The following is a 92,426-nucleotide window of genomic DNA, read 5'->3' as shown; positions in this document are numbered from 1 at the left end:
GGCAATATCACTCCCAGCGAGTTCGCAATGAAAATGGCTATGGAAAAACAGGCCGCATGAGGCCAGATTGAAAATCCAAGACTCTCTCGAAAACTGGAGGGAAATTGGGTCTCAGGTCAGAACGCATCGAAATGATCTGGCTCAAGAGCGATTGGACTGGACTTGCTCGTCGCATGCCGCTACGTAAGATACTGATATTCCAGACATTTTCTGGGTTCATATTTATATTCTCTCTAACCCGCCAAAATACCTTTAGAGTTTAATTGTTTGCGAGACTCCTAGCCGTCCGGTAAGGGGCCACCGAGTCGTTGCTGCGATCACATTTGATCGCAGGGCCACGTCTGCGGCGCAGCCAATCGATTTCAACTGACTACCAATGTTCATAGCTTTAGCAATTGCTGCTGAAGCAGGAACAAAAGCAATGAAGGCAAACCCGACAAAAAGTAGATGCCAATCGCTCCAACTATGCCCGTCGAGAAGCCATGAATCACCACGCTAGAGAGCGATTTTTGATCTTCTGAGGGCCGAGCCCGAAAGATCCTTACTATGATGCCGAGCGCAATGCTAATAATGCCGAAGAACATCGTAATCACAGCAGCCCAAAGTATAATCCAGATTATGAACGCGATCTGGCACGATACCGCAGACGAAAGTTTATCGTAACTATCTTCCGTTATCTGAAGAAATACGCCTGCAGTAAATAGCCTCACCATCATTGCAATGTAGTCTGAGATGTATTTCACGGAATCGAAGCGATCTTTTGGCTCTCCTCCGAGAAATTTCTTTGTAAATTCGAGAACTATATTCACTTCTTCCTCCAAAAAATATGCCTTGGTTGGCTATCTTTTCGTTTGTCGCTCGGCAAGTTCTAGTTGAATCCATAGTCAACATTCGGTTGATAATGGGATCGCCCTTGGCACCCCTTCGGGGGCGTCCTACGCGTGACCTTCAATATCCGTTGGAGGTCACATGGCGACGATCCGGAAGCTCAGAGGACGCTGACCATGTTCCCAGCAAACTCCGGCTGGATGCATGGTGGAACATGTGGTGCAAATCGACGAAGAAGATAGCCGGTCGAGGACATGAGGCGGCGTCACCGATTGGCACTGATTTGTCGTATTGGCGCCAACCCCAAGCCCAAAATAGCGCCAGGAAAAGTCGTTGCATTCGCATTTATCATCATTGACAGTTCACTGAATGATTGTGCACCTATGCCGTGCGAAGCGATGACATACCGTTCAATGACTGTAATGCAGATTCCTGGGTTACCTTCACACTATTCGGCTTTTCTCTCGGTTCTCCAGAAGCTTAACAGCTTAACGCCTTAATCGAGAAAAGCCTATGTCTCTTCTGCTTCGAACAATCTCAGCTTTGCCAAGCGGACGAACGACGAGTGAGTTGCTTGCTCTTCTCGATGTTGATTTCGATCCCAGGATGCGGGCTTCGATCTATGCGGAGCTTGCTGCCCTCTCAGAGGCCGGCAAGATCTCCAAGGGGCGTGATGGCCGCTGGCGTGCGGTCTCTGCGATCCGACCCATGTCTACCGGTGTCAGCGCACCACTCGACGCATCAATTGCGGGCGCCCTGAAGGCGGCGCCAGCAGTCTTTCTGAGCATCTCTCAAAGTGGCGATTTGCCTGAGCCAACTGATGCGCCGAATGCGCCTGAGCCCGCGGCGTTGCTGCGTTACTACCGCTCGGCTCTTCGTTCAGACCCACGTGGCGCGATTTCTCAGGCTGAAGATCGCCATGGAATCCAATTTCATCTTGTAACGGGTTCAGGCCCACTTACCGGCGAAGATGGGCAAGGTATACAAGTCAAGATCGGGCTCAATGATCTCTCCGATGAGTTCAGGAAGGCATTACTCAAACGTGAAGCCAACGAACAGACAATGGCAGTTGGGTGGCCTATCGCCGTCAGCCAAACCAAAGGCGCTCCGGTCATCTGGCCGATCGGGCTGATTAGTGCGGACTGGGTGCGCACCGACACACATCTGGAGCTGACCATCGACGCTGATGATGTTCTGGTCAATCCTGACTGGCTCAAAGGGGCAGCACGTAGTGAGCGATGGACTGAAAAAGCTCTTCGCGAAGTTTTCAGTCAACCGGAAGGCACCGGTCTGCCGCTCGACGACTTTTTGGCTCGACTGAAGGAGGCAGTGGGCGGCAGCTTCAAGGGAAAGCTTTCAGGCCGTGGCCTCGCAACAGAGCTCGATCCAGCTCAACCTGGAATCTACAACATCGCCGGCATCTTTCTGCCAACTGATAGCACATTCACTGCTGGAGCTGTTCGTGATCTCGACCGTATTGCGGCATGGAGCCAAGACGAGCTCTCTAGAACGGCTCTTGCGCCAATCCTTGGCCTAAATAGCTCGGTTGAGCCCACACCCGCCGCAGCGCTCAACACAGGACCGCTCAACCGCGAACAGATTGCAGCAGTTGAGAAAGCGCTGGGCTCCAGCCTCACGGTCGTCACAGGCCCCCCGGGGACCGGCAAGAGCCAAGCTATCGTCTCGATGGTGGCATCTATACTCAATGCGGACGGATCTGTCCTCGTGGCGTCGAAGAACCATCAAGCCCTCGATGCGGTTGAAGAGCGGCTACGCGGGATTGCCAACGACGTGCCATTTATTGTTCGGACACTCGATCCGGCTCGGGACTTGGATTTGTCATTTAACGCAGTCCTGACGGAATTGATTAGGGAGCCGAGTAGGTCCGGTCCTGCACCAGATCTAATTGCCCGTGCGAAGCTTGCTACCACCGCTAGGTTGAGGGCAGACGCGCTTCAGAAGATTGATGAGATTGGTCGCCTGCGATGCCACATTGCAGATCTTATAGAGCGCCTCGAGGCCCGTCGCGAGGCGGAACCTGATCCGTCTGAAGCGCCATCAGCTGCCGCACGCGTTTCCATCTTCACCCGACTGCTCGAAGTGCTCAAGCGGCTCATTGGGAGAAAAAGTGCTGCCATCGTTGACGATGATCCGGCAGCCGAAGGCGCTTCGGACGAGATGCTGAAGAAGCATCTTGCAAAGCTTCAGCAGGAATGTGAGCGCCTTGGCGCACAAGAGGATCCGGTTTCGCTAACGGCTGAGATTGCGGAACTGGTGCAGTCGATCATGCCGCGGGTTCTGCTCCAAAGGACGGTGCTGACCGAGGCTGAAAGACAGGAATTGGGTGAGGAGCACGCAAACCTTGAGCTGGCTCAATCGACCGGCCCCTTACGTCCTGAGTTGGCCCGGAAGGTCGTTAATCACCGCCCGCTTTGGCTTGCGTCGGTCCTCGGTGTTCCAAAGCGCATTCCGCTGGCGGCGGGGCTTTTCGACTTGGTCATTTTTGATGAAGCCAGTCAGTGCGATGTCGCTTCAGCGCTGCCACTTTTCGCGCGCGCCAAGCGCGCTGTTGTTGTGGGTGACAATAAGCAGCTGTCTTTCATCAGTCAGCTGGGGATCGCCCATGACCGCAACCTCATGCAGGCGCAAGGTCTGCCAATCGGCTCGATGGGCCGCTTCGCACAAAGCCGGCAATCGTTGTTCGACTTGGCTAACCTAACGCCGGGGGCGTCGAAGGTCATGTTGCGCGACCAATACCGTTCAGCAACTGATATCGTCGAATACATCAACGAAGCATTTTACGGCGGAAAGCTGCGTGTCGCTGGCGACCAGCAGAGGCTAAAGGCACCCGCTGGATTGCAACCGGGAATCGCCTGGAAGGACGTTCCTTCTCCGTCGACGCCCATGTCGACAAATATGAATTTGGCCGAAGTATCTGCCATCACTGATCACCTGAAGCTCTTGCTTCTCACTGAAGCATACTCTGGCAGCGTTGGCGTTATTGCACCTTTCCGGCCTCAGGTGCAGGCACTGAGCGACGCGATCCATGCGGCAATCCCGGAACAATTGATTGAAAAGGCTGACCTGCGAATTGGAACAGTGGATAGCTTCCAAGGGCAGGAACGTGACCTGATCCTGTTCTCACCCTGCCTCGGACCATCCAGCGCTATGTCTGCTGTTTCGTTTGTCCAGAAGGACTGGCGCCGGTTGAACGTAGCGATCAGTCGTGCGCGTGCAGTTGCTCACGTGTTCGGGGATCTCAGCTACGCACGCTCGGGCAAAGTCAGCAGCCTACAGAGGCTCGCAAGGGTGGCCACCGAACCGCGAAAGCGCACTGCAGAGACCACGTTCGACAGCGAATGGGAGCGACGCGTGTTTTACGCACTCAAGGCGCAGGGGCTTGAAGCAATCCCTCAATTCGAGATTGCCGGCCGCAGGCTAGACTTTGCACTGTTCGGGCGAGGCGAGATCAAGCTCGACCTAGAAATCGACGGACGCCATTGGCACGCGGACACAGATGGAAAACGCAAACTCGCGGATCACTGGCGGGACAAGCAGCTTCAATCACTTGGATGGCGCGTCCAGCGCTTCTGGGTGGATGAGCTTGAAAAGGATTTGGAGGGATGCATTGAGCGCGTCAAACAACAGCTTTCGTAAATCGCATCGTTTCACAGTTTTGGCTGGATTGCTGGCCGGTGTCTCGGTTGCAGCGCTTGGAGCGATCTTCTTCCAAATGGATCAGATGGAACGTCGCTATGGCATGATCGCATCAGAGATTGATCGCTTTAACAATGAGCGCGCAGCTGCACTCAGACAGCGAGATGAGATCAACTCGGAGATCGCTTCGAAGAACCGAGAATTTGAGAAACTGCAAAGCGATTTGGCCAACAAGGTTACCTCATTGAAGACCGCTGAAGACCAGTTGGTTGAATTGCAAACTCGGCTGAACGAAGGCGAGACTGCATTGCAGGCGCTGTCAAAGCGGCAAGAAGCTGCGGAAGCAGCCATTGAAGAAGCAGCGAGGCTAAAGGCAACCGTCTCGTCGCTTCAGGCTGAGAGGTCGAAGCTGCAGGCCGAGCAAAAGAAGTCTCAGGCGGATTTGGATCGTCTGACGCGGAATTTGAAGGACAGTGAGCAGGCTTACAGTCTGAAGCAGCAGGATCTCGAAGATGCAGACGCACAGCTTGCGGATCTCAACCGCAAAATTGCTGACGCGCAAGTTCGCAATAGCGACCTAGAAGATCTGAAACGACAGGTGGAAGATTTAGAGAAGAACCAAGCAAGCCTACAATCGGCGAAGGCTTCATTGGAGCAAGAGGTTGAAACTTATGTCACTCAACTCGCGACACTGAAGAGCCAAGTAGAGAGCGCAAAGGCTGAGGCGGCATCGGCGGAAAACGACGCCGACGACCTCAAGAGTGCCCGAGACACATTAGCGACGAGCAACGAAGACCTAGACAAAAAGCTGCAGCAGCTTCGCTCAGACATCGCACGGCTCGAGGGGCAGCAACAGAGCGCAACTCTTGCCACCGACGCCGCGAAATCTGCCGCAGCTGAGGCGGAAGGTCGGCAGAGACAGGCTGAGGAACTACGAACACAAGCTCAGAGGCAACTTGCAAGCCTGCTGCCCCAAATAGACGAGGCACAAAAACAAAGGGCCGAACTTGAAGCCAGGATTGAAGCACTCGAAAGAGACGCTGTGGCTGCCCGCGTGGTTGTTTCTCAGGCGGCAGAGGCAGAGCGACGTAAGAGCGCTGCGGAGGCAGCGCAACGAAGTTTGAGTGAGCAACTAGCCGCCGCCCGGGAAGAGCTATCGCAGCTACAGAGCCAGCGCGAAACCGAACAGGCAAGTCTGGACGCTCTTCGATCCCAGTTGAGCAAGCTTCAAGGCACAGCGCAGCAGACGCGCCTCATTTCGGCAGACATCGATGCTCTGCAGGGTCAGCTGAAAACCTTAACAGAACAGGTCTCAAATCTGCGGCGAGAGCAGGCGGCTCTGACAGAGGACATCAAAACCAAGCGGTCTACGCTCAGCGCTCTGAATTCTACTCCCGCAAAGACCCCGGGGGCGGTTTCGCAGGAAGCGACCGACGAGACCCCGGTAATTCCTGACACAACCCAGCAGCCAAACACCGCCCCGGAGCAATAAGGTCCCGCAATGCTTACGTCGAATACCCTTTTATTTCTGCTGCTTGGGATCGGCCTTTTTGGACTCATCGGCATCCAGTTGTTCTTCGCGATTTTTCACGACCGCGTCGTTTCAGCCGCAGGTCCACAGCGTGCGCTGGAGGCCCTGCTAGTTGATATCGACAGCAAGAGAGATCTTCTGAGAGATGTTGAGACAGAACTTGCTGAACGGCGGAAGCGGCTTGAAAACATCGCAGACATCCAGGCCGAGTATGATGCCACCAAGCGGCAACTGGACGAGCTAAAGCTTGAGTGGACTCTTCAAGACGAAAAGCGAGCAGAGATCCGCAAGCTGACCGTCGAAATGGAAACTGCTCTCGCAGAGAAAGCGACAGTCGACGCAGATCTCGCGACGGCCCGGCTCGACCTTGAAGCCGTGCAGGATCGCATAGTCGCGGCTGAGCGCATGTTCGCACAGATCGAACTGATGAAGACCGAACTGGCGGAACTAGAGCGCCAGATCACCGCTCTACGCGAGGAGAAGCGGGCGCTAGTAGATGCCGAGGCGCTCCTCGAAGAGATTAATCGTTCGTTGGCTGACAGCGAACGCGAACTCGCCCATCTGGATGGCAGAGTTGAAGCGGCCCGCAGTGAGCTTGAGTTGGTGCGTGAACAGCAAGTGGCAGAACGCGCCGCAGCCGTCGAGGCAAGGTCTGAGCTGGCAAACGTCGCAGCCAAGCTGGCAGCCGCACAGGAACAGATCAGTTCTGCTGAACGGTCTGTCGAGTCGCTGGAGGATAAGAGAGCCGCCCTTCTGGCCAAACTAGCCCATCTGGAGGAGTTAGCTGGTGACGCAGCTGACGCGGGCGCCGATCCCGACATTTCAAAGCAAGTTGATGAACGGCTTAAAGAGCTGACACTTCTTCCACCTGTTCTCTCTGGACTGAAAGAATGGAAAGAACGGGCGCCGGAAAATGAAGCTGATGCTCTCAAACACGTCAGCGACAGGCTGAAAGCTAGCGGACTAGACTACCCGGACCGGGTCGTCAGGGCATTCCATACCGCCATGAAGGTAAATGAGACAGCGCAGATGGCCGTTCTCGCGGGTATATCTGGGACGGGCAAGAGCCAGCTGCCCAGGCAATACGCAGCCGCGATGGGTATTGGTTTCCTTCAGGTTCCCGTTCAGCCCAGGTGGGACAGCCCTCAGGATCTGATGGGCTTCTACAACTACATCGAAAAGCGCTTCAGGCCTACCGACATGGCTAGGGCGCTGTATCAGCTCGATTTCCTGAACAATCCGAAATCGGAGTTCCAGGACCGAATGCTGATGATTCTGCTCGATGAGATGAACCTCGCGCGAGTCGAATACTATTTCTCTGACTTTCTCAGCCGGCTTGAGAGCCGACCGTCTGCCAAAAACGTTGAAAAGGCTGAACTCCGCAAGGACGCCGAGATCGAACTGGAGATTCCAATGCCCAAGGGTCGGGAAGCGCCCAGAATCTTCCCCGGCTACAATCTTCTCTTCGCGGGCACCATGAACGAGGACGAGAGCACTCAGTCGCTTTCCGACAAGGTTGTAGACCGAGCCAACGTTTTGAGATTTGCCGCGCCGAAAAAACTCAAGACAGCCACGGTATCGGAGAAGCTGCCAACGCCCGAAGCACTCTCAGCGAAGCGTTGGAGCAGCTGGGTTCGCGATTCGAAGGCCGTTGAAGAGAAGCCGCTGGTCCAGTCCAGCCTAAACACCATGATTGAGCTGATGAGCGCCTTCAAGCGTCCTTTTGGGCACCGGCTTGGAAAAGCAATTGTGGCCTATGTGGCAAACTACCCCTTAAGCGATCGAGGCCAAGTTCTGCATGCGCCATTGGCAGACCAAGTCGAAATGAGGCTTCTCCCCAAGTTGCGTGGGCTCGAAGTGCACAGCTTTGATGAGCCGTTCAGCAAACTCCGCGATTTCGTGGCCAGAGACCTGGAGGATGAGGCGCTCGCTCAGGCGATCGAAGACTCACGCCAGGCCGCTCAGGATGGATCTGGGCAATTCGTTTGGAACGGGGTCATTCGCTGATGCTGCACCTACCCCGTCCATGGAGTAGCGAGCGTCTCGATGCCTTTGGGGCCACGGATTGCCTGATCAGCGAGGTGACCCCACCTGCCCGCTCCAAGACGGAGCACACGGTGTTGCTCAAGGGCATGATCCAAGGGCAGCCGATCGATCTGCTTCTGCATCCATACCCGCGCGCAGGTTCTGGGAAAAATCCAACTCGACAGGGCTTCCCCGTCCGGCCGCCGAAAACGATTGAAAGCGAGACAGAAGAGGATCTGCGAGCGCAGGCACTTTTGCGTCGAATGAACGAGGTGCTGGCTCGAGTCCAGGAGTTGGGCGAGGCATTGGACGAGCCTGCTCACGTTTGGCCACGTCTCAAGGCCGCGTGGGAAAGGGCGGAGCACGAGGATGACCCACGCATGGCCGAGATTATCCGGCAGGCGAGAGAGATCCTCCCGAAGCTCAAGGACCTTGAACCGCGGATCCGGAAGGTGCTGCGCCGCACCCGCGAGCTTGTGCCATTGGACAGAGTGCGGGAAATGGATCGTGCTTCGATGCGTTGGCTTGTCCGCCAGCCTGGCAGCACTATTGCAGAGCGGGCAGGTTCAAGCCAAAGGATCTTAGCGACGGTTCGCCGCGAAAACTTCGATACTGCTGAGAACCGAGTCTTGCACGCCTACACGGTTCTTGCCTCGGATGTGGCTAGGCAATGGATGAAGGAGCATCCGAAGGCAAAGGCCAGCCGACGCTACGAACAAGTGGACGAGCTATACCGCTTCTGCAGAACTTTTTCCCGCCTTTTGGCGGAGCTGGACGTGATGATCGCAGAGGCAGGAATTGCTCCGAACTATGTCCTGATGCAGGACTCCAACTACCGCGCGGTCTATCAAGCGTGGTTGAGACTGCTCAAGCACCAGCTGGTTATTGACGACCTGTGGGCATGGCAGGCAGAGACATGGACAGACTTCTGCGTTCTAGCCGTGATATTGGCACTTCACGACGTTGAGGATTGCGAGCTTGTAGCGCAGTCGCCAATCTTTTGGCGCTCGGAAGCAAGCCTCGGCCGATGGTTTGATCAGGATAATCCCATCGCAGTCTTCTGGCTGAAGCGGCTCAATCGTGTTGTTGAAGTTCATTCCCGCCCAAGTCAGGCCAGAGGGCTTCTGAGCTATGCGCGTTCACATGTGGCATTGAAGATTACAGACCCAAGCCGCGTTGATGTCCCCCGCACAGTGGCAGTTTGGACACCTCATACTCTTGACCGCATAGACGTGAAGGAGGCTGTCGTAGAAGCCAATGAGCGCCTGATGGCCATCCAGAAGGTCTCAACGTCAGAGACCTTGAGGCAGGGCCTTATCCTCACGCCAGCTAATGGTTTGCCTGAGGTGGTGGAGGCCAGCGATGTCCGGACAAATGTCCAGGGTATAGCTTTCGATCCGGCAGGTGCCGGCCTCAAGCTTGGTCTTGATGCGATACGAGCATTCGCCCGCGGCGACATCTACAAGTCGGGGCCCTAATGAAAAAGCTCTGTGGCTATGACCTAAATGGCTGGCGGGACTTCGCCAGTCGCAATTGGCAAATTGCGGCCGATGGTGAAGAAGCGGCAAACGATAACACCACCGAAGGTGGCGTATTCGGCTCAGTCATTGTGGTCGGAGATGGCAAAGCAAGCCGGCTTGTTGGGGGCGCACAAGCCGGGCTTGCTCCACATGGCCGAGGCGGCGGATGGGGAGCATTAGGAAGCGATGATCGCAGGATATCGGTCAGATCCTTGCTGAGCTCCCCTGATCCGAGCGTTCTGGCTCTTAGCCACGCGTTCGCAGGCATGTTCGTCGGAGCAGGCATCGGCGTTGCGAGCATCGACGATGTCACGGACAGCAGCGAAATCCTTCAGGAACGGCTTCTGAGCGCGCTCCGGCGGTCGAAGATATCTACACCGCTTCTGGTTTGGAGGCCGGTCCTTTCGGTTCTGTATGGACTATCGGCTGAGCTCATCCAAAAGCCCTGTCGCGTCGGCGTGATCAATCATGTCGATCGAGGGTTTACTGTTCAGGCGCTCATAGTCAGGAATCACAAAGGCCAAGGCAGCGGGGTGCTCGCACCTGAGCGCCGAAACTTCAGTCAGCTCATCGAATGCTCCCTTGGATATGAGCATCTGGCGCAAGCCGCACTTAGTAGCCTAGAGGCGTCAGCCTATAAGCACTGGAGCGCACCACTGCATGCCGCAAGTTCAGTCGGGCGATTGGCGCTTGGCATTGAAACCAAGCCAGAGTTGCTTCGCATGAACAACGGCGACTGGCAGGCCCTCGAGCCGCCAAACAAGCTTTCCCTAGAGTTCCCCGACTTGCCATCCGCAATACTGCATCTGCTCCGCAGCTGCGACTTGGTGCTCGTTGAGTCTCTGACTGACGGAGCCGCAAGGCAACATATACACGATCATTTTGCGAATGCGCTGGGGATGCCGCTAGTATCACTACCACCATCGGCCGTCGCCAAGGGCGCTTTGGTCGCAGCGACACGCATGAGCAAGCGGGAACCCGTCTATTTCGACTTCCTGCCGCAGATTTCGACAATTGTGCAAAGGCCTTCAGGCGCAGAAAGCTACGACCTCATAGACCCCGAGACAACGCTGCCAGCGGGTGAGATTTACCGAAGCCCCGCCCCTGCTCAGTTTGCGATACAAGCGGGGCAGGAGCGGTTCTCCATTTACCTTCGCAAGCAAAACGTCACCAAGCCCAGAAAGGCGACTGTCGATCTGGATCTAAGACTCTCTGGCACTGTGCCGGTTGAACTGAGTGTGGAGCAATCCCCGGCATCCGGACGCGCGAGGATTGCCGTATATGCGGAAAGTCTTTCAAGGCAGTTTCTGGTCGATTGGGACAGCGCGGAAGAACTCGATGAGGACTGGTCTGAACTACTTGCCAAACTGGAGAAGCCAGAACCGACAGTTCCAAGTCGTCTGATCATACCTTGCTCTAAAGCTCTGTGGGACAAGAGTGTCTTCGAAGTGGGTTTCGCGGAGCTCGTGAACGCGAACGCCAACGCTGCCGAGGTCGATTGGAAAGCATTGGCCGATAAAGCAGATGATCGATACGCACGATCTTACGCTGTTTCTAGCGATGGCCAGCTGCCATCCGGGATCGACGGCGAAACGCTAAGGAATCTAAGAAAGCTGATTGATCAAGCGATCACTCATCTGAATCTGCGCTTGTCCGGCAAGTTGGATGCCGGTAACGACTCTCTCCGGTTTCTGACTTGGCTGTTCAGGCTTTGTCCGAACGACGTTGCCATCATTCTACTCGATGCTTGGGACCAACAAGTGTCGGGTCATAAGCTCTTCAACCATCCAAGCCATTGGAAGCTAGCATACCAGGGCTTTGGGCGGATCGTTTCTGACAAGACGCTCGAGTTGCGAGCTATACACAAGATCCTCCAGAAGCCGATACAGAACTGGGTATGGCAGCGTGAAACTGCAGCCCTAGCCTTTATGCTCTCTCGATCCGAAACCGCTCCCCGGCAGCTCACAAGGCAGAATGTCGAACTGCTCGCCAGACGCGTGCTGTTAGAGTTCCGGGAAAATCTCGGCACCACCTACAACAAGTTTCACTACGCGCCGTTTCTCCTAGTCGGCCTTATCCGTTGGCGAATGGTCGACAGACATGCGTTGGTTATTGGCACTGATCCAGTTGCTGACACCCTCGCCAAAGCCACGAGAAGGACTCTGGCTGACCTTGCACATCAGAGCCGTGCCAGCGCTCAGGGCAAATATGGTGTGATCCTGGAGCAAATCTTGGAAGAGCTACATGGCCAGGGCTCGAACCCTGACCTGCTGCTCGATATCTATGCTGGCGAAGAGGGCTAAGCTTTCGCCTCGCCCCCTCAATCTCCAGCTCTTGCTGCGCGGACTATCGCCTAAATATTCTTAAGGTTTTCTAGCTCCGGGAAGGCATACCACTTCAGAAGCGGCGCCATACAAGCGGCAGCATTTTCATTTGTGCTGACCGGTGTCACCCCGACGAGGCGAACTGAGATCGTAGATCTGCCTGTGTAGGCACCGAGCCGGTTCTTGGCGTTCGCCTTTACGCAGACGAATTGCAGCTTCCCGCCAGGTGCATCCATCACAGCCGAGATTTCGGCGTCGCGAACAGAATAGGGATCGATCAGGTAATCCCTGGCGGCTTTAACAATGGCATGTCGGACTGCATTTGATGGCGCGCGCTGCGTCGCCAACACGTTGTCCATCTGCTCTTGAGTGACACAGCCGGAGAGCGCCACTGCGGCGGCGACAAGAAAAATCCGAATCTTCAAAAAACATCCCCCTTTGTTTGGATTCAGACCATCTACACCTCAGCCGGAAAAACTCAAGCTTAGGTTGCGCCCCGACGCACAGTCTACCATTCTAGAATGCCCCTCACGTTGGAAGCGAACGATGCGTAGTTTGATCTGATTCGTGCGATCAGTTAGATCTGCATCTCGTCTACTGCGCAACAAAGTTTAGATCGCCACAATGTTACAAAACTTCTTATAACCTATTGTAATTTAATAAACCTGAGCGACTTCAAATCTCTCTAGCAGCACCATTCCATCTCCTTGAAATCGTTGAAACCATGGTATTGCGCGTTCGCTCGGTGATACTCGGCTGATCTTGCCGTTCATGCTGCAAGGTCTCTGCATGCAGTAAGACCCTACGAAGGCGTGTTTGGCCTATAGGCGCATATCGCCATCGGGCAAGGTACACGCTGAATCAAAATCCATGCCGTCAGCGCCGACGTTATGCTGTGGCGATGCCAGAGGTCAGCCCGGAAACTCAGCGGCAGACCAAAGCTGCTTCCAGCCCATATAATATGATATAGATTGTCACCTTTATTGACGAAACAGACTTTCTGGCCGATGTTAGGCGGCGTCGGCTGCGGCCTTCAAAGCGCGCCAGGCCCGCGAATTTCCGGCGAAAACGACGTGTTGAAGATGGTTTATCTCTTTGTTTTCACCGAATAAACATGCAGAAGCGCTGCGCATTTTATTTGCAAGAATGGCCCTAGTGGCCCGAGACAGAACGAATGACCTATCTCCATTCCATGCAAGCAGAGACCGATGGCATCCGGGCTATTCTGCCCGCGAAATGGCGGTCTCTGGATGGCATTGTCGGCGTGCATTGGGAGGCCGAGGCCCAGGCGGGCGCCAATGGCTACTACCTGTCGCCCGATCCGCGGATCGTCTTCTTCTTCAACGATGTCTCGAGCCAGATCCGGGTCGCTGATCGGGAAAATCAGCTTGGGCGGAATGACCGGGGCATGGCGCGGGCAATTTATGTGCCCGCCGGCGTACCCATGTGGACGCGCTTTTCGGCACGGCACCGGTTCTCCCATCTCGATCTGCATCTGCATCAGGACCGATTGATGCGCTATCTGGCGCCATCGCTTGGGGCTTCGAAGGCGAGGTCCACGATCAAGCGACCGGTCGAGGTGCAGGATGTCGGCCCGGTGGCCGCCCTTTCCCGTCTCGTCGTCGACGAACTTTCTACGGACACGCGCCATCCACTCTTTGCCGAAAGCCTGGTGGGCAGCATCGCCACCGCCCTGCTCGACATTCCCAGGGACGATGAAGCAATACAGAGCGGACGGCTCACCCAGGCCCAGATGAACCGGCTGACGAGCCACCTGGCCACCCATGGGGACCAGCGGATTACGGTGGCGGAGATGGCGGAGGTGGTTGGCCTGTCGGAAAGCTGGTTCGCCACTGTCTTTCGAGAAACCACCGGCAAGACGCCGCTGCAATGGCAATTGTCACGCCGGATCGATGCGGCGCAGGACCTGCTCTGCAATGGTTCGCTGACCATCGCAGACATTGCTGCCCAGCTCGGTTTTTCCGATCAGGCCCATCTGACGAAGGTTTTCCGCCAGGTCGTCGGCGAGACACCCGCCGCCTGGCGCCGCAGCAGGGTGCAGAGTTAAAGACAAAAAAAGCCAAAGGCCCGGCCGGATGAACCCGCCGGGCCTTTTGTTGATTACCAGGTCTGGCGGATCGTTGCGTAGATCGCGCGGCCAGGGTTGTAGTAGTAGGCACCGCCATCATTGTTGGCGATATGCTTCTCGTCGAAGACATTGCTGACATTCAGCTGGAAGCTGGTGTTCTCCTTGATCGCGTAGGAGAATGATGCGTCGAAGACCACCGCGCCGTCAGACTTTCGTGTATTCGCATTGTCGAAGTAGTAGGAGCCGGTGAAGCGTGCACCAGCACCGAAAGTCATGTCGCCGCGCGCGCCCTCGCCTTCCAGCGTATACGTAGCCCAGAGCGAAGCCATGTGCTCTGGCACCTGGGCGAAGCGATTGCCATCGACGGAACTGGCGGACGTGCTGGCGTCTACGATCTTCGAGTCGATGTAGCTGTAACCTGCGATCAGCTCGATATTCGGGGTTACCTCAACCTTGGCTTCAAGGTCCAGGCCGCGATGGCGCACCTGGTCGACCGTGTTGGCCAGATAGATCGGAGCATCGTAAGTGGTGATGTTTTCCAGCGTCAGGTCATAGATCGAAGCTGTGAACATCGCGGGGAAGGCATCGGGGCGATATTTGATGCCCGCTTCGTACTGCGTTCCGTAAGTCGGCTCGTTGCCGGTGCTCGGCGGCGCGACCGATTCTGCGTAGCTGACATAAGCAGCCAATTCCTCGGTGATCTTGTAGCTCAAGCCGAGGCGTTTGCTCATTTCGCTGTAGTCACCGCTTGCAGCCGTGCCTGCCAGCAGGTCGGTATCGCTCAAATCCAGCCAGTCATTGCGCAGGCCCACGCTTGCAGTCAGGCGATCAGAAAAGATCAGATCCTGCTGCAGGTAAATTGCGTTGGTCGCCTGTTCCAGCTGCGAACTGCTATAGGGCGACAGGCTCCCTGGTCCGCCGGAATAGATCGGGTTGGTCCAATCGATCTGGGGCGCAGCAGTGTAGTATAGCGCGCCTTCGGATTGGAAATTGTTGTAATCGAGGCCGACGAGGGTACGGCTTTCGATCGTGTCGAACTGCGTTTCATACAGCAGATGCGCATCGATATTGAACTGTTCGCTCGAATTCTCGCTGCCGAAGAAACTGCGATCAATCAGGGTGTCAGCCGGATCGCTGGCACCGAGAGAATCCCAGATGTAGGCATAGCCGAAGCCCGAACTCGCCTTGTTGTAGCGAGCGGTGGAATTGAAGCTCAGGCCGTTGCCGAAATCGTGGTCGAGCATGAAGGTGTAGGTGTTGCGGTTCGTCGTATTGTAATTGTAGCCTGGCTCACCAAAGAACACGTCACGGTCGAAATCCGTATAAAGGGGATGACCGCCGCCGCTCGGTGTGCCGTCGCGATCGAGATGATCGAAGACGAAGGTCAGGCTGGTCATATCCGTCGGACGCCAGGTCAGGCCGCCCTGGATGAAATTCTCATCGTTCTCCGAAAAATCATACTCACCATCAGCGCGCTGGAATTTGCCAGTCAGGCGGTAGGACAGCGTATCGTCTTCGGTCAGATTGTCGCCGAAATCAAAGCCCGCTTCCTTGTGGGCGAAGGAGCCAGTCGTGCCGTAGACTTCACCGAATCGCTCGCTGCGCGGCGTCTTGGTGACATAGTTGATCGCACCACCCGGATCAGACACACCAAAGCCGGTGGAGTTCGCGCCCTTCAGAACTTCGAGACGTTCGAAGGCATAGGGTTCTTCTTTGACACCGCTCCAGGTCCGGCCAACCACGAGGCCGTCCCGGTAGGTGAAAGGCGTGAAGCCACGGATCTTAATATAGTCGTAGCGGTCGTCGGAACCGTAGTAGTCCGTGGTCACGCCAGCGGTATACTGCACCACTTTCTCGATTGAGTCCGCCCCGCGCTGCTCGACTTCCTTCGACGTGATGACCGACACGGTCGCGGGGGTCGTCAGGATCTCGCCGGGCATCTTGCCGACGGCCGTGCTTTCCGTCGCTACCACCGTCTTTGAATCCGCCTCGCCCTTACCGGCGCCCTCGACGGTGATCGTTTCCAGAACGGTGGTGCCGGCTTCGGCATCGGCGTCCTGCGCCTTCAGCACCTGCGGCGCGAAGGCGATCAGGGCGGTGCAGCCGAGAAGAACGGCTGTGCGGTAGCGGATGGAGACCCTTGCGGCGTTTCCGGCGGAATTCAATCTGACCATATCTGTTTCCAGTGCTGTGACGTCCCGATGTCCCGCTGCGGCAGATCTTGGGTTCCACCGATGCAGGTCTCGTCCATGTCGCTCGGCCAATCTCGCCCCACACCGTGATCCGGATCCCCTCCGTTCGCGGTCGATGGCGCGCCGTTCAACATTTCCTTCACGGCTCTTTAACTGGATAAAATCTATCCAGTATTGTAGAATTCCGTGTTTTGTAGAATCCCCCGGAAAATCAAGGATGGCATGGGCGGCGTGGCCGCAAGATGCTTGACCTTCCTGCATGAAGCTGAGAGGGACAGTCAACTTAAAACATGGATGAGCCCTGCCCTATGCGACTGCGTTTTCGTGATCTGACACTCGCGCCGGCCCTCCTGATCGGGATCCTTTACGGATCGACCGTCATGGCGGAGGAGGTGACCGCCTATCCGGCAAAGATCACCCATGCGCTTGGCACGGCGGAAATCGCAGCCAAGCCCGTGCGCGTGGCGACCGTTGCCTGGGCAAATCATGAAGTCCCGCTGGCGCTCGGCATTGTCCCGGTTGGCATGGCAGCGGCGAATTTCGGCGATGATGACGGCGACGGGCTCTTGCCCTGGGTCTCGGAGCGGCTGAAGGCGCTGGGCGGCCCGCCGCCGCAACTGTTCGATGAGGGCGACGGCATCGATTTCGAGACGGTTGCCGAGACCCGGCCGGATGTCATTCTCGCTGCCTATTCCGGCTTGAGCCAGGCGGATTATGACACGCTCAGCCAGATCGCGCCGGTGGTTGCCTATCCGCAGGCGCCCTGGTCGACGGACTGGCGCGAGACGATCCGGCTTGACAGCGCCGGTATCGGCATGGCCCGCGAAGGCGATGCACTGATTGCCGACATCGAAAAGAAGATTGCCGCAGAGGTCGCCAAATATCCGGAACTGAAGGGCAAGACGGCCATGTTCGTCACCCATCTCGATGCGACCGATCTTAGCATGGTGAATTTCTACACCACGCAGGATACACGCGTGCGCTTCTTCAAGGATCTGGGCCTCGCCATGCCGAAAAGCGTGATCGAGGCTTCAAAGGCTGGCAGCTTCGCCGGATCGATCAGCGCCGAGCGGATCGATGATTTCAACGATGTCGACATTCTCGTGACCTATGGCGATCGCAGCCTGATTGCCGCGATGAAGGCCAATCCGCTGCTCGCCCATATGCCCGCCGTCGAACACGACGCAATCGTCACGCTTGGCCGCGATCCCATCGGGACCGCAGCCAATCCGACGCCGCTGTCGATTACGTGGGTGCTGGCAGATTATGTCGCCATGCTCGCTGAGGCTGCCAGAAAGACCTGATGAACACGACACGCCTGTTCGCCAACCGGCCGCGCGTGTCGCTGGCCTCCCAGACCGGCAGCCGGGTGTCCTGGCTGGCGGTTCTGCTGCTTGTGGCGATCCTGGTCTCGGCTCTTTCCCTGTCCATCGGCACCCGCGACGTGCCGTTGCCGGAGGTCGTCTCGGCGCTTTCGGGGCATAGCGGCACGATTGGTGAAGCGGCGGTCGCCACTCGTATTCCCCGCACACTGCTGACCATGCTTGCGGGTGCGGCGCTCGGCCTTGCCGGCGCCGTCATGCAGGGGGTCACCCGCAATCCGCTCGCCGATCCCGGCATTCTCGGCGTCAATAGCGGCGCCTCGCTTGCCGTCGTCGTGGCCGTTGCCTGGTTCGGTATAACGTCGGTGCATGCTTACATATGGACAGCCATTTTCGGCGCCGGCATCACGGCCGTCTTCGTGTATCTTGTCGGCTCCCTTGGCAGGGGTGGCGCAACACCGCTGAAGCTCGCACTTGCCGGTGCGGCAACTTCCATCGCCTTTTCCTCGCTGGTCATTGCCGTTGTCTTGCCACGGGCGGATATCGCGGGCGGCATCCGCTCCTGGCATGTCGGCGGCGTCGGCGGGGCGACCTTCGAGCGCATCGAGCCGGTCTTGCCCTTCCTCGTCGCCGGCTTCCTGATCTGCCTTTTGTCCGCACGCCGGCTGAATTCGCTGGCGCTGGGCGATGAGCTGGCCGCAGGCCTTGGTGAACGTGTTGCCTTTGCCCGTGCCACAGCCTCCTTCGGGGCGATCCTGCTGTGTGGTGCGACCACGGCCATCTGCGGTCCAATTGGCTTTGTCGGCCTCGTTGTGCCGCATGCCTGCCGGCTTCTCGTCGGCGTCGATCATCGCTGGCTCCTGCCCTTTTCCGCCGTCAGCGGCGCCATTCTGCTAACCGGCGCCGACATTGTCGGGCGGCTTGCAGCCCGGCCGTCGGAACTGGAGGTCGGCATCGTCACAGCCCTGATCGGCGGGCCCTTCTTCATCTGGATCGTCCGGCGGCAGAAGGTGCGCGCATTGTGAACACGCCGCTGAACCTGCCCATCGCGTTCGACCAGCCCAATGTCCAGGCGGCACCTGGCCTATCCTCCGTCCGGCGTCTAGCAGCCGACCGGATGCGGCAGTCCCGTCAGCGAAAGCTGACGCTTGTGGTCATGGGCTTGATCCTTGCCGCCGGTTTTCTGCTGACGCTGATGATGGGGAAAACCCTGACGCCACCGGGCGATATAATCCGGGTTCTTCTCGGAGAGACCGTGCCCGGCGCGAGCTTCACGGTTGGACAGCTGCGCCTGCCGCGCGCGGTGCTCGCCATCCTTGCCGGCATGAGTTTCGGTCTTGGCGGCGTCGCCTTCCAGACCATGCTGCGCAATCCGCTGGCGAGCCCCGACATTATCGGCATCAGCTCCGGCGCCAGTGCGGCGGCCGTCTTTGCCATTGTCGTTCTGTCGTGGAGCGGACCTGCGGTCTCTGTCTTCGCCATTGTCGCCGGGCTCGGCGTCGCCATCCTGGTCTATGGCCTCTCTGCCCGCAATGGCGTCGCCGGGCCGCGGCTGATCCTGGTCGGCATCGGGGTCTCGGCCATGCTGGAAAGCATGATCGCCTATGTGCTGGCCCGCGCACCCGCCTTCACCCTGCAAGAGGCCATGCGCTGGCTGACCGGCAGCCTGAACGGCGCGCAGCTCGCTCAGGCGCTGCCGCTTTTCGTCGCGCTCATCTTGTTCGGCGGTCTGCTCCTCGCCCGAAGCCGCGATCTGGAAGCCCTTCGCCTTGGCGAGGAAACAGCCGCTGCCCTCGGCGTCAACGTCTCCCTCACCCGTATTCTCGTTATCGTTTCAGCGGTCGGGCTGATCGCCACCGCCACCGCCGTCACAGGCCCGATTGCCTTCGTCGCCTTCCTCGCCGGGCCCATTGCCGCAGGCACGATCGGACAGCGCAGATCGCTTCTGCTGCCGGCCGCCTTTGTCGGTGCGGGCCTCGTGCTGACAGGCGATTTCGTCGGCCAGTTCCTCCTGCCCGGCCGCTATCCGGTCGGGGTCGTCACCGGTGCGCTCGGCGCGCCCTATCTCATCGCCCTGATCATCAGGGTCAATCGCCTCGGAGGTGCCGCGTGACCGATCCCCGCCTCGAGGCGCGCCAACTGTCTGCCGGCTATGGCGAAACGCTGATCATCGATGGGCTCGACCTTGCCTTGCCACCGGGCAAGATCACGGCCATCGTCGGGGCCAATGCCTGCGGCAAGTCCACGCTGCTGAAAGCCATGTCGCGGCTGATCGCGCCGCGCCGCGGCCAGGTCCTTCTCGATGGCCAATCCATCCATCAGGTCCCGACACGGGATCTGGCCCGTCGGCTTGGGCTCTTGCCACAGTCGCCGATCGCGCCGGAAGGCATCACGGTTGCCGATCTCGTCAGCCGGGGACGCCATCCGCATCACGGGCTCTTCGCCCGCTGGACGCTCCGCGACGACGAGGCGATCGCAGCTGCCCTCGACGCCACCCAGATCACCGATCTCTCCGATCGGCCGGTGGACGAACTGTCCGGCGGACAGCGCCAACGGGTGTGGATCGCCATGGCGCTGGCGCAGGAAACCGAAATTCTTTTGCTCGACGAACCAACGACCTTTCTGGACATCAGTCATCAGGTCGAGGTGCTCGATCTCCTGACCGACCTCAACCGCCGGCGCGGCACCACCATCGCCATGGTGCTGCACGATCTCAATCTTGCAGCCCGTTACGGCGACCATCTCGTTGCCATGCTGGATGGGCGCCCGTTTGTCACCGGCACGCCGGACGCGGTTCTGACGGAAGAGACTGTCCGCCGGGTGTTCAATCTCGAAAGCCGCATTGTCACCGACCCCACCTCCGGCCGCCCGATCATGCTGCCGATCGGCCGCCATCACATGACAAAAGTCCCTGCCCCGACCCTGGAGTTGCAACCATGACCGCGCACCATGATTTCGTGCTTTCCGGCATTGCCCGCCCTGCCCATGTCGCGGCGATGCTGGAAGAGATCTGCGAACATTTCGTCGAACACTCCGATGTAAAACGCGACGGCGGGACGGCGACGCTGCACAGTGATGACTGGACGATCGAGATCGTCTGCGACAGCGACACGTTGAAGATCGGCATTGGCTGCGACACCGCCGAGGCGCTTGAGGCGACCCGCACGATGTTTGCCGAGCATCTCTACTATTTTGCCGGAGAAGAGTCGTTTTCGCTCGATTGGGCGACGCCTGCACCGAAGATTACGCCTGCCAATCTGCAAGAGGCGACGGTGGTCTCGACCGAGGTTGTTACGCCCCGGATGCGCCGCGTGACCTTTGCCTGCACCGATATCACACCCTTCCTCGACAGTCACATGCATGTCCGTCTTCTCGTGCCGCCGAAGGGGCGCACGGCACGCTGGCCGGAGTTGAAGGCGGATGGCCGGATCGGCTGGCCCGAGGGAGAGGACGAGCTGATCGTGCGGATCTATACGATCCGCTCCGTCGACGTCGAAAAGGGCCATGTCTCGATGGACTTCCTCCAGCATCCGGTAGACGGCGTCGCCACCCCCGGCGCAGACTTTGCCCGTGATGCACAACCCGGCGACCGTGTGGCGATCATGGGTCCCGGCGGCGGCGGCCTACCGGAGGCGGACACGATCTTCTTTGCCGGTGACGAGAGCGCGCTTCCGGCGATTGCTCGCATGACGGCCGAAGCGCCGGCGGGAACGAAGATGCAGGCGATCATCGAAGTCGAGGACGAAGGCGAGGAACAGCCATTGCCTACGGCGGGTACGCTTTCCGTCCGCTGGCTGCATCGCTCGAGCTATCCAACAGGCGCGACGGGGGTGCTTGCCACCGAGGCGCGAGCCGTGGTGGATGAGCTCGATGCCGAAACCTTTGTCTGGTTTGCCTGCGAGAAGGACGATGTGCGCGCGTTCAAGGCCTATCTCGCATCGCGCGGACGCAATCGCCGTCGGCAATATCTGGCCTGGTACTGGGAGCGCACGCAGCACGACGCCGCCTGAACCGGGCTCACCGCTTCGGCCATAGCGCTCAGGCGGCTGCGGCTCCGCAGTCCACTCCGATTCGCCTTGCCGCCTGGCGAACGATCTCCGCCACTTCGGTCAGCTGGCGGGCAATCGGGCTCGTCTTGCGCCAGATCATGCCGATGGTGCGCGACGGCTGCGGGTCTTCAAAACGGCCAATCGAGACTTCAGCTGACCGCGTTTCCACGGCCAAGGCAATTTCCGGGATCAGCGTCACGCCGATGCCCGCGCCGACCATCTGGACCAGCGTGGACAAAGAACTGCCATCAAGGATCTCGCGAGGCCGGGCCGAGCCCAGTTCGCAGAAGGACAGGGCCTGCTCCCGGAAGCAGTGCCCCTCTTCAAGCAGCAGCAGCCGCATTTCCTTCAACGTGTCCCGATTGGGTACCGGCTTGCCCTCATCTTCAGGCGGTCGCACCAGAACGAAGTTCTCGCGAAACAGCGGGGTCTCTGTCATGCCGGGCTCGGAAACGGGCAGAGCGACGATTGCCGTATCCAGCCGCCCCTCTGAAAGCTCCTGCAAAAGCTTGGGTGTCACCGTCTCGCGGATATGGATGTCGAGACCAGCATTGCTGCGGGTGAGATCGGAGATCATCGCCGGCAGAAGATAAGGTGCAACAGTCGGGATCACGCCAATCCGCAGCCTGCCTTGCAACTGCCTCTGGTGAGCACGGGCGAGATCGCCGAGCTCATCGACCGAACGCAGGACATCGCGGACCCGGGACAGAAACTCCTCTCCAAAGGCCGAAAGCCGAACCTGCCGCGCCGCCCGTTCGAAAAGCTCGGTTCCAAGCGCCAGTTCAAGCTCGCGGATCTGTACGGACAGCGCCGGTTGGGAAATGGAACAGTCTTCCGCAGCACGGCCGAAATGGCCATGACGGGCCAGGGCTTCGAAATAGCGCAGCTGTCTCAGGGTAAAATTGATCATAACCTTTTCCTATGGAACTGATCAGTATTTCCAAATTACATTAATCGCAAGAACTTGCTAGAACCATTCCAGATGATGTCGGAGCAGGTCCTCACCGGCCCTGCCAAGGCTTGTCTGCACAAGCGAAAATGCCGGCACCCACAGAGCGGAACAGGGTTTTCGACCCTTCACCGATACCTTCATCTGGTCGTGACGCAGGCATGGTCGAATGCGCAGACGCGGTCCGAGATCACGCAAGCGGATTCTTCAAGGAGGCACTTATGGATACCCTGAGCAATAAAGGCGCCGGCAAATGTCCGGTCATGCACGGTTCGAACACCGAAACCGGATCAACCGTCATGGCCTGGTGGCCGAACGCGCTGAACCTCGACATCCTTCACCAGCACGACACGAAGACCAATCCGCTGGGCAAGGACTTCGACTACCGTGAAGCCGTCAAGCAGCTCGACGTGGCGGCCCTCAAAGCCGACATGAAGGCCCTGCTGAAGGACAGCCAGGATTGGTGGCCGGCCGACTGGGGTCACTACGGCGGTCTGATGATCCGTCTCGCCTGGCACTCCGCCGGCTCCTACCGTCTGGCCGATGGACGCGGCGGCGGCGGCGCTGGCAATATCCGCTTCGCACCGCTCAATTCCTGGCCTGACAATGCCAGCCTCGACAAGGCCCGCCGCCTGCTCTGGCCGCTGAAGAAGAAATACGGCAACAAGATCTCCTGGGCCGACCTTATCCTCTTTGCCGGCACGGTCGCCTATGAAGACATGGGTCTCAAGACCTTCGGCTTCTCGTTTGGTCGTACCGACATCTGGGGTCCGGAAAAGGACGTCTATTGGGGTGCCGAGAAGGAATGGCTCGCCCCTTCCGACAACCGTTATGATGACGTTTCCAAGCCGGACACGATGGAAAACCCGCTGGCCGCCGTGCAGATGGGTCTCATCTACGTCAACCCGGAAGGCGTGAACGGCAAGCCTGACCCGATGGCGACTGCTGCCCAGGTTCGCGAAACCTTTGCCCGTATGGCCATGAACGACGAAGAGACCGCAGCGCTGACCGCCGGTGGCCACACCGTCGGCAAGGCACACGGCAATGGCAGCGCCCAGGCACTGGGCGTCGAGCCGGAAGCCGGTGATCTGGAAAACCAGGGCTTTGGCTGGATGAACCCGAACCAGAACGGTAAGGCAAGCCTTGCGGTAACCTCGGGCATCGAAGGCGCTTGGACAGCCAACCCGACCGTCTTTGACATGGGCTATTTCGAGCTTCTGTTCGGCTATGACTGGGAGCTGACGCGCAGCCCGGCCGGCGCACAACAGTGGCAGCCAGTTGGCATCAAGGAAGAACACATGCCGGTGGACGCGACCGATCCGTCGATCCGTCGCATGCCGATGATGACCGATGCAGACATGGCAATGAAGGTGGATCCTGCCTACCGCGCCATCTGCGAGAAGTTCATGGCGGATCCGGCCTATTTCCAGGACACATTTGCCCGCGCCTGGTTCAAGCTGACCCATCGTGATCTTGGCCCCAAGGTTCGCTACATCGGCCCCGAGGCCCCGACCGAAGACCTGATCTGGCAGGATCCGATCCCGGCCGGCGCTAAGAATTACGATGTCGGTGCCGTCAAGGCGAAGATCGCGGCCTCTGGTCTCACGATCTCCGAACTCGTCTCGACCGCCTGGGACAGCGCCCGCACTTATCGCCAGTCCGACATGCGCGGCGGTGCCAACGGCGCCCGTATCCGTCTTGCTCCGCAGCGTGAGTGGGAAGGCAATGAGCCGGCCCGTCTCGGCAAGGTTCTCTCGGTGCTCGAACTGATCGCCGAAGAATTCGGCGCCAGCGTCGCCGATGTCATCGTGCTCGGCGGCAATGTCGGCATCGAGCTGGCCGCGAAGGCTGCCGGTCACGACATCATCGTGCCGTTCGCGGCCGGTCGTGGCGACGCCACTGCCGAGCAGACGGATGCCGCAAGCTTTGCAGCTCTCGAGCCGCTGGCCGATGGTTTCCGCAACTGGGCGAAGAAGGACTATGTCGTCAGCCCCGAGGAAATGCTGCTCGATCGCGCACAGCTGATGGGCCTCACCGGTCCGGAAATGACCGTTCTGCTCGGTGGCCTGCGCGTACTCGGCACCAATCACGGCGGCACCAAGCATGGCGTGTTCACCACCCGCGAAGGCCAGCTGACGAATGACTTCTTCGTCAACCTGACCGACATGGGCTTCACCTGGAAGCCGACGGGCAAGAACTCCTACGACATCTGCGACCGCAAGACCGGTGAGAAGAAGTTCACCGCGACCCGCGCCGATCTCGTCTTCGGGTCGAACTCGGTGCTGCGTGCCTATGCGGAAGTCTACGCCCAGGATGACAACCAGGAGAAGTTCGTGAAGGACTTCGTGGCTGCCTGGGTAAAGGTGATGAACGCGGATCGCTTCGACCTCGCTTGAGGCGCTGAGCGACACTGACGCCTGATACAAGGCAGACTTACGAGGGCCAGTCGGTTTGCGGCTGGCCCTTTTCCTTGCGCAGGGCCGCCAGGGCTTAGTCTGAAAGATCTTGCTTACATAAAGGCCTGCCCAGCAGGCACACTGCGGGAACTGGCGCCCCGGCGCCTGGTTACATCCACGGGTTGACGGCGAGTATCAGTCAGAGGAAGATCGATCCGTCCACCGAGCAACGGCGAGGTCAAAATGGCCGCAGGAGGGTAGAGGCAGCCCTGACACCGTCACGTCATGTTGCGATGCACAATATATAATAGTACTTTTGCGCTTTACAGCCTGAAAACTTGCGATTACACCTTGTCCTCGACACCAGGGAGGTGGTGTCGCAATTCTTTTGGGAGGACACTTCATGACATTTCTTCGCAAGCTTGCGCTCGGCGCAAGCGTGATCGCGCTCGGCTGCTCTTCGGCCGTTGCTGCAGACATGACCGTCGGCTTTTCGCAGATCGGTTCGGAATCCGGCTGGCGTGCAGCCGAGACCTCGGTGACCAAAATGGAAGCCGAAAAACGCGGTATCGACCTCAAGTTCGCCGATGCCCAGCAGAAGCAGGAAAACCAGATCAAAGCCATCAGAGGCTTCATTGCCCAGGGCGTTGACGCCATTCTCGTTGCCCCGGTTGTGGCAACTGGCTGGGAAGAAGTGCTGACGGAAGCCAAGGAAGCTGAAATCCCGGTCGTCCTGCTCGACCGCGGCGTTGATGCACCCCAGGATCTCTACCTGACCTCGGTTGCATCCGACCAGGTCAAGGAAGGTCGCGTGGCCGGTGAATGGCTGGTCAAGACCGTCGGCGACAAGCCGTGCAAGGTGGTCGAGCTTCAGGGCACCGTCGGCTCCACCCCGGCCATCAACCGCAAGAAGGGCTTCGAAGAAGCCATTGCCGGCAAGTCGAACATTACGCTTGCCCGCAGCCAGACCGGCGACTTCACCCGCTCAAAAGGCAAGGAAGTCATGGAAGGCTTCCTGAAGGCGGAAAATGGCGGCAAGGACATCTGCGCGATGTATGCCCACAATGACGACATGGCCGTCGGCGCGATCCAGGCCATCAAGGATGCAGGCCTGAAGCCTGGCACCGATATCCTGGTCGTCTCGATCGACGCCGTTCCGGATATCTTCGCCGCCATGGTCGCCGGTGAAGCCAATGCCACCGTCGAGCTGACGCCGAACATGGCAGGCCCGGCTTTCGATGCCCTCGACGCCTTCGTAAAGGACGGCAAGGCACCGGAGAAGTTCATCATCACCGAGTCCAAGCTCTACACGCCTGCCGACGATCCGCAGGGCGAGTACGACCGCCGCAAGGGCCTCGGCTATTGATCTGACTCCCTGGTGCGGTCCCGCCACCTCCTGACCGGTGGCGGGACCGTCCTTACTTTCGCTCAGCCGCATCTGCGGCTAGGCTCCGGGGAGATCGAGGGGACGTGACCACATGAACAGAATGGACGGCGCGGTGCTCGAAGCCGAGGGCATCACCAAGCGTTTCGCCAACCAGACGGCACTCGATGCCGTGAATTTTTCCCTGCGACGTGGCGAAGTGCATGCCCTGCTTGGAGAAAACGGCGCCGGCAAATCGACCCTCATCAAGATCCTGACGGGCGCCTATATTCCCGACGGCGGCGTGATCCGTCTGGACGGCGCACCCGTCTCCTTCACCACGCCGATGCAGGCACAGTCGCTCGGCATCGGCACCGTCTACCAGGAGGTGAACCTCCTGCCGAACATGACGGTGATGGAAAACCTCTTCATCGGCCGCCAGCCAACCCGCTTCGGCCTGATCGACCGCAACACGATGGCACGCGCCGCGCGCGACATTCTCGCGCGCTACGGTCTCGATATCGACGTGCGCGCCGAGCTCTCCACCTTCTCCGTTGCGATCCAGCAGATCGTCGCCATCGCACGTGCCGTTGAACTGTCCGGCAAGGTGCTGATCCTTGATGAACCGACCGCCAGCCTCGACCGCTATGAGGTGGAGAAACTCTTCGAAATCATCCGCAACCTGCGTGCCGATGGTCTCGCGATCGTCTTCATCACCCACTTCCTCGACCAGGTGTTCGAGCTCTCCGACCGTGTGACCGTGCTGCGCAATGGTAAGCTGATCGGCACAGAGCCGATCGCCAATCTCGACCGCACCCAGCTCGTGCGCATGATGCTCGGCAAGGATCTGGTCTTCCCGCATCACGACGTTGCCGGCGAAGAGGCGGAGGTTGGCGAGACGCTGATGTCCTTCCGCGACTTCGGCCTTGCGGGCAAGGTCCGCCCCTTTACGCTCGACATTCACAAGGGCGAAGTGATCGGCGTTGCCGGCCTGCTTGGCTCGGGCCGCACCGAGATGGCGCGGCTGATGTTTGGCGTCGATCAGGCCGATAGCGGCACACTCTCCATCGACGACAAGACAGCCTATGTCGGATCGCCGCGCGATGCGGTCGAACTCGGCTTCGGTTTCTGCCCTGAAGACCGCAAGATCGATGGCATCTTCGGTGATCTCTCGGTGCGCGAAAACATCGTCATTGCGATGCAGGCGCGGCTCGGCTGGTTCCGGGCATTGAACCGGGACGAACAGCTTGAGATCGCCGGCAATTTCATCGAGGCCCTCGATATTCGCACAGCCTCTGCCGAACTGCCGGTCAAGCTCCTCTCCGGCGGCAACCAGCAGAAGGTGATCCTCGCCCGCTGGCTGGCCACCGATCCGCGCTTCCTCATTCTGGATGAGCCGACCCGCGGCATCGATGTCGGCGCCCATGCCGAGATCGTGCGGATGATCACGCGGCTTCGCGAAGACGGGTTGGCGCTGGTCGTCATCTCCTCCGAACTCGACGAGATCGTCTCCTATTCCTCCCGCGTCATCGTGATGCGCGACCGGGCCATGGTCGCGGAACTGCATGGCGCCGATATCACCCCTTCGGTCATCGTCCGCACCATCGCGGAACTGCCGATTGGAGAGCCGGCATGAAAACCAATCCCTTTCTGCGCCTGATGAAACCGCAGCTTTTTGCGCTGATCGGCATCCTGATCTTCAACTGGCTGGTCTTTCCCGGCTTCTTCGATGTGACCTGGCAGGACGGTCGGCTGTTCGGTAGCCTGATCGACGTCATCAATCGCGGTGCGCCGGTGGCGATCCTTGCCATCGGCATGACGGCGATCATCGCCACCAAGGGCGTTGACCTCTCCGTTGGCGCCGTCATGGCGGTGGCCGGTGCGGTTGCTGCCACCTGCGCCGTCTCCGGCCAGCCGCTGATCGTCACGCTCTTTGCGGCCCTTGCCGTCGGCGTTGCCTGCGGGTTGTGGAATGGCGCGCTCGTCGCCTTTCTCGGCATCCAGCCCTTCGTTGCAACGCTTGTGCTGATGGTCGCCGGGCGCGGACTGGCCCAGCTGATCACAGAAGGATCCATCGTCACCTTCTCCGATCGCGCCCTGATCTTCGTCGGCACCGGCTCGCTCTTTGGCCTGCCCATGCCGGCCGTGATCGCCTTCGTCCTGATGATCGCCGCGCATCTCTTGATGCGGCGAACGGCCCTTGGTCTCTTTGTCGAAGCGATTGGCACCAATCTTTCGGCGGCCAACTATACCGGCCTGCGCAGCCGCACCGTTATCCTTGCCATCTATGGCTTCGGCGGCCTTTGCGCCGGGATTGCCGGTGTCATCGTGGCGGCCGACATCCGGGGTGCCGACGCCAACAATGCGGGCCTTTGGCTGGAACTCGACGCGATCCTTGCCGTCGTGATCGGCGGGACCTCGCTGATGGGCGGGCGCTTCTCGATCCCGATGTCGGTGCTGGGCGCCGTGATCATCCAGGCGATGAACACCGGCATTCTCGTCTCGGGCTTCCCGCCGGAATTCAACCTGATCGTCAAGGCCGGCGTGATCATCCTCATCCTGGTGCTGCAATCCGACCGCATCGGCGAGATCTTCTCGCGCCGCATGGGTCAATCTAGGCTTACGGAAAAGACCCGATGAACCCGCGTTATCGCCCTCTCGTTGCCACCACCGTCATCTTCATCGTCGCCTATGCCATCTGCATCTTCCAGTATCCGGCGATGTGGTCGACGCGGGTGTTCGGCAACTTCCTTACAGACAACGCCTTTCTCGGCATTGCCGCCGTCGGCGCCACCTTCGTCATCATTTCAGGCGGCATTGACCTCTCCGTTGGCGCGGTGATCGGTCTCACCGGCGTGGTTACCGCCGTGCTGATCACCTGGTTCGGTCTGCACCCGCTCGCCGTCTTTGCCATCGTACTCGCCTTCTCCGCCGCCTTTGGTGCCGGCATGGGGGCTGCGATCCACTTCCTGCGCGTGCCGCCCTTCATCGTGACGCTGGCCGGCATGTTCCTGGCACGTGGTCTCGCCTCGGTGCTGACGCAGGACTCGATCCCGATCAATCACGAGTTCTACAAGTTCGTCTCGACGCTTTACTACAAGCTGCCCGGCGGCGGACGGCTCTCGGCCATTGGCCTCCTGATGCTGACCGTCTTCCTCGTCTGCGGCTTCATCGCCCACAAGACCCGCTTCGGCTCCTATGTCTATGCCATCGGCGGCAACCCGACCTCGGCAGCCCTGATGGGCGTGCCCGTGGCGCGCACGACGATCGGCATCTATGCGCTCGGCTCCTTCCTCGGCGGCCTCTCCGGCATCGTCTATTCGCTCTATACCTCGGCCGGCTATCCTCTTGCGGCCGTTGGCATCGAACTTGACTCGATTGCAGCCGTGGTGATAGGCGGAACCCTGCTAACCGGGGGGTATGGCTTCATCTTCGGCACGCTGATCGGCGTGATGTTGCAGGGCCTCGTCCAGACCTATATCGTCTTCGACGGCACGCTCTCCAGCTGGTGGACCAAGATCGCCATCGGGTTTCTGCTGTTCATGTTCATCCTCCTGCAAAAGCTCGTCTTTAATGCCCAGGCTGGGCGGAAACGTCTGAAGAAGGGCACCGCATGAGTGAACCAGGGAGCCTGCTTCGCTCCCTTTCCGGACGCGTCGCGGCACGGAACTTTCATTCCCATGTGATCAATGAAATCGGCGTCGGGGTCATCTCGGGCCGGTTTCCGATCGGCACGACCCTGCCCAATGATGCAGCCCTGATCGACGAATTCGGCGTCTCCCGCACCGTGTTGCGCGAGGCGCTGAAGACGCTTGAAGCCAAGGGCCTGCTCGAGGCGCGGCCAAAGGTCGGCACAAAGGTCGCCAAGAAGAGCCGCTGGAATCTCTTCGATCCGCAGGTGCTTGCCTGGCATCTGTCAGCCCCGCCGGACGAAGAGTTCCTGCGCGGGCTTGCCGAAACCCGCCAGGCGCTGGAGCCGATTGCTGCGGGCCATGCCGCCGAGCGGCGCACCGCCGACAATCTGCGTCTGATGCATTACTGGGTGCGGCAGATGGAAATGTCGCTCGATCAACCGCTGAACTTCTGTCTCGCGGATTTCGAACTGCACCGCATCGTCGCCGATGCCTCGCACAATCCTTTCATGCGCGCGCTTTACGGCGTGATCGAGCTATCACACGCCTTTGCCTATCAGCGCGCGGTCGCCGAGCCCCGCGAAGGCGAGCTCCTCCCCTTCGTTCGGCTGCACCGCGATCTCGTTGACGCCATCGAACGCGGCAAGGCGCCGGATGCCCATGCAGCCATGCTAGGGCTGATCGACTTCGAAGCCGATTTCGCTGCCGCCGGCTGAGGGGCGAGACACCCCGCCCCAGCTACTGTCAGGAGGTTCGGCGCTCCGACACAGCGAAGTCGCCGGCGGGAGAAAAGTCGAGCGGGAAGGACACGGCCTCACCCGTTTCCGCGGATTTTTGCGCAGCCAGACCCATGGCGACGGCCCACCAGCCATCGTCAAGCGCGACCTCTACCGGCTGCTCACCCTGTGCCGCCTTCTGGAACCGCTGGTGCTGGTAGAAGGTCGAGCCATTGTGATCACCGGCTTCGAGCAATTGCGGATCAACAGGGATCTCCACCATTCGCGGCCCCTTCGGATCACGCGGCGAGACGATCACCTGGGCAATCGGCGGTTCACCGAGATGCTCGGGCCAGAAGCGGCCCGGCCCCGGCACGTGGCATTCAATCTTGCCCTTCGGACCAATGGCAGAAATCTCCTCCTGATAGCGCGCACCTTCGGCAAACATGCAAAGTTCGAGCATGGCGCGAGCGCCTGAGGCGAAATCGACGATCACATAGGCATTGTCCCAGATGTCGGATTTCTGGCCGCCATAGACCTCGTCGAGATGGTTCACCGACTGGCCACCCGAGGCCATGATGCGGACCGGATCGGATTTGAGAATATGCCGCATGAGATCGAAGAAGTGGCAGCATTTCTCCACCAGCGTGCCGCCGGTATTGCGGTTGAAGCGGTTCCAATCGCCAACCTTTTCCAGGAAGGGAAAGCGGTGCTCGCGGATGGTCAGCATGCGGATGCCGCCGGTGGCGTCCGCCGCCTCCTCGATCATCCGGGCGACGGGCGGCATGTAGCGATATTCCATCGCCACCCAGATCGGCGCGGGATAGGCGGCTCTGAGCGCTGCCAGGCGCGGCGCATCGACGGGATCGGTGAACAACGGCTTTTCCACCAGCACCGGCAGCGGCCGGATGGCGGCGATCTTTTCCAACTGCTCGAGATGCAGATAATTGGGGCTGGCGATCAGCAGGCAGTTGACCTCCTCGACGGCGAGCACCGCCTCGATGCTATCAACCAGTTTCGCCGAGGGGACAGCTTCAGCCGAGAGCGCCCGCATGCCGGCATCCGGCTCGAATATTGCGACCACTGCCGCATCCGGCAAAAGTGCAATGTTGCGCAGGTGCTCCTGCCCCATCATGCCGCAACCGATGATCCCGTAGTTCAGTCTTGCCACTCTATCCTCCTCAGGCATGGGCGTTGGGGGCTCGAGGCCCTTCATTTCAGGCGCGACACGTAGCGCGCGACGTCGTGGTCGAGCCAGGTGCGGGAGACTTCGGCGCGGGCGCCCTCCTGGTCCTGGCTGATGCGTTGAATATGGGTTACCGGCGCGCTTGCAGGCTGACCGAAGGCCGCCGGTGCCCAGTCAGGCACGTGGTCGAGACCGATCTGATCCTCGGCACGTGCAATCCAGAGAGACAGCTTGGTCCGATAGAAGAGGTAGAGCGATTCCGAGACGGCCTCTGGATCAATGGTCTCGATATAGGCGCCATCAAGCCAGATCTCTTCCAGTGCCGCGGGCTTGCCGGAAAGCCGGCGCAGGCGGCGGATGCGGTGCGCCTCATCGCTGGTGCCAAAAGCCGGCAGCGCTGAGGGCTTGGGGAGCCGATCGATCGAGAGGATCTCGGCTGTCGGCAATCCGCCGCCGCCGAGCAGTTCCAACCGGAACATCGCATAAACAGACTGCGGGTCTGAGAGCGCCCGGATATAGTTCCCCGAGCCCTGAACGCGCTCCAACAGGCCCCGGCGCTGCAGCTCCGCCAGCGCCTTGCGCAGGGTGCCAACGGCAATGCCCAGTTCTTCGGCCATGTCCCGCTCGGGTTTTAACTTTTCGCCATCGATCAGGCGTCCGGCGGCAATGTCGCGCACCAGCAATTCAGCGATCTGCACGTAGATGGGAAGGCTTCCGGGGGCGGCTGTCATGGATCCGGCAGAGGCTCAGCGTTGCAGTTTCGTCGCGTCGAGAAAAAATTGATACACTATTGATCTACATCAAATCGGGTGTTAGGCAAGAGGAAAGTTACTGTCTTGGAGGAGACCCGAATGACCGTCGTGCCCGTCACATCTGCCGATCTCGATGGCGCGGAAGTGTCGTGGTTTGCCGCCCTCTGCTCTGACGATTATCAGTTTCTCGGCGTGCCGGATGGCGATCTGCGTTCCAGCTTCGAACATTGCTCCGACATCGTACTGAAGGCCGAACAGCTCGGCTTCCGCAACATTCTGTGCCCGTCCTCTTACCAAGTCGGTCAGGACACATTGAGCTTCGTTGCCGGTTGTGCGCCGATCACCTCCAAGATCAACATGCTGGCCGCCATCCGCTGCGGCGAGATGCAGCCGATCATGCTGGCCCGCACGGTCGCTACCCTCGATCACATGCTCAAGGGCCGCCTGACGCTGAACGTCATCAGCTCGGACTTCCCCGGCGAAGTGGCCGACAGCGCGTTTCGCTACAAGCGCAGCCATGAGGTCGTCGAGATCCTGCGTCAGGCCTGGACGCGCGAGACGATCGATCATGAAGGCGAGGTCTACCAGTTCAAGGGTGTGTCGACCGAACCCGCCCGCCCCTATCAGCAGAATGGCGGACCGCTCCTCTATTTCGGCGGCTATTCACCGGATGCGCTCGAACTTTGCGGTGCGCAATGCGACGTCTATCTGATGTGGCCGGAAAAGAAGGACCAGCTGGCCGAGCGGATGAAGGCCGTGCATGCGAGGGCCGAGGCCCATGGCCGCACGCTGGATTACGGTCTGCGCGTCCACATGATCGTGCGCGACACCGAGAAGGAAGCCCGCGAATACGCTGACTACATTGTCTCCAAGCTCGATGACGAATATGGCAAGCTGATCCGTGAAAGAGCGCATGACTCGATCTCGCTCGGTGTCGCGCATCAGGCGCGAGCCCGCGAACTCGCCGACCAGTTCGGCTATATCGAGCCACATCTGTGGACCGGCATTGGCCGCGCCCGCTCTGGCTGTGGCGCCGCCCTGGTCGGCTCGACGGATCAGGTGCTTTCCGAACTCGAATCCTACCGCAAGATGGGCATCCGTGCCTTCATCCTGTCCGGTTATCCGCATATCGACGAGGCCGTGCATTTCGGCACGAAGGTGCTGCCGCAACTGGACACAGTCTCTCTTCCGCATATCTACGGTCGCGTGCCGTCGGAAATGCCGGCCACCCCTCTTGGAAATGGAGTTCGCCGCTGATGCAGCGCGTCAATCTTACCCCCGACCTCACCTTCAGCCGCCTCGTTTACGGCATGTGGCGCATCGGCGACGATGCCGACACCTCCCCTAAGCATGTGCAGGCCAAGATCGAGGCCTGCCTTGCCCAGGGCATCACGACCATGGACCAGGCCGATATCTATGGCGGCTATACGGCGGAAGCCGTGCTCGGCGGCGCACTCAAGGCCTCGCCCGGCCTGCGTGACAAGCTCGAGATCGTGACAAAATGCGATATCGTCGCCCCGGCGGGCCGCCATTCGGCCGCCCGCGTCAAATACTACGACACCTCGGCAGCACACATCACCGCCTCGGTCGAAGCCTCGCTCACGGACATGGGCACTGACCATGTCGATCTGCTGCTGATCCACCGCCCCGATCCGCTGATCGATCCGGACGAGACGGGCCCGGCCCTGGACGCCCTGATCGCCTCTGGCAAGGTGCGTGCGGTCGGCGTGTCGAACTTCCGCCCTTGGGACTTCTCGCTCTTGCAGTCCTCGATGGAAAACAATCTCGTCACCAACCAGATCGAACTTAGCCTTCTGGCCACCGACGCCTTCGTTAACGGCGACCTCGCCTATCTCCAGGAGCGCATGGTGCCGCCGATGGCCTGGTCACCGCTGGGTGGCGGTCGTCTGTTCGACGGGTCAAAGCCGGAGCTTCTCGCCGCGCTGAAGCGGATCGGTTCTGAGCAGGGCGTGGATGAGACCGCCGTCGCCGTTGCCTGGCTGCTCCGGCATCCCGCGGCCATCCTGCCCGTCATGGGCACCAATGCGCTGGAGCGGATTGCCAAGATCGCCGATGCCTTGACGGTCGAAATCGATCGCCAGACCTGGTTCGAGCTCTATACGCTGGCGATCGGACGGGAGGTCGCCTGATGATGGCTGCCGACGTTACGCGACACAGCACCGAGGCAGTCTTCACCCCCGAGGCGGAGAACCATCGCGCCTATCGCAATGCGCTCGGCAGCTTTACCACGGGGGTAACGGTGGTCACGGCGATGAGTGCCGACGGGCCAATCGGCATGACCGTCAACAGCTTTGCCTCGGTCTCGCTCGATCCGCCGCTGGTGCTCTGGTCGCCGGCCAAGAGCTCGTCCAGACACGCAGCCTTTTCGGGCGCGCACCACTACGCCATCCATGTGCTCGGCGCCGATCAGGATCACCTGAGTTCAGCCTTCACGCGGGGGGGCGCGGGCTTTGACGGACTGGAGGTGGAAATCAATCCGGAGGGCGTCCCGGTTTTGCCCGGCACGCTTGCGCGGTTCGAATGCGTGCAGCAGGCGCTGCATGATGCCGGTGATCACACGATCATCATCGGCAAGGTGTTAAGGGTTGCACATCGGCAGGGAGAACCGCTGTGCTTCTCGGGAGGACGTTTCGGCCGCTTCGCGGTCTGAACGGTCATATTGGGAGGAGATCGTCGGTGCATTTCACAATGCAGCGGGCGGACGATCGAAGATGTTCGGTAAAAACGGGCTCGGTGGAGAAATTTGCTCCGATCGGGCTTCAAACTGGAACAACCGTCTTTGCGTCGCAAAGACTTGTCTTCGATAGTCGCCCGCAATTGACCGATGATAAGTGACGGGTGGAGACATGAATTCAATCGCATACCTGACCCATCAATTCGGCCGGCTGAATGCCGCCCTTTTGACGGTCGGGCTCTGGCTCGGTGCCGGTGCCCTCGGCATCATGCTGTTCTTCATGCTGATGCAGGTCTTCTTCCGCTACTTCCTCGGCAATGCACTGGCCTGGAGCGAGGAAGCCTCGCGCTTCCTGATGCTGTGGATGACCGGTCTTATGGTGCCGACCGCCTTCCGTCAGGGTGGCTTCGTTGCCATCGGCATGATTGTCGACCACCTGCCCCGCCTCCTCGCCAACGTCATCGCCCTTGCTTTCCTCCTGCTCAGTGCTGTCCTGCTGTTCGTCGGCATGCGCATCGGCTGGTCGGAAGTGACCGGCATTGGCGGCCGCTTTGCCATGTCGGCCATCGCCATTCCGACGTCCCTTGACCTGTCCACCTGGATGAAAATTCCGCGTGGCTGGATGATGGCCTCGCTTGCCACCGGCATCACGCTGATGTTCGTCGTCAATATCGAACTCATCCTTCGCGCCATCGTCAATCTTTTCGGGGAACGGCTGGCGCCGATCCCGATCGCCGGGCAGTTGGGAGCCGAATGATGCTGAGCCTGTTCCTCCCCCTCTTCGTTGCGTTCCTGCTCTTCGGCCTGCCAATCGTCTTCGGCCTGATCGCGGCCCCCGCCATCCTGCTCTGGATGAACGGCCAGGAGCGCGACATCGTGCTGCTCTACCGCAACATCTATGCCGGGATGGACAGCTTCCCGCTGATGGCCATTCCCTTCTTCATGCTGACCGGCGAGCTGATGAACCGCGCCGGCATCACGCTTCGGATCGTCCACTTCGCCCAGGCCATGGTCGGCCACATGCGCGGCGGTCTTGCCCAGGTCAACGTCGTCGACTCCATGATGTTTGCCGGCATTTCCGGTTCTGCCGTCGCCGACGTCTCGGCGCTTGGCGCCATGCTGATCCCGGCCATGGAGAAGGAGGGCTATACACGCCGCTTCGCCGCGGGCATTACCGCCGCCTCTGCCATCATCGGGCCGATCATCCCGCCCTCGGGCATCATGATCATCTATGCCTATGTCATGGGCGAGAGCGTCGCGGCCCTCTTCCTCGCCGGCATCGTGCCGGGCATCCTGATCGGCATCAGCCTGATGGTGATGATCCGCCTCATGGCCGATCACTACGATCTTCCGGCGGCCACCAAACGCGCTTCCTGGCGCGAGCGCGGCCGGGCCATGATCGGTGCCTTCTGGCCGTTGCTCACACCCGTCATCATCATGGGTGGCATTCTGGGCGGCGTCTTCACCCCGACGGAAGCCGCAGCGATTGCCGCCGGCTATGCCTTCTTCCTCGGCCTGTTCGTCATCGGCACGCTTGAATACCGCGACATTCCCGGCATCCTGATGCGGGCCGCCATGACCTCCGCCGTCGTGCTGCTGCTGATTGGCGCCGCGATGGCCTTCAAGACCGTAGCTTCATTGGCTCACACGCCTGAAATGCTGGCCGACATTTTCCTAAGCCTCAGCGACAATCCGCTGGTTCTGCTCTTGCTCGTCAACATTCTGCTGTTTGTCGTCGGCATGTTCCTCGATGCCGGGCCGGCGATCATCGTGCTTGGGCCGATCCTCGGGCCGATCTTCACCCAGCTCGGCGTGGACCCGGTGCATTTCGCGATCATCATGGTGGTTAACCTGACGGTCGGCCTGCTGACGCCACCCATGGGCCTCGTGCTCTTCGTCACGTCCTCGGTCTCCGGACTGAAGGTCGAGACCGTCGCCCGGGCCGTCATGCCATTCCTCTTGGCGGAGATCGTGGTGATCTTTCTGATCACCTATTTCCCCGCCTTGACACTCACCGTCCCGCGCCTTGCGGGCTTTGTCGACTAACTTTTAAAACGGGAGGTAACGATATGCTCAAGTCCATGTTCAAGACCCTGCTGCTTGCCAGCGCGCTGACGATTACCGGCGTGGCCCAGGCCGCAGACATCACGCTGCGTGCCACGGCCAATTCCAACGAGAATGACGAGGACTATGACGGCCTCGTCGTCTTCAAGAACTACATCGAAAACGCCTCGAACGGCGCGATCGCCGTCGAGATCTTCATGGGTACGCAGCTTTGCGCCACCGGTGAGGAATGCCTGCAGGGCATCGCCGACGGATCGCTTGACGTCTATATCTCGACATCGGGCGGTGCTGCCGGCCTCTTCCCGTACATCCAGGTGCTCGACCTGCCCTATCTGATGAGCGACGACCGCGTGGCGGAAGCCGTGCTCACCGGCGACTTCCCGCGCAAGCTGCGTGAGCGTGCGCTTGCCGACAGCGACAACAAGATTCGCCTGATGACAATCGGCAATACCGGCGGCTGGCGCAATTATGCCAACACCAAGAAGACGGTGAAGACGCCCGAGGACCTCAAGGGTCTGAAGATGCGCACCGTTCCGGCCGACCTGCCGCAGCAGGCTGCGACCGCCGTGGGCGCTGCCCCCACCCCGATCCCGTGGCCGGAACTCTTCACCTCGCTGCAGACAGGCGTTGTCGAAGGCACCGCAAACGGCATCACCGACATCATGTCGATGAAGTTCCCGGATGCCGGCCTCAAATACCTGACGCTTGATGGCCACAGCTATATGGGCGCCTTCTGGTGGATGTCGAACGACCGCTTCACCAGCCTGACGCCGGAGCAGAAGCAGATCGTCGTCGACGGCTTTGCCGCCCTGCAGCAGGCGACCTTTGCCTCGCCGAAGCGCAAGGAAATCGCCGCCTATCAGGACTTCGCCAAGGCTGGCGGTGAGATCTACGTTCCGACGCCGCAGGAGAAGGAAGCCTTCAAGGGCGCAGTTGCCCCGGTCTTCGACTGGTTCAAGGGCAATGTGACCGGTGGTGCCGAGGTGTTCGACCAGTTCACGGCAGCTGTCGCCGAGGCGCAGAAAAAGGTCGATGCCGAGCGCGCTGCCGAGCTCAACTGACCGCATGTTCGGGATGCGCGGGCCACCCGCGCATCCTCTCTTTCGTCGCAGATCCCGACGCGACTGCTGAGCGCCGCCGCGCCCCTTTCACAGGTGTTCCATGTCCATGCCTTCCCCCACCCCGCCGCAGTCGTGGCGGGACAGGTCCTTTGCGTCTTTCGCAGATGGCTGGCGCCGCCGTTTTCCCGGCGCTTCGGTGACGATCCTGATCGCGCTCGCTTCGGCTTTCCTGTCGGAGCACTACGGCGCGCCAGCCATGCTGCTTGCGATCCTGATCGGGCTCGCCCTGCATTTTCTCGCCGAAGATCCGAAGACGGCTGAAGGGCTCGACTTTGCCTCCCGCGCCGTGTTGCGGCTGGGCATTGCGCTTCTCGGGCTCCGCGTGAGTGTCGCCATGTTTGCCGAGCTTGGCGCCGCGGTGATCATGATGATCGTCGCCTCGGTGGTGCTGACCATCCTCTTCGGCCTCCTGGCCTCGAAGCTCTCAGGCCAGGGCGGCGGCTTCGGTTTCTTGACCGGCGGTGCCGTTGCCATCTGCGGCGCTTCGGCCGCCATGGCGATTTCGGCTGCACTCGGCGGCGCGCGTGACAAGGAGGCCGATCAGCAGATGGTCTTTGCCGTCATTGGCGTCACCATGCTCTCGACGCTCGCCATGATCTTCTATCCCATCCTCGCCAGTCAGGCCGGTCTTGATGACCATGCCACCGGCATCTTCCTCGGCGCCACCATCCATGATGTGGCCCAGGTCGCAGGGGCAGGCTTTTCCGTCTCCGTCCCGGCCGGCGAGACCGCCGTCTTCGTCAAGCTGATCCGGGTCACCATGCTGGCCCCGGTGGTGCTCGTCGCAGCCCTTGCCTTTCGCCGGGGCATTTCCGATCCGCAGATGCGTAGGCCGCCGCTGTTGCCCGGCTTTGTGGTCGCGTTTCTGGTTCTCGCCACACTCAATTCGCTTCTGACCATTCCGCCGATCATTGGCGAGGTTGCCGGTTCCGTCTCGCGATGGGCATTGCTGGTCGCGATTGCTGCCGTTGGGGTCAAGACCTCGCTGCCGGATGTCTTCCGCATCGGCGGGCGCGCCATTGTTCTCCTCATCTCGGAGACGGTCTTCCTCGCTCTTCTCGTGCTGGTCACGCTTCTGGTCCTGAAGCTCTGATCAGCGCAGGAAAGCGCGAAAGCGCCGCAGCGAAAGGACGAAGAAGACGGCGGCAATCGCCGCCAGAGCCAGGATCTGCGGCCAGACCACGTCGAGACCGGCATTCCGGAACAGGACTGCCTGAGCCATGATGACGAAATGCGTGTTGGGGGCCGCCGACATGATCCACTGGATCACATCCGGCATGCTTTCACGCGGTGTCATGCCACCCGAGAGGATCTGGAGGGGCAGAAGCACCAGCATCAGCAGCAGACCGAATTGCGGCATTGAGCCCGCGACCGTGGCAAGGAAGATGCCCATGCAGGTCGCGGCGACCAATTGCAGTGCTGCGCCGAGAAGAAACAGCACCATCGAACCCTGAAGCGGTACATCAAGCGCGCCCTGCACCACGACAAACAGCGAATACATGGTCGCCAGCAGCACGACCAGACCCATGGACCAGACCTTGCCGAGCATGATTTCCGTCGGGGTGACCGGCATGACCAGCAGATGCTCGATCGTGCCATGTTCCCGCTCCCGGATGAGGGCAGCCCCCGTCAGGATGATCGAGAGCATGGTGACGGTCGAGATCACCTCGTTGATTGCGCCGAACCAGGCCTGCGACAGTTCCGGATTGAAACGCGCCCTGAGCGATAGCTGCACCGGGGCTGGCGCCAAACGCTCGCCGCGATCGACGAAGGCGTCGATTTCACCTTTGACGATCTCCTGAATGTACCGGCCACCGGAGAAAGCTTGCGTCATGCGCGTGGCGTCGACGTTGAGCTGGATCGCTGGCGCCTTGCCGGCCAGGAGGTCGCGCTGGAAATTGGGCGGGATGTCGAGAACGAATGTGTCGAGGCCAGCATTCATGCGTTGATCCATCACGCTGGGATCAATCAGTTTCGGGGTCAGGAAATGCGGCGGATAGAACGCATCCACGATACGGGCCGACAGCGGCGAGCGATCCTCATCGACGATGGAGATCGCCGCCTTGTTCAGGCTCTCCGGGGCCGCGGTTGCGGCGGTGTAGATGTTCAGCGTGAAGGCATAGACGATCAGCAACAACAGGGCGGGGTCGCGCGCCAGCCCGCGCAACTCTTTGATGCCGAGATTGAGAATATTGGCGAGCTTCATCGTCAGTCCGCCTGTTTCTTGAGGAGAAGCGCCCCTGTCATCAGAAGCGCCGGGCCGGTTGCGCTGAGGATCAGCAGTTCCGTGCCAAGATCCGAGAAGGCGAGCGCCTTGGAAAAGACGCCGCGGGAAATCGTGACAAAGTGGCTCGCCGGAAAGACGGCACCAATCATAGCGCCTGCGCCCTGCAAGGCCGAGACCGGATCGAGCATGCCGGAAAACTGCACCGAGGGGATGATCGTGGCGAGTGTCGTTGCAAAGATTGCAGCGATCTGGCTGCGCATGAAGGTCGACAGGAGCAGGCCGAGCGCGGTGGATGCGAAGACGTAGAAAAAGGCCCCGAGCGTCAGCGCCGGGATGCTTCCCGTCAGTGGCACCTGAAAACCGAAGAGGGCAAAACCTGTCAGGATCAGGAAATTGAGCATGGCAATTCCGAGATAGGGCAATTGTTTGCCGAGCAGGAATTCCAGCCGCGTCACCGGCGTGACATAGAAATTGATGATCGAGCCCAGTTCCTTTTCGCGAACGACACTCAGAACCGACAGCATGGCCGGGATCAACATCAGGAGAAGCGGAATGACCGCAGGCACCATGGAGACAAGGCTCGAGAGATCGGGGTTGTAGCGATAGCGTAGCTCAAGGCCGAACCGCCCGGTCACGGCCGCATCGCCATAGGCTTCTCTGATCTTGCGGGCGAGCCAGGTCGCGTGCATGCCCTGCACATAGCCGGAGACCGTCTCTGCTCGCGACGGCATTGCCCCGTCGATCCAGGCACCGACTTCGACCGTCGTGTCGCCACGGGCGATGTCCCGACCAAACCCCGCCGGGATTTCGATCGCCAGATTGATCTCGCCGGCACGCATGCGCGCATCCAGTTCGGCGTGATCGCGGATCGGCGGACGCTCGATGAAGTAGCGCGAACCAGCGATTTCCTGAACGTAATCGCGGCTGGTCACCGTGTCGTCCCGGTCCAGCACGGCAAAGGTCAGGTCCTGAACGTCGAGATTGATTCCGTAACCGATGACGAACATCAGGATCAGGCTGCCGATCAGCGCAAGCGTCGCACGGATCGGGTCACGGCGAAGCTCCAGTGCTTCCCGCCCGCTATAGGCGAGGAGACGCCGCAGGTCGATGACGCGGTGCGCATTGCCGGGCACTGTGTTTGTCAGAGACGGCGCCTGCGCTGCCGGCACGGCGGCGGGCCCGGGTTTGTCGCCGCCCTCCCCGATCGCCTCTTCCAGATAGCTGATGAAGGCTTCGTCGAGACTGTCGGATTGGCGGCTCTCAATGATCCCCTGCGGTGTGTCGGTAACCAGCACCCGGCCGGCATGCATCAGCGAAATGCGGTCGCAGAGCATGGCCTCGTTCATGAAATGGGTCGATACGAAAATAGTCACGCCATCGCCACGCGACAGGTCGGAAAGGATCTGCCAGAAGGCGTCTCGCGCCACGGGATCGACACCCGATGTCGGCTCGTCGAGGATCAGGATATCGGGGCCGTGGATCATCGCAACGGCCAGCGACAGCCGCTGGCGCATGCCAAGTGGCAATGCCTCAGGCCATTCGTCGAGCACGGCCTCCAGCCCGAAACGGCCGGCCATGTCAGCCAGTCGTGGTCCGATCCCCGCTTCGTCCATGCCGAACAGGCGGCCGTGCAGTTCCAGGTTCTGCCGCACGGTCAATTCGCCATAAAGCGAGAAGGCCTGGCTCATATAGCCCACCCGCCGCCGCATATCGATGTCGCGCGGATCAACCGCATGACCGAAGACTTCCGCACGACCTTGGCTTGCGGCAAGAAGACCTGTGAGCATCTTCATCGTCGTCGTCTTGCCGCAGCCGTTGGACCCCAGAAATCCGAAGATCTCGCCGCGCGGGATTTCGAAGCTGACGTCGTCGACCGCGGTGAATTCGCCGAAGCGCATGGTCAGGTGATCCGCACGGATCGCGATGTCAGCCTCATGCCCGTCCGCTCGCTTGGGAATGGCGACAGGCGCGTGGCGCCCGCGCTTGTCTTCCGGCAGAAGCGCGATGAAGGCAGTATCGAGCGACATGGTTCCGGTTTTCGCCATGAGCTCGGCCGGCGTCCCCGTGTCGAGGATGCGCCCGCCATCCATGGCGACCAGCCAGTCAAAGCGTGCCGCCTCCTCCATATAGGCGGTCGCCACGATCACGCTCATGCCGGGACGCGTGGCGCGGATACCCTCGATCAGCTGCCAGAACTGCCGTCGCGACAGAGGGTCGACGCCGGTGGTCGGCTCGTCGAGGATCAACAGGTCCGGATCATGGATCAGAGCGCAGCAGAGCCCGAGCTTCTGCTTCATTCCGCCCGAAAGCTTGCCGGCCGGTCGATCGGCGAAGGGCAAGAGGCCCGTGCTTTTCAAAAGCGCTGCGATCCGCGTCTCGCGCTCGATGCGGTCCTGCCCGAACAGCCGTCCGAAAAAATCGGCATTCTCGAAGACCGAAAGCGTCGGATACAGATTCTTGCCCAGCCCCTGCGGCATATAGGCGATCAGCGGGCATGTGCGGTTGCGGTGGCGTGCCGTCGCCATGTCGCCTCCGAGCACCTCGACATGACCGGACTGGATTTTGCGCGCCCCTGATATCAGCGATAACAGGCTCGACTTGCCGACCCCATCCGGCCCGATCAGGCCGACCATTTGGCCCGCCGGAATGGTCAGCGTCACGGAATCGAGGGCGCGTGTCTTGCCATAGGCGAGACTGACCCCTTCGATCCGTGCCACATCGCGCGGCTGGCTCATGTCGCTTGGCAGACCATTCATCTCATTCGACCAGCATGCCGGAGAGCGCCTCAGGCCATTCGGCCTTCGGGTCGAGTTTGACATAGGCCATGCCCGGCAGTCCGGTTTTGACCTGCGCGATGTATTTCGTCAGCAGCGCCGGCGGGATCTGCGCCTTGACCCGGAACATCAGCTTTTGCCGCTCCTCCTCGGTCTCCACCGTCTTCGGCGTGAACTGGGCGACATCGGCGACGAAGCTGATCGTGGCGGGGATCAGATAGTCAGGGGCTGCATCCAGCACCAGGCGTGCTTCCGCCCCGAGCGCCACCCGGCCGGCTTCCGATGTGGGCAAGAAAAATGCCATATGCACGTCCCCGAGGTCGACGATGTTGAGAACACGCCCCCCGGCCGCCAGCACTTCGCCTGCCTGAGCCACGCGGTATTGCACGCGCCCGTCGCGCGGTGAGCGCAGCGTGCTGTCGCGGATTTCGGCGTCTATGCTATCAATTCCGGCCTTTGCTGCATCCACCATGGCACCGGCATCGACGACCTGAGCCTTGGCAGCCCCGATTGCTGCATCCGCGGCGGCCACTTGAGCAATGGCCGCGGCCAGCGCCGCACGCGCGCCGGCCAGCGCTGCCCGATCATCGTCGACCTGCTGCTGGCTGGTCGTCCGGCTTTCCATCAACCGTTCGGCCCTGGCAAGCTTGATTTCGGCCGCGTCCAGCTCGGCCTCGCGCTGGGTGACGACCGCTTCTGCTGCACGGCGCTCTGCCCCGCGCTGCGCAACGACGCTTTCAGCGGTCCCGACACCGATGTCTGCGCGGCGTGCCTCGGCTTCCGACTGGCGTCTTTGCGCCTCCAACTGTTCGGTATCCATGACCGCCAGCACCTGGCCTGCGGAGACGAAGTCCCCTTCGTCGACCAGTATCTCCTTCAAGCGGCCGGGGGATTTCGTCGCGATTGCAATTTCCACCGCCTCGATGCGGCCATTGCCGCTGGCAATCGAGACCGGCAGGCCGTTGCCTTCAAAGCCCTTCCAGCCATAATAGGCCGCGCCGCCCGCCACCAGCACCAGGATTGCGACCACATAGGCGCTCTGCCGCTTTGCCATGCCGAATTCTCCGCCTTGACCTCATCTCCGCGAATGCGGACCGGTCGTGAGACTACGCGGCGTGGTGGTTCGATCGCTTGATGCACATCAATTCCGAAGCGGTGATCGCGCCGGAAAGCCAAACGAAAACACCGCCCCGGCAAGCCGGTGCGGTGTGTGTCTCATGCTGCGAAAAAGGCTGTCAGAAGCGACTGCCGAGAAGCCGGCGGCGCAGATCGCGAATATCGTCCCTCGGCAGGTCGCCCAGCCTGCGTTCCCAGGCCAGCGCTGTGGACACGATCACATCAAGATCGTCATTCTGCGGCTGCCAGCCGAGAACCCGTCTCGCCAGCGTCGAATCCGCCACGACAAGCGGCGCGTCGCCCGGACGGCGAGGCGCGTAGTCGACGACAAAGTTATGGTTGGTCGAACGCCGGACAGCCTCGATGATATCGAGAACCGAGTAGCCCCGCCCGTAACCACAATTGGCAACCAGTGGGCCGCCACCACGGCGCAGGTAATCCAGCGCCCTCAAATGGGCATCGACCAGATCATTGACATGGATGAAGTCGCGCACGCCCGTCCCATCGGGCGTTTCATAGTCGGTGCCGTAGACCGACATCGACGGACGCTTGCCAAGAGCGGCCTCGCAGGCGACCTTCAGAAGGTGGGTGGCGCCGGCTGCAGAATTGCCGGTGCGGCCCTTCACATCGGCACCGGCCACATTGAAGTAGCGCAGCGCGACATAGTTCAGGCCATGGGCGCGTGACGTATCGCGCAGCATCTGCTCGCTCATCAGCTTCGACTGGCCATAGGGCGTCTCTGGTCTCAGCGGCGCATCCTCGCGGATCGGCTGGGGCGTTTCCGGCAGGCCATAGACGGCAGCGGTCGACGAGAAGATCAGCTTGTCGATGCCGGCTTTTACCGCAGCGGTCAGCAGCTTGTGGGTATTGCCTGTGTTGTTCTCGTAATAGGCGAGCGGATCGGCGATCGATTCCGGCACGATGATCGAGCCGGCGAAATGGATGACCGCCTCGATCTCGTTCTCCGCAAAAATCTGCTTCAGCACGGATGGCTTGCCGATGTCGCCGAGGTAAAAGCGGGCCTCAGGCGCGACTGCCGAGCGCAGGCCCGTCGACAGTCGATCGACGACCACGACGTCCTCGCCCTGGTCGATGAGCGCCCAGACCATGTGACTGCCAATATAGCCGGCACCACCTGTCACCAAGATCGCCATGATTTTTCTTCCCGTTCTTATAGTTGGGAAGAGAAAAGCACGGCGACCTTTCCGACTGCTTATTTAAGGCACCCAAGCCTCTGATTTCGCCCAGTTTTCGGGCAAGATGCTTAAGGACCCACAAAGCCGATCCGTCGCATTTTATCGATCGGTGCCGATCGACGTCAGAGCGCCTTGATGTAGTCCACGAGCCGCGTAGCGGCATCCTCGATATGCGCCGGATTGCGCAGGAAGCACGCCCGCAAGAACGGCAGACCACCTTCACCAAAGGCCGTTCCGGGCGCCAAGCCCACGCCCGTCTTGTCGACGATATCGAGTGCGGCCTGACGGCTGTCCTTGATCCCGTCGATCTTCAGGAAGGCATACAGCGCGCCTTCCGGCTTCAGCGTCTCGACGCGGTTGGTGGCAATCAGGGCATCGCAGAGGATGTCGCGCGAGGCTGTGGCACGGGCGATATTCTCGCGCACGAAATCATCACCCTGGTCGAGCGCGACGACCGCGCCGCGCTGCATGAACTGGGCAACACCGGAGGTGGAATACTGGATCAGGTTCTCCAGCACCTGGCCGAGTTCCGGCGGAGCGACAATCCAGCCGACGCGCCAGCCGGTCATCGACCAGTTCTTCGAGAAGGAATTGGCGAAGATCACCCTGTCCCCCGCTTCCATCACATCGAGGAAGGAGGGCGCGCGCTCCGTGCCGCCGTAATAATAGAGGGCATAGATCTCGTCGGCGAGGATCCAGATGCCGTGGCGGCGCGCGATCTCGAGGATCGCCTTCAGGTCATCCTGTGACGCCGTCCAACCGGTCGGGTTCGACGGCGTGTTGATGAACAGCGCGCGCGTCTTCGGCGTGATCGCCTTTTCCAACCGGTCGAGATCGAGAACCCAGCGACCGTCGGTGAAGGAAAGCGGCACGCAGACGGATTTTGCACCGGCCAGATCGATGGCCGAGACGATGTTCGGCCAGCAGGGCGAGAGGTAGATCATTTCGTCGCCGGGAGCAGTCAGCGCCTGTACGGCAAGCGCAATCGCCTGCATGCCGGAGGCCGTGACATAGAAATGCTCCGCCGGAAGATCGACGGCAAAATGGCGATTGTAGTAGCGCGACAACGAATCGCGCAGTTCGGGAATGCCACGCTGCCAGGTGTAGAAGGTCTCGCCGCCGAGAAGGGCGTCGCTCGCTGCCTTGTTGATGAAATCAGGCGTCGGAAGGTCGCCTTCGCCTGCCCAGAGCGGCAGGAGATTGTCACGGCCACGCGCATAATTGATGATCTCGACGATACCGCTTTCGGGGGCGGCAAGGGCGCGCGGGCTCAGGTCTTTCAAAAGAGGCATCAGGGCAAAACTCCGGTCATCGATTGGGAAGTGTCTAACCGATCACCGGTGATAAATCCCATGATTTTCCTTGAGCAGCGCATCGATGCGGGTGATGGGTGACGCAGCCCTGATCAGGGGCTGCGTCGGATTGGCGGTTCAGCGCGACTTCAGGAGATCGCGGATTTCGGTCAGAAGCTGCACGTCTGCCGGCGGCGGCGCGGCATCGGTTGCCTTCTTTTCTTCCCGTTCCAGCGACCGGCGAAGCGTGTTCACGCCCTTGACCATCAGGAAGATGATCCAGGCCAGAATCAGGAAGTTGATGACCACCGTGATGAAGTTGCCATAGGCGAATACCGCGCCCTGCTCGCGCGCCGCAGCAAGCGAGGTGGCGGTGACATTGCTGCTCAGAGCCAGAAAGTAGTTGGAAAAATCGAAACCGCCGAACACCACGCCGACGATCGGCATGACGATGTCCTGCACCAGCGAATTGACGATTAGTCCAAAGGCACCGCCGATGATCACGCCCACGGCGAGATCCATGACGTTGCCGCGTGCGATGAATGTCTTGAATTCGTTTAACATGCCCCTGCTCCTATTTGCGTAGACGGCGCGGCCGCTGGGCCACGATTTATCGTTAACGAAGATTGACCTTTTCGAAAATGGTGAATCATCACCGGAACGGTGGACATGTTCGACTAAGGTCAATTTCCAAACGATTTGAAAAGCCTCAGACATGCCTTAAGGTTCCCTCGGGTGCAGGCGAGGAGGAACACGTGCTCCCAGGATGGATCATCGTTGCGACGGCACTCGGCTATCTGCTGCTGCTCTTTGCTGTGGCAAGCTATGGCGACCGACGCTCGCGCGTCAGAGGCGTGCCGGCCGGCGGACGCCCGGTGGTCTATGCGCTCAGCCTTGGCGTCTATTGCACGTCCTGGACCTATTTCGGCGGCGTGGGTCTCGCGGCCGAGCGCGGGCTCGAATACATGGCGATCTATATCGGGCCAATCTTGATGTACACGCTCGGCATGCCGCTGATGCGCCGCATCGTCGAACTCGCCAAGACCGAAAAAATCACCTCCGGGGCTGACTTCGTCGCGGCGCGCTACGGCAAGAACCCGATTGTCGGCCTGCTTGTCACGATCATCTGCCTCGTCGGGATCATTCCCTATATCGCGCTGCAGCTGAAGGCGGTGTCGAGTTCGGTCGCGACCGTGATCGATCCATCCGCCTATGGGATCGGCACCGGCAATCTCTATTTCATCGACCTGCCGCTCATCGTCGCCTTCATGCTGGCCTGTTTCGCCGTCGTGTTCGGTACGCGCCATACGGACGCGACCGAGCATCAGGACGGCCTGATCCTGGCGATCGCGATGGAATCGGTGGTCAAACTCGTCGCCTTCTGGACGCTCGGCCTCTTCGTCATCTATGCGATGTTCAACGGGCCGGCGGACCTGTGGCACAAGGCAACAAACAGCCCTGCGGTCATGGAGGTTCTCTCCTATGAAACCGCGCCGAGCCGGTGGCTGCTGCTGATCGGGCTGTCCGCCTTCGCCATCATCATGCTGCCGCGTCAGTTCCATGTGACAGTGGTCGAGAACCGCACGCCGCGAGAATTGCGCCTGGCCGGCATTCTCATGCCGATCTACCTCGTCGCCATCAACATCTTCGTCCTGCCGGCGGCCATTGCCGGCATCATGATCTTTGGCGGCACCGGAGATGCGGATCTCTACGTGCTGTCGCTGCCGCTGGCCGCTGGGTCGAGCATTGTTTCCCTCGTCACCTTCATCGGCGGTTTTTCCGCAGCGACGGCCATGGTGATCGTCGCCTCGGTGGCGCTTGCGATCATGATTTCCAATGACATGGTCCTGCCGATCTTCCTGCGGCAGCGGCTTCTCGGCCGGCCAAGCGCGCGCGAGGACTTCGCCCGAACGCTGCTGCATATCAGGCGCACGGCAATCTTCGGCGTCATGCTGCTCGGCTACATCTACTTCCGCTCGGCCGACAACACGACCGGTCTTGCCAAGATCGGGCTGTTGTCTTTCGCGGCCATCGCGCAGATCGCGCCTGCCATGCTGGGTGGCCTCATCTGGCGGCGGGCCAATGCGCGCGGGGCCATTGCAGGGCTTTGCACCGGGTTTCTCGCCTGGGCCTATCTTCTCTTCCTGCCGAGCCTTGGCGCCGAGGATCATTCCTGGATCGCGTCACGCGTTCTCGGTTTCCTGCTTCCGGGCCTGTCGATGTTCGAACAGGCCCATGCCGATCCGCTGGTCAATGCCACGCTGTTCAGCCTCCTGGTCAACACGCTTGCCTTCGTCATCGGATCGCTCAGCCGGAATCCGCGGCCGGTCGAGCGCATCCAGTCGGCGATCTTCATCAAGCGGCAGCCGCGCTCCAACTTCGCCACGCGCGGCTGGAAGACGAGTGTCGCGGTCGGAGACCTGAAGGCAGCCATCGCGCGCTATCTCGGCAATGAGCGGATGGAACGCTCTTTCCGCTCTTACGAGCAATCGGCAGGTCGCAAGCTCGCCGATGACAGCCCGGCCGATATGGCCTTCATCCACTTTTCCGAACAGCTGCTCGGCTCTGCCATCGGCTCCTCTTCGGCACGGCTGGTGCTGTCGTTGATCCTGCAAAAGGCCGAGGACCCGTCCGCCGATACCGTCTGGCTGCTCGACCAGGCCTCGGAGGCGCTGCAATACAATCAGGATATGCTGCAGACGGCGCTCTCCCAGATGGAACAGGGCATTGCCGTCTTCGACGCTTCCGACCGGCTGACGATCTGGAACCGTCGTTTCCGTATCCTTCTCGACCTGCCTGAACATGTCGGCCAGGTGGGCTTTCCGCTGGCGGACATGATCGCGATCCTCGGGCAGCGCGGCGATGTGCCGGAAGGCGGGGTATCGGCCGTCGTGCGCTCGTTCCATCAATTCGACCGGCCGTTCCAGATGGTCCTTGCCGGCGGCCAGCGGATCATCGAGGTGCGCTGCAATCTGATGCCCGACAAGGGCCTTGTCGCGACCTTCAGCGACATCACGGCCCGCGTCGAGGCAGACCTTGCGCTGAAGCAGGCAAACGAGACGCTGGAACAGCGCGTCAGCGAGCGCACGGCCGAGCTCACGCGCGTCAACCATGCTCTGGCCGAGGCCCGTGCCGCAGCCGATGAGGCGAATATCGGCAAGACGCGCTTCTTTGCCGCTGCCGGTCACGACATCCTGCAGCCGCTCAATGCCGCTCGCCTATACTCCTCGTCTTTGGTCGAGCGGATGGGCGTGTCCGACAACAGCGCACTGGTGCACAACATCGATTCCGCGCTGGAATCGGTGGAAAGCATCCTCGGCGCCGTGCTCGACATATCGCGTCTGGATACCGGCGCGATGAAGCCGCGCTTTTCGACCGTCCCGCTCGATACGCTCATGCAGCGGATCGCCACCGACTTTGCCCCCATGGCCCGCGAGAAGAAACTCAAGCTCGTGGTCATGCCCACTTCACTCTCGGTGCGTTCCGACCCGACGCTCCTGCGCCGCCTTGTCCAGAACCTCGTTTCCAACGCGATCAAGTACACGCCGGCTGGCCGTGTTGTGGTCGGCGCGCGCCGACAGGGCGACAAGGTGGTCATCCAGGTGACCGACAGCGGCATCGGCATTCCAGCGTCGAAATTCCGCACCGTGTTCAAGGAATTCGCCCGCCTTGAAGAAGGCATGCGCACCGCGTCCGGCCTCGGGCTCGGCCTCTCCATTGTCGACCGTATCGCCAAGGTCCTGCACCATCCGGTGGAACTCACCTCGAAGCCAGGCAAGGGCACGACCTTCCGGGTGGCAATGCCGCTCGATCTGGCCAAACCGTCGGCCAAGGGCGTGACACCCCTCAACGAAAGCCACCGCGTCACCCCGTCGCTCAAGGGGTTCCGCGTGCTGTGCATCGATAATGAGCCAAAGATCCTTGAAGGCATGGATCTGCTCGTCTCCGGCTGGGGCTGTGCAGTCACGCTGGCGGGATCGATCGCCGAAATGGACGAGGTCCTCGCCGGCGGGCCGGCGCCGGATCTTGTCATCGCCGACTATCATCTCGGCGATGGATCGGGCATCGGCGCCATTCTCCGGCTCAGGTCGCTGTGCAAGGCGGATATCCCGGCCCTGCTGATCACCGCCGATCGCTCGGCCGAAGTTCGCGCCGAGGCCGAACGGCACCAGATCACGCTGCAGAACAAACCGGTCAAGCCGGCGGCACTCCGCGCCTTCATCACCCAGGTGTCGTCGCAGAGGCAGGCGGCCGCCGAGTGAGCCTCACCAGCTTTTCAGCGCCCTGAGCGTCGGCGTCTTCTTGAAGACATGGTCGTTCATCCGGCCAAGCAGACGGTCAAGCAGAGCCACAGCCTCGACGACGGCGTCTCCCTTGTTGAGCATCACGCATTCGGCCCGCGCCGCCATGGCCGCATCCGTCATCTCACCGCGTGTCGGAATGCCTTCCTTGACCATGTCTTCCAGAACCTGCGTCGCCCAGATGCAAGGCACCGATGCCGCCTCGCAGATCCACAGGAGTTCTTCCTGCATCTCGGCCAGACGCTCAAACCCGATCTCGGCTGCGAGATCGCCACGGGCGATCATCACGCCGAAGCGGCCACGGCGTGACGCCCTGGCCATCAGGGCCGGAAGGTTGGTCAGCGCAAGCGGCTGCTCGATCTTGGCAATCAGCCCGAGCTGCCGGCCGTCGCGCCCGCCGCGCGCCAGCACGGCGTCAAGCAGGTCGATGTCTTCCGGTCGGCTAACGAAGGAATAGCCGATCAGATCCGCGCATTCGATGACAGTTTCGAGATCGGTCTCGTCCTTGGCCGTCAGCGGCGAGAGCCCAAGCGCCGTGTCTGGCAGGTTGATGCCCTTCTCCGCCTTGAGCTTGACGCCACCGGCCTTGGTGCGTGTCACCCGGACGATCGCCTCGCCCTCACCGACGCTTTCGACCACCGCCTCCAGCTTGCCGTCATCGTAGCGCAGCCGGTCTCCGGCACTCAGCCGTGTTACCATTTCCGGCAGTGACACGCCGGCGGAAAAGGCGATCTTGGCATCGCAGCGCGGCTCCCCCGTCGCGACAAGCCGCACGCAGTCGCCAGCCTGGAGCTTTGCCTTCTTTTCGAAACTCGCAACCGTGCCGGTGCGGATTTTCGGCCCGGCAATATCCATCATCACCTTGACCTCGCGACCCCGGGCGGCGGCAGAGGCGCGGACAAAGGCGGTCATTGCACGCCAGGCCTCCGGATCGTCATGGGCACAATTGATGCGCGCCACATCCATGCCGGCGCGAACGAGATCATCGATCAGATCAGGCCCATCGGCCGCGGTCCCCGGCAGCGTCACCATGATGCGGGTCCGGCGCTTCCCGGTATAAGGGCCGAACAGCTGTGTCGTCGCCGTCTCCAGCGCGTCTTCGCCGGCAAAGAACACCGCCTCGGCCGGAGGGCTCTGCCGCGCCCCTTCCGCGCCCGACAGGACGGCAAGGGCTGCAAGTACGGCATCGACAGTCGGCAGAACGCGGCTCTCGAGCCTTCCCATCGAGGACAGGCCGAGCGCCATCAGATGGCGCTGCAGCGGCCGGATATCGTGACGGCGCAAGGCCAGATAATGGGCGAGGTTGGCAAGTTTCGGCTCGGCATCCCGGCCGCAGGCCCAGGCGTCGCGCAGGCTCTCCGCCTCCGCCAGGATCACCTCCCGCAGAGCCGTCAGTTCGACATGCAGCGCGGCCGCGCGGCTTGTGGCATTATAACGATCCTGGCTGTTCATGACGTGCTCCACGCGCTTGATGCCAGAACCTAGTCCACGCATGTTGACAGGCCGATGACGTGGATCAAGCCACTTGAGGACGCTTCCTAAAGTCTGAGGGACCAGACCGTCGCCTGCACCACCGTCCCCGGCTCGGCCACCAGCGTCAGGGATCGCACCGGGTCAAAACCGGCGATCCGCTTCGTGGCGGTCAAGCGTCCGCCATCGGCGAAGACCTCGATCGAGCCATAGTCGATGAAAATGCGCAGACGCCGGACGCCGGCGTGGCGGGCGAGATAACGCGGCGCGGCATCCGGCGCCTCCGCCGCGCCCTGTTCCCCATGCAGGATTTCCAGCCCCTCCTCGTGCTGCACCACCGCGAGCCTGACCGAGGGATGGTCGAATTCCAGCCGGAAGGCAGCTCCGGCGGCGGCAAGATCAAAGACGGCTTCGGCTGCACCATTTGGCAGCGCGACAGCCTGTCCGGCCGCCAGCCGCGTCCGATCGATCATGCGAGCCCGCAGGCTCTCCACCGCCCCGATCGGCGGCGTCAGCAGGTCGCCGCCTTCCAGCACCAGCGTGCGCGGCAGGGACATCGCCGAGGGAAAATCGATGGTCGGACCGGCATCGGCCCAGTTGCCGAGCCAGCCGATCCCCACGGGTGATCCGGCATCGACAAAGGCCTGAAAGGCATAATTGTCGGTGCCGAAATCGAGTTCGCGTCCAAATTCCTTGGCAAAACTGCGCCCGTCGAACCAGCCGATATCAACCATGGTCAGGTTCTTCCGGCTTGTCTCGGCATCTTCGCCGTTCATCAGGCCGTAGATCAGTGCCCAGCGGGTTTTCGGATCGCGCGGATCGCCGTCTATCGGCAGCAGGCAGGGGCATTCGAGCGCCGAGGTGTGGTAACGCGTTTCGACGTAAAGCTTGCCGCAATAGGTCCAGCCCGTCGCAGCCGTGTGGTCTGACGTTTCATAGAGCAGGATGACACCGCCCTTGTCGCTCTGGCTGCCGAGCAGCATCTTCCAAAGCCCGTCCGGTCCGCGAAACACATAGGGATCGCGGAAGTCGAAGGTCAGGTCCTCGCCGTCGGGCCGGCGCGGCAAAAGCACGTCGGCAGCTCCCGCGGTGAACAGGTCCGCCGAGGTCGCCGTCAGCTGGATTTCCTGCTCTGGCGTGCGGTCGGCAATCTTCTCGGTGAAGAAGACGCGAATGCCCGGTCCGTCGGTGGCCGAGATGGCCGAGCCGGAAAAGGCGCCGCCGCGCTTGTCGGGCCGCACCGTCAGCTCCTCGGAGGGAAAGAGGAAGACCGGCAGATGCCGCCAGCGCAGATAATCCGACGAGACCGCATGGCCCCAGTGCATGTTGTTCCAGGTCCGGCCGTGGGAATAATGCTGGTAGAACAGATGCGGCCGGCCGCCGAAACGGCCAAAACCGTTCGGATCATTCATCCAGCCGAAAGGTGGACGGAAATGATAGCCATGCGGGAGATCCGGGGGCGCATTGGCGGGATTGGTGTGAACCACCGTAATGCCCGTCTCGATCACGTCGGATGGCGTGAACCAGTAAACGACGGAAACCGATGTTACCGCCGGATCATAGGCCAGCACGACCGTTCCGCCGGCAAAGACCTGGTAGATGCGGAAGGAGTTTTCCTCGGCATTGACGGCCTGCACCTCGCCGAACTTGCCGTTGACGCTGTAAAGCGACAGCGAACCCGGCTCGCCTGATGTCACCGCCTTCAGCCAGATATGCAGGATCGCATTGACGGGCAGATCCATCTCGATGCGGCGATGGCCAACCGGTACATCGATCGTCACTTTCATCTTCGTCTCCCTCAAGCTCGTCCAGGCGCCCGGCGATCAACGGATCGCCGCACGACGTTGTTCCCGGAATGCTGTTCGGGCGGCATAGGGATGCCGCGCATGGGGACGCAGATGCTCCTGGTCATTGCAACCCATAGGATCGCGCGGCCGGCCCCTCCCCTGATGCTTTCATCTTAACGTTAGAATTCCTTCATGTCGCCGTCACGCGACGCGCCTATCGCGAAAAGACTGATCGCATATGGAGGCCCCCATGCGTTTCGTCGTGCTCCTCGCCTGTCTCTTCCTGGCCCTGATCGCACCCGCCAGCCACGCGCTGCGCCCCATCGACAGTCGCGCCACCCTCATCCATGACCGCCTGACCCGTGCCAATCTCTGGCGCGACCACGTCATGGTCGTGGCGCATAGGGCCGGCTGGAAGACAGGCGGCCGGATCGTCCGGGCGGAGAATTCGTTCGCAGCCATCGACCACGCGGTTTCAACCGGGGTGGAAATGGTCGAGCTTGACGTCCGGCGCTCCTCGGACGGTGCCCTCGTCATCATGCATGACGCCACGCTCGATCGCACCACGACATGCCAAGGTCTTGTTGCCCAGTATACGCTCGCCGCGCTTCGCCACTGCCGGCTGGTGCTTGAGGATAGCCGTCAGCCGACGACGGAGCATGTCTTCACGCTTGAAGAAGCAATGCTGCATGCGGGCGGGCGGATCCTGATCAATATCGACAACAAGCTCGAGCCGGAGGCGCTGGTCGAGATTGCCGAACTGGCGCACCGGCTTAACATGCAGAATGGCGTGCTGCTGAAGCTTGCGGTGTGGAATGCCGATCGGCTGCAGCTTGCCCGCGACATTCGCCGCGCCATCGGGCCGGATATCGCCTTCATGCCGATCCTTGCGGATGACGGCGTGGTCGAGCCCGGCTTTCTCGATCGTATCCAGTCGCAGCTGGCAGCTCCGGCCGCCGAGCTCATCCATTGGCACCGCGATGCCAGCCAGCCGATCACCGCAGATGGTGGGCCGCTGCTAACTCCGCATGCCAAGGCAGTCGCGATCCGCAATGACGCCCATTTGTGGATCAACACCTATCCGATCACCGATCGCCCCGAGGGCATGGTGGCCGGCGGGCGCGGCGACTATCTGGCGCTGTCATCCGGGCGACCGGAAGATGTCTGGGGCTTCTTCGTTGATCGCGGCGTGACGATCATCCAGACCGATGAGCCGGATGCCGTGATCGCCTGGCTTGAACGCCAGGGCCTGAGGCGACCTTACGACCTGACCAACTGACGGATGCGAGCCCGAGCAGAGTTGCCCGGGCCGCTATTCTTCGCGCATCAGGCCTTGGCTCTGTCATCCGGCTTGCCGTCCGCGTCCACACGTCCAGCAAAGTAATTCGCCAGAAGGGCGCCGGAAATGTTGTGCCACACGCTGAAGATCGCGCTTGGTACGGCAGCGAGCGGGGAGAAATAGGCATTGGCGAGGGCCGCCCCGAGGCCGCTATTCTGCATGCCAACCTCGATGGCGATTGCCTTGCGCTTGGCCAGCGACAGGCCGAATGCCTTGGCAGCAAAGAAGCCGAGAAGATAGCCCAAACCATTGTGCAGCACGACGACGGCGAAGATCATGAGGCCGGACTGGACGATGGCACCCTTGCTGGCGCCGACGACGGCCGCAACGATCAGGACGATGCCGAAGACACTCACCAGCGGAAGCGCCGGCACAGCCTTCGCCACGAGACCGGGCACCAGCTTTTGTGCGGCAAATCCGAGGGCCAGCGGCACCAGAACGACCTTTACGATGCTGATGAACATCGCCATGGCGTCGACGGGAAGAAACTGGCTGGCGAACAGCCATACGAGAAACGGTGTGGCGATAGGAGCCGCCAGCGTCGTTACGCTGGTGCATGCAACCGACAGCGCAACGTCACCCTTGCTGAGATAGGTCATGACATTGGAGGAGGTGCCACCAGGGCAGCAGCCGACCAGAATGACACCGGCTGCCACTTCCGGCGACATGGGAATGACCATCGTCAGCAGCACGGCGAGAAGCGGCATGATGAGGAATTGCGCGGCCACCCCGATGGCCACGTCGAAGGGACGCTTCACCACTTCGCGGAAGTCATCGACCGAAATCGTCAGGCCCATGCCGAACATGATGATCGCGAGCAGCGTGACGATCCACGGCACGATCTGCTTGAACACATCGGGGAAGAAGAAGCCGAGCACGGCAAAGAGAATGACCCAGCCGGCGAAGGTCTTGCCGACGAAGGTGGAAAAAGATGCGAGCGTTTTCATGACTGCCTATTCAAAAAAGCGGAAAAGGCGCGGTGTATGCCCGCCTCGGCTCCTGTCAAGAACGGATGGAAGCGGAACAGTACGCCGAGAGAGTATTGTCTGCATGACGTACCAAATTATGCGTGAGCGTGTCGTTTTTGCGCTGGCCGGCGGCCCCAGGTAAGCTCGATAGCGACCTCCTGTGCAAGCGGGACAATGCCCGGCCACGAAACCCGAGTGGCTTTGATCCTTCCTTCTACACAATAGCTTGGGGCAATGCGTCGACCAATCGCGACCAAGCCCCGCCCGCACCCTCTACCCCTCATCCTGAGGCGCCCGACACAGTCGGGCCTCGAAGGACGAGGCCCATCTTGCAGCCATTGTCTGGATCCTTAGAGGCACTCGCTCTCGCAAGGGCGCCTCAGGATGAGGGCGTCACACAAGCCGCCGCCCCATTATCCGGGTCCTGAGACTGTCGAAGGGCGGGCACCGTGCGCATCCCACCTCCCCCCATGCGGGGGAGGACGGAAAATCGAAGGCTTAGGCGCGCGTAAGCCGCCTAAACTTCAGATTTTCCTGGAGAGGGGCATGGTTTCCTAGGCGAATACCTCACCGAGCCCCCCTCTTGCGAAATCTTAAGGTTTGGCCCTGATCGGGCCAATTCCTCGATTTCGCTTTCTCCCCCGCAAGGGGGGGAGATAGGTCCCACACTTGTGGCGCCGCCAAAAGCCCCTCAATTTCCGCAGTGGCCCGGGGATCAGTTTCGAAAATTCTCCAGCAGAATCAACAGAGATTCTTTTTTTCATCCCCGCCCATTTTTCCTCTCATAGACTCTTCCCCGTCCCGCCCTCGGATACACCTGACGATGCGATGTCAGGCGAGGCGGGATCGGCGCCGGGGCGATGTGCTGTCGCAGGCATAAAACCCCGGCCCGCTTGCAACGGTCTCCCTCCGGACGAAGAGCTGGACGAGGGTAATGGGGTCGGATGCCTCAGAACCCGGATACTCGATCGGAAGGGCGTGCCTCAGAGGCACACAGACAAGGCGCCAACGCTGTCGCGAACAAGACCTGACGGCGGGGCGAAACAAACGGCGGGGATTGGGGTCAGTCGCAAGACAGATCTCATCCCCCGGGCGAGGGTCCCGGTCGGAATGGTGCACCATCCGGCGGGAACCTCCCGGGCCACCGGCCAGGCTATGGCAGTCATTCCCTCGGGAATTGACTGCCAAGCCGGACCCTTAGCCCGGTCCATCTTTGAGGCAACTCAAAGACCGTCGCCGCCTTGCCAGAGAGACGCATGCAAGCGGGAATAGACGCCGAACGGGGCGCCGGAAGGAGCCACATACTTATACTTAGACAGGCTGCTTCTGGCGCCTCGTCCGAGACAAGCAAAGCCATCCCCGGAGGGAGAGATCCCGCCCGGCGGCGAAGCTTGGTTTTTTGACAGTGATAGATTTCCCCTCATCCTGAGGTGCCCGACACAGGCGGGCCTCGAAGGGCGAGGCCACCCCGCCACCCCTCATGCTGAGATGGGAGCGAATGCGACATCAGAAGCACGAGGCCAGCCCTGCGCCAGGTTAACGGGATGCTTCGAGGCCCGCGCTCTGCGCGTGCGCCTCAGCATGAGGGCCGAGCGCACTCAGCCCTCCCTCTCCCAAAGTGGGGAGAGGAGCCACGGCGATACCCGCCGTCTTCCTCGGGCTTGTCCCGAGGATCAGCCAAGGCCGGCAGCGGGGGAGACGGTTCTGTTGCAAGAGGCCCAACTGTTGCAAAGCGCCACTTGGCCGCAAGCATGCGAGACGGGGCGCCAAGCGCCCCAACCCTGTTTCTCAAGCCGCCTTGGCAGCCGCGCCATAGGGGTCGAAGCGGCCATAGAAGGTTTCGCCCTTGGCGGCGAGGTCCTTCAGGAGCGGTGTCGGCTGGAAGTGGTCGCCATAGGATGCGGCCAATGTTTCGCAGAGTTCCACAAAGGTCTTCACGCCCATGCCGTCGATATAAGACAGCGCACCACCCGTGTAAGGCGCGAAGCCGAAGCCGAGGATGGAACCGATATCGGCTTCGCGGGGATCGGTGACGATGCCTTCCTCGACAGTGCGGGCCGCTTCGAGCGCGATGGTGACCAGGAAGCGCTGCTGCAGGACCTTGACGTCAACGGCATCCGGTTTCTGCTGCGGATAGAGCTCCTTCAGGCCCGGCCAGATATGCTTCTTGGCGGGCTTTGCCGGATAGTCGTAAAAACCCTTGCCATTCTTGCGACCGCGGCGATCGAGGTCATCGACCATCTTGTTGATCAGCGACATGTGCTCGACCTTGACCGAGCTTGGCCCAAGATCCGCAATCGAGGCCTTCATGATCTTCTGGCTGAGATCGACGGCGACTTCGTCGTTCAGCGACAGCGGCCCGACCGGCATGCCGGCGAACTTGGCGGCATTTTCGATCATGACCGGCGGCACGCCTTCGGCCAGCATGTCATAGGCTTCGTTGATGTAGCGGAAGACGCAGCGGTTGACGAAGAAGCCGCGGGTGTCATTGACGACAATCGGGGTCTTCTTGATCGCGGCGACGTAATCGAGCGCCACGGCCAGCGCCTTGTCGCCGGTTTCCTTGCCGAGGATGACCTCGGTCAGCATCATCTTCTCGACCGGCGAGAAGAAGTGGATGCCGATGAAATCGACCGGGCGCTTGGAGTTTTCGGCCAAGCCTGTGATCGGCAGGGTCGAGGTGTTGGAGGCAAAGATCGCCCCTTCCGGCAGCACGGCCTCGACCTTCTCGATCACGGCCTTCTTGACGTCGCGATCCTCGAACACGGCCTCGATGACCAGATCGGCATCGGACAACAGCGTATAATCGTCGGACGGCGTGATCAGGGCGAGCAGCTTGTCGCCGTCATCCTTGGTCATCTTGCCCTTACCGACGGCACCGGCGACGAGGCCTTCGCAGACGGATTTGCCCTTGCCCGCAGCCTCCATGTCACGATCGATCAGCACGACCGGAATGCCGGCAGCGGCCGTGACATAGCCGATGGAGGCGCCCATGAAGCCGGCGCCGACGACGCCAACCTTCTTGAGTTCCGTCTTCGGCTGGCCGGCCGGGCGGCGGGCGCCCTTGTTCAGCTCCTGGAGCGAGACGAAGAGCGAGCGGATCATCGAGAAGGCTTCGGTGGTCTGCAGGATTTCGGTGAAGTAGCGCTGCTCGATCCTGAGGCCGGTCTCGAAGGGCACCTGCAGGCCTTCATAGACGCTTTTCAGGATGGCAAGCGCTGCCGGATAGTTGCCGGCGGTTTCGCGGCGCAGAATGGCGGAGGCGGCTGGCCACAGCTGGGCTGCCGCCGGCGTCCAGATGCCGCCGCCGGGAACCTTGAAGCCCTTTTCGTCCCAGGGGGCGACCGGCTTCAGCCCATCCTTGATCATCTGCTTGGCTGCATTGATCAGTTCATCCGGCTCGACGGCCTGATGGATGAGGTTCATCGCCTTGGCGCGGGCGGCTGTCAGGCTCGAGCCCGTGGTCATCATCTGCAAAGCGTCCTGCGTGTTGGCAAGACGGGCAACGCGCTGCGTGCCGCCGGCCCCCGGGAAGATGCCGACCTTGACTTCCGGAAGCGCGATCTTGACCGACTTGGCATTGGAGGCGACGCGACCATGGCAGGCGAGCGAGAGTTCGAAGGCGCCGCCCATGCAGGTGCCATTGATGGCGGAGACCCAGGGCTTGCCATTGGTCTCGATCTTGCGCCACAGCCAGGTCATCCGCCCGACGGCCTCGAAGATCTTCTGGATGGCGCCGGCCGGGTCCTTGGCCCGCTCGGCAGCGATCGTCTCGAACATGCCCTTGATCATGGTCAGATCAGCGCCGCCGGAGAAGGTCGACTTGCCAGAGGTGAAGACCACGCCCTTGACGCCGTCATCGGCCACTGTCTGGTCGATGATCTTTTCGATCTCGTCCATGACGTCAACGGTGAAGACATTCATCGACTTGTCGGGCATGTCCCAGGTCACGAGCGCAATGCCGTCTGCGTCGGTCTCGATGGTGAAATTCTTGTAGGTCATGTTGGGATTCCTCTTCCCTTGATGTCGCCGATGTCGCCGCCGCTCTTCGTTGGGTTCGATCTGGCGGGGTTAAGCCTCTCCCCCTTGTGGGGAGGGGTTGGGGAGGGGATCGTGTCCAAAAGGCCCCTCCCGCCTGCCGGCCACCCTCCCCACACGGGGGAGGGTTAGACCCCATCAAACGCGCTCGATCACCGTCGCCGTGCCCATGCCGGCACCGATGCAGAGCGTGACCAGCGCGGTATTCAGGTCGCGGCGTTCCAGCTCGTCGAGAACCGTGCCGAGGATCATCGCGCCAGTAGCGCCCAGCGGATGACCCATGGCGATTGCGCCGCCAGCGACGTTCATCTTGGAATGGTCGACATTGAAATGCTGCATGAAGCGCAGGACGACGGCGGCGAAGGCTTCGTTCAGTTCGAACAGGTCGAAGTCGGAGATCTTCATGCCGGTGCGCTTCAGGAGCTTTTCGGTCACGTCAACCGGGCCGGTCAGCATGAGCGCCGGATCGGAGCCGATATTGGTGAAAGCGCGGATACGGGCACGCGGCTTCAGGCCCATCGAGTCACCACCGGCCTTGGAGCCGACGAGTACGGCGGCAGCGCCGTCGACGATACCGGACGAGTTCCCGGCGTGGTGGATGTAGTTGATGCGCTCGATTTCCGGATGGGCCTGGATGGCCACGGCTTCGAAGCCGCCCATTTCGCCGGGCATCTGGAAGGAGGGCTGCAGGCTGGCAAGAGACTGCATGTCGGTGCCGGGGCGCATGTGCTCGTCACGGTCGAGGATGACGAGGCCATTGCCATCCTTCACGGGGATGACGGACTTGGCAAAGTTGCCGGCAGCCCAGGAGGCGGCGGAGCGCTTCTGGCTCTCGACGGCATAGGCGTCGACGTCGTCACGGGTGAAGCCATACTTGGTAGCGATCAGGTCGGCCGACACGCCCTGCGGCATGAAATAGCCGGGGAAGTTGACCGAGGGGTCCATGTACCAGGCGCCGCCCGACATGCCCATGCCGACGCGGGACATGCTTTCAACGCCACCGGCAATCACGATGTCGTCGGAGCCTGCCACGACCTTGCCGGCAGCAAGGTTGATGGCATCAAGGCCGGAGGCGCAGAAGCGCGAGATCTGAATGCCAGGGGCGGCGAAATCATAACCGGCCTCGAAGGCGGCGGCCTTCGGGATCACGGCGCCGGCTTCCATGACCGGATCGACGCAACCGAAGATGATGTCATCGACGGTCGATGTGTCGAGGCCGTTGCGGTCACGCAGCGCTTCCAGCGTCTTGGCGGCCAGACGCGGGGTCGGCACTTCGTGCAGCGAACCGTCCTTCTTGCCGCGGCCGCGGGGCGTGCGCACGTGGTCGTAAATGAAGACTTCAGTCATCGTCTCTCTCCCTTGGGCGCACAGGGGCGCCGGAATTTTACTGTCCTTCGCCTGCCCAATCTGGGCAAGCCGGGGCCGCATCCTCGGGTCAACCCTCCCCCTTGTGGGGAGGGTCGGAGCGCAGCGATGGGGAGGGGTTTCCGCTTAAAAGGCCCCTCCCCAACCCTCCCCACAAGGGGGAGGGAGTAGGTCGCGCAATCAAAACGCCTCGGCGGCCATTTCCATCAGGCTGTCGGCACCGGTTTCGATGCGGGCCTTGCGCAAGGCCGTCTCCGGCATGACCTTTTCCATGTAGAAGCGGCCGGTCAACAGCTTGTTCTTGTAGTAGTCGGCATCGCCGGAACCGGACGCCAGGTTGTCGTTCGCGGCCTTGGCCATCTTGGCCCACATATAGCCGAGCACGACGAGGCCGAAGAGGTGCATATAGTCGGTGGAGCCGGCACCGGCATTGTCGGGCTTGGCCATGGCGTTCTGCATGAACCACATCGTGGAGGCCTGCAGATCGTTCAGGCCCTTCTTCAGGCTCTTGGTGAAGCCGGCCATCGCCTCGTCGCTGCGGTTCTCTTCGCAGAAATCACCGATTTCCTTGAACAGCGCCATCACCGCACGACCGCCATTGAGGCCGAGCTTGCGGCCGACGAGGTCAAGCGCCTGGATGCCGTTGGCACCCTCGTAGATCATTGCGATGCGGGCATCGCGGACATACTGGGACATGCCCCATTCTTCGATATAGCCGTGGCCGCCATAGACCTGCTGTGCCATGACCGCGTGATCGAAGCCCTTGTCGGTCAGGACACCCTTCAGGATCGGCGTCATCAGACCGAGGATATCATCTGCCGCCTGACGCTCAGCAGCATCGGTAGAGCGGTGGGCGATGTCGGACTTCAGCGCCGTCCAGAGCGTGAAGGCGCGACCGGCTTCGTTGAAGGACTTGATCGTCAGCAGAGCGCGACGGATATCCGGGTGCACAATGATCGGATCGGCCTTCTTTTCCGGCGCCTTGACGCCCGACAAAGAGCGGCCCTGGATGCGCTCGCGGGCATAGTTTGCGGCGTTCTGATAGGCGATTTCGGAGATCGACAGACCCTGCAGGCCAACGCCCAGGCGGGCCTCGTTCATCATGACGAACATGGCCGCCAGGCCCTTGTTCTCGGCGCCGATCAGGTAACCGGTCGCCTCATCATAGTTCATCACGCAGGTCGCGTTGCCGTGGATGCCCATCTTGTGCTCGATGGCACCGCAGGTGACCGTGTTGCGGCTGCCGACCGAACCGTCGTCGCCGACCATGAACTTCGGCACGATGAAGAGCGAGATACCCTTGGTGCCTTCCGGTGCGCCTTCGATACGGGCGAGCACGAGATGGATGATATTATCCGACATGTCGTGTTCGCCGGCGGAGATGAAGATCTTCTGGCCGGAAATCTTGTAGGAACCGTCACCATTCGGAACGGCCTTGGTCCGCAGCAGGCCGAGGTCGGTGCCGCAGTGCGGCTCGGTGAGGTTCATCGTGCCGGTCCAGACGCCTTCGACCATCTTCGGCAGGTATTTCTGCTTCTGCTCGTCAGAGCCATGCACCAGGATCGCGGCGATCGCGCCCTGGGTCAGGCCCGGATACATCATCAGCGCCATATTGGCGGATGACATGTATTCACCAACGGCGGAATGCAGCGTGTAGGGCAGGCCTTGGCCGCCGTATTCGGCCGGGATGGACAGGCCCAGCCAGCCACCCTGACAGTAGGCGTCATAGGCTTGCTTGAAGCCCTTCGGCGTCTTGACCGAAGCATTATCGGCGCGGACGCAGCCTTCCTGGTCACCGGAAAGATTGATCGGGAAAAGCTGCTCTTCCGCAAGCTTTGCCGCCTCACCGACAATCGCCTCGACCATATCCGGGGTCGCGTCCTCAAAGCCGGGCAGATTGTTGTAGCGCTCCAGGCCAAGGACGTCGTTGAGAATGAAAAGCGTGTCGTTCACGGGGGCCTTATAGACGGGCATCGGGCATCTTCCTCCAAAGACAAAATTCCGACCGGATCGGACTGGGTGTGCTTATACAAATAATTGACGTGCGCGTAAACGTCAAAGTTCTCTCTGATGTTTTTTTGCCGTGCCAGCCCTCGCCCCTCCGACGATGAAACTGGCACAGGCTGGCTGGACCCGGAAGGTCACGCGGAGGCGCGTCGTCCTGAAGCCAAAAAGAGAATTTTACCCATGTCTTAACTGCTTCTTTACCATGTTTCCCGAAAAGTTGACGTGAAAGCCGGTGATCCGCAATCGATTCCGACCGTGCCGCAACACATCCCTTTCTGGGCGTGACGCGGAGGTCGAAATTCCGAAGCACCAGCGACCCCATCCGCGGCATCGGCTCCGGCCGACACCATCGAAGCGAGCAGAACATGAACGGATCTCGATCCCCCTCCCAGCGCCCCGGCGGCACGTCTTCGCTGGACGCGTTGAGCCGCACCATTGAAGGGCTCGAGGCACGCATCGGGGACCTGATGGAGCAAAGCGGACGCCGCCGCGAGGAACCCGCGCGGGAAATGTTCCGCCGGCCGGACGAAGCGCCGCGTACGGACAGCCCGTTCCGGCCCGACCCATTGCGCGAAATCCGCGAACGCCAGCGCGCGCTCGAGGAAAGCCGCAATCGCCTGCCCGAGCGCCCTCCCGTAGTGCAGCGCGCAACCGATGTGCTGCCGCCGCAGACGGTCGCAAAGCGTGAACCCTTGCCACAGGCACCCGTACTCCGGGAGCCCGCAGCCCGCGACACCCAAACGGCTTATGCGCCGCGCCAGCCGATGCGCAGCCAGGAGCGTGAAACAGATTTTGCCCATGCGCTGATCGGTCTCCGACAGGATTTGAAGAAGGACATTGCCGACAGCCTGTCCCGCGAAGTGCTGGGCCTGCGCGAAGAAATGCGCTCGATCCGGGCGCTGGCGGAAGACAGCCGCCCGAACGACATGATGCGCGCAGACATTGCCCGCCTCGCCGATGGCATCCAGCATCTGGACGCCTCCCGGACCCCCGGCACGGATGGTCTTCGCGAAGACTTCAACGCCCTTCGCTCCCTGATGGACGGGCTTGCCCGCGAAGATTCCGTCGAGCGGATGGAGCGCCGCTGGAACGATGTGGAAGTTCGGCTGGACCAATTCGATCCGGATGCGCTGCGCGAGGAGATCCTGCGCCTGGCCGACCGGCTGGACAGCATAAAGGCCCAGCTCGGCGGCATGGCCGACAGCGGCGCAATCCGGATGCTGGAAGACAAGCTCGTGACGGTCGCCTCGGCGCTCGAACAGATCAGCGCGCAGATGGACCCGAACGAACGCCTCGTGATGGAGCAGTTTGCCGGGCTCGACATCCGACTGGATGAGATCAGCCGCGCGATTGCTGCCAGCCGCACCAATACCTCGACCGATCCGGCCAACTTCCAGCGGCTCGAAGAGCGGCTGGTTTCGCTGGCGATGCAGATCGAAGACCTGGCGGTCCGTCCGACTTCAGAGCCCGACACCTCGCGCGAGCTCGCCGATCGGCTGGAAATCCTGGCCGAGCGGATCGAGCAGCTATCGGCCGAACAGAGTGCGGCCCGGATCGAAGAGCGGATCGACCAGCTGTCGCTGATGCTGGAACAGAACCGCCAGCCCTCCGACATGCCGGAGCTGACCGGCTATCTCGCCGATATCTCGCGCAAGATCGATGCCTTTGACCATGGCTCGGCCAATGATCGCCTTGCCGACCGGCTGGAAATCCTGGCCCGCCGGATCGAAGAGCTGGATATGCCGGCCGCGACTGCAACCATCGACGACAGCGCCCTGCGCGACCTCGAAGGCCGATTGAATGCCGTGGTCGACCGGCTGGAAGAAAGCCATGTGACCCAGCCGGGCCTCGAAAGCGCCAGCCTGCGCGGGCTTGAAGAGCAGATCGCCCATCTTTCGGCCCTGATCAGCCAGCCGTCGTCGAACCCGGACGTATCTGACCGGATCGCGGCGCTGGAAGACTATGTTGCGACCAGCGACGAATACATCATCGAGGCCGCCCGCCAGGCAGCCGAAACGGTGATGGCGAATTTCTCGCAGTACAACGCACACTCAGGGAGCGCCAACAGCGGCGATATCACCGCGCTTTCGGCGCTTGCCGAACATCTGAAGCAGCTCGAAGATTACTCGCGTCACTCGGAAGAGCGGACCCACCGCACCTTCGAGGCGCTGCACGACACGCTTGTGCAGATCGCTGGAAGGCTCGATGAATTGCACGAGTCCGCCCATCACGATGGCGGACCCGCGGCCCATGCCGCACAGCCGGCCGCGCCGCAGTGGAGCCAGCCGGCAGCCTATGCCGCACCGGCCGTTTCTGCGATGACGCGGCTTGCCGATGAAGATACAGCGCCGCAGACCATCCGCCAGCCGGAACCGGAGCCTGTCGTCCAGCCGAGCTTCCGCGTGCCGGAAGCGGTACCTGCACCAGAGCCGGTCCAGCCCGTTTCGCATCATCCGATCGACGAGGAACTGCTCGCGGCTGCCGATGAATTTGCCCAGTCGATGACGGCACTTCCCGTCATTGAGGCCGAACGGCAAAAGGCGGAGACCAAGCCGAGCCTTTTGGCCGGGCTTGGCCGAAAGATCTTGCCGGGCCGGAAGGATACCCAGCCGCCCGCGACGCCAAAGGCGACCCCGGCCGCGGCCAAGGCAACGGGCGAAGCGCGGACCTTCATCGAGCCCTCGCCCTCCATCGATCCGGTCGACGTGCTACCGCAGGACGACGCCAACGAATTGCTGGAGCCGGGCTCGGGTGCGCCTGATGTCCGCAAGATCCTGGAACGGGTGCGTGCGAGCCAACAGGCCCAGTCGCGCCAGAGCCCCGCAGACGCGCGCGATGCCGACCGGACCGACTACATTGCCGCTGCCCGTCGTGCCGCCCAGGCCGCCGCGATGGAGATGAACCGGGCGCAGAAGACCGGAACGACTGCCCGGGCGAGCGCCGAGGACAAGGTGAAGGATGCCGGCAAGGGGGCCGAGAAAACGTCCCTGTTCGGTCGCTATCGTCGTCCGATCCTGATTGCCGTTGGCGCCATTCTGCTCGCGGCCATGGCAATGCCGCTGGTCAACACCTTCATGCAGACGCCAGCGCCTGCGCTCGTCGAAGAACCCGCCGTCGTTGAGCCGCAGGCGGCACCTGCCGAGACGGGTGACGAAAGCGGCGCCATCGACATGCCGGCCGCCGGTGATGCCGGACAGGCCGAGACCAATCTTGCGGCCGCCAGCCCCAAGGATAGCGTGACGGCGCCGATTGTGAGAGCCGTAGAGGCCGATCCGCAGCCGCTGCTCGACGGCCCTGCCACGGTAAACCCTGCCGCCGTCGACACCCTTGAACCGGTCGGACCGCTGGCAGCGGCCAGCACGCTTGCCCCAATACCGCAGGAGACTGTTGCAGCACCTGCTAAGACTGCCGCCAGCGAGACGGTAGCCGCACCGGCTGCAGCTGCGGCAGACGTGATCGAGGTGCCAGCTGCAATCACACCGGCCTCGCTTGTGACCGCGGCCAAGCGTGGCGATGCTGCCGCGCTGTTCGAGATCGGCGCTCGCTACACGGACGGCCGTGGCGTTCCGAACGATTTTGCCGAAGCTGCGAAATGGTACAGGCTTGCTGCCGATCGCGGCTTTGCGCTCGCCCAATATCGCCTGGCAAACTTCCTCGAAAAGGGCACCGGTGTCGCTCCGGATCCGGCCGAGGCGAAGCGCTACTACGAACTTGCCGCCGCATCCGGCAATACCAGCGCCATGCATAACCTCGCCGTCATGTACGCCTCGGGTCGTGATGGCACGCAGGACTATGCCAAGGCTCTGGAATGGTTCACTTCGGCAGCCGAGCACGGCGTTTCCGACAGCCAGTTCAATCTGGCCATTCTGCTCGCGCGCGGCAACGGCGCGTCGCAGGATCTGGCCGGTTCCTACAAGTGGTTCGCGATTGCGGCCAAAGGCGGCGATACGGATGCCGCCCAGAAGCGTGACGAAGTGGCGGGCGCGATGCAGCCCGACCAGCTGGCCCGTGCCAAGGCTGAAGTCGAAGCCTGGAAGGCCAAGCCGCTCGACCCCGACGCCAATTCGGCCAACATGCCGGACGAGTGGTCCGGCCAGGGCCTGAAGACGTCGAGCGTCGACATGAAGAAGGCCGTGCGCAACATTCAGGCAATCCTCAACAAGAACGGTTTCGATGCCGGCACGCCCGATGGCCTGATGGGTGAAAAAACCGTGTCGGCGATCAAGGCCTTCCAGACCTCCGTTGGCCAGGCGCCTACGGGACAGGTGGATGACAAGCTGGTCAGCGCGCTTTTGACGCGCAACAAGTGAGGCTCGTCACAGAAGGCACAAAATCAGGCCCTATTGGTGGCGTGTTGGTTGACTCGCACGTCCTGCGGGGCGCATGAATGAAACTGGCTGGGACCAAGCCGTATCAAGGGCTTGGACCAATTTTGAAGCGCAATCTGTAGCGGGCGTGACGCGGCCCGGAACATGACCGTGCCGAAAGGCGCGGCACATTGCATTTGGGGTCCGAAGTGACGATCTATCTGCCGATCGCCGAGTTGTCGGTCAATGTGTTCATCATCCTCGGCATGGGCGCGGCTGTCGGCTTCCTCTCGGGCATGTTCGGGGTGGGTGGCGGCTTCCTGATTACCCCGCTTCTGATCTTCTACAACATTCCTCCTGTGGTGGCCGTCGCCACTGGCGCCAATCAGGTCGTGGCCTCCTCGGTGTCCGGTGCGATCACCCATTTTCGGCGTGGCACGCTCGACATAAAGCTTGGCACCATGCTTCTGCTCGGAGGCCTTGCGGGTGCCACGGTCGGTGTGTGGATCTTCTCCTGGCTGCGCCGACAGGGTCAGCTCGACCTGATCATTTCGCTGCTCTACGTGGTTTTCCTCGGCACAGTCGGCGGCCTGATGCTGATCGAAAGCGTGCGGGCACTCCGGCGTGCGTCTCGCAACGAGACCGTTGCGCTCAAACGTCCCGGCCAGCACAACTGGGTGCACCGGCTACCGTTCAAAATGCGGTTCAAGAAGTCGAAGATCTATCTGAGCGTCATTCCGATCCTGGGGCTCGGCTTTGCGATCGGCATCCTGACTTCGGTCATGGGCGTTGGTGGCGGTTTCATCATGGTGCCGGCCATGATCTATCTCCTGCGCATTCCGACCAATGTCGTTGTCGGCACGTCGCTGTTCCAGATCATCTTCACCACCGCCTACACGACCATCGTGCAGGCCTCGACAAACTATTCCGTCGATATCGTGCTTGCCTTCACGCTCATGGTTGCCGGCGTGATCGGGGCGCAATACGGCGTGCGTGTCGGCCAGAAACTGCGCGGGGAACAGCTGCGCGCCCTGCTGGGCCTTCTCGTTCTGGCGGTCGGCGTGCGTCTTGCGATCGAACTGGTGGTGACGCCGGACGATATCTATTCGCTGGCCATCGGGGGCTGAGATGAGACAGGCCCTCGCCGCACTTGCCATCCTCGCCTCTACCTTCGCCACCAGCCCGACAGCCCTTGCGCAGAACCCGCTGGAACTCACCCTGACCGGGGGCGAGAGCCTCGACATTGGCACCTCGACCAGCGAAATCGCCATCACCTCCGATTTCGCCGGGGCTGACCTGACGGTTTTCGGCGCCCTATCGAATGTCGACCAGCTTCTCCTGGCGATCGGCCAGTATGACGTGGTGGTGACGTTGGAGGGACCACGCGACTGGACGACGGTTCGCCGCAAGGAGAGGATGTTCGGCATCTGGGTCAACCGGACCTCGATGAGCTTCGAACAGATGCCGATCTCCTATTCGCTGGCCAGCACACGCCCCGTGGAGCAGATCGCGCCCGCAAAGACGCTGACCGAGCTCGGAATCGGCATTGACCATCTGGCACTGACGCCGACCGGCTTCATCAGTACGGCGGCCAATCTGGCCGAGTTCCGCGATGCGTTCCGCCGGCTGAAACAGACGGGCGGGCTCTACCAGCGCGATACCGAGGGCGTGCGGTTTGTCTCGTCCAGCCTGTTCAAGGCGACGCTCAGGCTGCCGGCCAATATTCCGAACGGGGTCCATACCGTGCGGGCCTATCTGTTCAAGTCAGGGCAGTTCATCACCGAGCGTGAACAGCCGCTGCGCGTGATCAAGACGGGCCTTGAAGAAGCGATCACGGAAGCCGCGCACGAGCGGCCGTTCCTCTACGGCGTGTTCGCCGTTGTGCTCGCCCTTCTCACCGGCTGGATTGCGAGCCTGATTTTCCGCAAGGACTGAGCGGCGCCGTTAGCCCGCGGCCATGCGGGCCTTGACCGCGAGATAGGCCTGCGTCAACTCGGCCAGGACATCACGGGCCTCCGGATTTCGCGGCGCACCGGTATGTGCCACGCGCAGTTCGGCCATGAATTCCTCCCAAAGTGGGGGGCCGCCTTTTTCCAATATCTCAGCGCGTATGGCGAGATCCTCGCTGACCGGCAGATGTCGGCGTCCCCATGCGCCCATCATGGCAAGCAGAGGTACAAGTTCGATCGCCGGTTCCGTGAGGCTGTAGATACCCTTCTGCTTGTGGGCGGGATCATCCACCCGCGAGAGCAGCCCGTTGGCCACCAGCCGCTTTAACCGGTCCGCGAGGATGTTGGAGGCGATCCCTTCTTCCGACTGCTGCAACAGCTCGCGGAAATGCCGACGATTGCCGAACATCACATCGCGAATGACGATCAGGCTCCAGCGGTCGCCCAGAACTTCCAGTGTCAGATTGATCGGGCAGCCCGAACGTTGCGAGGTCATATCCCATCTCCAAACCGATTGCGGTTTGCCATCAGTTGATGTAGCAATCAACCGATTGCAAGATGCAACCAGATGAGAGGAGGCGAGCATGCGCAAACTGGTGGGATGGAACCTGATGTCTCTGGACGGGTATTTTGAGGGTGAGACCCCTTGGGATCTCGCGTTTCACCACGTGGCATGGGGTGACGATCTGCGCCGCTACGCGCTGTCGCTCGGGGAGGAAACGGATTTCATCGTCTTTGGCCGAAGGACTTATGAAGGCATGGCTGCCTATTGGCCGGAGGCAACAGAAGAGCTTGAGATCAAGGCCTATATGAATGCCAAGGCCAAGGGTGTCGCGAGCCGAAGCCTGACAGATGCCCAGTGGAACAATACACGGGTGCTAAGGGATGCCGTCGCCGAACTTGCGGCTATGAAGACGGAGCCCGGCAAAACCATCTTCATCTTCGGTAGCGCGGAGCTTCAACATGCTCTTCTGGAGGCAGGGTTGGTGGACGAATTGCGCGTCTGCGTGGTGCCGATCCTGCTTGGCAAGGGGACCCCGCTGTTCAAGCCATCGGACCACGCGCAGCGGCTCACCTTGATCGAGGCACAGCCGGTCGAAACCGGCGCCACCATTCTGCGCTATGCGGTGAATGCCGGCTGAGCGCGGGCACGTCAGCCCATCAGATTGCCGTAGCGCACCGAATAGATGCGATCCCGACCGAGCAGATGGGCGATCAGATCGGCGCGGGCAAAGAGGCCGGTAAAGGCCTTGTGGCGCAGGTCGAGCCCGCCTGTGGTCACGCCAAAGGAGGGCATGATCATGCGGCTGCCATCAGTCGCGAAACATGGGCGGCGGACGGATTTTTCCCGCCGACGAACAGTGGCGGCCGGATGCAGGTGGCCGGCGACCTCGCCGCGGCCATGGGCGAGCGACGGTTCGTGACGGAAGGTAAGGCCCGCCAGCCGGTATTCGTCGACGGAGTTTCCGGGCAGATTAATTGTGCCGTCCGGATCGTGATTGCCGTTGATCCAGACGATATCGCGACCGCGGGCGATTGCCGAGATCATTTCGCGGAAGGGCAAGGGCATCAGCGCAGACCCAACGCGATCATGGAAATTGTCGCCGAGGCTGATCACGGTCTTTGGCTGGTAGCGGGTGACGACGGCATCGAGGAGCTTCAACGTTGCCTGCGTATCATAGGGCGGCAGCAACTGGCCGCGCCGGGCGAAGGCAGCACCCTTTTCCAGATGCAGGTCCGAGACGACGAGGGTGTCGTGATCGGGCAGATACAGGGCACCCGACAAATCGCAGACGGCCGCCACGCCCGAGAGCACGATCTCGGCCGACATCTCCAGCCCATCATTTGGCGCGATACGCCTTGGCGTCAAACTCGTCATGTCCCGATCCTGCGGTGCCGGCGCTTCATAGCCGGTTCGCCGTCCTCACGCCATCGCTTCGGCAATCAAATCCTCTGCCGCCATGGAGAGAACGTGCTCCTGGGCTTCGCCTGAGACCGGCTCCTTGCCGATTTCCAGCATGACCGGAACGGCGAGCGGCGAGATCTGGCTCAGGCGCTTGTGGAGGATGTGCCCCTTGATTCGCGCCAGCATATCGGCAAGCCGGCCGATATCCAAAAGCCCGGAAGCCGCATCCTGCCGTGTCGCCTGTAATAGGATATGGTCCGGCTCATGACTGCGCAACACGTCATAGATCAGATCGGAGGACACCGTGACCTGCCGGCCAGACTTTTCCTTGCCGGGATGACGCTGCTCGATCAGGCCGGCGATAACAGCACAATTGCGGAAAGTGCGCTTCAACATGAAGCTCTCGTCGAGCCAGGTTTCAAGATCGTCGCCCAGCATGTCCTGATCGAAGAGGTCGGAGAGGCTGAGGGCGCCACGCGCGATCAGCGATCCCATATCCTCAAGTCCCCAGACGGCGAGCGCATAATCGGTCGCGACGAAGCCGAGCGGTTTGGCGCGCATGCGTTCCAACCGGCGGGTGAGCAGCATGCCAAGCGTCTGATGGGCAAGCCTGCCCTCAAAGGCATAGATCACCATGTAGAAGCGCTCGCCACGCGGGAAGGTCTCGATCAGCAGATCGCCGCGCTTCGGCAGGACGGATTTTTCCTGTTGCAGGGACAGCCAATCGCGGACCTGCTCCGGCAGTGCGGCCCGGCGGGCGGGATCATCCAGCATGGCGCGCACCTGATCGGCGAGATAGGTGGACAGCGGGAATTTGCCGCCGGCATAGGCGGGGATCTTCGGGTCCATCGAAAAGGCATTGGAGACAAGGCATTCATTGTCGCGAATGCCTTCGAAGCGCAGCACCTTGCCGGCAAAGAGGAAGGTATCGCCCTGGGTCAGTTGCTCGAAGAAATACTCCTCGACCTTGCCCAGCGTCATGCCGCCCCGGCCAATGGAGCCGAGCTGGTTGCGCTTGACCAGACGAACATTGAGCATGGGCATTTCGACGATGGTGCCGAGGTTGAGGCGGTATTGCTGCACGACCTGCGGATTGGACACTCGCCACAGCCCCTCCTTCGTTTTTCGGATGCGGGCATAGCGCTCATAGGTTCGGAGCGCATAGCCGCCGGTCGCGACGAAATCGACGATGCGGGCAAAGGTATCGCGCGGGAGCGCCGCATAGGGCAGCGCGGTGGTGACTTCGGCGAAGAGCTGGTCTTCATCGAAGGCTTCGGCGCAGGCCATGCCGAGCACATGCTGGGCGAGCACATCGAGCGAGCCCTCCCCCACCGGCGGCGTGTCCTGGGCGCCGATATAGTTGGCATCCAGCGCCGCCTGACATTCCATGACTTCGAAGCGGTTGGCCGGGACGAGGATGGCGCGCGAGGGCTCATCCATGCGGTGATTGGCGCGGCCAATGCGCTGGGCAAGCCGTGACGCGCCCTTGGGCGCACCGACATGCACAACGAGATCGACATCACCCCAGTCGATGCCGAGATCGAGCGTCGAAGTGGCGACCACGGCGCGCAGCCGGTTTTCGGCCATGGCGGCTTCCACCTTGCGGCGCTGCGAGACATCAAGCGAGCCGTGATGGAGGGCGATCGGCAGATTGTCGTCATTGACCGTCCAAAGCGCCTGAAAGAGCATCTCGGCCTGGGAGCGGGTGTTGACGAAGAGCAGCGTGGTCTTGAAGTCCTTGAGGACCTTGTAGACCTCAGGGATAGCGTAATGCGCCTTGTGGCCGGACCAGGGGATACGATCTTCGGTTTGAAGAATGGTGATATGCGGTCGGGCACCGCCGTCGACAGTGATGAGACCGGCTGCGGCTTCGCCCGCCTCAGGCTGGGCGACGAGCCAGCGACGCAGGTCCATGGGTTCAGCCACCGTCGCCGAGAGCCCGATCGTCTGCACACCCGGCGCCAGCTTGCGAAGCCGGGCCAAGGCCAGTGAGAGGAGATGGCCGCGCTTGGAGGTGACCAGCGAATGCAGCTCGTCAAAGATGACGTAGCGCAGATCCTTGAAGAAGCGGGCTGCGTCTGAATGTGAGAGCAGAAGCGCCACCTGCTCGGGTGTGGTGAGCAGGATATCCGGCGGGTTCGTCTTCTGGCGCTGACGCTTGGAAGACGGCGTATCGCCTGTGCGGTTCTCGATGGTGATCGGCAGCCCCATTTCGCCAACCGGCTTCATCAGGTTGCGCTCGATATCGACGGCGAGGGCCTTCAAGGGTGAGATGTATAGCGTGTGAATGCCTGTAAAGGCTTCCCCCGGCTTCTTGCGCCCGCGCTCGGTGAGCTCGGTCAATGACGGCAGGAAGCCGGCAAGCGTCTTGCCGGCGCCCGTAGGCGCGATCAGCAGCAGACTTTCTCCACCATCCTCGCCGCTGCGGGCCCGCACCAGAAGTTCGAGCTGGTGGTCACGCGGATGCCAGCCCTTTTCGCCGAACCAGCGAAGGAAGGGGGCAGGCAGAAGGCTGATGGCGGAATCAACGGTGCTCACGGGCACAACGTAGAGGACGGCGGCGGAAAGAGAAGAGGGAGCCTGGGTGACACTCTAATGCGGTCGCGACATTGTCCCGGCGCGCATGGTCCCTGCAGCCCACAGGCCCGCGAGCATAACCACTGTCGAGATGAGCGCCGGCGCAAGATGGCCACCAGCCGGGGTCGCCACGGCGAAATTATAAGCCGTATGCCAAAGTGCGCAAACGAGGATGGATCGCTGAAAGGTCAGATAGAGCCAGGATAGAACGAAAGCGCCGAGGAGAAGGCCTATTCCCCAGCCCAGCAGGGCGGGGCCAATCATCTCGCCCATGTTGCGATGCACGAAGAACAATGGCAGATGCCACACGAGCCAAAGCAAAGAAACCCAGAGGGTTGAAGTCAGCGCGGAATGGTTCCCGACCAATTGATCGAAGGCGTAACCTCGCCAGCCAACTTCCTCTCCGAAGCCATTGAGCACAAGGACGAGGATGATCGACGCGAACCAACCCGTGCCTGATGGCACGCCCGGATATTCGAAAAAGGCATTTGCGGGAGGCCAATCCATGCCTTGGGCGCGACCGATCAGGATTGCAGCGGCGAGCAGCAAGAGCGGCAAAAGGACAAACGAGATGGCAAGCCAGCGGCGGGGCGGAAAACGCAGACATCTCTGCGCAAGCTCGGACAGCCCGGCCCTACCGTCGAACAAGGCGGTGGAGACGAGTGCGCCCACCATAGGCCCTGCCAGTCCTGGAAGATGCGACGCAGCCGATCCCGGCTCGACCATCTGCCCCATCACAAACATCCAACCCCACCAAGACCAGGAAAAGGCAAGCGTCACACCGTAGAACGTGGCGAGACGACGCACGATAGTTGCAGCTTTACCTGCGGATCTGACTGTCAAGACCGCCTCACCTCAGCGCGATATACCGATCCGACCGATGGTTGATGGCGAGGAACAGGTTCAGCACCACGGCGCCGATGATCGAATAGGCAACGACCATGGGGCTGACGACGGCGAAAGCAAGCATCATCACGCAGAGGTCGAAGGCAAGCTGGACGAGGCCGGCGCGGATGCCGAAGCGGTCCTGGATATAGACGGCGAGGATGCCGAGACCGCCGAGGCTGGCGCGGTGGCGGTAAAGGGCGAGCAGACCGAAGCCGAGCAGCAAGCCGCCGAGCACAGCCGCCCAGACCGGCGCGATGCTGGAAATCACCAGAAAGCGGCTTTCGATCTCGACGATAAAGGAGGTCAAGCCGACGGCGATGAAGGTCTTGATGGTGAAGTCGAGCCCGACGCGGCGTAGCGACAGGATGTAGAACGGCAGGTTGAGGACGAAGAACAGGAGACCGAAGCTCCAGCCGCTCCAGTAGTGCAACACGAAAGCGAGGCCTGCCATGCCGCCGGTCAACAGACCAACCTGGGCAAGGAAATAGAGGCCGAGGGCTGCGATGAGGCTGCCGGCCAGCAGGCCTTGAAAATCTTCGGCCGGGGTGTGGCGGGCGGGGTTTGAATTCCAGATTCCCAGCATGCTCGTCAATTGCGCCATGACATGTCTCCAGAATGCGTTTCAGAGACCAATGGTACCGCAGAAAGCCCTGAAAACAAGGGCTATAGGTCAGGAAAGCTGACCTATCGATGAGATCGCAAGAAAGCTGCGCTCAGGCGGTCCGCGCCGCAAGAAACAGGATGCCGAAGACCGGTTTTCCGCCATCCATGCGAATGGTGCTGCGAACCAGGGTGAGAGGCTCGAAACCGCTTTCGGCAAGACGGGTGCAGACATGGGCTTCGGTGTGGGCGTAACGCAAGCTCTGCGCCAGGACGAAACCATCGCCCTCGCCTGCGTCCTCCACCGAAAAGGCAAAGAGGGCGCCGGGTGCGGCAAGGTCTGCTGCCAGTGAAAAGGCATTGCCGAGATCGCCGAGATACATCAGCACGTCGGCGGCCGAGACGAGGTCCGCCCGGCGCGCCGGCAGGCCGTCATCAAACAGGCCCGAGCGGACAGCATCGAGCGACAGGTCGGACTTGGCGAGAAGGTCGTAGTGCCCCTTCTCCTCGGCCTTGGCCAGCATGTTGACCGAGAGATCAAAGCCCTCAAGCCGGGTGACCTTGTGGCGGATCTCGGCGCCAAAGAGGCCTGTGCCGCAACCGAGATCGACGGCCAGATCGAAGCGGCGTTCGTCGTGATCTGCGATCAGGGCTGCGAGCTTGGCCGGGACCGTGTAGTCGAGCCGCTCGACGAGCGCCTTATCGAAGCGGTCGGCATAATCGTCGAACAGCGCCTCGACATAGGCGCTGGGTGGCGCATCCGGCGTGTCTTCCGCGCCGAGGACCGCCAGCTTGAGGCGGGCGCCAAAGAGATCCTGCGGGTCGAGATCCAGAACTTGGCGCAGGGCTGCAATCGCCTTTTCAGCCGTGCCGGCCTTCACCGCATAATCGGCAAGACTGACGAGGCCAGCCGGCCATGCGGGCGTGATTTCAAGCGCCTGCTCCATCAATTCCACCGCCGCCTCATGTTCGCCATTCTCGGCGAGCATGCGGGCATAATCGGCGCGACGGTCGGCAATGACGTCACCGGACGAAAACTGGGTGGGGTGCATGGGCAGTCTCCCTCGAGGTCTTTCAGCATGGAGAAGGCGCGCGGTCTTGACCGATCGGCGGAAAAAACTCAAGTCCTATCGCAGGACACTGCTTCGGCGACTTGCAGCAATGGCGCGCGCCGCCCATATCTGCGGCGACAACAGGAGATACAGATGGCGGATGGCATGAATCGGTTCCTGGGCGACACGCCGGGCAGAACGCTGGTCAAGCTGATCGTCGTCTCGCTGATCGTCGGCTTCGTGATGTCGATCTTCGGGCTCGATCCGATGGACCTCGTCTATGGCATCCGGAATTTCGTGCTCGACCTCTGGCATACCGGCTTCAATGCGCTGGGCGATATCGGCCGATACTTCGTGATTGGTGCGACCGTGGTCATTCCGGTTTTCATCATCCTGCGCCTGTTTGCCTCGCGGAACTGAGCATGACCCTGTCCCTGATCAACCGTCGTCGGCTGCTCGTTTTGTCGGCTGGCGTGATGACCGCCACGCTTGCCGGTTGCCGCACCAGCGAGGTGCTCAATCCAGCCGACGGCCAGTCTCGGGTGGAGACGACCAAGGCGCTGGCCATGGTCAACACGCTGAGATCCGGCAAGGGCTTGTCGACGCTGTCGCGCAATGCGCATGCTGAGGTGGCCGCTGTTGCGCAAGCCAAGCGCATGGCGCGCGCTGGTGAAATGTCGCATCTGATCGGCTTCAAGGACAGCTTCCTTGCCCGGATGAAGGGGCACGAAGTGCCGCTTCCGGCAGCAGAGAATATCGCGACCGGTCAGGATACGGTCGAGCGGGCGGTGCAGGCCTGGATCGATTCCAAGCGGCACCTGGACAACATGCTCGGCGATTTCAAAGGGCTTGGTGTTGCCGTCGCCTGGGATTCCGCTTCCGGCAACCGGCCCTATTGGGCCATGGTGCTTTCGGCCTGAGTGATTCCTCTGCTCCGGTCCTTGCCGGAGCAGCCCATGCAGACCTCTTCGCCGCCCCCCGCCTCCCGGATCCCCGCCTTCCGGACCATTGCCGTCACGCACCGTACGGTGCTGGCGATCGCCGTGCCAATGACGCTGGGTTTCGTTACGACGCCGCTTCTGGGCCTGACCGATACGGCTGTGGTCGGGCGCAGCGGATCGGCAGAGGCGCTGGCGGGACTGGCGATTGCGGCGGCGCTTTTCGATCTGATGTTCGCAAGCCTCAATTTCCTGCGCGCCTCGACCACGGCGCTCGTGGCACAGGCGCAAGGGCGCGGCGACCCAGCCGAACTGTTTGCCGTGTTCTGGCGATCAATCCTGTTGTCGCTCGGTTTCGGGTTCGCCATTCTTCTTCTCTCACCGCTCATCGTGGGAGGCGGGCCGGCACTGATGGGGGCTGACGGTCAAGTGCAGTCAGCGGCGGCGACCTATATCGGCATCCGCATTCTGGCCGCCCCGGTGACGCTGTCCAACTTCACGCTGCTCGGCTTTGTGCTTGGCCGCGGCCTGGGCACGGTGGGACTGTCGCTGCAGATCCTGCTGAATGGGGTCAATATCGTGATGTCGATCCTGCTCGGCATCACCTTCGGCTACGGTATTGCCGGGGTTGCCTGGGGAACGGTGATCGGTGAGACGGTTGCCATGCTGGCCGGCTTCGGCTTTCTCGCCTGGCGCTATGGGGCAGCGGCACAGCCGCGCCTTGCGATGATCCTCGACAAGGCCAAGATGATGGCGCTCTTCCGGCTCAACCGGGACATCCTGATCCGGACTTTTTCGCTGATTACAGCCTTTACCGTGATGACCCGGATCGGTGCCGGGTTCGGCGCCGTGACGCTGGCGGCCAATGCCGTGTTGATGAACTTCTTCATGATCGCAAGCTTCTATCTCGATGGCATGGCAACGGCGGCCGAGCAGATTACCGGTGAGGCCGTCGGCGCACGCCAGCGCCCAGCCTTCGAGCGCGCCGTGAAGCTCACGGGGCTCTGGTCCTTGGCGCTTGCACTGGCGAGCCTCGGCTTCTTCCTGGTTTTCGGCGATGCGATCATCGGCTTTATCACCACGGCCGGGGATGTCCGGGCGGCAGCGGAAACCTACCTGCCCTATGCGGCGCTGACTGCTCTCACCGGGGCGCTCGCCTTCCAGATGGACGGCGTCTTTATCGGTGCCACCTGGTCGGTGGAGATGCGCAACATGATGATTGTTGCGCTTGCCGGGTATCTGGCCACGGTCGCGGCGCTGACGCCGATCCTCGGCAATCACGGCCTGTGGATCGCGCTCAACGTGTTTCTGGCCCTGCGCGGCATTCTTCTCCTGCTGCGCCTCAAGACGAAGGCCGATCAGACCTTTGCCGAGAGCCAGTGATCCAGGCGACTGTCGCGCAATTCACGGATGTTCGAGACCTTTTCCCGATCCATCAAGGCCGACAGACCCCTGACGATGCGGCCCGGCAATGCGGGGCCTTCATAGACCATGCAGGAATAGAGCTGGACCAGATCGGCACCGGCGCGGATCTTTTCGAGCGCCGTCTCGGCCGAGGATACACCGCCGACGCCGATGATCGGCAGGCTTATGCCGACGCGGCTGCGCATGCGCGCCAGAACCGCTGTCGAGCGGTCGAAGAGGGGCGCGCCCGACAGGCCGCCGACTTCAGCGGCAAGGGACGCGTCCGTCAGTCCGTCACGGGACAGCGTGGTGTTGGAGACGATCAGGCCGTCGAGATCATGTACGCCGATAACTTCGGCAATGTCGTCCATGCCTTCTTCCGTCAGGTCCGGCGCAATCTTCAGGAAGACCGGCAGGCGCTTGCCCGCGCGGATCGCTTCTTCGTCGCGTGCGGCGAGTACAGCTGAGAGAAGTGCATCCAGGCTCTCCTTTGCCTGCAGGTCGCGCAGGCCCGGTGTGTTGGGCGAGGAGATGTTGGCGGTGAAATAGGTGGCGACGGGATAGAAGCGGCGGATGCCGTCGACATAATCCGCGATGCGATCCACGGCATCCTTGTTGGCGCCGATATTGACGCCGACAATGCCCGACCGATTGCCGCGGCCGGAGAGCCGGGCAAGTGCCGCGTCGTGGCCCTCATTGTTGAAACCGAGGCGGTTGATGACGGCACGGTCGCCTTCCAGGCGGAAGATGCGCGGCTTGGGATTACCGGCCTGCGGCTTGGGTGTCAGGGTGCCAACTTCGGCAAAGCCGAAGCCGAGGGACAGCAGCGCATCCGGGACTTCCGCATTCTTGTCATAACCGGCCGCCATGCCGAGCGGATTGGCAAAGCGGATGCCGGCCACCGTCTGGGCGAGACGCGGATCAGCGGATGTCCGGCATGCCGGGACAAGACCGGTTTTCAACGCGGCAATCGACAGGCCATGCGCCGTTTCGGCATCGAAAAGGAAGAGGCCGCGACGGCCGAGGGAGAAGAGATCGAGCATCAGCGGGTTTCCTCGAAAGCTGGCGGAAAGACATGCCGGCCATCCTGGCCGAGGGCGAGCGGCTTTTCCCAATGGACCGCGTCGAGCGGCAGATCGGCATAAAGATGCGGGAAGAGATCACCACCGCGCGACGGCTCCCATTTGAGCGCGTCGCCAAAGACAGTCGCATCGACGGCGACGAGGAGGAGGCCCGCTTGACCCGAGAAATGCAGGCGGGCCGTCTCGACCGCCTGAGCTGCGGTGGAAAAATGGATGTAGCCGTCCTTCAGATCGATGGGCGCACCCTTGAAAACACCAAGGCGCCGCGCCTCCTGCCACAATTCCTGCGCCACGATCTTGTATATGGTCTTGTCCAAGGTCCGGTCTCTCCCAGATCATGAGGGTGGGTCGGGGTTTGCCGCAAACGAGCACAAATGTCCACGGGCGATGAAGCCCGGCTTGGACCAGAGGAGGTTCCGATGTCGATCCGAAACATCGTCAGCGCGCTTGTCGCGGTCATGCTTTCCGCTCCTGCCGTCTCTGCCCAGGAAACGGACAGCGGTCGCTATACACTGGAGAAATCCGAAAGCGGTTTCGTGCGTCTGGACCGGCAGACAGGCGCCGTCACGCTTTGCACCGAGGCAGAGGGTACGCTGACCTGCCGAATGGCGGCTGATGAGCGCGCGGCCTATGACGCCGATCTCGCACGGCTGGAAAAGCGCATGGAGGCGCTGGAGACGCAGATCGCCTCCGGCACAGCCTCGACAAGCGGCAACCTGCCGAGCGATGCGGAAATCGACCGCTCGATCAGCATCATGGAACGCTTCATGCGGGCCTTTTTCGGCCTCGTACAGACCTTCCGGGATGAGGAAAAGGCACCCGCACCCGATCAAACTTGACGAAACTCAAGGATTTCAGGGCTTTCGCGGCTCGACCATTGTCTAGAGGCACAGCAAGCGCTAAAAGACAGTGACCGCGCCATCTGCGCGCCGATGACATCGCTCTTGGGAGGGGGCTTTGACATGACCGCATCAACCTTCATCATCGCCGACGACCATCCGCTTTTCCGCGGCGCGCTGCGCCAGGCCGTAACCGGCATCGACGGAGACCAGACCATCATTGAGGCCGGCGACTTCGAGGCAGCCCGAGAGGCCGCCGCAGCACATGCCGATGCCGATCTGATGCTACTCGATCTTGCCATGCCCGGTGTCTCCGGCTTTTCCGGACTGATGGCGCTGCGTGCCGAATTCGCCAGCCTGCCGCTGGTGATTGTTTCCGCGACAGACGACGCGGTTACGATCCGCCGTGCGCTTGAACTCGGCGCTTCCGGCTTCATCTCGAAATCGGCCGGTATTGAAGAGATCCGCGCCTCGATCGAGCGGGTGATGGCAGGCGACATCTGCACGCCGCCCGGTTACCAGGATGGGCAGGAGAGCGACCCGGATGTGGCAAATCTGATCAGCCGGCTGCGGACCCTGACACCGCAGCAGAGCCGCGTTCTCGGCATGCTTGGTGAAGGACTGCTGAACAAGCAGATCGCCTACGAACTCGGCGTGTCCGAGGCTACGATCAAGGCGCATGTCTCGGCGATCCTTCTCAAGCTGAAGGTCGACAGCCGGACCCAGGCCGTGATCCAGCTCGGCAAGATCAACATGGCGATGGTTGCCTGACGGCACTTAAGGATTTTATTCCTTTTTGCTTTACGAGCGCGTGCGGCTGCTCTATGGTCTTCCGAGACTGCCGGACAGGATCATCCGACATTGCCGGCGCTGGGTGAGGCGCAACCATGCTTTCGCACGACAGCATATGGGCCGCGATCGACAGGCTCGCCGAACGACATTCCCTGACGCCGTCAGGGCTTGCGCGTCGTGCCGGGCTTGATCCCACCTCCTTCAACAAATCCAAGCGGATTGCGGCCGACGGCCGCATGCGCTGGCCTTCCACCGAATCGATTTCCAAGGTGCTGGAGGCAACAGGCGCCAGCCTGGACCAGTTCATGGGTTTTATTTCGCCCAATGGCGGCAGCGCCCAGAGCCTGCCTCCCGGCTCCTTTCCGCCCAAGGTGAGCTCGATCCCCCTGCTTGGCATGGCCCAGGCGGGCGCCGGCGGCTTTTTCGACGATAGCGGCTTTCCGGCGGGGCAAGGCTGGGACATGGTCGAGTTTCCGGCAGCCCCAGGGTCTGCGGGTGGCGTCTATGCGCTTGAGGTGCAGGGCGAGAGCATGAAGCCGCTCTATCGTGACGGCGACACCCTGATCGTCGAACCGGGCGCGCAGGTCCGGCGTGGAGACCGCGTGGTGGTCAAGACGCGGGAGGGCGAGGTCATGGCCAAGATCCTCGCCCGACAGACGGCGCGCGCAGTGGAATTGCAATCACTCAATCCAGAACATCCGACGCGTGTCATCGACATGGCGGATGTGGAATGGGTGGCACGCATCATCTGGGCCAGCCAATAGGAAAACGCACCTATGCGTCGTACCCTCATCACGATTGCCGGCATCGGCGGACTGTTCGTCTGGGCCTATCTGGTTGCCAATGCCGGCCATTGGCTCTCCGACGCGCCACCGGATTACGACATGCAGGACCTTGAAGTTCCCGACCTGGATGACCTTGATCTGCCAGAGACCGGTGCTGCAGCGCCGACGGGAGAGACAGAGGGCGCAGCAGATGTTGCGCAAACCGCCACCGCCATGGCACCTGCGGGCACGCCGGATGCCGGAAGCGAAAGAGCGCAGGGCACGGTTCGGCCGATCGAGCCTGACGTCTTTGCCTATCCTGCCTTCGCCCCCGCCGGCAATCTCGAACGCATCGAGGCACGCCAGCCGCTGAGCGAAGAGAAGACGGCGGAGAGTGCCCGCGTGACACTGCTTCATCGACCGAACAGCCTGCAAGCCGGCATACTCGGCTTTGGCGCAGAGCAGCGGATCCGGCTTGCCGATATCAAGGCGACCGATCCCGAGCGCACCTGTCCGGATGCCAGCGGTGGCGCATGGCCATGCGGGGCCATGGCACGGACGCAGCAGCGTCTTTTCATCCGCAACCGCTCGGTCGCCTGCGAAACGCTCGGCAGCGGCTGGCAGGGCGAAATCCGCTCACGTTGCTGGGTCGGCGCGCAGGATGTGTCCGCATGGCTTGCCAAACAGGGCTGGGCCGAGGCGGAGGCAGGTTCCGGGCTCACCGCCCTTACCGAGCAGGCCCGCAGCGAGGCGCGCGGACTTTTCGCCGCTGTCGCCCCCTGAACAAGGCCCGAGACCACGAAGTGCCGTGGCTGGCAGAGCTTGAAACAGCGCAAACCGCTCCCTACTCTTCGGACACAACAACAAGGAACCGATCGACGCCATGAGCAACCATGTTTCCCCGGAAGAAGCGCTGATTTTCGTCATGGTAATGGCCTCAGCCGTCGATAGCGCCATGGCTGAAAAGGAGCTGGTGCGGATCGGCCAGTTGATCGACATCCTGCCGGTCTTCGATGCATTCGACAAGGAGCAGCTGATCCCGGTTTCGCAGCGTTGCGCCAGCATTTTGAGCGGCCCAGAGGGATTGGAGATCGCCCTCGAAACGATCAAGGATGCGTTGCCCGACCATTTGCGCGACACGGCCTATGCCCTGGCGGTCGAGATCGTTGCCGTCGACCTGTCGATCCGGCCGGAGGAGTTCCGCCTTCTGAAATTGCTTCGCGACCGGTTTCGCCTCGACCCGCTCACCTGCGCTGCTCTTGAGCGCAGCGCAACGGCCCGTTATCGCACTCTCTGACGGCTTCTCTCGAGGTCAGAACACCGGCCTTTCGCCCTGTCCGCCCGGCAGATGGGATCAGTAAATCCCCGTCGGGAAATAGCGCAGGTAGATCTCTTCCAGGCGGCCGTCACGCGAGACGGCTGCAAGCGCGCTTTCGAGTGCCGCCGACAAGCGCGCATCCTGCCCACCCACCATGATGGTCATCCCCTCGCCGAGGAACTGCTCCGACAGATAGGGGCCGTCGAACAGGTCGCAGCAACCGGCCGATGCGGGGCTTGTCATCCAGAAGGACAGTTGCAGGGCATCGGCGAAGACAGCATCGACCTTCTTGGCCTTCAACGCCTCGAGCATGGCATCGCGGGTGTCAAAGCCTTGCGCTTTCACATCGGGGAAGAAGGCCCGCAGCATGGCCTCATGCGCCGTTCCCTTGATCACGCCCACAGGCTTGCCATACAGGGCGCGCGCATCGGTGCGCGCCAGTGATGCCTGCTTGTTGGTGAGGAAGCGCGCCGGCAGCAGCAGATAGGGCCGGGTAAACCGAAAGCGCTCACGCAATTGCGACGTGACCGCCACGCCTGCCAGCACCGCCTCGCCCTGTCCACCTTCCAAAGCGGTCGCCAGCTGTTCATAGGGCAGAGCCTGGATCTGGCAGCGGTTCTCCATGCCGAGTTCGGCGCAGAGCGCCCGGGCGAGATCGACGTGGAAACCGGCGAGACGCCCGGTCTGATCGGTGAAATTGAAGGGCGGGAAATCGGCCGTCGTCAGGAAACGGAGCCGCAGGATGTCATTGACATCGGGTCGGGCGAGCCGCTCGCGCGCGTCAAACAGGATCGGCAGTTCGGTCATCTGCGCAACCGCGGGACTCACCATCAGAGGCAGGGCCAAGATCAGACGGGCCAGCAACTGCAAGAGCCCCGGCAATTCTAGGGATGAAACTTTTGCGCGCATCGTTAACACTTACTACCGGGGAAGCTAGGGGACGTCATCTTTTGCGATGACGTGTAGCAGTTTGGTCTGGACGAGGGAATACGACCCGCGGGCGGCGTTGCCATGCCGACCGACAGGAAAGTTGCGCGCCAAAGGAGACCGGCACCCTGCGGCCGGGAACGCCGGTCCGCCGTTTGACGGTATTGGGGAACTGAAGGCAGAGGCACGCCTGCTGCATCGGCTCGGAATCGCCAAGCCGCTGATTGCCCGCATGGCAGACAGGGCCGCTAAACACCGCACAACAATCGAACAGGAACTTCTGGCCAGTGGCGCTGTGCAGGAAGATGCCTATTATGCCGGCCTGGCGCGGATGTTCGGGTTCACCTTCCTGGATGTCATTCCCGCAGATCTGGTCACCGACCTTTCCGGCCTCGACAGCCAACTCAAGCAACCTCGCCTCCTCCGGCTGCATTATCCGGACAGGCCGCCGATCATGGTCGTGGTGCCAGAGATCCGGACAGCAGACGCTCTGGCACGACGCTTGTCGCGCGGCGGCGACATGGCGGGTTCCGTTGTGGTGGCAACACCGTCCGCTGTCCGGAACGCCGTGTGGGCCGCAGGCGCGCGCCGACGATCCCGCGAAGCTGTTGGCGGGCTCTTCGAAAGCGCGCGCAGCCAGTCGGCGCGGCTTGTGGTCACCGGCGAACAGGGCTTTCTCGCCGGCCTGCTTGCTTCCGTCCTGATTGTCGTCGCTTCGATCTCGCCGATGGCAGCGCTTCTTGCCCTGCATATCGTCATGTCGCTTTTCCATCTGGCCGCCCTTGCCTTGCGGATGATGGTGATCCAGCACAGCTGCCAGCAAGAGAAGGCACGCCGCAGGCAGGGCGGCACATCGGAAAGGCATGTGGCGGCACCAGAACTCCAAAGCCCAGAAAGCCCGTTACCCGTCTACACCGTCATGGTTGCGATCTACCGGGAGGCGGCGGTCGTGCCACAGCTGCTGACCGCCCTTTCCGCGCTTGACTGGCCAAAGAGCCTGCTCGACATCAAGATTGTCTGCGAAGCCGATGACCACGAAACACTGGCGGCCCTTCAGGCCGCACGTCCGGGTCCGCAGTTTGAGGTGGTGGCGGTGCCCTCTTCACTGCCGCGCACCAAGCCCAAGGCGCTGACCTATGCGCTTGCCGGCGCGCGCGGAGAATTCCTCACGATCTACGACGCGGAGGACCGGCCAGATCCACAGCAGCTGCGCGAAGCCTATCACACCTTCCGTCTCGGACCGCCGGACCTTGCCTGCCTGCAGGCGCCGCTCGCCATTGCCAATGGTGGCGAGAGCTGGATCAGCGCGATCTTCGCGCTCGAATATTCCGCCCTCTTCCGCAAGCTTTTGCCGGCGCTCGGCCATCACCGGCTGCCGATGCCGCTGGGCGGTACTTCGAACCACTTCAAGACGCAGGCGCTGGTGAAGAGCGGCGGCTGGGACCCTTACAACGTGACCGAGGATGCGGATCTCGGCATGCGGCTTTACCGGGCAGGCTACCGGGCCTCGACCATCACATCGCCGACACTGGAAGACGCCCCGACACACTTCAAGGTCTGGCTCGGGCAACGGACGCGCTGGTACAAAGGCTGGCTACAGACCTGGCTGGTGCTGATGCGAAGCCCGGCCAGAACAGCGCAGGAGATGGGGCTTGGCGCGTTTCTCGTCTTTCAACTGCTCGTCGGCGGCATGCTGGTTGCGGCGCTCACGCATCCCGCGCTGATCCTGTTCATCGCGGTGGCCGTGACATCTCTGCGGGAGGTGCCGATCGCCCAAACCAATCTCATGACCACCGTGCTGCTTGCCATCGACCTGATCAACATTCTTGGCAGCTATGCGATCTTTTTCGTCCTCGGGGCCCTCCCGATGAGCGGCACCGAGAGGAAATCACTCGGACACCGCTGGATGCTCATCCCCGTCTACTGGATGGGCGTATCTCTGGCTGCCTGGAAGGCGGCGATCGAGCTGCGCTTCAAGCCCTTCTACTGGAACAAGACACCGCACAGCCCGAGCCGCGCGGCCACGACAACAGCCGGCCTTGCTCAGCCGAGGAAGGACTGCGCGGCGGTCACGTCATCAGGCGAGAGCGCGTGATCGGCGTCAAGCGCGGTGAACGTGACATCGGCCCCGCACTCACGCAGTTGCTTCGCCAGATCCTGTGCCTGCGGCAGATATGGGTCACGGTCGCCGGCCGCCACGAGAATGCGGGCGGCGGACAGATCCACGTCCGACAGTGCGTCGAGCACCGGCATGGGGCGGATGAGGATGGCGGTGGAGATGAGGCCAGGATGGAGGAGCATCGCGGCGGCAAGCAGATTGGCGCCGTTCGAATATCCGACAAAGGCGGTACGCGCCTTCGAGAGACCATAGGCCGGGCCCATATCCTCGATGAAGGCCGATAAGGCCTCCGCCTCGGCGCGGATATCCTGCTGGTCAAAGGAGAGCGGGCCGAACCGGCGGAAGAAGCGGGCGACGCCTTCCTCCGTCGCACGACCGCGCAGGCCGAGAAGCGTGGCCTGTGGCGCGATCTTGCGCCCAAGCGGCAACAGGCTCGCCTCGTTGCCGCCCGTGCCATGCAGGAGAACAAGGCCCGATCCGTTGGGGCGCTCCGGCTCATGGATGCGATGGACGAAGGGAAGGTCGCGGTAGATGGTGCGCGGTTCACCCGGCAGCCCGAATTGCGGCAGCATGGGCACGATATCTTCCGGGCGCAGATGAAAATGCTCGGGGATGAACAGGGTCGTGCCGAGATCACCAGGCGCTTCATCCACTCCGAAACCCGGATCATCGGAGGCGAGTTCGATCAGGCAGCCGGCCGGTTCGCGGACATAGAGGGAGTAGAAATACTTGCGATCATGAACATTGACCGCATTGGCGTCGGCGCCCGACAGAACTGCAGCGGCCCTGTCGACGGCGCCTCGATCAGCCATCCGCAGGGCGACATGATCGATGGCCCCGGTGCCCGGTGCTGCCGGCCAGAATCCCGTCGCATCCCGGATGTCGAGGATCTGACCGCTGGCTGAGGTCATCCGGCGAATGGTGCCTTCCTGCGCGGCCATGACGAAGCCGGAATATTGACCCAGGAAGGCCGAGGTTTCCTCGGGCTTTTCCGAGAGAAGCGTTGCGCCGCGAAGCGCCCGGATAGCGTCATCGGCCTCCATGCCGTGCATGGGCCAGACGGCGCCGGCGGCCACGGCTTCGGTGCCCACCAGCTTGACGATGATGCCGTCGGGATCGGTCAGGCGCAGGACCGGTTCACCGAATTCGAGGCTGGGACCCGTTGCGGCGACACCAAATTGAAGGGCCCGCGTCAGCCAGAATCCGATCGCGGCCGGGGCGATGGCAAAGGCGATTTCGCTCGGTGCACCGTGGCCGACACGGCCGGGTGAGCCGTCTTCCCAGGCGAGAAAGGTGACGAGTGATCCGGGGCTTGCCTCCGCGTCACCATAAAAGAGGTGGAGCTGAGCCGCATCTTCGAAACCGCCGGTGCGCTTGACGAGCCGAAGGCCAAGAAATCCACAATAGAAGTCGACATTGGCCTGGATCTTCCGGGTGATCGCCGTGATGTGGTGAAGGCCGCTGGTCATCGCTCTCTCCCTGTCCTACCCTTCCCATACATCAAATCATCGAAAGGACCAGACCATGGTGACACTGCTCGGGATATCCGGCAGCCTGCGCAAGGGCTCGCTGAACACGGCGCTATTGAACGCGGCCACCCGGCTGCCGGCGGAGGGGTACGCGATCGAAGCGGCGGGCATTCACGGCGTTCCGCTCTATGATGGCGACCTGGAAGCGGCCGAAGGCATTCCGGCTGCCGTGACGGCTTTGAAGGAAAAGATCCAGGCCGCGGATGGCGTGATCCTGTTTACGCCGGAATACAACAACGGCATTCCCGGCGCCTTCAAGAACACCATCGACTGGCTGTCCCGCCCATCCTCCGATATCGCGAAAGTATTTGGCGGCAAGCCCTTCGCGCTCGTCGGCGCGTCTCCTGGCAATTTCGGCACGCTGCTCAGCCAGAATGCCTGGCTTCCCGTTCTGCATACGCTGGGCTGCCGGACATTCTCGGAAAAGCGGCTGATGGTGTCAAAGGCGCATACGTTGTTCGATGCCGAGGGCAATCTCACCGACGAGGCGACAGTCAAGCGCCTGGCGGATCTGCTGGCGGCGTTTGCGCGGTTTGCGGGGGAAAAGTGAAGAGAATTGGAGCGGGTGAAGGGAATCGAACCCTCGTATTCAGCTTGGGAAGCTGCTGCTCTACCATTGAGCTACACCCGCGACGGGGATGAGGAATCCAACAGTTCGGCCGGCCTGTCAAGCGGCAGGCGGCCGAAAGCGGGACGCCCTTGGTTCCACACCGATCTTCAAGGCAGGCGGAAATGCTTTGACAGTTTCAGGCCTTGCGCCTGGTAGTTGGAGCCGAGGCCCGTGCCATAAAGGCCTTCGGGGCGCTCCTGCATGTGTTCATAGACGAGCCGGCCGATGACCTGGCCGTGCTCAAGAATGAAGGGGACCTCGTGGCTTCGGACTTCCAGCACGGCGCGGCTGCCCGAGCCGCCGGCAGGGGCATGGCCGAAGCCCGGGTCGAAGAAGCCGGCATAGTGGACGCGGAATTCCCCGACCAGCGGATCATAGGGCGTCATCTCGGCCGCATAGAGCGGGGGCACATGCACTGCTTCGTTCGACACCAGAATGTAGAATTCGTCGGGATCCAGGATCAGCTCATCGGCGCCACGGCTGTAGAGCGGCTCCCAGAAATCGAGCACATCATGCGCCCCCTTCTTATCGACATCGATGACGGACGTGTGGTGCTTGCCGCGATAGCCGATCAAGCCTTGAGGCCCTGATCCCTTGAGGTCGATCGAGAGCGCGATGCCGCCGCCGGAGACATTGGGCATGTCGCTGGCAACCAGGGTCTCGGCCTTGTGCAGCTCGAAGAGCTCGGCCTCGCCGAGCAATGCATGGCCGACGCGGAAGCGGATCTGCGACAGGCGCGAGCCGCGGCGCACGATGATCGGGAAAGTGCGCGGGGAGATTTCCAGGTAGAGCTGGCCCTTGTAGCCGGCCGGCACCTTGTCGAATTCCTGGGCGTAATCGACCATGACGCGGGTGAAGATGTCGAGGCGGCCGGTGGAGCTCTTCGGATTGGCGGAAGCCGAGATTTCAGCCGGCAGATCGAGGCTTTCCATCAGGGGCACGATGTAGACGCAGCCGGTTTCCAGCACCGCGCCATTTTCGAGATCGATCTCGTGCAATGTCAGCTTGTCGAGCTTCTCGGCGACAGTGCTGTTGCGGCCCGGCATGAAGCTCGCCCGGACCCGGATGGCCTTGCCGCCGAGGCGCAGATCGAGACTGGCGGGCTGGATCTGATCCTTGTCGAGCATGGCCTCGCTTTTCAGCTGGCCCTGGCCGAACAAGGCACCGATGGCGCGGTCGGACAAAATCCCGGACTTGATGGTCATTTTTCTCAATCCTGTTTGGGCCGACAAAACCAAAGCCCACCAATTGACGCAAGGCCTGCGAAGGCGTAAGGCAGCCTTATCCCGTGGTGATTTGGCCGGTCGGCTTGCAGCCACGTTAAACAAGTGGCTAAATAGACCGGGTTCACAAAACCGGTCCGTATTCGCGACCGGTTTTTTTTGTGTTTGAAAGGCACCCGCATGAGCAAGAACTGGCGCCCGGCAACGAAACTCGTTCATGGTGGCACGCTGCGCTCTCCCTATGGCGAGACCTCCGAAGCGATCTTCCTGACCCAGGGTTTCGTGTATGAAACCTCGGAAGCAGCCGAAGCCCGCTTCAAGGGCGAGAATGACGGCTATATCTACGCCCGCTACGGCAGCCCGACCAATGACATGTTCGAAAAGCGCATGTGCCTGCTCGAAGGCGCTGAAGACAGTCGCGCCATGGCATCCGGCATGGCGGCTGTTGCTGCCGCCGTTCTCTGCCAGGTGAAGGCCGGCGATCATATCGTTGCTGCCCGCGCCCTGTTCGGCTCCTGCCGCTACGTCGTCGAGACGCTGGCGCCGCGCTACGGTGTGGAATGCACCCTTGTCGACGGGCGCGACCTGAAGAACTGGGAAGATGCGATCCGGCCGAACACCAAAGTGATGTTCCTCGAAAGCCCGACAAATCCGACGCTTGAGGTCATTGATATAGCAGGCGTGGCCAAGCTTGCCGACCAGATCGGGGCGAAGCTGATCGTCGACAACGTGTTTGCCACGCCGCTCTTCCAGAAGCCGCTGGAACTCGGCGCGCATGTCGTCGTCTATTCCGCAACGAAGCATATCGACGGCCAGGGTCGCTGCCTTGGCGGCGTCGTGCTCTCGTCGAAGGAATGGATCAACGAGAACCTGCACGACTATTTCCGCCACACGGGTCCGGCCATGTCGCCGTTCAATGCCTGGACCTTGCTGAAGGGCATGGAGACCCTGCCCTTGCGCGTGAAGCAGCAGACGCAAACGGCAGCGGCGGTTGCAGACTTCCTTGCCGAACAGAGCCCTGTGGCCCGCGTGATCTATCCCGGCCGCAAGGACCATCCGCAGGCCGACATTATCGCGAAGCAGATGACTGGCGGCTCGACGCTCGTCTGCTTCGAGCTCAAGGGCGGCAAGGAGGCTGCCTTCAAGCTGCAGAACGCGCTGGAGATCATCAAGATCTCCAACAATCTCGGCGATGCGAAGAGCCTGATCACCCATCCGGCGACCACCACGCACAAGAACCTTACCGACGAGGCACGGGCAGAGCTTGGTATTTCCGGCGGCACGGTTCGCCTCTCCTGCGGAATCGAAGAC

70 protein-coding genes, 1 tRNA gene and 1 riboswitch (1 of these 72 running past the window's edge) are annotated in these 92,426 nt (G+C 61.5%); of the genes, 41 read left to right on the top strand and 30 right to left on the bottom strand.

Features of this window, described 5'->3' with window-relative positions; all coding sequences use genetic code 11:
- Positions 1-380 precede the first annotated feature (380 nt).
- Complete coding sequence (locus ACSV9I_RS18355) at positions 381-809, bottom strand: hypothetical protein (RefSeq protein ID WP_438330229.1); 429 nt, start codon at positions 807-809, stop codon at positions 381-383.
- 532 nt (positions 810-1,341) lie between these two features.
- On the opposite strand from ACSV9I_RS18355, the gene ACSV9I_RS18350 reads away from it, so the two are divergent.
- The 5 genes from ACSV9I_RS18350 (at position 1,342) to ACSV9I_RS18330 (ending at position 11,864) form a co-directional block, all read left to right on the top strand.
- Entirely contained in the window at positions 1,342-4,485 is a 3,144-nt protein-coding gene (locus ACSV9I_RS18350; protein WP_438330228.1) for an AAA domain-containing protein, read from the top strand.
- Complete coding sequence (locus ACSV9I_RS18345; protein WP_438330227.1) at positions 4,457-5,977, top strand: hypothetical protein; 1,521 nt, start codon at positions 4,457-4,459, stop codon at positions 5,975-5,977. Before ACSV9I_RS18350 ends, ACSV9I_RS18345 begins: the two co-directional genes overlap by 29 nt.
- Before the next feature lie 9 nt (positions 5,978-5,986).
- Complete coding sequence (locus tag ACSV9I_RS18340; protein WP_438330226.1) at positions 5,987-8,023, top strand: chromosome segregation ATPase-like protein; 2,037 nt, start codon at positions 5,987-5,989, stop codon at positions 8,021-8,023.
- Positions 8,024-8,133: 110 nt separating this feature from the next.
- Positions 8,134-9,519 (top strand): DUF2357 domain-containing protein, encoded by a 1,386-nt coding sequence (locus ACSV9I_RS18335; protein WP_438330225.1) that lies wholly within the window; start codon positions 8,134-8,136, stop codon positions 9,517-9,519.
- Positions 9,519-11,864, top strand: a complete 2,346-nt coding sequence (locus ACSV9I_RS18330) for a hypothetical protein (protein ID WP_438330224.1) — start codon at positions 9,519-9,521, stop codon at positions 11,862-11,864. Before ACSV9I_RS18335 ends, ACSV9I_RS18330 begins: the two co-directional genes overlap by 1 nt.
- 50 nt (positions 11,865-11,914) lie before the next feature.
- Here the strand turns inward: ACSV9I_RS18330 and ACSV9I_RS18325 are convergent, their stop codons facing one another.
- Positions 11,915-12,310 carry a hypothetical protein gene (locus tag ACSV9I_RS18325; RefSeq protein WP_110790022.1) on the bottom strand — a complete coding sequence of 132 codons (396 nt, stop codon included), beginning with the start codon at positions 12,308-12,310 and terminating at the stop codon, positions 11,915-11,917.
- Between the two features lie 749 nt (positions 12,311-13,059).
- Here ACSV9I_RS18325 and ACSV9I_RS18320 point away from each other — a divergent pair.
- Positions 13,060-13,953: a helix-turn-helix domain-containing protein gene (locus ACSV9I_RS18320; protein ID WP_438330223.1), complete on the top strand. Its 894-nt coding sequence runs from the start codon at positions 13,060-13,062 to the stop codon at positions 13,951-13,953.
- 53 nt (positions 13,954-14,006) lie between these two features.
- Here the strand turns inward: ACSV9I_RS18320 and ACSV9I_RS18315 are convergent, their stop codons facing one another.
- Positions 14,007-16,148, bottom strand: coding sequence for a TonB-dependent siderophore receptor (locus ACSV9I_RS18315; RefSeq protein WP_438330222.1), 2,142 nt, complete (start codon positions 16,146-16,148; stop codon positions 14,007-14,009).
- Between the two features lie 326 nt (positions 16,149-16,474).
- Here ACSV9I_RS18315 and ACSV9I_RS18310 point away from each other — a divergent pair, with 326 nt between their 5' ends.
- From ACSV9I_RS18310 to ACSV9I_RS18290, 5 genes are all read left to right on the top strand, one after another.
- On the top strand, positions 16,475-17,470 hold the full coding sequence (locus ACSV9I_RS18310; RefSeq protein ID WP_438330221.1) for an iron-siderophore ABC transporter substrate-binding protein: 996 nt from the start codon (positions 16,475-16,477) through the stop codon (positions 17,468-17,470).
- Positions 17,470-18,513, top strand: a complete 1,044-nt coding sequence (locus ACSV9I_RS18305; RefSeq protein ID WP_438330220.1) for a FecCD family ABC transporter permease — start codon at positions 17,470-17,472, stop codon at positions 18,511-18,513. The genes ACSV9I_RS18310 and ACSV9I_RS18305 overlap by 1 nt, the downstream gene beginning before the upstream one ends.
- A gap of 92 nt (positions 18,514-18,605) precedes the next feature.
- Positions 18,606-19,601 (top strand): FecCD family ABC transporter permease, encoded by a 996-nt coding sequence (locus tag ACSV9I_RS18300; protein ID WP_438330242.1) that lies wholly within the window; start codon positions 18,606-18,608, stop codon positions 19,599-19,601.
- Positions 19,598-20,428 carry an ABC transporter ATP-binding protein gene (locus ACSV9I_RS18295; RefSeq protein WP_438330219.1) on the top strand — a complete coding sequence of 277 codons (831 nt, stop codon included), beginning with the start codon at positions 19,598-19,600 and terminating at the stop codon, positions 20,426-20,428. Before ACSV9I_RS18300 ends, ACSV9I_RS18295 begins: the two co-directional genes overlap by 4 nt.
- Complete coding sequence (locus tag ACSV9I_RS18290; RefSeq protein ID WP_438330218.1) at positions 20,425-21,498, top strand: DUF2218 domain-containing protein; 1,074 nt, start codon at positions 20,425-20,427, stop codon at positions 21,496-21,498. The genes ACSV9I_RS18295 and ACSV9I_RS18290 overlap by 4 nt, the downstream gene beginning before the upstream one ends.
- A 28-nt stretch (positions 21,499-21,526) precedes the next feature.
- Here the strand turns inward: ACSV9I_RS18290 and ACSV9I_RS18285 are convergent, their stop codons facing one another.
- Positions 21,527-22,447 carry a hydrogen peroxide-inducible genes activator gene (locus ACSV9I_RS18285; protein WP_438330217.1) on the bottom strand — a complete coding sequence of 307 codons (921 nt, stop codon included), beginning with the start codon at positions 22,445-22,447 and terminating at the stop codon, positions 21,527-21,529.
- Between the two features lie 260 nt (positions 22,448-22,707).
- Between ACSV9I_RS18285 and katG the strand changes: the two genes are divergently transcribed.
- From katG to ACSV9I_RS18255, 6 genes are all read left to right on the top strand, one after another.
- The gene (katG, locus tag ACSV9I_RS18280; protein WP_438330216.1) at positions 22,708-24,882 is read left to right on the top strand and encodes a catalase/peroxidase HPI; all 2,175 of its coding nucleotides are present in this window, start codon (positions 22,708-22,710) and stop codon (positions 24,880-24,882) included.
- 403 nt (positions 24,883-25,285) lie between these two features.
- Positions 25,286-26,248, top strand: coding sequence for a galactofuranose ABC transporter, galactofuranose-binding protein YtfQ (gene ytfQ / locus ACSV9I_RS18275; RefSeq protein ID WP_054159734.1), 963 nt, complete (start codon positions 25,286-25,288; stop codon positions 26,246-26,248).
- A 112-nt stretch (positions 26,249-26,360) separates the two neighbouring features.
- Entirely contained in the window at positions 26,361-27,881 is a 1,521-nt protein-coding gene (locus tag ACSV9I_RS18270; RefSeq protein WP_438330215.1) for a sugar ABC transporter ATP-binding protein, read from the top strand.
- Positions 27,878-28,885 carry an ABC transporter permease gene (locus ACSV9I_RS18265; protein ID WP_054159736.1) on the top strand — a complete coding sequence of 336 codons (1,008 nt, stop codon included), beginning with the start codon at positions 27,878-27,880 and terminating at the stop codon, positions 28,883-28,885. Before ACSV9I_RS18270 ends, ACSV9I_RS18265 begins: the two co-directional genes overlap by 4 nt.
- On the top strand, positions 28,882-29,862 hold the full coding sequence (gene yjfF / locus ACSV9I_RS18260; RefSeq protein ID WP_054159737.1) for a galactofuranose ABC transporter, permease protein YjfF: 981 nt from the start codon (positions 28,882-28,884) through the stop codon (positions 29,860-29,862). Before ACSV9I_RS18265 ends, yjfF begins: the two co-directional genes overlap by 4 nt.
- Complete coding sequence (locus tag ACSV9I_RS18255; protein WP_438330214.1) at positions 29,859-30,593, top strand: FadR/GntR family transcriptional regulator; 735 nt, start codon at positions 29,859-29,861, stop codon at positions 30,591-30,593. The genes yjfF and ACSV9I_RS18255 overlap by 4 nt, the downstream gene beginning before the upstream one ends.
- 28 nt (positions 30,594-30,621) lie before the next feature.
- On the opposite strand, the gene ACSV9I_RS18250 is transcribed toward ACSV9I_RS18255, so the two are convergent.
- Positions 30,622-31,764, bottom strand: coding sequence for a Gfo/Idh/MocA family protein (locus ACSV9I_RS18250; RefSeq protein ID WP_438330213.1), 1,143 nt, complete (start codon positions 31,762-31,764; stop codon positions 30,622-30,624).
- A gap of 41 nt (positions 31,765-31,805) precedes the next feature.
- A complete protein-coding gene (locus tag ACSV9I_RS18245; RefSeq protein WP_438330212.1) occupies positions 31,806-32,510 on the bottom strand; it encodes a GntR family transcriptional regulator in 705 nt (234 codons plus the stop codon).
- Positions 32,511-32,630: 120 nt separating this feature from the next.
- Between ACSV9I_RS18245 and ACSV9I_RS18240 the strand changes: the two genes are divergently transcribed.
- The 7 genes from ACSV9I_RS18240 (at position 32,631) to ACSV9I_RS18210 (ending at position 39,504) form a co-directional block, all read left to right on the top strand.
- Positions 32,631-33,788: an LLM class flavin-dependent oxidoreductase gene (locus ACSV9I_RS18240; RefSeq protein ID WP_438330211.1), complete on the top strand. Its 1,158-nt coding sequence runs from the start codon at positions 32,631-32,633 to the stop codon at positions 33,786-33,788.
- Positions 33,788-34,681, top strand: coding sequence for an aldo/keto reductase (locus ACSV9I_RS18235; RefSeq protein ID WP_438330210.1), 894 nt, complete (start codon positions 33,788-33,790; stop codon positions 34,679-34,681). Before ACSV9I_RS18240 ends, ACSV9I_RS18235 begins: the two co-directional genes overlap by 1 nt.
- Complete coding sequence (locus tag ACSV9I_RS18230) at positions 34,681-35,202, top strand: flavin reductase family protein (protein WP_438330209.1); 522 nt, start codon at positions 34,681-34,683, stop codon at positions 35,200-35,202. Before ACSV9I_RS18235 ends, ACSV9I_RS18230 begins: the two co-directional genes overlap by 1 nt.
- Positions 35,203-35,398: 196 nt before the next feature.
- Positions 35,399-35,983: a TRAP transporter small permease gene (locus ACSV9I_RS18225; RefSeq protein WP_438330208.1), complete on the top strand. Its 585-nt coding sequence runs from the start codon at positions 35,399-35,401 to the stop codon at positions 35,981-35,983.
- The gene (locus tag ACSV9I_RS18220) at positions 35,983-37,272 is read left to right on the top strand and encodes a TRAP transporter large permease (protein WP_054159744.1); all 1,290 of its coding nucleotides are present in this window, start codon (positions 35,983-35,985) and stop codon (positions 37,270-37,272) included. The genes ACSV9I_RS18225 and ACSV9I_RS18220 overlap by 1 nt, the downstream gene beginning before the upstream one ends.
- Positions 37,273-37,295: 23 nt before the next feature.
- The gene (locus ACSV9I_RS18215; RefSeq protein ID WP_054159745.1) at positions 37,296-38,351 is read left to right on the top strand and encodes a TRAP transporter substrate-binding protein; all 1,056 of its coding nucleotides are present in this window, start codon (positions 37,296-37,298) and stop codon (positions 38,349-38,351) included.
- A 106-nt stretch (positions 38,352-38,457) separates the two neighbouring features.
- Positions 38,458-39,504 carry a YeiH family protein gene (locus ACSV9I_RS18210; protein ID WP_438330207.1) on the top strand — a complete coding sequence of 349 codons (1,047 nt, stop codon included), beginning with the start codon at positions 38,458-38,460 and terminating at the stop codon, positions 39,502-39,504.
- Here the strand turns inward: ACSV9I_RS18210 and ACSV9I_RS18205 are convergent, their stop codons facing one another.
- The 6 genes from ACSV9I_RS18205 to mscL form a co-directional block, all read right to left on the bottom strand.
- Positions 39,505-40,617, bottom strand: a complete 1,113-nt coding sequence (locus ACSV9I_RS18205; RefSeq protein ID WP_438330206.1) for an ABC transporter permease — start codon at positions 40,615-40,617, stop codon at positions 39,505-39,507.
- A gap of 2 nt (positions 40,618-40,619) precedes the next feature.
- Positions 40,620-43,394, bottom strand: a complete 2,775-nt coding sequence (rbbA, locus tag ACSV9I_RS18200; RefSeq protein WP_438330205.1) for a ribosome-associated ATPase/putative transporter RbbA — start codon at positions 43,392-43,394, stop codon at positions 40,620-40,622.
- A 1-nt stretch (position 43,395) separates the two neighbouring features.
- Positions 43,396-44,466, bottom strand: coding sequence for an HlyD family secretion protein (locus ACSV9I_RS18195; RefSeq protein ID WP_438330204.1), 1,071 nt, complete (start codon positions 44,464-44,466; stop codon positions 43,396-43,398).
- 181 nt (positions 44,467-44,647) lie between these two features.
- Positions 44,648-45,682: a UDP-glucose 4-epimerase GalE gene (gene galE / locus ACSV9I_RS18190; RefSeq protein WP_438330203.1), complete on the bottom strand. Its 1,035-nt coding sequence runs from the start codon at positions 45,680-45,682 to the stop codon at positions 44,648-44,650.
- Positions 45,683-45,846: 164 nt separating this feature from the next.
- Entirely contained in the window at positions 45,847-47,016 is a 1,170-nt protein-coding gene (locus ACSV9I_RS18185) for a pyridoxal phosphate-dependent aminotransferase (RefSeq protein ID WP_054159751.1), read from the bottom strand.
- 138 nt (positions 47,017-47,154) lie between these two features.
- A complete protein-coding gene (gene mscL / locus ACSV9I_RS18180) occupies positions 47,155-47,580 on the bottom strand; it encodes a large conductance mechanosensitive channel protein MscL (protein ID WP_054159752.1) in 426 nt (141 codons plus the stop codon).
- Positions 47,581-47,771: 191 nt separating this feature from the next.
- Here mscL and ACSV9I_RS18175 point away from each other — a divergent pair, with 191 nt between their 5' ends.
- Positions 47,772-51,278, top strand: a complete 3,507-nt coding sequence (locus ACSV9I_RS18175; RefSeq protein WP_438330202.1) for a PAS-domain containing protein — start codon at positions 47,772-47,774, stop codon at positions 51,276-51,278.
- Positions 51,279-51,281: 3 nt separating this feature from the next.
- On the opposite strand, the gene ACSV9I_RS18170 is transcribed toward ACSV9I_RS18175, so the two are convergent.
- Positions 51,282-52,769, bottom strand: a complete 1,488-nt coding sequence (locus ACSV9I_RS18170) for a pyruvate kinase (RefSeq protein WP_438330201.1) — start codon at positions 52,767-52,769, stop codon at positions 51,282-51,284.
- Positions 52,770-52,855: 86 nt separating this feature from the next.
- Positions 52,856-54,574, bottom strand: a complete 1,719-nt coding sequence (locus ACSV9I_RS18165) for a GH32 C-terminal domain-containing protein (RefSeq protein WP_438330200.1) — start codon at positions 54,572-54,574, stop codon at positions 52,856-52,858.
- A 250-nt stretch (positions 54,575-54,824) separates the two neighbouring features.
- Here ACSV9I_RS18165 and ACSV9I_RS18160 point away from each other — a divergent pair, with 250 nt between their 5' ends.
- The gene (locus ACSV9I_RS18160; RefSeq protein WP_438330199.1) at positions 54,825-55,853 is read left to right on the top strand and encodes a glycerophosphodiester phosphodiesterase family protein; all 1,029 of its coding nucleotides are present in this window, start codon (positions 54,825-54,827) and stop codon (positions 55,851-55,853) included.
- A gap of 47 nt (positions 55,854-55,900) precedes the next feature.
- On the opposite strand, the gene ACSV9I_RS18155 is transcribed toward ACSV9I_RS18160, so the two are convergent.
- The 4 genes from ACSV9I_RS18155 to ACSV9I_RS18140 form a co-directional block, all read right to left on the bottom strand.
- Complete coding sequence (locus tag ACSV9I_RS18155) at positions 55,901-56,860, bottom strand: bile acid:sodium symporter family protein (protein WP_438330198.1); 960 nt, start codon at positions 56,858-56,860, stop codon at positions 55,901-55,903.
- 1,809 nt (positions 56,861-58,669) lie between these two features.
- Positions 58,670-60,883: a 3-hydroxyacyl-CoA dehydrogenase NAD-binding domain-containing protein gene (locus ACSV9I_RS18150; protein ID WP_438330197.1), complete on the bottom strand. Its 2,214-nt coding sequence runs from the start codon at positions 60,881-60,883 to the stop codon at positions 58,670-58,672.
- Positions 60,884-61,057: 174 nt separating this feature from the next.
- Entirely contained in the window at positions 61,058-62,266 is a 1,209-nt protein-coding gene (locus tag ACSV9I_RS18145; RefSeq protein WP_438330196.1) for an acetyl-CoA C-acetyltransferase, read from the bottom strand.
- Positions 62,267-62,464: 198 nt separating this feature from the next.
- Complete coding sequence (locus tag ACSV9I_RS18140; RefSeq protein WP_438330195.1) at positions 62,465-64,258, bottom strand: acyl-CoA dehydrogenase C-terminal domain-containing protein; 1,794 nt, start codon at positions 64,256-64,258, stop codon at positions 62,465-62,467.
- Between the two features lie 398 nt (positions 64,259-64,656).
- On the opposite strand from ACSV9I_RS18140, the gene ACSV9I_RS18135 reads away from it, so the two are divergent.
- The 3 genes from ACSV9I_RS18135 (at position 64,657) to ACSV9I_RS18125 (ending at position 70,533) form a co-directional block, all read left to right on the top strand.
- Complete coding sequence (locus ACSV9I_RS18135) at positions 64,657-68,601, top strand: peptidoglycan-binding protein (RefSeq protein ID WP_438330194.1); 3,945 nt, start codon at positions 64,657-64,659, stop codon at positions 68,599-68,601.
- Positions 68,602-68,807: 206 nt separating this feature from the next.
- A complete protein-coding gene (locus ACSV9I_RS18130) occupies positions 68,808-69,725 on the top strand; it encodes a sulfite exporter TauE/SafE family protein (protein WP_054156412.1) in 918 nt (305 codons plus the stop codon).
- A 1-nt stretch (position 69,726) separates the two neighbouring features.
- Positions 69,727-70,533, top strand: a complete 807-nt coding sequence (locus tag ACSV9I_RS18125; protein WP_438330193.1) for a TIGR02186 family protein — start codon at positions 69,727-69,729, stop codon at positions 70,531-70,533.
- A 9-nt stretch (positions 70,534-70,542) separates the two neighbouring features.
- Here the strand turns inward: ACSV9I_RS18125 and ACSV9I_RS18120 are convergent, their stop codons facing one another.
- Entirely contained in the window at positions 70,543-71,043 is a 501-nt protein-coding gene (locus ACSV9I_RS18120; protein ID WP_054156157.1) for a winged helix-turn-helix transcriptional regulator, read from the bottom strand.
- An 88-nt stretch (positions 71,044-71,131) separates the two neighbouring features.
- Here ACSV9I_RS18120 and ACSV9I_RS18115 point away from each other — a divergent pair, with 88 nt between their 5' ends.
- Complete coding sequence (locus ACSV9I_RS18115; protein ID WP_438330192.1) at positions 71,132-71,689, top strand: dihydrofolate reductase family protein; 558 nt, start codon at positions 71,132-71,134, stop codon at positions 71,687-71,689.
- A gap of 11 nt (positions 71,690-71,700) precedes the next feature.
- Here the strand turns inward: ACSV9I_RS18115 and pdeM are convergent, their stop codons facing one another.
- From pdeM to ACSV9I_RS18090, 5 genes are all read right to left on the bottom strand, one after another.
- On the bottom strand, positions 71,701-72,378 hold the full coding sequence (gene pdeM / locus ACSV9I_RS18110; protein ID WP_438330241.1) for a ligase-associated DNA damage response endonuclease PdeM: 678 nt from the start codon (positions 72,376-72,378) through the stop codon (positions 71,701-71,703).
- 93 nt (positions 72,379-72,471) lie between these two features.
- Positions 72,472-74,991 (bottom strand): ligase-associated DNA damage response DEXH box helicase, encoded by a 2,520-nt coding sequence (locus tag ACSV9I_RS18105; protein WP_438330191.1) that lies wholly within the window; start codon positions 74,989-74,991, stop codon positions 72,472-72,474.
- Between the two features lie 54 nt (positions 74,992-75,045).
- Positions 75,046-75,873: a CPBP family intramembrane glutamic endopeptidase gene (locus tag ACSV9I_RS18100; protein WP_438330190.1), complete on the bottom strand. Its 828-nt coding sequence runs from the start codon at positions 75,871-75,873 to the stop codon at positions 75,046-75,048.
- Between the two features lie 7 nt (positions 75,874-75,880).
- Positions 75,881-76,519 (bottom strand): YitT family protein, encoded by a 639-nt coding sequence (locus ACSV9I_RS18095; protein WP_054156160.1) that lies wholly within the window; start codon positions 76,517-76,519, stop codon positions 75,881-75,883.
- Between the two features lie 112 nt (positions 76,520-76,631).
- Positions 76,632-77,570 carry a methyltransferase domain-containing protein gene (locus ACSV9I_RS18090; RefSeq protein WP_438330189.1) on the bottom strand — a complete coding sequence of 313 codons (939 nt, stop codon included), beginning with the start codon at positions 77,568-77,570 and terminating at the stop codon, positions 76,632-76,634.
- Between the two features lie 153 nt (positions 77,571-77,723).
- On the opposite strand from ACSV9I_RS18090, the gene ACSV9I_RS18085 reads away from it, so the two are divergent.
- From ACSV9I_RS18085 to ACSV9I_RS18075, 3 genes are read left to right on the top strand one after another with little or no spacing between them, the layout of a single operon-like run.
- The gene (locus tag ACSV9I_RS18085; protein ID WP_054156162.1) at positions 77,724-77,990 is read left to right on the top strand and encodes a DUF6460 domain-containing protein; all 267 of its coding nucleotides are present in this window, start codon (positions 77,724-77,726) and stop codon (positions 77,988-77,990) included.
- Positions 77,991-77,992: 2 nt separating this feature from the next.
- On the top strand, positions 77,993-78,490 hold the full coding sequence (locus tag ACSV9I_RS18080; RefSeq protein WP_438330188.1) for a CAP domain-containing protein: 498 nt from the start codon (positions 77,993-77,995) through the stop codon (positions 78,488-78,490).
- Between the two features lie 36 nt (positions 78,491-78,526).
- Entirely contained in the window at positions 78,527-79,891 is a 1,365-nt protein-coding gene (locus tag ACSV9I_RS18075; RefSeq protein ID WP_438330187.1) for an MATE family efflux transporter, read from the top strand.
- On the opposite strand, the gene ACSV9I_RS18070 is transcribed toward ACSV9I_RS18075, so the two are convergent.
- Positions 79,867-80,955: a quinone-dependent dihydroorotate dehydrogenase gene (locus ACSV9I_RS18070; protein ID WP_438330186.1), complete on the bottom strand. Its 1,089-nt coding sequence runs from the start codon at positions 80,953-80,955 to the stop codon at positions 79,867-79,869. The two genes, ACSV9I_RS18075 and ACSV9I_RS18070, sit on opposite strands and share 25 nt — an antisense overlap.
- The gene (locus tag ACSV9I_RS18065; protein ID WP_438330185.1) at positions 80,955-81,311 is read right to left on the bottom strand and encodes a DUF952 domain-containing protein; all 357 of its coding nucleotides are present in this window, start codon (positions 81,309-81,311) and stop codon (positions 80,955-80,957) included. The genes ACSV9I_RS18070 and ACSV9I_RS18065 overlap by 1 nt, the downstream gene beginning before the upstream one ends.
- Before the next feature lie 102 nt (positions 81,312-81,413).
- Between ACSV9I_RS18065 and ACSV9I_RS18060 the strand changes: the two genes are divergently transcribed.
- The 5 genes from ACSV9I_RS18060 (at position 81,414) to ACSV9I_RS18040 (ending at position 84,686) form a co-directional block, all read left to right on the top strand.
- Complete coding sequence (locus ACSV9I_RS18060) at positions 81,414-81,833, top strand: hypothetical protein (RefSeq protein WP_438330184.1); 420 nt, start codon at positions 81,414-81,416, stop codon at positions 81,831-81,833.
- Between the two features lie 123 nt (positions 81,834-81,956).
- The gene (locus ACSV9I_RS18055; protein ID WP_054156167.1) at positions 81,957-82,604 is read left to right on the top strand and encodes a response regulator; all 648 of its coding nucleotides are present in this window, start codon (positions 81,957-81,959) and stop codon (positions 82,602-82,604) included.
- 116 nt (positions 82,605-82,720) lie between these two features.
- Positions 82,721-83,389 carry a S24 family peptidase gene (locus tag ACSV9I_RS18050; RefSeq protein ID WP_054156168.1) on the top strand — a complete coding sequence of 223 codons (669 nt, stop codon included), beginning with the start codon at positions 82,721-82,723 and terminating at the stop codon, positions 83,387-83,389.
- 12 nt (positions 83,390-83,401) lie between these two features.
- Complete coding sequence (locus ACSV9I_RS18045) at positions 83,402-84,172, top strand: thermonuclease family protein (protein WP_438330183.1); 771 nt, start codon at positions 83,402-83,404, stop codon at positions 84,170-84,172.
- A 100-nt stretch (positions 84,173-84,272) separates the two neighbouring features.
- Complete coding sequence (locus tag ACSV9I_RS18040) at positions 84,273-84,686, top strand: tellurite resistance TerB family protein (RefSeq protein WP_054156170.1); 414 nt, start codon at positions 84,273-84,275, stop codon at positions 84,684-84,686.
- A 57-nt stretch (positions 84,687-84,743) separates the two neighbouring features.
- Here ACSV9I_RS18040 and ACSV9I_RS18035 read toward each other — a convergent pair whose 3' ends face one another.
- Complete coding sequence (locus ACSV9I_RS18035) at positions 84,744-85,616, bottom strand: transporter substrate-binding domain-containing protein (RefSeq protein WP_438330182.1); 873 nt, start codon at positions 85,614-85,616, stop codon at positions 84,744-84,746.
- A gap of 121 nt (positions 85,617-85,737) precedes the next feature.
- On the opposite strand from ACSV9I_RS18035, the gene ACSV9I_RS18030 reads away from it, so the two are divergent.
- Positions 85,738-87,729: a glycosyltransferase family 2 protein gene (locus ACSV9I_RS18030; RefSeq protein ID WP_438330181.1), complete on the top strand. Its 1,992-nt coding sequence runs from the start codon at positions 85,738-85,740 to the stop codon at positions 87,727-87,729.
- Here ACSV9I_RS18030 and ACSV9I_RS18025 read toward each other — a convergent pair.
- Entirely contained in the window at positions 87,678-89,222 is a 1,545-nt protein-coding gene (locus tag ACSV9I_RS18025; protein WP_438330180.1) for a VOC family protein, read from the bottom strand. The genes ACSV9I_RS18030 and ACSV9I_RS18025 overlap by 52 nt on opposite strands.
- Positions 89,223-89,277: 55 nt before the next feature.
- Here ACSV9I_RS18025 and ACSV9I_RS18020 point away from each other — a divergent pair, with 55 nt between their 5' ends.
- Positions 89,278-89,832: an NADPH-dependent FMN reductase gene (locus ACSV9I_RS18020; protein WP_438330179.1), complete on the top strand. Its 555-nt coding sequence runs from the start codon at positions 89,278-89,280 to the stop codon at positions 89,830-89,832.
- 7 nt (positions 89,833-89,839) lie between these two features.
- Here the strand turns inward: ACSV9I_RS18020 and ACSV9I_RS18015 are convergent.
- Both ACSV9I_RS18015 and ACSV9I_RS18010 read right to left on the bottom strand, forming a co-directional pair.
- Positions 89,840-89,913, bottom strand: a tRNA-Gly gene (locus ACSV9I_RS18015).
- Between the two features lie 86 nt (positions 89,914-89,999).
- Positions 90,000-91,097, bottom strand: coding sequence for a 2'-deoxycytidine 5'-triphosphate deaminase (locus tag ACSV9I_RS18010; protein ID WP_438330178.1), 1,098 nt, complete (start codon positions 91,095-91,097; stop codon positions 90,000-90,002).
- 73 nt (positions 91,098-91,170) lie between these two features.
- Positions 91,171-91,249: riboswitch (SAM riboswitch) on the top strand.
- A gap of 46 nt (positions 91,250-91,295) precedes the next feature.
- Here ACSV9I_RS18010 and ACSV9I_RS18005 point away from each other — a divergent pair.
- Positions 91,296-92,426: the 5' portion of an O-succinylhomoserine sulfhydrylase gene (locus tag ACSV9I_RS18005; RefSeq protein ID WP_054156176.1), read on the top strand. It continues 48 nt past the right edge of the window; the window shows 1,131 of its 1,179 coding nt (coding positions 1-1,131); the start codon lies at positions 91,296-91,298; its stop codon lies beyond the right edge, outside the window.

It is taken from the genome of Rhizobium sp. G187, from assembly GCF_051549525.1.
Lineage (GTDB): Bacteria > Pseudomonadota > Alphaproteobacteria > Rhizobiales > Rhizobiaceae > Allorhizobium.
The sequence above is the reverse complement of the archived record's forward strand: the minus strand, read 5'-3'. Positions and strand labels throughout refer to the sequence as shown.

Coding starts and splice junctions, on each gene's coding strand:
- ACSV9I_RS18300 (WP_438330242.1), top strand. CDS start 18,606: ATGCGGCAGTCCCGTCAGCGAAAGCTGACGCTTGTGGTCATGGGCTTG.
- ACSV9I_RS18150 (WP_438330197.1), bottom strand. CDS start 60,883: ATGACCTACAAGAATTTCACCATCGAGACCGACGCAGACGGCATTGCG.
- ytfQ (WP_054159734.1), top strand. CDS start 25,286: ATGACATTTCTTCGCAAGCTTGCGCTCGGCGCAAGCGTGATCGCGCTC.
- ACSV9I_RS18035 (WP_438330182.1), bottom strand. CDS start 85,616: ATGCGCGCAAAAGTTTCATCCCTAGAATTGCCGGGGCTCTTGCAGTTG.
- galE (WP_438330203.1), bottom strand. CDS start 45,682: ATGGCGATCTTGGTGACAGGTGGTGCCGGCTATATTGGCAGTCACATG.
- ACSV9I_RS18115 (WP_438330192.1), top strand. CDS start 71,132: ATGCGCAAACTGGTGGGATGGAACCTGATGTCTCTGGACGGGTATTTT.
- ACSV9I_RS18155 (WP_438330198.1), bottom strand. CDS start 56,860: ATGAAAACGCTCGCATCTTTTTCCACCTTCGTCGGCAAGACCTTCGCC.
- ACSV9I_RS18060 (WP_438330184.1), top strand. CDS start 81,414: ATGTCGATCCGAAACATCGTCAGCGCGCTTGTCGCGGTCATGCTTTCC.
- ACSV9I_RS18225 (WP_438330208.1), top strand. CDS start 35,399: ATGAATTCAATCGCATACCTGACCCATCAATTCGGCCGGCTGAATGCC.
- ACSV9I_RS18075 (WP_438330187.1), top strand. CDS start 78,527: ATGCAGACCTCTTCGCCGCCCCCCGCCTCCCGGATCCCCGCCTTCCGG.
- ACSV9I_RS18350 (WP_438330228.1), top strand. CDS start 1,342: ATGTCTCTTCTGCTTCGAACAATCTCAGCTTTGCCAAGCGGACGAACG.
- ACSV9I_RS18070 (WP_438330186.1), bottom strand. CDS start 80,955: ATGCTCGATCTCTTCTCCCTCGGCCGTCGCGGCCTCTTCCTTTTCGAT.
- yjfF (WP_054159737.1), top strand. CDS start 28,882: ATGAACCCGCGTTATCGCCCTCTCGTTGCCACCACCGTCATCTTCATC.
- ACSV9I_RS18145 (WP_438330196.1), bottom strand. CDS start 62,266: ATGACTGAAGTCTTCATTTACGACCACGTGCGCACGCCCCGCGGCCGC.
- ACSV9I_RS18020 (WP_438330179.1), top strand. CDS start 89,278: ATGGTGACACTGCTCGGGATATCCGGCAGCCTGCGCAAGGGCTCGCTG.
- ACSV9I_RS18010 (WP_438330178.1), bottom strand. CDS start 91,097: ATGACCATCAAGTCCGGGATTTTGTCCGACCGCGCCATCGGTGCCTTG.
- ACSV9I_RS18320 (WP_438330223.1), top strand. CDS start 13,060: ATGACCTATCTCCATTCCATGCAAGCAGAGACCGATGGCATCCGGGCT.
- ACSV9I_RS18330 (WP_438330224.1), top strand. CDS start 9,519: ATGAAAAAGCTCTGTGGCTATGACCTAAATGGCTGGCGGGACTTCGCC.
- ACSV9I_RS18220 (WP_054159744.1), top strand. CDS start 35,983: ATGCTGAGCCTGTTCCTCCCCCTCTTCGTTGCGTTCCTGCTCTTCGGC.
- ACSV9I_RS18160 (WP_438330199.1), top strand. CDS start 54,825: ATGCGTTTCGTCGTGCTCCTCGCCTGTCTCTTCCTGGCCCTGATCGCA.
- ACSV9I_RS18025 (WP_438330180.1), bottom strand. CDS start 89,222: ATGACCAGCGGCCTTCACCACATCACGGCGATCACCCGGAAGATCCAG.
- ACSV9I_RS18215 (WP_054159745.1), top strand. CDS start 37,296: ATGCTCAAGTCCATGTTCAAGACCCTGCTGCTTGCCAGCGCGCTGACG.
- ACSV9I_RS18265 (WP_054159736.1), top strand. CDS start 27,878: ATGAAAACCAATCCCTTTCTGCGCCTGATGAAACCGCAGCTTTTTGCG.
- ACSV9I_RS18230 (WP_438330209.1), top strand. CDS start 34,681: ATGATGGCTGCCGACGTTACGCGACACAGCACCGAGGCAGTCTTCACC.
- ACSV9I_RS18140 (WP_438330195.1), bottom strand. CDS start 64,258: ATGCCCGTCTATAAGGCCCCCGTGAACGACACGCTTTTCATTCTCAAC.
- ACSV9I_RS18080 (WP_438330188.1), top strand. CDS start 77,993: ATGACCCTGTCCCTGATCAACCGTCGTCGGCTGCTCGTTTTGTCGGCT.
- ACSV9I_RS18165 (WP_438330200.1), bottom strand. CDS start 54,574: ATGAAAGTGACGATCGATGTACCGGTTGGCCATCGCCGCATCGAGATG.
- ACSV9I_RS18055 (WP_054156167.1), top strand. CDS start 81,957: ATGACCGCATCAACCTTCATCATCGCCGACGACCATCCGCTTTTCCGC.
- ACSV9I_RS18310 (WP_438330221.1), top strand. CDS start 16,475: ATGCGACTGCGTTTTCGTGATCTGACACTCGCGCCGGCCCTCCTGATC.
- ACSV9I_RS18205 (WP_438330206.1), bottom strand. CDS start 40,617: ATGAAGCTCGCCAATATTCTCAATCTCGGCATCAAAGAGTTGCGCGGG.
- ACSV9I_RS18305 (WP_438330220.1), top strand. CDS start 17,470: ATGAACACGACACGCCTGTTCGCCAACCGGCCGCGCGTGTCGCTGGCC.
- ACSV9I_RS18170 (WP_438330201.1), bottom strand. CDS start 52,769: ATGAACAGCCAGGATCGTTATAATGCCACAAGCCGCGCGGCCGCGCTG.
- ACSV9I_RS18135 (WP_438330194.1), top strand. CDS start 64,657: ATGAACGGATCTCGATCCCCCTCCCAGCGCCCCGGCGGCACGTCTTCG.
- ACSV9I_RS18235 (WP_438330210.1), top strand. CDS start 33,788: ATGCAGCGCGTCAATCTTACCCCCGACCTCACCTTCAGCCGCCTCGTT.
- ACSV9I_RS18340 (WP_438330226.1), top strand. CDS start 5,987: ATGCTTACGTCGAATACCCTTTTATTTCTGCTGCTTGGGATCGGCCTT.
- ACSV9I_RS18245 (WP_438330212.1), bottom strand. CDS start 32,510: ATGACAGCCGCCCCCGGAAGCCTTCCCATCTACGTGCAGATCGCTGAA.
- ACSV9I_RS18210 (WP_438330207.1), top strand. CDS start 38,458: ATGCCTTCCCCCACCCCGCCGCAGTCGTGGCGGGACAGGTCCTTTGCG.
- katG (WP_438330216.1), top strand. CDS start 22,708: ATGGATACCCTGAGCAATAAAGGCGCCGGCAAATGTCCGGTCATGCAC.
- ACSV9I_RS18040 (WP_054156170.1), top strand. CDS start 84,273: ATGAGCAACCATGTTTCCCCGGAAGAAGCGCTGATTTTCGTCATGGTA.
- ACSV9I_RS18045 (WP_438330183.1), top strand. CDS start 83,402: ATGCGTCGTACCCTCATCACGATTGCCGGCATCGGCGGACTGTTCGTC.
- ACSV9I_RS18285 (WP_438330217.1), bottom strand. CDS start 22,447: ATGATCAATTTTACCCTGAGACAGCTGCGCTATTTCGAAGCCCTGGCC.
- ACSV9I_RS18185 (WP_054159751.1), bottom strand. CDS start 47,016: ATGCCTCTTTTGAAAGACCTGAGCCCGCGCGCCCTTGCCGCCCCCGAA.
- ACSV9I_RS18315 (WP_438330222.1), bottom strand. CDS start 16,148: ATGGTCAGATTGAATTCCGCCGGAAACGCCGCAAGGGTCTCCATCCGC.
- ACSV9I_RS18095 (WP_054156160.1), bottom strand. CDS start 76,519: ATGGCGCAATTGACGAGCATGCTGGGAATCTGGAATTCAAACCCCGCC.
- ACSV9I_RS18090 (WP_438330189.1), bottom strand. CDS start 77,570: ATGCACCCCACCCAGTTTTCGTCCGGTGACGTCATTGCCGACCGTCGC.
- mscL (WP_054159752.1), bottom strand. CDS start 47,580: ATGTTAAACGAATTCAAGACATTCATCGCACGCGGCAACGTCATGGAT.
- ACSV9I_RS18120 (WP_054156157.1), bottom strand. CDS start 71,043: ATGACCTCGCAACGTTCGGGCTGCCCGATCAATCTGACACTGGAAGTT.
- ACSV9I_RS18085 (WP_054156162.1), top strand. CDS start 77,724: ATGGCGGATGGCATGAATCGGTTCCTGGGCGACACGCCGGGCAGAACG.
- ACSV9I_RS18290 (WP_438330218.1), top strand. CDS start 20,425: ATGACCGCGCACCATGATTTCGTGCTTTCCGGCATTGCCCGCCCTGCC.
- ACSV9I_RS18270 (WP_438330215.1), top strand. CDS start 26,361: ATGAACAGAATGGACGGCGCGGTGCTCGAAGCCGAGGGCATCACCAAG.
- rbbA (WP_438330205.1), bottom strand. CDS start 43,394: ATGAATGGTCTGCCAAGCGACATGAGCCAGCCGCGCGATGTGGCACGG.
- ACSV9I_RS18050 (WP_054156168.1), top strand. CDS start 82,721: ATGCTTTCGCACGACAGCATATGGGCCGCGATCGACAGGCTCGCCGAA.
- ACSV9I_RS18195 (WP_438330204.1), bottom strand. CDS start 44,466: ATGGCAAAGCGGCAGAGCGCCTATGTGGTCGCAATCCTGGTGCTGGTG.
- pdeM (WP_438330241.1), bottom strand. CDS start 72,378: ATGTCGGCCGAGATCGTGCTCTCGGGCGTGGCGGCCGTCTGCGATTTG.
- ACSV9I_RS18125 (WP_438330193.1), top strand. CDS start 69,727: ATGAGACAGGCCCTCGCCGCACTTGCCATCCTCGCCTCTACCTTCGCC.
- ACSV9I_RS18240 (WP_438330211.1), top strand. CDS start 32,631: ATGACCGTCGTGCCCGTCACATCTGCCGATCTCGATGGCGCGGAAGTG.
- ACSV9I_RS18255 (WP_438330214.1), top strand. CDS start 29,859: ATGAGTGAACCAGGGAGCCTGCTTCGCTCCCTTTCCGGACGCGTCGCG.